The organism is Rhodococcus sp. NPDC058521 (assembly GCF_042719695.1).
Lineage (GTDB): Bacteria > Actinomycetota > Actinomycetes > Mycobacteriales > Mycobacteriaceae > Rhodococcus_F.
Window position 1 is genome coordinate 1 of record NZ_JBHXNL010000013.1, and the last position, 113,611, is coordinate 113,611.

Annotated in this window: 111 protein-coding genes, 3 tRNA genes and 3 pseudogenes; 72 read left to right on the plus strand and 45 right to left on the minus strand. The window is 64.4% G+C overall.

The genetic code is table 11. The features are described from left to right. From ACFWO3_RS17685 to ACFWO3_RS17760, 16 genes are all read left to right on the plus strand, one after another. Window positions 1-143 (plus strand): integrase core domain-containing protein (locus ACFWO3_RS17685; RefSeq protein WP_378580345.1); only part of this gene is annotated, 143 nt, incomplete at its 5' end. 327 nt (window positions 144-470) lie between these two features. Continuing rightward, the gene (locus ACFWO3_RS17690; protein ID WP_378580096.1) at window positions 471-680 is read left to right on the plus strand and encodes a heavy-metal-associated domain-containing protein; all 210 of its coding nucleotides are present in this window, start codon (window positions 471-473) and stop codon (window positions 678-680) included. Window positions 681-684: 4 nt separating this feature from the next. Then, window positions 685-1,548 carry a hypothetical protein gene (locus ACFWO3_RS17695; protein WP_378580098.1) on the plus strand — a complete coding sequence of 288 codons (864 nt, stop codon included), beginning with the start codon at window positions 685-687 and terminating at the stop codon, window positions 1,546-1,548. Next, entirely contained in the window at window positions 1,538-3,802 is a 2,265-nt protein-coding gene (locus tag ACFWO3_RS17700) for a heavy metal translocating P-type ATPase (protein WP_378580100.1), read from the plus strand. Before ACFWO3_RS17695 ends, ACFWO3_RS17700 begins: the two co-directional genes overlap by 11 nt. Window positions 3,803-3,804: 2 nt before the next feature. Beyond that, window positions 3,805-4,104: a metal-sensitive transcriptional regulator gene (locus ACFWO3_RS17705; protein ID WP_378580102.1), complete on the plus strand. Its 300-nt coding sequence runs from the start codon at window positions 3,805-3,807 to the stop codon at window positions 4,102-4,104. A gap of 26 nt (window positions 4,105-4,130) precedes the next feature. After that, window positions 4,131-4,934, plus strand: a complete 804-nt coding sequence (locus ACFWO3_RS17710; protein WP_378580104.1) for an MBL fold metallo-hydrolase — start codon at window positions 4,131-4,133, stop codon at window positions 4,932-4,934. Window positions 4,935-4,999: 65 nt separating this feature from the next. Next, a complete protein-coding gene (locus tag ACFWO3_RS17715; RefSeq protein WP_378580106.1) occupies window positions 5,000-5,509 on the plus strand; it encodes a YbaB/EbfC family nucleoid-associated protein in 510 nt (169 codons plus the stop codon). Window positions 5,510-5,513: 4 nt separating this feature from the next. After that, window positions 5,514-5,843: a WXG100 family type VII secretion target gene (locus ACFWO3_RS17720; protein ID WP_378580108.1), complete on the plus strand. Its 330-nt coding sequence runs from the start codon at window positions 5,514-5,516 to the stop codon at window positions 5,841-5,843. 2 nt (window positions 5,844-5,845) lie between these two features. Continuing rightward, entirely contained in the window at window positions 5,846-6,634 is a 789-nt protein-coding gene (locus tag ACFWO3_RS17725) for a hypothetical protein (RefSeq protein WP_378580110.1), read from the plus strand. Further along, the gene (locus ACFWO3_RS17730; protein WP_378580112.1) at window positions 6,631-6,819 is read left to right on the plus strand and encodes a hypothetical protein; all 189 of its coding nucleotides are present in this window, start codon (window positions 6,631-6,633) and stop codon (window positions 6,817-6,819) included. The genes ACFWO3_RS17725 and ACFWO3_RS17730 overlap by 4 nt, the downstream gene beginning before the upstream one ends. Then, window positions 6,809-7,393: a hypothetical protein gene (locus tag ACFWO3_RS17735; RefSeq protein ID WP_378580114.1), complete on the plus strand. Its 585-nt coding sequence runs from the start codon at window positions 6,809-6,811 to the stop codon at window positions 7,391-7,393. The genes ACFWO3_RS17730 and ACFWO3_RS17735 overlap by 11 nt, the downstream gene beginning before the upstream one ends. 102 nt (window positions 7,394-7,495) lie before the next feature. After that, complete coding sequence (locus ACFWO3_RS17740; RefSeq protein ID WP_378580116.1) at window positions 7,496-8,056, plus strand: hypothetical protein; 561 nt, start codon at window positions 7,496-7,498, stop codon at window positions 8,054-8,056. 319 nt (window positions 8,057-8,375) lie between these two features. Continuing rightward, entirely contained in the window at window positions 8,376-8,903 is a 528-nt protein-coding gene (locus ACFWO3_RS17745; RefSeq protein WP_378580118.1) for a DUF3558 domain-containing protein, read from the plus strand. A 198-nt stretch (window positions 8,904-9,101) separates the two neighbouring features. Beyond that, entirely contained in the window at window positions 9,102-9,329 is a 228-nt protein-coding gene (locus ACFWO3_RS17750) for a hypothetical protein (protein WP_378580120.1), read from the plus strand. Between the two features lie 2 nt (window positions 9,330-9,331). Further along, on the plus strand, window positions 9,332-10,696 hold the full coding sequence (locus tag ACFWO3_RS17755; protein ID WP_378580122.1) for a hypothetical protein: 1,365 nt from the start codon (window positions 9,332-9,334) through the stop codon (window positions 10,694-10,696). A gap of 2 nt (window positions 10,697-10,698) precedes the next feature. Continuing rightward, window positions 10,699-11,487: an ESX secretion-associated protein EspG gene (locus ACFWO3_RS17760; protein ID WP_378580346.1), complete on the plus strand. Its 789-nt coding sequence runs from the start codon at window positions 10,699-10,701 to the stop codon at window positions 11,485-11,487. A gap of 3 nt (window positions 11,488-11,490) precedes the next feature. Here the strand turns inward: ACFWO3_RS17760 and ACFWO3_RS17765 are convergent, their stop codons facing one another. Next, the gene (locus tag ACFWO3_RS17765; RefSeq protein WP_378580124.1) at window positions 11,491-12,489 is read right to left on the minus strand and encodes a PHP domain-containing protein; all 999 of its coding nucleotides are present in this window, start codon (window positions 12,487-12,489) and stop codon (window positions 11,491-11,493) included. A 74-nt stretch (window positions 12,490-12,563) separates the two neighbouring features. Between ACFWO3_RS17765 and ACFWO3_RS17770 the strand changes: the two genes are divergently transcribed. Further along, window positions 12,564-12,998 (plus strand): TIGR03668 family PPOX class F420-dependent oxidoreductase, encoded by a 435-nt coding sequence (locus ACFWO3_RS17770; protein ID WP_378580132.1) that lies wholly within the window; start codon window positions 12,564-12,566, stop codon window positions 12,996-12,998. On the opposite strand, the gene ACFWO3_RS17775 is transcribed toward ACFWO3_RS17770, so the two are convergent. Next, entirely contained in the window at window positions 12,957-13,829 is an 873-nt protein-coding gene (locus tag ACFWO3_RS17775) for a LysR family transcriptional regulator (RefSeq protein ID WP_378580134.1), read from the minus strand. The two genes, ACFWO3_RS17770 and ACFWO3_RS17775, sit on opposite strands and share 42 nt — an antisense overlap. Window positions 13,830-13,899: 70 nt before the next feature. Between ACFWO3_RS17775 and ACFWO3_RS17780 the strand changes: the two genes are divergently transcribed. Next, on the plus strand, window positions 13,900-14,262 hold the full coding sequence (locus ACFWO3_RS17780; RefSeq protein WP_378580136.1) for a YybH family protein: 363 nt from the start codon (window positions 13,900-13,902) through the stop codon (window positions 14,260-14,262). Here the strand turns inward: ACFWO3_RS17780 and ACFWO3_RS17785 are convergent. Next, window positions 14,249-15,145, minus strand: a complete 897-nt coding sequence (locus ACFWO3_RS17785) for a LysR family transcriptional regulator ArgP (RefSeq protein ID WP_378580138.1) — start codon at window positions 15,143-15,145, stop codon at window positions 14,249-14,251. The genes ACFWO3_RS17780 and ACFWO3_RS17785 overlap by 14 nt on opposite strands. A gap of 73 nt (window positions 15,146-15,218) precedes the next feature. Here ACFWO3_RS17785 and ACFWO3_RS17790 point away from each other — a divergent pair, with 73 nt between their 5' ends. Together ACFWO3_RS17790 and ACFWO3_RS17795 are read left to right on the plus strand one after the other, a co-directional pair. Continuing rightward, a complete protein-coding gene (locus ACFWO3_RS17790; RefSeq protein WP_378580348.1) occupies window positions 15,219-15,824 on the plus strand; it encodes a LysE/ArgO family amino acid transporter in 606 nt (201 codons plus the stop codon). Window positions 15,825-15,845: 21 nt separating this feature from the next. Then, the gene (locus ACFWO3_RS17795) at window positions 15,846-16,514 is read left to right on the plus strand and encodes an SDR family oxidoreductase (RefSeq protein WP_378580140.1); all 669 of its coding nucleotides are present in this window, start codon (window positions 15,846-15,848) and stop codon (window positions 16,512-16,514) included. A gap of 4 nt (window positions 16,515-16,518) precedes the next feature. Here ACFWO3_RS17795 and ACFWO3_RS17800 read toward each other — a convergent pair whose 3' ends face one another. The 4 genes from ACFWO3_RS17800 to leuS form a co-directional block, all read right to left on the minus strand. Next, entirely contained in the window at window positions 16,519-17,481 is a 963-nt protein-coding gene (locus tag ACFWO3_RS17800) for an alpha/beta fold hydrolase (protein WP_378580142.1), read from the minus strand. Between the two features lies 1 nt (window position 17,482). Continuing rightward, window positions 17,483-17,857 carry a nuclear transport factor 2 family protein gene (locus ACFWO3_RS17805; protein WP_378580143.1) on the minus strand — a complete coding sequence of 125 codons (375 nt, stop codon included), beginning with the start codon at window positions 17,855-17,857 and terminating at the stop codon, window positions 17,483-17,485. 84 nt (window positions 17,858-17,941) lie between these two features. Beyond that, window positions 17,942-19,060, minus strand: a complete 1,119-nt coding sequence (locus ACFWO3_RS17810; RefSeq protein ID WP_378580145.1) for a DUF6777 domain-containing protein — start codon at window positions 19,058-19,060, stop codon at window positions 17,942-17,944. Window positions 19,061-19,143: 83 nt separating this feature from the next. Further along, window positions 19,144-21,993, minus strand: a complete 2,850-nt coding sequence (leuS, locus tag ACFWO3_RS17815) for a leucine--tRNA ligase (protein WP_378580147.1) — start codon at window positions 21,991-21,993, stop codon at window positions 19,144-19,146. A gap of 104 nt (window positions 21,994-22,097) precedes the next feature. Between leuS and ACFWO3_RS17820 the strand changes: the two genes are divergently transcribed. Genes ACFWO3_RS17820 through ACFWO3_RS17830 form a run of 3 tightly spaced genes read left to right on the plus strand, consistent with a single transcriptional unit; the run spans window position 22,098 to window position 24,481 of the window. Continuing rightward, a complete protein-coding gene (locus ACFWO3_RS17820) occupies window positions 22,098-22,499 on the plus strand; it encodes an SdpI family protein (protein WP_378580149.1) in 402 nt (133 codons plus the stop codon). 22 nt (window positions 22,500-22,521) lie between these two features. Continuing rightward, window positions 22,522-23,493: a DUF1648 domain-containing protein gene (locus ACFWO3_RS17825; protein ID WP_378580151.1), complete on the plus strand. Its 972-nt coding sequence runs from the start codon at window positions 22,522-22,524 to the stop codon at window positions 23,491-23,493. A gap of 4 nt (window positions 23,494-23,497) precedes the next feature. Next, window positions 23,498-24,481 (plus strand): bile acid:sodium symporter family protein, encoded by a 984-nt coding sequence (locus tag ACFWO3_RS17830; protein ID WP_378580153.1) that lies wholly within the window; start codon window positions 23,498-23,500, stop codon window positions 24,479-24,481. A 10-nt stretch (window positions 24,482-24,491) separates the two neighbouring features. On the opposite strand, the gene ACFWO3_RS17835 is transcribed toward ACFWO3_RS17830, so the two are convergent. Continuing rightward, entirely contained in the window at window positions 24,492-25,526 is a 1,035-nt protein-coding gene (locus ACFWO3_RS17835) for a helix-turn-helix domain-containing protein (RefSeq protein WP_378580155.1), read from the minus strand. Window positions 25,527-25,585: 59 nt separating this feature from the next. Here ACFWO3_RS17835 and ACFWO3_RS17840 point away from each other — a divergent pair, with 59 nt between their 5' ends. Genes ACFWO3_RS17840 through ACFWO3_RS17855 form a run of 4 tightly spaced genes read left to right on the plus strand, consistent with a single transcriptional unit; the run spans window position 25,586 to window position 30,265 of the window. After that, the gene (locus ACFWO3_RS17840) at window positions 25,586-26,518 is read left to right on the plus strand and encodes an alpha/beta hydrolase (protein ID WP_378580157.1); all 933 of its coding nucleotides are present in this window, start codon (window positions 25,586-25,588) and stop codon (window positions 26,516-26,518) included. Window positions 26,519-26,521: 3 nt separating this feature from the next. Continuing rightward, window positions 26,522-28,300, plus strand: a complete 1,779-nt coding sequence (locus ACFWO3_RS17845; RefSeq protein WP_378580159.1) for an ABC transporter ATP-binding protein — start codon at window positions 26,522-26,524, stop codon at window positions 28,298-28,300. Next, window positions 28,297-30,012, plus strand: coding sequence for an ABC transporter ATP-binding protein (locus ACFWO3_RS17850; RefSeq protein WP_378580161.1), 1,716 nt, complete (start codon window positions 28,297-28,299; stop codon window positions 30,010-30,012). The genes ACFWO3_RS17845 and ACFWO3_RS17850 overlap by 4 nt, the downstream gene beginning before the upstream one ends. Window positions 30,013-30,025: 13 nt before the next feature. After that, window positions 30,026-30,265 carry a hypothetical protein gene (locus tag ACFWO3_RS17855; RefSeq protein WP_378580163.1) on the plus strand — a complete coding sequence of 80 codons (240 nt, stop codon included), beginning with the start codon at window positions 30,026-30,028 and terminating at the stop codon, window positions 30,263-30,265. 320 nt (window positions 30,266-30,585) lie between these two features. Here the strand turns inward: ACFWO3_RS17855 and ACFWO3_RS17860 are convergent, their stop codons facing one another. Continuing rightward, window positions 30,586-31,170 (minus strand): hypothetical protein, encoded by a 585-nt coding sequence (locus ACFWO3_RS17860; RefSeq protein WP_378580165.1) that lies wholly within the window; start codon window positions 31,168-31,170, stop codon window positions 30,586-30,588. A gap of 335 nt (window positions 31,171-31,505) precedes the next feature. Between ACFWO3_RS17860 and ACFWO3_RS17865 the strand changes: the two genes are divergently transcribed. Next, window positions 31,506-31,862 (plus strand): response regulator transcription factor, encoded by a 357-nt coding sequence (locus tag ACFWO3_RS17865; RefSeq protein ID WP_378580167.1) that lies wholly within the window; start codon window positions 31,506-31,508, stop codon window positions 31,860-31,862. Window positions 31,863-31,877: 15 nt separating this feature from the next. Continuing rightward, entirely contained in the window at window positions 31,878-32,183 is a 306-nt protein-coding gene (locus ACFWO3_RS17870; RefSeq protein WP_378580169.1) for a hypothetical protein, read from the plus strand. Here the strand turns inward: ACFWO3_RS17870 and ACFWO3_RS17875 are convergent. The 4 genes from ACFWO3_RS17875 to ACFWO3_RS17890 are packed head-to-tail and all read right to left on the minus strand — an operon-like array spanning window position 32,164 to window position 34,515. Beyond that, entirely contained in the window at window positions 32,164-32,529 is a 366-nt protein-coding gene (locus ACFWO3_RS17875) for a hypothetical protein (protein WP_378580171.1), read from the minus strand. The two genes, ACFWO3_RS17870 and ACFWO3_RS17875, sit on opposite strands and share 20 nt — an antisense overlap. A gap of 45 nt (window positions 32,530-32,574) precedes the next feature. After that, the gene (locus ACFWO3_RS17880) at window positions 32,575-33,108 is read right to left on the minus strand and encodes a DUF3558 domain-containing protein (RefSeq protein ID WP_378580177.1); all 534 of its coding nucleotides are present in this window, start codon (window positions 33,106-33,108) and stop codon (window positions 32,575-32,577) included. Between the two features lie 53 nt (window positions 33,109-33,161). After that, window positions 33,162-33,767, minus strand: coding sequence for a YqgE/AlgH family protein (locus ACFWO3_RS17885; protein WP_378580179.1), 606 nt, complete (start codon window positions 33,765-33,767; stop codon window positions 33,162-33,164). Window positions 33,768-33,819: 52 nt separating this feature from the next. Further along, window positions 33,820-34,515, minus strand: a complete 696-nt coding sequence (locus ACFWO3_RS17890) for a TetR/AcrR family transcriptional regulator (RefSeq protein ID WP_378580181.1) — start codon at window positions 34,513-34,515, stop codon at window positions 33,820-33,822. A 143-nt stretch (window positions 34,516-34,658) separates the two neighbouring features. Here ACFWO3_RS17890 and ACFWO3_RS17895 point away from each other — a divergent pair, with 143 nt between their 5' ends. Further along, a complete protein-coding gene (locus ACFWO3_RS17895) occupies window positions 34,659-35,609 on the plus strand; it encodes an NAD-dependent epimerase/dehydratase family protein (protein WP_378580183.1) in 951 nt (316 codons plus the stop codon). Window positions 35,610-35,630: 21 nt separating this feature from the next. Further along, window positions 35,631-36,923, plus strand: a complete 1,293-nt coding sequence (locus ACFWO3_RS17900) for an MFS transporter (protein ID WP_378580185.1) — start codon at window positions 35,631-35,633, stop codon at window positions 36,921-36,923. On the opposite strand, the gene ACFWO3_RS17905 is transcribed toward ACFWO3_RS17900, so the two are convergent. Beyond that, window positions 36,843-37,373: a hypothetical protein gene (locus ACFWO3_RS17905; RefSeq protein WP_378580187.1), complete on the minus strand. Its 531-nt coding sequence runs from the start codon at window positions 37,371-37,373 to the stop codon at window positions 36,843-36,845. The genes ACFWO3_RS17900 and ACFWO3_RS17905 overlap by 81 nt on opposite strands. A 161-nt stretch (window positions 37,374-37,534) precedes the next feature. Between ACFWO3_RS17905 and ACFWO3_RS17910 the strand changes: the two genes are divergently transcribed. Next, window positions 37,535-39,034: a DUF4185 domain-containing protein gene (locus ACFWO3_RS17910; protein WP_378580189.1), complete on the plus strand. Its 1,500-nt coding sequence runs from the start codon at window positions 37,535-37,537 to the stop codon at window positions 39,032-39,034. A gap of 9 nt (window positions 39,035-39,043) precedes the next feature. Here ACFWO3_RS17910 and ACFWO3_RS17915 read toward each other — a convergent pair whose 3' ends face one another. The 8 genes from ACFWO3_RS17915 to ACFWO3_RS17950 all read right to left on the minus strand — a co-directional run bounded on the left by ACFWO3_RS17915 (window position 39,044) and on the right by ACFWO3_RS17950 (window position 49,265). Then, window positions 39,044-40,114 carry a sulfate/molybdate ABC transporter ATP-binding protein gene (locus ACFWO3_RS17915; protein ID WP_378580191.1) on the minus strand — a complete coding sequence of 357 codons (1,071 nt, stop codon included), beginning with the start codon at window positions 40,112-40,114 and terminating at the stop codon, window positions 39,044-39,046. Next, window positions 40,111-40,917, minus strand: coding sequence for an ABC transporter permease (locus tag ACFWO3_RS17920; RefSeq protein ID WP_378580193.1), 807 nt, complete (start codon window positions 40,915-40,917; stop codon window positions 40,111-40,113). The genes ACFWO3_RS17915 and ACFWO3_RS17920 overlap by 4 nt, the downstream gene beginning before the upstream one ends. Before the next feature lie 10 nt (window positions 40,918-40,927). Then, complete coding sequence (modA, locus tag ACFWO3_RS17925; RefSeq protein WP_378580194.1) at window positions 40,928-41,707, minus strand: molybdate ABC transporter substrate-binding protein; 780 nt, start codon at window positions 41,705-41,707, stop codon at window positions 40,928-40,930. Continuing rightward, the gene (locus ACFWO3_RS17930) at window positions 41,704-42,108 is read right to left on the minus strand and encodes a molybdopterin-binding protein (protein ID WP_378580196.1); all 405 of its coding nucleotides are present in this window, start codon (window positions 42,106-42,108) and stop codon (window positions 41,704-41,706) included. The genes modA and ACFWO3_RS17930 overlap by 4 nt, the downstream gene beginning before the upstream one ends. A 135-nt stretch (window positions 42,109-42,243) precedes the next feature. Continuing rightward, window positions 42,244-46,362 carry a molybdopterin-dependent oxidoreductase gene (locus ACFWO3_RS17935; protein WP_378580198.1) on the minus strand — a complete coding sequence of 1,373 codons (4,119 nt, stop codon included), beginning with the start codon at window positions 46,360-46,362 and terminating at the stop codon, window positions 42,244-42,246. 152 nt (window positions 46,363-46,514) lie between these two features. Beyond that, complete coding sequence (locus tag ACFWO3_RS17940) at window positions 46,515-47,282, minus strand: VOC family protein (protein ID WP_378580200.1); 768 nt, start codon at window positions 47,280-47,282, stop codon at window positions 46,515-46,517. Between the two features lie 85 nt (window positions 47,283-47,367). Further along, entirely contained in the window at window positions 47,368-48,051 is a 684-nt protein-coding gene (locus tag ACFWO3_RS17945; RefSeq protein ID WP_378580202.1) for a response regulator, read from the minus strand. Beyond that, window positions 48,012-49,265, minus strand: coding sequence for a sensor histidine kinase (locus tag ACFWO3_RS17950; RefSeq protein ID WP_378580204.1), 1,254 nt, complete (start codon window positions 49,263-49,265; stop codon window positions 48,012-48,014). The genes ACFWO3_RS17945 and ACFWO3_RS17950 overlap by 40 nt, the downstream gene beginning before the upstream one ends. Window positions 49,266-49,408: 143 nt before the next feature. On the opposite strand from ACFWO3_RS17950, the gene ACFWO3_RS17955 reads away from it, so the two are divergent. Continuing rightward, complete coding sequence (locus tag ACFWO3_RS17955) at window positions 49,409-50,404, plus strand: hypothetical protein (RefSeq protein WP_378580206.1); 996 nt, start codon at window positions 49,409-49,411, stop codon at window positions 50,402-50,404. Here ACFWO3_RS17955 and ACFWO3_RS17960 read toward each other — a convergent pair. Together ACFWO3_RS17960 and ACFWO3_RS17965 are read right to left on the minus strand one after the other, a co-directional pair. Then, window positions 50,393-51,331 (minus strand): esterase/lipase family protein, encoded by a 939-nt coding sequence (locus ACFWO3_RS17960; protein ID WP_378580208.1) that lies wholly within the window; start codon window positions 51,329-51,331, stop codon window positions 50,393-50,395. The genes ACFWO3_RS17955 and ACFWO3_RS17960 overlap by 12 nt on opposite strands. A gap of 50 nt (window positions 51,332-51,381) precedes the next feature. Continuing rightward, on the minus strand, window positions 51,382-52,842 hold the full coding sequence (locus tag ACFWO3_RS17965; RefSeq protein ID WP_378580349.1) for a CCA tRNA nucleotidyltransferase: 1,461 nt from the start codon (window positions 52,840-52,842) through the stop codon (window positions 51,382-51,384). 127 nt (window positions 52,843-52,969) lie between these two features. Between ACFWO3_RS17965 and ACFWO3_RS17970 the strand changes: the two genes are divergently transcribed. From ACFWO3_RS17970 to ACFWO3_RS17990, 5 genes are all read left to right on the plus strand, one after another. Then, window positions 52,970-53,506 (plus strand): NUDIX hydrolase, encoded by a 537-nt coding sequence (locus tag ACFWO3_RS17970; protein WP_378580210.1) that lies wholly within the window; start codon window positions 52,970-52,972, stop codon window positions 53,504-53,506. After that, window positions 53,503-55,866 carry a DUF6049 family protein gene (locus ACFWO3_RS17975; RefSeq protein ID WP_378580212.1) on the plus strand — a complete coding sequence of 788 codons (2,364 nt, stop codon included), beginning with the start codon at window positions 53,503-53,505 and terminating at the stop codon, window positions 55,864-55,866. Before ACFWO3_RS17970 ends, ACFWO3_RS17975 begins: the two co-directional genes overlap by 4 nt. Then, window positions 55,863-59,759, plus strand: coding sequence for a murein biosynthesis integral membrane protein MurJ (gene murJ / locus ACFWO3_RS17980; protein WP_378580214.1), 3,897 nt, complete (start codon window positions 55,863-55,865; stop codon window positions 59,757-59,759). Before ACFWO3_RS17975 ends, murJ begins: the two co-directional genes overlap by 4 nt. 40 nt (window positions 59,760-59,799) lie before the next feature. Further along, window positions 59,800-60,393: an RNA polymerase sigma factor SigM gene (gene sigM, locus ACFWO3_RS17985; RefSeq protein ID WP_378580216.1), complete on the plus strand. Its 594-nt coding sequence runs from the start codon at window positions 59,800-59,802 to the stop codon at window positions 60,391-60,393. A gap of 82 nt (window positions 60,394-60,475) precedes the next feature. Then, complete coding sequence (locus tag ACFWO3_RS17990) at window positions 60,476-61,207, plus strand: hypothetical protein (RefSeq protein ID WP_378580218.1); 732 nt, start codon at window positions 60,476-60,478, stop codon at window positions 61,205-61,207. A gap of 2 nt (window positions 61,208-61,209) precedes the next feature. Here ACFWO3_RS17990 and ACFWO3_RS17995 read toward each other — a convergent pair. Further along, window positions 61,210-61,535 (minus strand): annotated as a pseudogene (locus tag ACFWO3_RS17995) (TetR/AcrR family transcriptional regulator); the annotation flags it as partial. 62 nt (window positions 61,536-61,597) lie between these two features. Between ACFWO3_RS17995 and ACFWO3_RS18000 the strand changes: the two are divergent. From ACFWO3_RS18000 to ACFWO3_RS18020, 5 genes are all read left to right on the plus strand, one after another. Continuing rightward, window positions 61,598-61,990, plus strand: a complete 393-nt coding sequence (locus tag ACFWO3_RS18000; protein ID WP_378580220.1) for an NAD-dependent epimerase/dehydratase family protein — start codon at window positions 61,598-61,600, stop codon at window positions 61,988-61,990. Continuing rightward, entirely contained in the window at window positions 61,987-63,183 is a 1,197-nt protein-coding gene (nox, locus tag ACFWO3_RS18005; RefSeq protein ID WP_378580222.1) for a 4,4'-dithiodibutanoate disulfide reductase, read from the plus strand. The genes ACFWO3_RS18000 and nox overlap by 4 nt, the downstream gene beginning before the upstream one ends. An 86-nt stretch (window positions 63,184-63,269) precedes the next feature. After that, entirely contained in the window at window positions 63,270-64,253 is a 984-nt protein-coding gene (gene trxB / locus ACFWO3_RS18010) for a thioredoxin-disulfide reductase (protein WP_378580224.1), read from the plus strand. A gap of 30 nt (window positions 64,254-64,283) precedes the next feature. Further along, on the plus strand, window positions 64,284-64,607 hold the full coding sequence (trxA, locus tag ACFWO3_RS18015) for a thioredoxin (protein WP_378580226.1): 324 nt from the start codon (window positions 64,284-64,286) through the stop codon (window positions 64,605-64,607). Window positions 64,608-64,759: 152 nt separating this feature from the next. Then, complete coding sequence (locus tag ACFWO3_RS18020; protein ID WP_378580228.1) at window positions 64,760-65,959, plus strand: N-acetylmuramoyl-L-alanine amidase; 1,200 nt, start codon at window positions 64,760-64,762, stop codon at window positions 65,957-65,959. On the opposite strand, the gene ACFWO3_RS18025 is transcribed toward ACFWO3_RS18020, so the two are convergent. From ACFWO3_RS18025 to rsmG, 4 genes are all read right to left on the minus strand, one after another. Next, window positions 65,907-66,686, minus strand: a complete 780-nt coding sequence (locus ACFWO3_RS18025) for a GNAT family N-acetyltransferase (protein ID WP_378580230.1) — start codon at window positions 66,684-66,686, stop codon at window positions 65,907-65,909. The genes ACFWO3_RS18020 and ACFWO3_RS18025 overlap by 53 nt on opposite strands. A gap of 82 nt (window positions 66,687-66,768) precedes the next feature. Then, complete coding sequence (locus ACFWO3_RS18030; RefSeq protein ID WP_378580232.1) at window positions 66,769-67,863, minus strand: ParB/RepB/Spo0J family partition protein; 1,095 nt, start codon at window positions 67,861-67,863, stop codon at window positions 66,769-66,771. After that, on the minus strand, window positions 67,860-68,864 hold the full coding sequence (locus tag ACFWO3_RS18035) for a ParA family protein (RefSeq protein ID WP_378580234.1): 1,005 nt from the start codon (window positions 68,862-68,864) through the stop codon (window positions 67,860-67,862). The genes ACFWO3_RS18030 and ACFWO3_RS18035 overlap by 4 nt, the downstream gene beginning before the upstream one ends. Window positions 68,865-68,924: 60 nt before the next feature. Further along, window positions 68,925-69,608, minus strand: a complete 684-nt coding sequence (rsmG, locus tag ACFWO3_RS18040) for a 16S rRNA (guanine(527)-N(7))-methyltransferase RsmG (RefSeq protein ID WP_378580236.1) — start codon at window positions 69,606-69,608, stop codon at window positions 68,925-68,927. Between the two features lie 417 nt (window positions 69,609-70,025). On the opposite strand from rsmG, the gene ACFWO3_RS18045 reads away from it, so the two are divergent. Next, window positions 70,026-70,931, plus strand: coding sequence for a VOC family protein (locus ACFWO3_RS18045; RefSeq protein WP_378580238.1), 906 nt, complete (start codon window positions 70,026-70,028; stop codon window positions 70,929-70,931). Window positions 70,932-71,144: 213 nt separating this feature from the next. Here the strand turns inward: ACFWO3_RS18045 and ACFWO3_RS18050 are convergent, their stop codons facing one another. Genes ACFWO3_RS18050 through rpmH form a run of 5 tightly spaced genes read right to left on the minus strand, consistent with a single transcriptional unit; the run spans window position 71,145 to window position 73,673 of the window. After that, the gene (locus tag ACFWO3_RS18050) at window positions 71,145-71,681 is read right to left on the minus strand and encodes a protein jag (protein ID WP_378580240.1); all 537 of its coding nucleotides are present in this window, start codon (window positions 71,679-71,681) and stop codon (window positions 71,145-71,147) included. A gap of 21 nt (window positions 71,682-71,702) precedes the next feature. Continuing rightward, complete coding sequence (yidC, locus tag ACFWO3_RS18055; RefSeq protein WP_378580242.1) at window positions 71,703-72,806, minus strand: membrane protein insertase YidC; 1,104 nt, start codon at window positions 72,804-72,806, stop codon at window positions 71,703-71,705. A 4-nt stretch (window positions 72,807-72,810) separates the two neighbouring features. After that, entirely contained in the window at window positions 72,811-73,128 is a 318-nt protein-coding gene (gene yidD, locus ACFWO3_RS18060) for a membrane protein insertion efficiency factor YidD (protein ID WP_378580244.1), read from the minus strand. Continuing rightward, entirely contained in the window at window positions 73,125-73,502 is a 378-nt protein-coding gene (gene rnpA, locus ACFWO3_RS18065; protein WP_378580246.1) for a ribonuclease P protein component, read from the minus strand. The genes yidD and rnpA overlap by 4 nt, the downstream gene beginning before the upstream one ends. A 27-nt stretch (window positions 73,503-73,529) precedes the next feature. Then, the gene (gene rpmH / locus ACFWO3_RS18070) at window positions 73,530-73,673 is read right to left on the minus strand and encodes a 50S ribosomal protein L34 (RefSeq protein WP_378580248.1); all 144 of its coding nucleotides are present in this window, start codon (window positions 73,671-73,673) and stop codon (window positions 73,530-73,532) included. Window positions 73,674-74,395: 722 nt separating this feature from the next. Between rpmH and dnaA the strand changes: the two genes are divergently transcribed. The 18 genes and pseudogenes from dnaA (at window position 74,396) to ACFWO3_RS18160 (ending at window position 95,638) form a co-directional block, all read left to right on the plus strand. Further along, window positions 74,396-76,015, plus strand: a complete 1,620-nt coding sequence (gene dnaA / locus ACFWO3_RS18075; protein ID WP_378580250.1) for a chromosomal replication initiator protein DnaA — start codon at window positions 74,396-74,398, stop codon at window positions 76,013-76,015. A gap of 593 nt (window positions 76,016-76,608) precedes the next feature. Then, window positions 76,609-77,793 (plus strand): DNA polymerase III subunit beta, encoded by a 1,185-nt coding sequence (dnaN, locus tag ACFWO3_RS18080; protein ID WP_378580252.1) that lies wholly within the window; start codon window positions 76,609-76,611, stop codon window positions 77,791-77,793. A gap of 40 nt (window positions 77,794-77,833) precedes the next feature. After that, on the plus strand, window positions 77,834-78,733 hold the full coding sequence (gnd, locus tag ACFWO3_RS18085; RefSeq protein WP_378580254.1) for a phosphogluconate dehydrogenase (NAD(+)-dependent, decarboxylating): 900 nt from the start codon (window positions 77,834-77,836) through the stop codon (window positions 78,731-78,733). Beyond that, window positions 78,734-79,963, plus strand: a complete 1,230-nt coding sequence (recF, locus tag ACFWO3_RS18090; RefSeq protein WP_378580256.1) for a DNA replication/repair protein RecF — start codon at window positions 78,734-78,736, stop codon at window positions 79,961-79,963. Then, window positions 79,956-80,507, plus strand: a complete 552-nt coding sequence (locus tag ACFWO3_RS18095) for a DUF721 family protein (RefSeq protein ID WP_378580258.1) — start codon at window positions 79,956-79,958, stop codon at window positions 80,505-80,507. The genes recF and ACFWO3_RS18095 overlap by 8 nt, the downstream gene beginning before the upstream one ends. A 99-nt stretch (window positions 80,508-80,606) precedes the next feature. Further along, window positions 80,607-81,515, plus strand: coding sequence for a metal-dependent hydrolase (locus ACFWO3_RS18100; RefSeq protein ID WP_378580261.1), 909 nt, complete (start codon window positions 80,607-80,609; stop codon window positions 81,513-81,515). Continuing rightward, window positions 81,512-82,623: pseudogene (locus ACFWO3_RS18105) on the plus strand (PDR/VanB family oxidoreductase). The gene ACFWO3_RS18100 and the pseudogene ACFWO3_RS18105 overlap by 4 nt, the downstream one beginning before the upstream one ends. 50 nt (window positions 82,624-82,673) lie before the next feature. Further along, complete coding sequence (locus ACFWO3_RS18110; protein ID WP_378580263.1) at window positions 82,674-83,576, plus strand: alpha/beta fold hydrolase; 903 nt, start codon at window positions 82,674-82,676, stop codon at window positions 83,574-83,576. Between the two features lie 200 nt (window positions 83,577-83,776). Further along, on the plus strand, window positions 83,777-85,822 hold the full coding sequence (gene gyrB, locus ACFWO3_RS18115) for a DNA topoisomerase (ATP-hydrolyzing) subunit B (RefSeq protein ID WP_378580265.1): 2,046 nt from the start codon (window positions 83,777-83,779) through the stop codon (window positions 85,820-85,822). Between the two features lie 358 nt (window positions 85,823-86,180). Then, window positions 86,181-89,111: an ATP-binding protein gene (locus ACFWO3_RS18120; protein ID WP_378580267.1), complete on the plus strand. Its 2,931-nt coding sequence runs from the start codon at window positions 86,181-86,183 to the stop codon at window positions 89,109-89,111. After that, a complete protein-coding gene (locus ACFWO3_RS18125) occupies window positions 89,108-89,524 on the plus strand; it encodes a roadblock/LC7 domain-containing protein (protein WP_378580269.1) in 417 nt (138 codons plus the stop codon). The genes ACFWO3_RS18120 and ACFWO3_RS18125 overlap by 4 nt, the downstream gene beginning before the upstream one ends. Window positions 89,525-89,532: 8 nt before the next feature. Further along, window positions 89,533-89,910, plus strand: coding sequence for a DUF742 domain-containing protein (locus ACFWO3_RS18130; protein ID WP_378580271.1), 378 nt, complete (start codon window positions 89,533-89,535; stop codon window positions 89,908-89,910). Further along, entirely contained in the window at window positions 89,891-90,475 is a 585-nt protein-coding gene (locus tag ACFWO3_RS18135) for an ATP/GTP-binding protein (RefSeq protein WP_378580272.1), read from the plus strand. The genes ACFWO3_RS18130 and ACFWO3_RS18135 overlap by 20 nt, the downstream gene beginning before the upstream one ends. A gap of 39 nt (window positions 90,476-90,514) precedes the next feature. After that, window positions 90,515-91,342 carry an MHYT domain-containing protein gene (locus ACFWO3_RS18140; protein WP_378580274.1) on the plus strand — a complete coding sequence of 276 codons (828 nt, stop codon included), beginning with the start codon at window positions 90,515-90,517 and terminating at the stop codon, window positions 91,340-91,342. A gap of 115 nt (window positions 91,343-91,457) precedes the next feature. Continuing rightward, the gene (gyrA, locus tag ACFWO3_RS18145; protein WP_378580276.1) at window positions 91,458-93,980 is read left to right on the plus strand and encodes a DNA gyrase subunit A; all 2,523 of its coding nucleotides are present in this window, start codon (window positions 91,458-91,460) and stop codon (window positions 93,978-93,980) included. Next, the gene (locus tag ACFWO3_RS18150; protein ID WP_378580278.1) at window positions 93,981-95,264 is read left to right on the plus strand and encodes a DUF3566 domain-containing protein; all 1,284 of its coding nucleotides are present in this window, start codon (window positions 93,981-93,983) and stop codon (window positions 95,262-95,264) included. A 109-nt stretch (window positions 95,265-95,373) separates the two neighbouring features. After that, a tRNA-Ile gene (locus ACFWO3_RS18155) sits at window positions 95,374-95,447 on the plus strand. Between the two features lie 118 nt (window positions 95,448-95,565). Next, a tRNA-Ala gene (locus ACFWO3_RS18160) sits at window positions 95,566-95,638 on the plus strand. 45 nt (window positions 95,639-95,683) lie between these two features. Here the strand turns inward: ACFWO3_RS18160 and ACFWO3_RS18165 are convergent. After that, window positions 95,684-96,118, minus strand: a complete 435-nt coding sequence (locus ACFWO3_RS18165) for a hypothetical protein (protein ID WP_378580280.1) — start codon at window positions 96,116-96,118, stop codon at window positions 95,684-95,686. A gap of 66 nt (window positions 96,119-96,184) precedes the next feature. Beyond that, the gene (locus ACFWO3_RS18170) at window positions 96,185-96,775 is read right to left on the minus strand and encodes a hypothetical protein (RefSeq protein WP_378580282.1); all 591 of its coding nucleotides are present in this window, start codon (window positions 96,773-96,775) and stop codon (window positions 96,185-96,187) included. Window positions 96,776-96,866: 91 nt separating this feature from the next. On the opposite strand from ACFWO3_RS18170, the gene ACFWO3_RS18175 reads away from it, so the two are divergent. Next, window positions 96,867-97,394 (plus strand): peptidylprolyl isomerase, encoded by a 528-nt coding sequence (locus ACFWO3_RS18175; RefSeq protein WP_378580284.1) that lies wholly within the window; start codon window positions 96,867-96,869, stop codon window positions 97,392-97,394. 36 nt (window positions 97,395-97,430) lie between these two features. Further along, on the plus strand, window positions 97,431-98,348 hold the full coding sequence (locus ACFWO3_RS18180) for a rhomboid family intramembrane serine protease (RefSeq protein ID WP_378580286.1): 918 nt from the start codon (window positions 97,431-97,433) through the stop codon (window positions 98,346-98,348). Here the strand turns inward: ACFWO3_RS18180 and ACFWO3_RS18185 are convergent. Then, entirely contained in the window at window positions 98,345-98,803 is a 459-nt protein-coding gene (locus tag ACFWO3_RS18185) for a PH domain-containing protein (RefSeq protein WP_378580288.1), read from the minus strand. The two genes, ACFWO3_RS18180 and ACFWO3_RS18185, sit on opposite strands and share 4 nt — an antisense overlap. 69 nt (window positions 98,804-98,872) lie before the next feature. Continuing rightward, entirely contained in the window at window positions 98,873-99,136 is a 264-nt protein-coding gene (crgA, locus tag ACFWO3_RS18190; RefSeq protein WP_378580351.1) for a cell division protein CrgA, read from the minus strand. Between the two features lie 105 nt (window positions 99,137-99,241). Here crgA and ACFWO3_RS18195 point away from each other — a divergent pair, with 105 nt between their 5' ends. Together ACFWO3_RS18195 and ACFWO3_RS18200 are read left to right on the plus strand one after the other, a co-directional pair. Further along, window positions 99,242-99,976 carry a DUF881 domain-containing protein gene (locus ACFWO3_RS18195; RefSeq protein ID WP_378580290.1) on the plus strand — a complete coding sequence of 245 codons (735 nt, stop codon included), beginning with the start codon at window positions 99,242-99,244 and terminating at the stop codon, window positions 99,974-99,976. A gap of 22 nt (window positions 99,977-99,998) precedes the next feature. After that, a complete protein-coding gene (locus ACFWO3_RS18200; RefSeq protein ID WP_378580292.1) occupies window positions 99,999-100,652 on the plus strand; it encodes an aminodeoxychorismate/anthranilate synthase component II in 654 nt (217 codons plus the stop codon). 18 nt (window positions 100,653-100,670) lie between these two features. Here ACFWO3_RS18200 and pknB read toward each other — a convergent pair whose 3' ends face one another. The 7 genes from pknB to ACFWO3_RS18235 all read right to left on the minus strand — a co-directional run bounded on the left by pknB (window position 100,671) and on the right by ACFWO3_RS18235 (window position 110,279). Then, a complete protein-coding gene (pknB, locus tag ACFWO3_RS18205; RefSeq protein WP_378580294.1) occupies window positions 100,671-102,575 on the minus strand; it encodes a Stk1 family PASTA domain-containing Ser/Thr kinase in 1,905 nt (634 codons plus the stop codon). Beyond that, complete coding sequence (locus tag ACFWO3_RS18210; protein ID WP_378580296.1) at window positions 102,572-103,966, minus strand: serine/threonine-protein kinase; 1,395 nt, start codon at window positions 103,964-103,966, stop codon at window positions 102,572-102,574. The genes pknB and ACFWO3_RS18210 overlap by 4 nt, the downstream gene beginning before the upstream one ends. A 2-nt stretch (window positions 103,967-103,968) precedes the next feature. Then, window positions 103,969-105,456 (minus strand): peptidoglycan D,D-transpeptidase FtsI family protein, encoded by a 1,488-nt coding sequence (locus ACFWO3_RS18215; protein WP_378580298.1) that lies wholly within the window; start codon window positions 105,454-105,456, stop codon window positions 103,969-103,971. Then, window positions 105,453-106,907, minus strand: coding sequence for an FtsW/RodA/SpoVE family cell cycle protein (locus ACFWO3_RS18220; RefSeq protein WP_378580299.1), 1,455 nt, complete (start codon window positions 106,905-106,907; stop codon window positions 105,453-105,455). Before ACFWO3_RS18220 ends, ACFWO3_RS18215 begins: the two co-directional genes overlap by 4 nt. Continuing rightward, a complete protein-coding gene (locus ACFWO3_RS18225) occupies window positions 106,907-108,370 on the minus strand; it encodes a protein phosphatase 2C domain-containing protein (protein WP_378580301.1) in 1,464 nt (487 codons plus the stop codon). The genes ACFWO3_RS18220 and ACFWO3_RS18225 overlap by 1 nt, the downstream gene beginning before the upstream one ends. After that, window positions 108,367-108,834, minus strand: a complete 468-nt coding sequence (locus tag ACFWO3_RS18230) for an FHA domain-containing protein (RefSeq protein WP_378580303.1) — start codon at window positions 108,832-108,834, stop codon at window positions 108,367-108,369. The genes ACFWO3_RS18225 and ACFWO3_RS18230 overlap by 4 nt, the downstream gene beginning before the upstream one ends. 179 nt (window positions 108,835-109,013) lie before the next feature. Continuing rightward, window positions 109,014-110,279: an FhaA domain-containing protein gene (locus ACFWO3_RS18235; RefSeq protein ID WP_378580305.1), complete on the minus strand. Its 1,266-nt coding sequence runs from the start codon at window positions 110,277-110,279 to the stop codon at window positions 109,014-109,016. 230 nt (window positions 110,280-110,509) lie between these two features. Here ACFWO3_RS18235 and ACFWO3_RS18240 point away from each other — a divergent pair. From ACFWO3_RS18240 to ACFWO3_RS18265, 6 genes and pseudogenes are all read left to right on the plus strand, one after another. After that, window positions 110,510-110,595: transfer RNA gene (locus tag ACFWO3_RS18240), tRNA-Leu, on the plus strand. A gap of 273 nt (window positions 110,596-110,868) precedes the next feature. Beyond that, window positions 110,869-111,180 carry a hypothetical protein gene (locus ACFWO3_RS18245; RefSeq protein WP_378580307.1) on the plus strand — a complete coding sequence of 104 codons (312 nt, stop codon included), beginning with the start codon at window positions 110,869-110,871 and terminating at the stop codon, window positions 111,178-111,180. 81 nt (window positions 111,181-111,261) lie between these two features. Then, window positions 111,262-111,555: a hypothetical protein gene (locus tag ACFWO3_RS18250; RefSeq protein ID WP_378580309.1), complete on the plus strand. Its 294-nt coding sequence runs from the start codon at window positions 111,262-111,264 to the stop codon at window positions 111,553-111,555. 368 nt (window positions 111,556-111,923) lie between these two features. Continuing rightward, window positions 111,924-112,061, plus strand: a pseudogene (locus ACFWO3_RS18255) (sigma factor-like helix-turn-helix DNA-binding protein); the annotation flags it as partial. Window positions 112,062-112,117: 56 nt separating this feature from the next. Further along, window positions 112,118-112,699, plus strand: a complete 582-nt coding sequence (locus tag ACFWO3_RS18260; protein ID WP_378580311.1) for a hypothetical protein — start codon at window positions 112,118-112,120, stop codon at window positions 112,697-112,699. Between the two features lie 61 nt (window positions 112,700-112,760). Continuing rightward, entirely contained in the window at window positions 112,761-113,468 is a 708-nt protein-coding gene (locus ACFWO3_RS18265) for an alpha/beta fold hydrolase (RefSeq protein ID WP_378580313.1), read from the plus strand. The last annotated feature ends 143 nt before the right edge of the window (window positions 113,469-113,611 follow it).

The window sequence follows — 113,611 nt, forward strand, 5'->3', positions numbered from 1 at the left end:
TCGAGCGGGAAACCGCGTCCTGGGTGCATTGGTACAACACCAGCCGGTTGCACTCGGCGATCGGATACCTTCCGCCCGTCGATTACGAGAACGAGTACCGTCAGCAGTGCTCGAACGCCACCTCCGACTGCGAGGTGGCCTGAACCAGGTCTCCATCACATCCAGGACGGTTCAACTTCCGTCTTCAAACGTCTACCACTCTGAACACCGTTCGGTGCCCCTGACCTCAACCAGTCGCGCACAGTCGAGACGACATCTGGGCGCGTTGCTGCCAACAGATCAGCTATCTCGAATGACGTTGGTTCCATCTGACCAGCGTCGCATGGGCGAGATGCAAGCTATCCAGTTTCGACCAACCCTGCTGTCGTTGCACACCACTGGGTAAACGGTGCCTCCGCTAGCACTCTCGACAGGAATACGGTAGGGGGGTACCGTAGTTCTCACACGAACCCGAGATCGAGGAGATGAACATGGCCACCACCACTGTCACCGTCACCGGCATGACCTGCCAGCACTGCGTTTCCTCGGTGAAGGAGGAGGTCGGCGAGATTGCGGGCGTGACCTCGGTGAACGTAGACCTCGAGTCGGGCCGAGTGGACATCGAGTCCGAGGCGCCGCTCGAAAAGTCCGCTGTCTCGGAAGCCGTGCAGGAAGCCGGCTACCAGCTCACTGACGCCTGACGCCATGAACGAATCCCGCAAATTCCTGTTCTTCATCGGGGGACTGGCCGCGCTTTTCGTGGTCACCCTCGTGATCGGCCGAACCATCGGACCGGACCAGTCGGAACCCGACGACTCGATGAGCCACACGAGTCACGGCAACTACACCCTCGAGCCCGTCACCGCCGAGTTCCCGCTCGGCACCGACACTCCGCTGCAGTTCCGCGTTCTCGATTCCGACGGCAATCCGGTCACCGAATACACCGAGCAGCACGAGAAGTTGCTGCACCTCATCGTCGTCCGTGACGACACGAGCGGCTACCAGCACCTGCATCCCACCATGTCAGATGACGGAACCTGGACCGTCACGACAAGCTTCACCGATCCGGGGCAATACGGCCTCTATGCGGACTTCGTCCCCGCCGGTGGCGAGAACGCCGTTGCCACCGCCGACGTGACCGTTCACGGCCAGGGCGCGCCCAAGCCCCTGCCTCCGGTCTCGAACACCGCCACCGTCGACGGCTACACGGTCACCCTCGACGGCACGATCGCCGCTGGATCACCGTCCACCGTCACCATGTCGGTGACGCGCGGGGGTGCACCTGTCACCGACCTGCAGCCCTACCTCGGCGCCTACGGTCATCTCGTCGCGATCGATGGCGACAACCTCGATTACCTACACGTTCACCCCACCGGCCACCCAGGAGACGGTGTGACCACCGCGGGGCCGGGCATCCAGTTCGAATTGACTGCGCCCGAACCGGGTGACTACCGCCTGTTCCTGGACTTCCAACACGGCGACAACGTCCGAACAGCGGAGTTCAGCGTCACGGCACAACCGGGCGGATCGACGAACACCCCACCGAGCGAGCACGGTCATGGCCACTGACGTTTCGAAAACAGACATCACCACTGACAACCGCATCGAGTTGGCGATCGGCGGCATGACGTGCGCGTCCTGCGCCAATCGCATCGAGCGCAAACTCAACAAGCTCGACGGAGTGACGGCCAGCGTCAACTACGCAACGGAAAAGGCCGCCGTCTCGTACCCCCAGACCGTCTCCACCGACGAACTGGTCGGGACTGTCGAAGCGGCCGGCTACACCGCTGCGCTTCCACACGAACCGGGCGAAGAAGTACCCGAGCCCGCCGACCCGACACAGCAACTGCGTCAACGCCTTCTCGTATCGCTGGTGTTGAGCGTTCCGGTGATCGCGATGGCGATGATCCCGGCACTGCAGTTCACCAACTGGCAGTGGCTGTCGCTCACGCTTGCAGCACCGGTCGTCGTGTGGGGCGCGCTGCCGTTCCACAAGGCCGCGTGGACCAATCTGCGGCATGCCACCGCCACCATGGACACCCTGGTGTCGATGGGAACGCTTGCCGCCCTTGGTTGGTCGCTGTACGCCCTGTTCTGGGGAACCGCTGGCACCCCCGGGATGGTTCACCCGTTCGAATTCACCATTTCGCGCAGCGACGGCGCGGGCAACATCTACCTCGAAGCAGCCGCCGGCGTCACGACATTCATCCTTGCGGGCCGCTATTTCGAGGCTCGCTCCAAGCGTCAGGCAGGTGCCGCCCTGCGCGCGCTGCTCGAACTGGGCGCCAAAGATGTTGCAGTACTGCGTAATGGAACCGAACAGCGCATACCCATCGACCAACTGGTCGTGGGTGACGAATTCGTCGTGCGTCCGGGCGAGAAGATCGCAACCGACGGCATCGTTGTCGAGGGAACCTCCGCCGTGGACGCCTCGATGCTCACCGGGGAATCGGTGCCGGTCGAGGTGAGCACGGGCAGCGAGGTCGCCGGTGCCACGACCAACGTGGGTGGCCGACTGGCGGTGCGCGCCAAGCATGTCGGTGCCGACACTCAGTTGGCCCAAATGGCGCGCATGGTCGAGGAGGCGCAGACCGGCAAAGCAGATGTGCAACGCCTCGCCGACCGCATCTCCGGCATATTCGTCCCGATCGTGATCGCAATTGCCGTCGGCACATTGGGGTTCTGGATCGGCACCGGCGGGTCGATTGCGGCAGCATTCACAGCAGCAGTGGCCGTCCTGATCATCGCCTGCCCGTGTGCACTCGGACTGGCAACCCCCACCGCGCTGATGGTGGGCACCGGACGTGGCGCGCAGATGGGCATCCTGATCAAGGGTCCGGAAGTACTCGAATCCACCCGACGCGTCGACACCATCGTTCTCGACAAGACCGGCACCATCACCACGGGCACGATGTCGCTCGTCAAGGTGACGCCCGCCGAAGGAGAAGACCCCGAGCTGGTGCTCCACTATGCGGCTGCCGTCGAGAACTCCTCGGAACACCCCATCGCCCAGGCGATCGCCAATGCGGCGCTCGACGGCGGTGAGCTGCCATCCGTCGAGCAGTTCGCCAACACCGAAGGACTCGGGGTTCAAGGCATGGTCGACCACCACGCTGTGGTGGTCGGACGTCGAAAACTGCTGCAGGACTGGTCACTCCACCTGTCGACCGAACTCGATGCCACGATGCGCGAGGCCGAGCGCTCCGGCGGAACCGCCGTCGCCATTGGCTGGGACGGCAAGGCGCGAGGGGTGCTCGTCGTCGCCGACACGGTGAAGCCGACATCGGCCGAAGCCGTGACGCAGCTACGCTCACTCGGCCTGACCCCGATCATGCTGACCGGTGACAACGCCGAATCAGCCCGCACGGTGGCAAACCAGGTGGGCATCACCGAGGTGATTGCCGAGGTCATGCCCAAGGACAAGGTCGCAACCGTGCAGCGTCTGCAGTCCGAGGGCAAGGTAGTCGCCATGGTCGGTGACGGTGTGAACGACGCAGCCGCACTTGCCCAGTCGGATCTCGGCATTGCAATGGGGACCGGTACCGACGTCGCCATCGAAGCAGGCGACGTCACGTTGGTGCGCGGCGACTTGCGGGTGGCATCCGACGCAATCCGTCTTTCCCGCAGGACGCTGACGACGATCAAGGGCAATCTGTTCTGGGCGTTCGGATACAACGTCGCTGCCATCCCGCTTGCGGCCGCGGGCCTGCTCAACCCGATGATCGCCGGTGCCGCCATGGCATTCTCTTCGGTGTTCGTCGTGAGCAACAGTCTACGACTGCGCGGCTTCCGCCCGCTTCGAGCCGACTCCCGAGGGGAATGAACATGGAACACGCGCACGCAGGTCACGGCTACATCAGTGGCAAAGAGGACTATCTCAAGCGATTACGCCGCATCGAGGGCCAGTCTCGCGGCCTCCAGAAAATGGTCGAGGACGAGAAGTACTGCATCGACATCCTCACGCAGGTGTCGGCGATGACGAAGGCACTCCAGGCCGTTGCTCTGGGTCTGCTCGAAGACCACCTGAGCCACTGCGTAGTCAATGCTGCCGTGGCAGGTGGTCCCGAGGCGGACGAGAAGATCAAGGAAGCCACCGACGCCATCGCGCGCCTCGTCCGGTCATAACCGTCCGGACCCGCTAGCGTGATCCCATGAAGGTCCATCACCTCAATTGCGGCACGTTCGACAGTCCGCTCGCCGGCACCATCGTGTGTCACGCGTTGGCGTGCGAGACGGACAACGGAATTGTTCTGGTCGACACCGGGTTCGGGCTGGCAGATCTGGCCGACCGCAGTCGTCGCCTCGGTCCGTTGCCCCGGTTGATGGGTGCCAAGTTTTTCGAGTCGGAGACGGCCGTACGCCGTCTCGAGGGCCTAGGGTTCGCCACGTCGGACGTGACCCACATCGTCGCAACCCACCTGGATTTCGACCACATCGGTGGTGCCGGAGATTTCCCCAACGCAACGATCCACACCACGGCGGTCGAGGACGCGGCGGCACGGGCGAGGGCGTCGGCTTCCGACAAGGTCCGTTACCGTCCGGCTCAGCAGCCTCCGGATTCGGAGATGCGGACCTACTCCGGGCCGGGTGAACCACTTCTCGGTTTTCCCGATGCGCACCGCCTGGACACCATCGGTGATGGATTCTTCCTGCTCCCGCTGCCGGGGCACACGAAAGGCCATGCCGCGGTGGCAGTCGACACCGGAAACGGTTGGCTCGTTCATGCGGGTGACGCCTTCTACCACCACAGTGTTGTGGCGCCTCCCGGTGTGGACAGCCCCGGATTCCAGGGACGATTCATGCGGGTTGTCGAGAAGGTACTTGCCGATGATCGTTCCCGGATCAGCGAGAATCACCGCCGGTTGCGGGAGCTGAACACGCAACAGTCCTCGCACGTCACCGTGTTCTGCGCCCACGACCGGAAGCAGTTGGAGGAACTTCAGCAGCGCGGGTGACCGCACGGCACACGCGGTCGTGGTCGTTACACTGACGACCGATACTTCTGTGAGAGGGGGCACCGATGGCTGGGCAAGACGCTGAACAGCTGAAGGCTGCAAATGATGCTCTGGGTGAGCGGGTCGAATCGATGCTGTCGGCGTTCGAACAGCAGACCCAGCAGCTCGCCGGGCTGCGGGATTCACTCGAGTCGATCAAGGCCGAGGGGTGGTCGGCGGACAAGCTGGTTCGCGTGACCGCAAACGCCGGCGGAATCCCGATCGACGTGTGGATCGCTCCGGAAGCATTCAAGAGGTCCACACCGGACCGGCTGTCCCAGTCGGTGGCCGAGGCATCACAGCACGCCGCGCGAGCTGCTCAAGACGAAGCTGCGGCTGCGGTCGCTCCGATCACCGATGTCGCAGATTCCATGCCCGACATCACCGACCTGACTCCTGGTGCGCCGAGCGTGCGGGGCATCTTCGACTCGTTCATCCCGAAGCCTGCCGACCGGGTGCCCAGCAACGACGTGACGCCAGAACCGGTGGACACCGAGGACATGGGCTCGGTCAATTGGCTTAAGGACGAGAGATGAACGCATGAGCGACCAACTACGCGTAGACCTCGAACAGTTTCGCAGTTTCGTTCCCAGGTTCGAGCAGCTCGAGGCGCAAACCGTGGTGGACAAGTGGCACCTGACCCGCGGCCTCGACGAGGAGGGCGAGTGCTGGGGCGCAGACGAGGTGGGGGCCAGTTTCGCGTCGAAGTATGTGCCGGCATCGCGTGACACCATCGAGGCCATCGACGCGCTCGGGCAGCTGTTCGACCTCATCGGTGACAAGGTGGGCCGCACCGCGGACGGGTTCGAGCAGACCGAAACTGCATTTACGGGCCAGATCGGCTCGATCGACCCCACGAGCGGAGGCTGACCGTGGGCATCGAGATTCCTGGATCACTGCGCTGGGTCGCCGAAAAGGTTTGTGGCACAGATTGGCCCGACGCCGACGAAAGCGCCATGCAGCGCTGCGCCGACCATTGGGGAAACGCTTCGACCGCGATCGGGGCACTCAACGAGCTCAGCGACGACACTGTCAAGCAGCTACTCGACTCCATCGAGGGTGACGTCAACGACGCGATCACCGACGTCTGGCAGAAGATCGGCGGCGACGCCGGCGCCATGCGCGAGTTGCTCGAAACCTGCGACCAACTCGCCGAAATGCTCGATGGCGCAGCACAAGACGTTCGACGAGCGAAACTGGCGATCATCGCCAACCTCGTCACTCTCGCAGCGTCCCTCGTAGCGGCAGCGGCAACGGTGTGGGCATTCGGCGCAGGCGCGGCCGCCGGTGCAGCGGCCACCCTCGCCACCAGAGCATCGATCCAACTGATCATCAGGCAACTGATCACCCAGATGTTGCAGCGCCTGAGTGTCGAAGTCGCGAAGAAAGTTGCCTTGAACGTCATAACCAGTGCTGCGGTGGGCGCGGGTATCGAAGGTGGCATGGAAGCGGGTCTTCAGACCTTCGAAAGGACTCGGGGACTTCGAGACAGCTACGACTTCGGGGACGTAGCTCAGGCAGGTGGACACGGGCAATCAAGGGTGGCGTTCAGGGTGCGTACAAGATCGCAGCGCGTGGTGGCGAGGTCCGCGATATCCCGAGCTTCTTCAGCAAACAGGCCTACACGCCCGACGGGGTCAAGACGAGGGCCGCTGATATGACGGCTGTTGAAAGCATCCTCGGAGGCGAACTCGGTAAAGACGTTGCAGGAATGTCCGTCGGCAAGCCCGACGCCAGCATCGGTACACGCATCAAGGATGCGTTCGAGGGTTCGAGTCTGGACATGCCGCCCGACACCCACACCACACCATCGTCCTCTTCGGAGAGTGGTGACCATGACGGATAGTCCACAGTGGAGCGCGGGGCTACTCGGCACTTCCCCGATCACAATCGAACGACCGAGCAGCAATGCCGGTTCCCTTGCGATCAACGATCGGAAGGGAACCCGACTCGGCTCTATCCGTAAGGGCGGAAACAAGTTCCTGCGGCTTCTGAATGAGTTGACCGATCTTTTTCCGCACAGGCCGATAGAGATACGGGACTCCAAAGGACAACCCGCGCTGCGGATCGAGCAGCGCGGACTCCTGCGACGCCACATCGTCACCGTTCACCAACACGGCAGCCCCTCGGTCTGCAGACTTGTTGGCAAGTCATTGCCGGGCCTTCGCGACTGCGGATACTGGGTCGAAGTCGACGGCGAAAGAGTCGGCGAAGTAGTCGCCGACAAGGGCAGCGACAGAATCGTGGATGCCGTCGGCATCGAGATCGCGCAGATCGCGAAGCAAGGAGGAGAGAGGCATGGTTGGGCAGTTCCCCACTACACGCCACTCCGCACGACACTGAAACACCGGCGGCGCCTATCCGATTCGCTTGCGGGTCTCGCCCTCGCCGCGACATTGATCAGGCACGGAGTGTTGTGAACCCTGTTCGAACCTCTCGGCGCCGTGATCCTGATCGGCAACGATGTGGCCCCTCGAACCTTGACCTTCCGGATACGACCCCGCGATCGGAGCCCTCCACCAATGGCAAGTAACACTCCGGAACCGCCCCTTCTGGCCCTCTCGGAACTCGTCATTCAAAAGAGCACTCGCGGCCGTTTCTTCACCGAGATTGCCATCACGACAGACACGGACGCGCCGCTCGCCTTCGCGAAGGTCGCCGGAAACAAGGCGCTGCTGATTGCGTACGAACTCTCGGATGGCTGGTTCTTTCCCTCGCGTCCAATGGACTTGGAGGACGAGAACGGACAGTGCGTGCTTCGTATAGAACTCAGTGGAGTAGTGCGGCGACTGGTTGTCACAGTCAGACGACCCGATGGCAGCGTGCTTGGCAAACTGGTCGGCAAGACCTGGGCCACCACCTTTCGAAACACCGGCCTCTGGGTCGAGGTCAACGGGGAACGGGTGGGTGAGATCAACGTCGGAAGACACACATTCCAGATTGTCGACTCGGTCGGCACTGTTCTTGCGGAGGTCGAACGGACCCCGGCGCAGAGGCGTACGAGACTCGATTCGCGAAACAGGCTGAGCGAACCATTGTCTGCACTGGTACTCGCCGCCACGGTCATCCGGCACCGTTGGTGATTACGATGCCCCTTTCTGCAACCGAGCTCGTGGTCAAGAAAAGTCCCCGGCACAGCATCTACATTGAGTACGCCATCGTAGGCCGGAAGGATGAACCACTCGGAATCACGCGAGAGGGCGGCAACAAAACGCTGCTACTGCTGAACACATTCTCACGAGGGCGCCTGACTGCTCTGTTGTCGATGCGAGCCGACAACGCTAAGCGTGAACCGATGCACTGGCAGACATACCACCTGTGAGTGGTCCGCGAGTCTCTGGACTCGCTAACCACTCACGGGTGGTGGTTCGAGGCGGCGACAGTGATGGAAGGATGTCGGCCATGCGAATCAGGCGGGGAGCGGTCGGTGCGGCAGTGTTGTTGGTGGTAATGGGTATCGCCGCAACGGGGTGCTCGGGCAGCGAAGACGGGGGAGTCGAACCGACGACCGCCGCCGAACCGTGGGATCCGTGTTCACTCTCGGACGCGGCACTACAGCAGGCCGGCCTCGATCCTGCGACCGAAGGGCCGGGCGTGACGACGTCGTTTCCCGGATGGAAAGACTGCGCATGGGACGGCGACGCCTACGGCGTGACCGTCAGCGCCTCTGCAACCGAAACAGTCGATCACTTTCGCAACTTTCCCGGCACGATCGATTTCCAGGAGGTGCGCGTCGCCGGCCGACAGGCATTCACACACCGTGAAGAACGGGACGAGCCTGGGACATTCTGCTGGCTCGTCGTTCCGTTCCAAGATGGCGGCGTGATGTCGATGCAGGTCGACCGATCCCCGTTCACCAAGGACACCACGCCAATGTGTGAGTGGGCGGTACGTGTCGGCGAGGCCCTCGTACCCGATATGCCCGCTTGATGAACTAAAGTTCGTTCTGTTCTATGACTCACAGGGGAGGGGTAGGGAATGTCTGGCACGGCACCTGGGGTGGACGCCCTGTTATCGCTCGCAGGTCAAGCGAAAGCCGGGGAATTTGTGTTGGACCCCAGCGTGGCTCAGGACTGCGTGGACGCCTGCACGGAAGCAATCGACTCCTTGAGGGAAGCCCGCCGAAGGATGAGTGGTCAGACCAACAAGTTGCCGTTGGGCAACTTCGATTGCGGCGATGACCTCGCGGTGATTCTGTCCGACACCACCCAGCAGTTCATCGACCGCATCGACGAGCACATCACCTGCCTGAAGGCGATCCACGACATGGTGGGCGCTCAGGTGACGGAGACTCTCACCACGGATGACGAAACCTCGCAGGCAATCGCCCGCATCAACGGACAGGTGGCGAGCTGACCATGACACCTCCACCCGCACCGCAGACACCCACTATCGACGAGGTCCACGCCAATCTCCAAAACATATCGACGGTGACCGGCAAGGCAGAGCAGTTCATTGGCCCCGCAAACTCCGGACCACCGTCGATCGCGAACAATCCTGAGTACGCAGGGCTCGATATGCAAGACAAGTCCGTGCAATGCACCATCTTCGAATCGTTCGACCACAGTGCACTCGTTGCCAACGTCGATCCCATTCAATCCGAATCGGTCGACGCCTACCGCCAAGAATGGGCAACAGCGTCCAACACTGTCACCGACACCTTCGAGACGTTCTCGTCCAAGATCGGACGGGCCATTTCCGACAAGTGGACCGGCCCTGCCGGTGAATCCGCGTCCGCCGCGATTCTCGGGTACGCAAATGACTCGTACGGCATGGCTACGGCTTCGAATCTTGTTGCTCGCCAGGTAGGTTTGCTCACCGATTCGCTCAGCAACACGAAGACGAACCTTCCAAAGGAGCCAGCAGAAACCGCTCCCGGAAAGGTCATGAGCTTCTTCGGGAGAGAAAGCTGGGACGACGAACGTCGCGAGGAAGCAAAGCGGCAAGCAGTGGAGCTTCTGAACAACGTCTACTACGGCAGCGGAATCTCGCCAACCGCCAGTGCAATGCCGAAGTTCCCCGAAGTACATCCACCGGGCGCGGATTCGCCTGTTGGACCGGGCGGACCCACCGGTACCCTATCCACCGGCTCGCCCTCCAGCGGCGACGGCGGTGGCGCACCCGGCAACGGTGGTGGCACGCCCGGCAGCCCCACGGCCGATCAGGTTGGACCGGCGGAACAGCCCGGATCACCCACCGGCGATCGAACTTCCGAGACACCCACCGGTCCTTCTTCGTCACCAGAGTCCCTGGGATCCGACGGAACCCCCGGTGGGGGGTCTGTGGGATCACCGACCAACCCATCGGCCGCCGGGACTTCGGCAGCGGGCATGCCCGGCATGGGTGCCGGTGGCGGACTCGGGTCAGGTGGCGGAGCAGGCGGACTCGGCTCCGGCGGACTAGGCGCGGGCGGCGGCGCAGCAGGTGCGGGTCCCGGCACGCTGGGCGCACCGAATCCTGGCGGCGGCGCAGCGGCTGGTGCCGCACCTGCCGCTGCGGGCGGTGTGGCCGGCCGCGCAGGCATGCCGGGTATGGGGATGGGAGCCATGGGCGGTGCCCGCGGCGCCGGCCAAGGTGGCGACAAGGACGAAGAACACAAGACGCCGGACTACCTGCGCAACGACGAACTCAGCCAGTGGGTGGACGCACAGGGTGACCGTGCCTACGCGCCCGTCATCGGCGCCCAACGCCCCCGGCCCGCCTCCGACAACGAATCGAAGTGACGATGAGCACCTGGCAGTTCGATCCGCTCACGTATCAGGTCGGATGGCGTTCCTTCGGCGTAGATCGGCCGCACTATCCGTTCCAATTCCGTCCTTCGTCGGCAACCGCTGACGAGTACGACAACGAATGCCTCGCTGCGGCAATGCGATTCCGAAACATGTTGGACGACGACCTCTACTGGGCGTTCGTGACGATGCTCAGCCCCGAGGGCCGCGTCTACGCATGCGGTTTCGCCGGCGAAGGCGACGCGACGAAAGTTCGGATCTACGCGGCCGTTCGTGGCGCTCACGCCGTGGTCGTGAGCCAAGAACCAGGCCCCGACCACCGCTGCGGCGGCACCGTGCAAGTCACTCGGCTTCCACACCGAAACTGCGGGCAAGCGGTCCTGCAGGCGCTCCCTGCCGTCGGTGCTGGGAGCCGCTCCCGCATCGACGTCGACCGCCTCAGCCTCGAGACCGAGCCGGAAGACGACTTCGACACTCCCGCTTCGTGGTTGCGCTCGTCGGCTCCGAGCACAACGCCGAGACAAGACTTCGAAAGCCTGTTGAGTCGGCCCCGTGTGGGTGTCGGACGAGTCGAGGTCTACGCCGGGCCCACCATCGCCCAGCGCGACACCGGCGGAGCACGCGACGTGCGATGGGTCGACATCGCAGACGACGGCCGGTATCTGGTCGCGCAGGGCCCCCGAACTGTGTCCGTCCTCCCCGGCACAGCGGACGTGTTCGCGGCGCAGATCCAGAAGCTCGTCACCGCCGCGGTCGAGGATAATCGCAGCGAGCTGGCGGTCTGATTCTCAGGCCACCCAGTTCACCAGGTCGTCCACCGACCACGTGTTGATCACCTGATTCGGGTCGACACCGCACCGCATCGCACGCTCACAGCCGTATCCCTGCCATGCGAGTTGGCCCGGCGCGTGGGCGTCGGTGTCGATCGCGAAGAAGCACCCGAGGTCCACCGCAAGATCGATCAGCCCGCTCGGCGGATCACGACGCTCCGGCCTGCTGTTGATCTCGACCGCCGTTCCGGCGTCGCGGCAGGCTGTGAACACCTTCTCGGCATCGAACTTCGACTCCGGTCGCGTCCCTCGCCCGCCTTCCACAAGACGCCCGGTGCAGTGTCCCAGCACGTCCACGTGCGGGTTCTCGACGGCGCGAACCATGCGACGAGTCATCGCACCGTGCTCCGCCCTCAGCTTCGAATGAACGCTGGCAACGACGATGTCCAACTCGGCGAGCAAGTCCTCGTCCTGGTCGAGCGAACCATCGTCGAGGATGTCGACCTCGATCCCGGTGAGAATCCGAAAAGGCGCAAGCTCCTCGTTCAATCCGCGAATCACGTCCAGCTGAGTACGCAACCGATCGTACGAAAGCCCGTTGGCCACCGTCAGTCGCGGGGAATGATCTGTGAGAGCACAGTATTCGTGACCGATCGCTGCCGCGATCCGCATCATCTCCGCGATCGGACTACCGCCGTCCGACCAGTCCGAGTGAGTGTGCAGATCGCCCTTCAATGCGCCGCGCATCTCCCCACCACCGAGGGGCTTCGCCGAGTCCCGCAACTCCGCCAAGTGCTTGGGCACCCCGTCGAACGACGCTGCGATCACGCCTGCAGTCTTGGGGCCGATGCCCGGCAGGTCCGTCCAGGTGCCCGTGCGCTGCCGCTTCTCGCGCTGCTCCTGAGACAGCTCGGCAACGACCTCGGCGGCACGGCGATAGGCCTTCACTCGGTGCGATTCGGCTCGGTCACGCTCCATCCAGAACGCCACTTCGCGTAGTGCATCGACAGGGTCCATCTGTCCAGGCTCGCCTACCGTCCACGCCACGGCAAGGGGTCGACAGGGACCCGCTGCGGTGGCACGGTCGAGGAGTGGACGGTGAAAAACTCTTCGGAGTCGCGCGAGTGGCGCGGATGGCGACGACGAACTCGGACGCGCAACCGCATCTCGTGCCCGTGGTGTTCGTGCTCGTGGACGGTGTCGTGTACACGAGCGTGGACCACAAGCCCAAGCGCAGCAAGCACTTACGGCGTCTGGCGAACATCGCTGCCGACGCACGGGTCAGTGTCCTGGTCGACCACTACGAGGAGGACTGGAACAACCTGTGGTGGGTACGTGTGGACGGCATCGCCGAGATACTCGAGGGTGGGGAGATCGAGGCCCAACGGGCGATCGACGCACTGACCGAGAAGTATCCGCAGTACGCCCTGATCCGGCCGGACGGGCCGGTGATCGCGGTGCGCAACCTCGTGTGGCGTACCTGGTCAGGTGAAGGAACGGCGAGCATGAACGAGGAACTCTCGTAGCGCAGGGCTCTTCCCGCTGGACCACACCAGCGACAGGACTGCCGGGATGTCCACGTCGTCTATGACCACCGGATGCAACTGCGGATAGGCCCCTGCCATCGACCGACTGAGCACGACAACGCCGAGTCCGCGTGTTGCCAAGTCCGCCATCGCATCCGGAGCGCTCGCAACCAGTGCAATGTCGGCGTGAATACCGAGCGCGGAGCACCCGCGATCGAAGACCGTCCGAATCCCCGTACCGTCCGGCATACACACAACCGGGAACTCGACGATCTCCGAGAGAGTCGCCGTGCCGCGACCGGCCAGGGCGTGACCGGCTGGAACCAGAGCCGTCAGCGGCTCACTGATGATCGGTAAGGACTCGAGGTCGCTGGGAGGGGCCGCCGCAGTACCCACCAACGCCAGATCCAACTCTCCGGCGCGGACCTGCTCGATCAACCGATCCGAATTGTTCTCGGTGAGCGCGATCTCGACGCCGGGGTGGGCCGTGTGGAACGCGGACAGCGAGTCGAACAACCCCGGAACGGTGCAGGCGGTGACCATGCCGACGTGAAACCGACCGCGAATCAAGGTGGTGACCTCGTCGACCGCTTGACGCAGCGATGCTGCAGCCGCCAAAGCATCGCGGGCATGCACGAGCGCCGCCTTCCCGGCCACCGTCAGCGCCGCCTTACGGTTCGAGCGGTCGATGAGCGCAGCACCCAGCTCGTTTTCCAACTGTCTGACCTGGGCACTTATGCCCGATTGGCTGATGTGCACCCGCTCGGCCGCGCGCGTGAAGTTGGCCTCCTCGGCGACCGCGACGAAGTACTCGAGCTGCCTCAGTTCCATAAGCTCTGATTCTAGTTTGCAGAAGAACCATCTGTTGGACTTCACACTCGGGCGCTCGGAGACTGGAAGCATGCCGAACAACGAGAAAGCCATGCAGCCCGAAGACCTCACCCGCCTGTTCGTCGAGCGGTCGAATGCAGGCGATGCCGCGGGCGTCGCCGCTCTCTACGCGGAGGACGCCGTGATGGCCTACCCGCCCGGACAGCAGATCGTGGGTCGAGCCGCGATCCAGGCGTTGTGGGAGTCCGTACTCGCCCACGCCCCCAAGTTCCAGCCCGAACCGCCGCTACCAACCCTGATCAGCCGCGACCTCGCGCTCACCGCCACCCCTCCCCGCGACGGTGCGGGCGCACGCGCCCAGGTCGCACAGCGGCAGGCAGACGGATCGTGGTTGCGCCTTCTCGACCAGCCCGAATTCATCACGCTCCAATAGCCCGCAACGCATCTCGGGCGCCGGCCAGAACCGCCTCGGTCACCGTTCCCAGTGCAGGCGACTCCAGCTTCCATCTCTGCCAATGCAGCGGTACGTCGATCGGGCCGGCGGACTCCAGCTGGACGAAGTCGCCCGACGCGAGCGGACCCGCGACCTGAATCTCGGGCAACATTCCCCACCCCAGCCCGTACCGAACTGCCTCGGCAAAGGCAGTCGACCCCGGAATGTAATGGCGCGGCGGATCCATTCTCCGTCGCGTCACCTTCCGGAGGTACCGCGTTTGGAGGTCGTCCTTCCTGTCGAACACCAACATCGGCGCCCTCGCGAAAGCATCGACGGACTCGCCGTCGGGAAACCAACGCCGCGCGTAGTCGGGGCTGCACAGCGGCAGGTAGCGCATGGACCCCAGCTTCGTGACGCTACATCCCTGAACCGCAACGGGTTCCGATGTCACTGCCGCCATGACGGTCCCCGCTCGCAGCATCTCGGTGGAGTGATACTCGTCTGCTCGATGCAGTTCGACGAGTATCGTGCGCTCGGCAGCCAAGACGCCGAGCGCGGGAATCATCCACGTGGACAACGAATCTGCATTGACGACGACGGGCACCGTGAGCACCCGGGAGGCGCTGGGTTCGAGCGCGAACGCCGTGTCTTCTTCGAGGCGTGCGACCTGCCGCGCCAATTGCATGACGACACGCCCCGGTGCGGTGAGGGTGACAGGCTTCGACCGCTGCACCAGAACGCTGCCCACCTGCAGTTCGAGAGTCTTGATGCGCTGACTCACCGCCGAAGGGGTCACGTGCAGGATCTTCGCAGCCGCCTCGAACGTGCCCTCGTCGACGACGGCCGCGAATGTGCGCAACTGCGAGAACTCGATGTCCATAAAGCAACTCTAATGAACCATGAATATCTTTAGCTGGACTGATCAGGTTCGGATTCGTAGCGTCGTTCCCGTGATCGGCACTCTCGCGACCGGCTTCGGCACCGGGCTCTCCCTCATCGTCGCCATCGGCGCCCAGAACGCATTCGTCCTACGTCAGGGGATTGCACGACGCCACGTGTTCGCAGTCGTCTTCGTGTGCGCGCTGTCCGACATGGTGCTCATCGTGGTCGGAATCAGCGGAATCGCGGTGATTCTCGAACAAGCACCCGGTGTGATCCCCGTGGTTCGGTGGGCGGGTGCGGCGTTCCTGGTCGTCTACGGAATTCTGGCCGCACGACGGGCCCTACGACCGAACGCGATGGACGCACAGTCGTCCACAGCCGGCCCGTCCCTCGGCGCCGCCGTCCTGACCTGCCTCGCCTTGACCTGGCTCAACCCGCACGTGTACCTGGACACCGTCCTGATGCTGGGCTCCGTTGCCAATCAACACGGCGACAATGGGCGATGGTTGTTCGGCGTCGGGGCGATCCTGGCCAGCCTCGTATGGTTCGGTGCCCTCGGATACGGGGCGCGGTCGTTGCACGGGCTCTTCACCAAACCGCGCGCCTGGCAGGTCCTCGACGGTCTGATTGCCGCGGTCATGATCACTCTGGGCGCACTCCTGGTCCGCGGCGGCTGACACCGGCGCTAACCTCGGAGCATGCCTACCGCCCTCGTCACCGGCGCCTCGCGTGGACTCGGCGCTGCCATTGCCCGTGAACTCGCCCCCAGCCACCACGTGTTGCTGGGGGCGCGTTCTGCCGAATCCCTCGCCGACATCTCCGCCGAACTTCCCGACTCGACACCGTGGCCAGTCGATCTCACCGATTACCCGGCCGTTGCCGAGGCCTGCGCTCGAATCGAGAGTCTCGACGTACTCGTGCACAACGCAGGTATCGCGGACCTGGGCACCATTGCCGATTCTTCGGTCGATCAGTGGCGCCGCACCTTGGAATCGAACGTGATCGCGGTAGCCGAGAGCACCCGACTTCTCCTGCCCGCCTTGCGTGCTGCCGGTGGCCATGTGGTGCTGATCAATTCAGGTGCCGGGATTCGGGCCAACGCCGGCTGGGCCTCGTACGCCGCCAGCAAGTTCGCGCTGCGTGCATTCGGCGACGCATTACGGCTGGAAGAGAAGGATATTCGGGTCACCTCGATCCACCCCGGCCGTATCGACACCGACATGCAGCGGGAGATCGTGGCACACGAAGGGGGAACGTACGAACCCGAGAACTTCCTGAAACCGACAACGGTGGCTCGCGCCGTACGCAACGCCGTCGACACTCCTGCGGACGCACATCCGACGGAAGTCGTTCTGCGAGTGCGCTGATCGTCTACAGGTCGCGTAGGAAATCGAGGAGAAGTCGGTTCACGTCCTCGGGACGCTCCTGCTGAACGAAGTGGCCCGTGTGCGCGATCAAGTGCACACCGCGCAAGTCCGGAACACCGGTCCGCATCTTCTCGAGTGACTGCGGCCCGCTCATCGCGATGACCGGGTCGGCCTCACCGGCAATGTAGAGAGTCGGCGCCGCAATCTCGTGGTGGCGGTCGGCATGGTGTTCCCAGTTCTGGTCGTATGCCCGGTACCAGTTCAATCCACCGGTGAAGCCGGTATCGGTGAAGACCGAGACATAGTGATCGAACTCCTCCTGCGACAACCAAGACCACGGCAAGCACGGGGCATGGGGAAGTACATCCAGATAGCCGTTCCCGTCGGTCGGGTGCTGCCAGATGTGGAGGTAGTCGTATGCGCCGGACAGGGCGAAGAAGAGACGACGCAGGAACCGGCGCGGATCCGAGTCCAGTTCTGCATCTGCAACGCCGGGCTCCTGAAAATAGTGCAGGTGCAGGAAATGCTTCTTCGACATCTTCGTGAAGAGTTCCGACGGCCGGATCGGCATCGCGTCGGGGGAGTAGGGAACGGCAAGAAGTACCAGGCCACCGACCCGATCCGGATGCTTCTCGGCGACCGTCCACACCGCAGGTGCGCCGAAATCGTGACCGACCAGAACCGCCTGCTCGATGTCGAGGGCGTCGAGAAGCGCAACCAGCCGATCTGCAATCCGGTCGTTGGCGTACTCCGCGACATCCGAAGGCACATCCGACCCGCCGTATCCCGGCATGTCCGGTGCCACCGCACGGAATCCGGCCTCGGCCAGCGCGTCGATCTGATGCCGATAGCTGTAGCCGAGCCCAGGAAAGCCGTGACACATGACGACGGCCGGACCAGCACCGGCTTCTGTGATCTGCCAGGTGAATCCGTCTCCGTCGGTCAGTTCCCGCATAGTTGCCGACATGTCAGCGAGTGACCATGTCGTCCTGACTCCAATACGCGCGCATCGTCAGGATCTTGCCGTCGTCGTCGAAGGTCATCACGTCGATGGGAGCGATCTCCATCGAATTGTCACCGAGAGTCGTCACGAGCGAGAAGTGGAAGGCAGCCTCGTTGTCGGCGATCCGGAGGGTCCGCAGTTCGCCTTCCTGCTGCAAGGGCTCGATGACTCCGTAGAACTCGCGGATCGATTCGGTCGTGGTTCGAGGTTCGGTACCGACCGGATCCTCCACCACCGCACCGTCGGCGTAGAGGGCGAGAACATCGTCGACCGTGCCCTTCGCTACTGCCTCGATGTACTTGCTGACGGTCTTGCGGATGTCGTCGGGCGACGGCGCCATGCGAACTCTCCCATTCGATAGAACGTGTTCCAGCTTCAAACGTATCCCGCGAGAGTACGGCCGTGGCGCGGCCAGGGGAAGACCTCAGCCGACCGGAATCACGATGGGCGGCAGTCCCGGAATCTGCACCTGAACCTGAGGGGGAGGAGGCGGGGGAGCCGGCGCCGGTGCAGGCGGAATCACCGGCTCGGGCGCAGGCGCGGGTGGCGGCGGAGGAGGAGGCTCGGGCGCTGGAGGCGGTGGCGGTGGCGGCGGTGGCGGTGGCGGTGGCGGTGGTTCCGGCGACGGCGCGCGAACCGGCGCGGGGCGAGGAGCGGGAGCGGCCTGTTCCTCGGTCTCGGGTGGTTGCGCAGCGACCGGCTCCACCGGCGCAGGAGCAGGACGCTCGATCGCCTGCTGTGGACCGGCGCCGACAGGTATCGGAATGACATCGCCGGTCATCAGATCCACGACCTGGAATCCCGGAAGCCGTGCGGCCGCAGGCTCCACCACGACGACGGAATCCGCGGAGAAGCCGGGCCACGGCTCACCGGACGGTTCCGATTGCTGACCCAACTCCGGTGCCGTGAGCGGGCTGCCGTCCATGCAACGCACCGTCGGCACACCGAACGGGTCGACGAGAACCACGGTGCCCGACTCCAGCACCGATTGCGCTCCCACCGCGTGTCCATCTTCGAACCCGTGGCTGGTCACGCGGGTGTCCGCCCGCAGCAGCATCGGGGTGAGTGATCTGACGTACGACCGAATGTCCTCGACGTCCAGAGCGTTGGCCCACGAGAACGATTTCGCCTCGTCGCTCTCCAGGCTCCCGACGAGCCGCTCGCGATCGCACAGTGGACGGCCGGGACTGCTTCCGTACAGGCCGACGCGGTCACCGGCAAGGAAGATGCCGGTCGGATCGGCGCCACCCGAAGGCAACCCGTCACCCGCGACACCCTCCGGAATTGCGGTGTCGGCAGGTCCGGCGGGCACCGAAGTGGGCACCTGTTGGGGAAGGAGCACGTCCGTCCAGGGCAGATCGGTCTGCTCGACCGCGAGATCGAGCTGGACGCGGTCCACCGTGGGACCGCCCCCACCCGAACACGCCGTCACGAAAGCGGTAACCATGGCGCACACAGCCAGCAACCGTGTGCGAGGAACGTTGCGTCGGGTACGGGGCGCAGCAACGCCTGACGCTGCCGACCCGACAAGCTCGGTGGCCACGACCCCATCGTAAACACGATTCCTCCCCCTGTGAGTGGTTTGCGAGCCCCTGGACTCGCTAACCACTCACAGGGGGTTACGCCTTAGCGAACGATGTTGATCATCTTTCCGGGGACGACGATCACCTTGCGCGGCGTGCCGCCGTCCAGCAACGCGACGATCTTCTCGTCCGCCAAGGCGATCTTCTCGACGTCCTCCCGCGACGCGTCCGCAGGCGCGGTGACCCGGCTACGAACCTTGCCGTTGACCTGAATCGGATACTGGACCGTGTCCTCCACCAACCACTTCTCGTCGGCAGTGGGGAAGGGCCCGTGCGCCAGCGATGTCTCGTGACCGAGCCGGGACCACAGCTCCTCGGCCAGGTGCGGCGCGAGCGGCGCAACCATCAGCACGAGCGGCTCGACCGTCGAACGCGGAGCACCACCGGGGTACGCCTTGGTCAGGTGGTTCGTGTACTCGATCAACTTCGCGGCAGCCGTGTTGTCACGCAGGCCCTTGTAATCGTCCGACACTCCGGCGATCGCCTTGTTGAGAGCACGCAGCGTGTCCTCGGTCGGCTTCTCGTCGGTGACACGTAGCGCACCGGATTCCTCGTCGATCACGACGCGCCACAACCGCTGGAGGAACCGCTGCGCGCCCACGACATCCTTGGTCGCCCACGGGCGAGAAGTGTCCAACGGACCCATCGACATCTCGTACACACGCAGGGTGTCGGCGCCGTACTCGTCGCAGATGGTGTCGGGGGCGACGGAGTTCTTGAGCGACTTGCCCATTTTTCCGTACTCGCGGGCGACCTCGGCGCCGTTGTGGAAGAACTTGCCGTCGCGTTCTTCCACTTCGTCGGCGGGAACGTAGACGCCGCGCGCATCGGTGTAGGCGTACGCCTGGATGTAGCCCTGGTTGTAGAGGCGTCGGTACGGTTCGCTCGAACTGACGTAGCCGAGGTCGAACAACACCTTGTGCCAGAAGCGTGAGTACAGCAGGTGCAGCACGGCGTGCTCGACACCACCGACGTACAGGTCGACGCCACCCGGATCGTTCGCGCCGTGCAACTCGGGGCGCGGACCGACCCAGTACGCTTCGTTCTCCTTGTCGCAGAACACGTCCTGATTGGTGGGATCGATGTAGCGCAGCTGGTACCACGAACTACCGGCCCACTGCGGCATGACGTTGGTGTCGCGGCGGTACGTCTGGAGGCCGTCGCCGAGATCGAGTTCGACGTTCACCCAGTCGGTTGCCTTCGCGAGCGGCGGTGAGGGCTCGGAGTTCTCGTCGTCGGGATCGAAGGACACCGGCGCATAGTCCTCGACCTCGGGAAGCTCCACCGGGAGCTGCGATTCGGGCAACGCCCGAGCAGTTCCGTCGGCCGAGTACACGATGGGGAACGGTTCGCCCCAGTACCGCTGACGCGCGAACAGCCAGTCACGCAGTTTGTACTGGATAGTGCCGCGGCCCGTGCCCTTCTGCTCGAGGTACTCCGTGATCGTGGACTTCGCGTCCGCAACGGACAGACCGTCCAGCAGACCGGAATTCACGAGCGGTCCGTCGCCGGTGAACGCGGCTTCGGTGACGTCGCCACCGGAGATGACCTCGACGATGTCGAGACCGAAGGTGGTGGCGAACTCCCAGTCGCGCTGGTCGTGGGCCGGCACAGCCATGATCGCGCCGGTGCCGTAACCGGTGAGCACGTAGTCGGCGGTGAAGACGGGCACACGGTGTCCGTTGACCGGGTTGACGGCGTACGCGCCGAGGAAGACACCGGTCTTCTCCTTGTTCTCCTGGCGCTCGAGATCGGTCTTCGCCGCAATCGACTTGCGGTAGGCAGCAACGGCTTCCGCGGGCGTTGCCGCACCGCCGGTCCACCGCTCGTCGACCCCTTCCGGCCACTCCTGAGCGACCAGCACGTCGACCAGCGGGTGCTCGGGTGCCAACGTCACGTAGGTGGCGCCGTACAGCGTGTCCGGACGGGTGGTGAAAACCTCGATATCGTGCTCACCGGAGGTGAACGCGACCTGCGCGCCGTGCGAGCGACCGATCCAGTTGCGCTGCATGGTCTTGACCTTGTCCGGCCAGTCCAGGTAGTCGAGGTCGTCGACGAGGCGGTCCGAGTAGGCGGTGATGCGCATCATCCACTGCTGCAGATGCTTACGGAACACCGGGAAGTTTCCGCGGTCGCTGCGACCGTCGGCGGTGACTTCTTCGTTGGCGAGCACAGTGCCCAGCCCGGGGCACCAGTTGACCATCGAATCCGACCGATACACCAGGCGGTAGGTGTCGATCGCAGCCGACTTCTCGGCCGCCGACAGGCTGTTCCAGTCGCTGCCGTCGTCGAGCGTCCGCTCACCGGAATCGAGTTCGGCCTCGAGCTCCGAGATGCGGCGGGCCTTGCCGGCATCCTTGTCGTACCAGGCGCCGTGGATCTGCAGGAAGATCCACTGCGTCCAGTGGTAGAAGTCGACGTCGGTGGTCGCGAGGCTGCGTCGCTCGTCGTGCCCCAGGCCCAGACGCCGAAGCTGACGCTTCATGTTCGCGATGTTCGACTCGGTGGTGGTGCGCGGGTGCGTGCCGGTCTGCACAGCGTACTGCTCGGCGGGCAGGCCGAATGCGTCGTAGCCGAGGGTGTGCAGGACGTTGTGGCCCTGCATGCGGTGGAAGCGGGCGAACACGTCCGTGGCGATGTAGCCGAGCGGGTGACCCACGTGCAGACCCGACCCGGACGGGTACGGGAACATGTCCTGAACGAACAGCTTGTCCGCAGGGACGACCCCGTCGCCCTCGGGCGCGAGCGGCCCGACGGGGTTGGGGGCGTCGAACGTTCCCTCCTCGCTCCAGCGGTCCTGCCAGCGCTGCTCGATCTGGCCGGCGAGTTCCGCGGTGTAGCGGTGCTGCGGGGTCGCTTCGGACGGTTGGGTGGGCTGAACAGAGTCGGTCACTGTGGTCACTATCTACTGGGCTGACGTGAAATACCGTCAACCAGCGTAGAGCGTCCGGCCACCCGGTTTCACCTGCCACCGGCCCGGCGCCGTATCCTGGGCGGGTGTTGATTGTCTCCGTGGTGCTTCTCGTGCTGGCCGTCGTGCTCGGCGGCGTCGCCGTCGCCGGCCTCACCGAACGCTTGCCGCGCAACCGCTGGGCCGGCGTCCGAACCCCGGAGACTCTGCGTGACGACGAGACGTTTGCACTGGCCAACAAGGTTGCCGCCCCCACGATGCTGGCCTCGGGCGCACTCCTGATCATCGGTAGCGCGGCCGGCGCCCTTCTCGACGGCGCACTGGCGTTCGTGGCGGTCGGATTCTCGGTCGTCGCCGCGATCGTGACGGTCTCGCTCGGCGGCGTCCTCGGTGCCCGCACCGCAGCAGCCCTGCCTGCCCCCGAGCCCGGCGGCTGTGGCAGCTCATGTGGCGCCTGCAGTTTGAAGGATGCGTGCCAGCCGTCCTGATCGGCTGACACGAACGTCCGAGGTGAGTTCGCGCCGCATAGTCGACCCTGGGGGCGCGCTGTTCGGCCTGCTCCTCCCGGCGCTCGCCGCCGTCGGCGGCACCCTCCTGACCAAGATTTGGGAACCTCGACTCCCTGCGGAGATCGCCACTCACTGGACCACCACTTCACCCGATGGTTTCGCTCCACCGATGTCGAGCGCATGGGCGTTCGCGATCGTGATTCTGCTGATCGGCGGTGGGTGCTGCAGTTTCGCGTCCCTGGCGGGTGGCCAACTGTTGATCCGACGGATCATGTTGCTGATCGGCCTCACAGTCGTCGGCCTGACGGTCACGGTCCAGGTCACCCTCCTCACGGTGCAACTCGACGAGACATCTGGCGCCGACACAGAGCTACCCACCTCCGCGATGGGACTGGGAATGCTGATCGGCACGGCCCTCGGCCTCGTAGGAGCGGCTGCTCTCCGCGATTATCGAGTCCGCGTTCCCGCGACGAAGCGGCCCGACCCCGACCTCCCGCGACGCCCTACAAGCGAGCTACCGGTCACCGACGACGTGGGCTTCGGCGCGGTCGGAAGCGGGGTGCTGATCCTGCTCGTCGTCGCGCCTGCGCTGTGGCTGTCGACCGTCGTCGGAACCTGGTGGATCCTGGCCGTCTTCGTCCCGATTCTGCTGCTGATTCTCGCCGTTCTCCGTTTCCGGGTGATCGTGGACGGCTCGGGCATTCGGGTCGTCAACATGGGTATGACGTCGATCGCCTACGGAATCGACGAGGTCGAAGGGGTCCGGGTCGACGAAATCAAGCCGTTCGACGACTTCGGCGGCTGGGGCCTCAAGACCAAGGGGCCACGCAACTACGGTGTGGTCACACGCTCCGGCCCCGCCCTGATCCTCACCACCGCGTGCGGCGACCGACTGACTGTCACGAGCCCGAAAGCCGAGGAGATGGCCGGGGTGCTCAATTCGCTCGCCGACCAGCGTGCGACCTACCCTTAGCCACGTGAAGTTTCTCAACCGGTTCTATATCGACGGCTTCATTCTGGGGATCGTCGTCGCCGCTGTACTCGGTGGGCTGTTTCCCGCCACCGGTACGTGGGAGACGGCCCTCGACTGGGCAACGAAGATCGCGATCGGTTTCCTGTTCCTGCTCTACGGCGCCCGACTTTCGCCACGCGAGGCACTCGACGGCATCAAACACTGGCGACTTCACATGGTGGTGTTCGCCGCGACGTTCGTGCTGTTCCCGCTGATCGGTCTCGCACTGCGGTTCCTTGCGCCGAGCATCGTCAGCGACGATCTCTACACCGGCATCCTCTACATGTGCCTCGTGCCGTCGACTGTCCAGTCGTCGATCGCGTTCACGTCGATCGCCCGCGGCAATGTCGCCGGCGCGATCGTGAGCGCGTCGTTCTCGAATCTCGTCGGAGTGTTCGTGACTCCGCTCCTCGTCATCCTGCTGATGAACACAACCGGTGAAGCCGTCGTGGACGCGTCGTCGATCGTCGACATCGTCCTTCAGCTGTTGGTCCCGTTCCTGGTCGGTCAGTTGATTCGGCCGTTCGTGATCGACTGGCTCGGGCGCCACGCGGAGCCGACCAAGCTCGTCGATCGCGGCTCGATCCTGCTCGTGGTGTTCTCTGCGTTCAGTGAGAGTTCGAAGGAGCACATCTGGTCGGCAGTATCTGCCTCGCAGATCGTGGCGACGACCGTCGTGTGTTGCGTCGTGCTCGCATTCGTCCTTGCCGTCACGACGTTCGCCGGCCGGAAACTCGGATTTCCGCTCGCGGACCGCATAGTGATCACGTTCTGCGGTTCGAAGAAGAGCCTGGCCACCGGCCTGCCGATGGCAGCCGTACTGTTCGCCGGACAACCGGTCGGGCTGATCGTGTTGCCGCTGATGATCTTCCATCAGATCCAGCTCATCGTGTGCGCCGCCCTCGCGCAGCGGTTTGCCAAGCAGCATCCCGTCGGCGCACCGAGCTGACCTTCGCGGGTCAGGATTCCAGCATCCGCCACGCTGCGAGGCCCAGCTGAGCTCTCACGAGTCCCGCCGGATCGGTGAGATCGAATCCGAGGCTGCGCCCCAGCTGCTCGACTCGGCGCGCAACGCTGCTGTGGTGCAGGTGCAGAATTTCCGCGGACCGACGCAGTGAGCCGGTGGCGCAGTAGGCGTCGAGAGTTTCCAGATCCTCGCGGCGACCGACGAGTCCGGCCATCGCCGTGACGTCGGCATTCGCGCCCACCACCTCGGACGGAACGTGGGCCAGCAACGCCACCGCGCCCAGGTCTTCGTAACGAACAACCGGCTCACGTGTACTGGTGAACCGTAGGGCTGTCCGCGCCTGTGCCCACGCGCAGTCGATTCCGTCGGCGGCACCGATACCGGCACACACGCCCGCCGGGAAGCTGTCCGCTCGAAGAGCGGAGACCAGCACGACCCCCACACCCGCGACCGACGACGCCTTCGCATGCCGACCGGCACAGACGGCCGCACTCACTCGATCGAGCGGAATCTCCGAGCGGACCGCAGCAACTCGAATCGGGGCGCCGGGAGCGAACCCGAGGAGCCGCAAGGCGCGATCCCTCGCCGCGTCGTCGGTATCGGGGCTGATTGCCAGTTCGACGAGGGCCGGGTCGGCCATCGTCGTGTGAGCGGGCCCGTACCGTTCGACAACTGCAGCACATGCGATCGCCAACCGGTCGAGCAACACTTCGTCGAGGGCGACGGTCTCACCTGCACGTTCGAGCCACACGGACCCGATCTCCTCGTCGTCGAGGACGACCGGCGCCCGCAAGGATGCCGTCACCTCGGAGTCGGCGGCTTCGATTCCGTCCGGCGAAAAGCGCACCACCTTGCCCGTCGAGTGCAACGCGATTCCGACTACACAGTCCGCCAGACCCGCCGACGCTCGCGACAAAGCCGGCAGGTCCACCCGCCGACGCATCAGGGTGTCGTAGAACATCACGACGCGGAGAGTCCCCTCGGCCTCCGGATCGAGCCGAGAGAGCCGCACCACCAGTGCCTCCATGTTTCGAGGGTATGCGGCGATCGTCGCGTCCCGCAGCTGGAACGACCGACGAATGGCGGATGACCCAGATCACACGGGCCGCGAAGATGGTGGACATGAACCCCGAACTCGAAGCATTCCTGCCCCTGTTTCCGAATGCCGACCTCTCCGACCCACTCACCGCACGCAAGAACCTTGCGGAGTTCGCCGCCGGTGCGCCCGCAGTGGACACCACTGGTATGGACATCGAGGACCGCACCGTCCCTGGCAACCCGGACGTCCCGGTGCGCATCTATCGACCGCAGGCCGCACACGGCGCGATCGTGTGGCTCCACGGCGGCGGTTGGGTGATGGGTGGCCTCGACAGCGAGCACCCGTGGGCGAGCCGCATTGCGGCGAGCTCCGGCGCGACAGTCGTGTGTGTCGACTACCGGCTGGCACCCGAGAACCCCTTCCCCGCAGCCATCGACGACGCGTACACGGTATTGAAGTGGACTGCCGACAATGCCGAGGAACTCGGCGTCGATCCCGAATGCATCGCGGTAGGCGGCCACAGTGCGGGGGGTGGGCTCGCTGCCGGCGTCGCCCTCCGCAGTCGTGACGAGCAGGGACCACCCATCCGATTTCAGCTACTCAACCAGCCCGGACTCGACGACCGACAGGAAACCTGGTCGGCCCGCAATTTCACCGACGCACCCTGGATGAATCGAGACAAGGTCACCGCGGCGTGGAGTCACTACCTCGGCGGCGCACCCGCATCGCAGTACGCAGCCCCCGCACGCGCGGCCGACCTGTCCGGGTTGCCCCCTGCCTACATCGCGACGGCGGAGTTCTGCCCCAACCGGGACGAGGACATCGACTATGCGGTCCGCCTCCTCGCGGCAGGCGTATCGGTGGAACTGCATCAGTGGCCCGGCACCTTCCACGGTTCACAGGCCATCGTCTCGGCAGAGATCTCGGGCCGGCAGAACGCCGAACTGGGCGGCGCGCTGCAACGCGGTCTGGCGGGCTGATCCATGTCTGCCGACTCACCGAACAACGATGCATTCCGGCGTACCGCCGTCACCACGCTGGCTCGACCCTTCGTCCCCGGATTTGCCATGGTGATCGTGTTCCAGATCGTCGCTGCGCTGGCCGGTATCGCGCCGCTGCTCGCCGTTGTCGAGGTCGGACGGATTCTTCTCTCGGCCGAGCCGTACGACTCTTCTCGTGCGTGGACGGTAGTGACTCTCGGCGCACTCGGCCTGGTGGTGCGCTTGGTGTTCACCGCGGCGTCCTCGGGTGCAGGACATCTGCTGGACGACCGTGTGCAATTGTCGTTGCGCCGCCGATTGGCTCGTCACCTCGGCCGCGCTCCCATCGGTTGGCTCTCCGAAAAGCGTACGGGCGACCTTGCGAAAGTGGTGGGCGAAGACGTCGGGGCCGTCCACCCGTTCATCGCCCATGCTCCGAGCGAACTGGTGTCCGCGTTCGTGGTGCCCGCTGTCTCGTTGGTCTACCTGTTCACCGTGGATTGGCGCCTGACCCTCGTCACGCTGATCCCGGTAGTACTCGCCATGTCGTTGGTTCCCCTGTTGATGATGGCAGAAAAGCAGCGGGCGCAGACTGCATTCGACAGCGCGATGGGCCGGATCGCGAACTCGGTGGTCGAGTTCGTGGAAGGCATTGCCGTCGTGAAGGCCTTTGGAGGCTCGCAGCGCGCGCACAGCCGATTCATCGCTGCTGTAGACGATTTCGTCGACATCTTCACAAAGTGGGTGCGTGGTGTTTCAGGCGTCGCGGCAGGCATGTCGCTGGCGTTGTCACCACCGTTCGTCCTCTTGACGATCCTCACGGGCGGCGCAGTCCTCGTCACCAACGGCAGCCTGGACCCAGCAGATCTGCTTCCGTTTCTGCTCCTCGGACTCGGTCTCACAGCCCCGGTAGCGGCGCTCGGTCACGGTTTCGACGACCTGCAAGCGGCCGGTCGTGCTCTCGGGAGGATCCGAGACGTGTTGTCCGTCCAGGCGCTGCCCGATCCCGCGGACCCCCTCGTCCCCAATGGGCATCGTGTGGAGTTCCGCAATGTCACGTTCGGGTACACGGACGACCACGAGGTTCTCCGTGACATCGACCTGGTACTCGAGCCGGGAACCCTCACCGCGATAGTCGGTCCGTCCGGAAGCGGAAAGTCCACGCTGGCGGCCCTTCTCCCACGCTTCCACGACACCACTGGGGGCTCGATTCTTCTCGGCGGAGTCGATCTGAGAGAGATCGCTCCGCACGACCTCTACCGGAGCATCGCGTTCGTGTTCCAGGACGTTCGATTGCTGCGGACATCGGTGGCCGAGAACATCGCGCTGGCAGTGCCCCGGGCCGACATGACGGACATCGTTCAGGCCGCCCGCAGAGCCAATATCCATCAGAGAATTCTGGAACTGCCACGAGGTTACGACACGATCGTCGGCGACGAGGTTCGGCTGTCCGGCGGTGAGTCACAGCGTCTGTCGCTCGCACGGGCATTCCTCGCCGATACCCCTGTTCTCGTCCTCGACGAGGCCACCGCCTTCGCCGACCCACAGACAGAGGCGGCTGTGCGCCAGAACCTCCGCGCGAGCGGCGATCGGACGGTACTGACCATTGCGCATCGCCCGGAAACGATTGCCGATGCCGACAGCGTGGTCATGCTGCAGACGGGCTCGATCGCCGAAATAGGCACGCCTGCAGAGCTTCTTGCACGAGGCGGGGCATTCGCTGCGTTCTGGGAAGGGCAGCGAACGATGACTGACCACGACACGGCGGAGGGCGTCCGATGATCCGAATGATGTTGCGGGTGTTGGGTGACGAACACGCTCACCCGATGCGAAGGGCAGTTGCGATGATGACAGCGACGGCGGTCGCGGAGGGTGCATCCTATGCCTTTCTGGTGCCGTTGCTGACCGCGTTGTTCGGCGACAATCCGTCGGATGCTCGGCCGTGGCTGTACGCATTCGCTGTTGCTGTCGTGACCTACGCGGTATTGCGCTATCGCAGCGACCTTGCCGGATTTCGGGTGGGTGCCGCCGCCCTGCGGAGCATGTACCACCGCTTCGGCGATCACTTGGGCCGCCTTCCGGTCGGATGGTTCACGTCCGGACGTGTCGGTGAGGTCTCCGGACTCGCGAGCCGCGGAGTCCTCCAGGCGATGAGCATCTCCGCGCATCTACTCGCGCCGTTCGTCTCGGCGTGCGTCACCCCGTTGACGATCGTGGTCGTGATGCTCTTCGTCGATTGGCGCATGGGCGTCACGGCTCTGGTGGCGGCGCCGATAATTGCCCTGGTCCTGCGATGGACTGCTCGTGATCAGGCAGCAGCGGACACGGAACGCACCGAGCGGACGGACGAGGCCACCGGCCGGGCGATCGAATACTTACAGGCGCAACCTGTACTGCGGACCGGCGGGAGGACCGCCGAACGGTTCGAACTTCTGGACGATTCGCTGCGCGACCTGCAGCGAGCATCGAGGCGCTCGGTGGTGTCTGCCCTCCCGGGCGTGGTGGGCTCGGCGTTCGTCGTCCAGGTCGCCTTCACCGGACTACTTGTCCTCGGCACCCACCTCGCGCTCCACGGCAGCCTGGACGCCGCTGAAACGATGGCGATCCTCGTCCTGACCGCCCGCTGCACCGACCCGTTGCTGTCGCTCTCCGAGATCACCGGAAAGTTGAGGGCGGCGCGGCACGAGTTGGCGATGCTGGACGCGGTGTTTCGCACGGAACCGCTCCCAGAGCCAGCCGAGCCCGCGGTCCCGATCGACCACGACTTGTCTCTCGAATCGGTTACCTTCCGTCAGGACGACCGCACGGTGATCGACGATGTTTCCCTGACTGTCCCGGCTGGTCGACGTATCGCCATCGTCGGCCCGTCGGGTGCCGGCAAGAGCACTCTCCTGCATCTGCTTGCGCGGTTCTACGACGTGGACTCCGGCTCGGTCCGGTTCGGCGGCGTGGATGTGCGTGCGACGCGTGTCGACACCCTGACGTCACTGATAGCGCAGGTGTTTCAGAATGTCTATCTGTTCGACGGCACCATCGAGGAGAATGTTCGACTCGGGAATCCGGACGCCCCCGGTTCGGCGGTACGAGCTGCAGCGAGCGCCGCCCAACTCGACGATGTGATCGCTCGACTACCGGGAGGCTGGCAGACGAACGTCGGCGAAGGGGGAGCTTTGCTGTCCGGCGGAGAACGCCAACGTGTTTCGATCGCGCGGGCATTGTTGAAGGACTCGCCCGTCGTGTTGTTGGACGAAGTGACGTCCGCACTGGACCCGGTGAACGAACGCGCCGTTCACGAAGGTATTCGCCGTCTGATGCTCGGTCGCACCGTGGTCATGGTCGCGCACCGGATGAGGACGGTCCGAGACGCCGACCATGTCGTCTTCCTCGATCGTGGGCGGATCGTCGAATCCGGAACCCATGAAGAACTGCTCCTCGAGAGCGGTCGCTACGCCGATTTCTGGGCAGTGTCCACGTCACCGGTAGCAAGCGAGTAGAGAGGAAAGTTTTATGCGTAGAGCAGTTTTCGGATTGTGCGCCCTGGCAGCGATGGGTGGGGCCTTCGGGGCAGCGTCCCCCGCTGTCGCGCAAACCGGACAGAGCGGCGGCTGGTACGCCTCCGTGCGACATTGCGCTGATATGGGAGATTTTCAGGTTCGTGTCAACGGCTGGCGTGACTGGGAATGCTGGGTCGATTTTCCGGGAACTCCGGTCCCCGGTGCGCCTGTGCAACTGATGCTGTTTTCCTGACAGAAGGGGCGGAATCGACCAAGTTCGCGAAGACAGCCACAACCGATTCTTCGGGTTTGTCTCCGTCGGTGTACTCGAAGGTTCGATTCACCCGGATACCGGGATGGTCCGTACCAGTCACCCGGACACCGAGATCGGCAGTGGTACTGCCGATCTCCTTCGCACCCGAATCGTCGAACTGCAGCACCAGCGTCGTGTTGGATTCGGAGTAGACGTCGGTTCGGTGCTCCGAGCTCGTACAACCGCAGAGAGCTGCTACCACGAATACGGTCGCCGTACAGATGCCGACCTGTCGGCTCCTGCGGAACAGCGGAGTGATGTCAGCGACGGGCATGTCGGGTCTCCTGAACGAGTAGTGCTCCCGCCGTGAGCATTACGGCGACCACGAGATCGATGACGGGGGACGGGCCGACGTCGGCGCCACTACCGCGGCGCGCACCCATGAAGTCGGCCGCGGTTACGCCGTTCAGCACCGCGTACCAGAGGACGAGATAGACCGCTTGGAACACGCGTTCGCTACGTCCGATCGAACCGAGGAAAAGTGCGAGCGACGGGATGAACGCCACCGCAACGAGCCACGCCGCGACCCCGGCACCGTCCGCCGCGGTCAGCATTCGAAGGAGTGGTCCGGACCCTGCCAGGGTGGTGATGATCGCACCGACGCTCGACTCCGCTGCGAGTCTCAGGCGTAACGAGGAACCAGAACCTGTCAGGGCTGCGACACCGTACTCGACAGCATGGGTGCCCAGTTTCGACCACAGCAGGACGGGCCATAGCCACACCCCGAGCAGCACGATGCCGGTACCCCCGCTGGGGACGACCAGCGACACGGCCGTCACGCCCGCAAGCCCGAGCCACCACCAGCGTGAGACGCCTCCGAGCTGAATACGCAACTCGCCGAGCATCAGTCGGCCGTAAGGATTGCCACGTTCGGCGGGCGTCAGCGTTCAGACGGAACGAACCGTCGCATTCCTTGCAGATGGGCCGGACGGTGCCGTGGCCGACTTCGCGTCCGGACAGGAAGATGCTCACGCCCACGAGGACGACGTTCGAACCGAATTCCGCGCCGGACCAGATGAAGTGGCCCAGCCCGTTCTCCTCTGCCGTGAGACCGATCGAGATCTCGTCGTTCGCGCCTGGGTGCTGTGCGGCCACGTCCGCTCGAAGGCCGGCGATCGTGTCGCTGTACAGCAGGGGGGAGCGTCGGAGGAAGGCGCCCGGGTATACGAAGAACCAGACGATGTTGCCGAACCCTTTGCTCTTGAAGGACCGCGTCGTCGACGTCGAGGATTTCGCCTCGACCCTGCGTCAGACCGCCAACGGAGGCACCGTCATCGATCCAACGGTGGTGCAGCAGCTCTCTCGTCGCCGTCGCGACCCACTGTCGTCACTGTCTCCGCGTGAGCTCGAAGTCCTGGGCTTGATTGCTGAACACCATTCCAATGCTGCCATCGCCGCACTGCTCTTCATCACCGAGTCGGCGGTCGGCAAGCACGTGGGGAACATCTTCTCCAAACTGGTGCTGGCGCCCACCGACGATGCCAACCGCCGAGTCCTTGCAGTGCTCGCCTATCTCCGACGCGACGAAGACGGCTGAGCCAGCTCAGCGGCTGTGCGCTCAGGAAACGCGGCGGTACCTTTCGATCGACTGCTCGACGCACCCGCAACCCTCGACGAGTTCGGCGCAGTCGACAACCAGTTGGTGGCGGGCCTCGGTCCCACGGATGCACAGCTCGTCGGTGCACTCGGCGGCACCGTCCGTATGCAGGATCAGCGTCCCGTGGCAGTGATCGAGAACCTCGGATTCTCTGCAACGTGCGCATTCTCTGTTCACAACTTCGTTGATACCACCGCACCGCGACACACACGGGGACGTAAACGGTGTGTTGGTGGCCTGTTCAGGCGTTCATGCGACTGAGCGCTGCTGCCGTTTCCTCGTCGGTGGTCAACGACTCGGCAACCTGCGCACCCACCATGTCGTGAATAGCCCTCAAGCACGTGATGTGCTCGTCCAGGCGCGCGATGTATTGCTTGGTCGTATCGGAGAGAATCACCGCAAGGTCGTCTCCACAGTCGAAGTTGCCGAGAGGAAGCAGACCCGTGTGCCCTTCCATCCTGCTCTTGGATTCCTCGAGGGACGCAATTGCTTCCTTGCATGCATTCGCGCAATCGACCGCAACATCAGCGTCCAACACCAGCTCACCAGCTTTTGCTTGCGCCGCGAGCGACATCAGCGAATCCACCCCGGACACTTCATTACTCACTTTGAGCACCTCCCTTACCGATAGCGTAGACGTGAAAGGCGTCCGTCAGCGCGGCAGCTCATCGGCAACGGCAGTGCCGACCTGCACAGCCCACTCGCACATCGGCGTGGGGTCCTTGGTGAACACCGAATGGGACACCTGCATGTTCAGCACCCCGCCACTCTCGAACGGCACCACCAAATGGCAAAAGTCATCGGGTTTTCCGATCTCGGTGACGTACGTGAACGCTGGCCGATCGCCAACTGTCACGTCACGGAAGTCAAAGTTTCGAGGATCGTTGCGGAACTGCTCGACCGGAACCGTTGCCGTCGCACTCATCTTGATCCCGATCTGGTCGATGGTCTTCCATCCGCACGTCTTCCACCCTGGCGGCTCCGCAGCGAAACCGGGTCCTTCGGTCGCCGGGTCCAACGTCGCCGCCTGCAGTGCCTCGTCCGACAACGAGCACGGATCCCACGGCTGCGCTGCCTCAGGTGTTGTCGGAGTCTCGTCGCTTTCGCCGTCCCCGCACCCCGCGACACCCAACGTCACCACTGCACACAGTGCCGCAGCACCGACCCACACCCGTTTCCCCGTCATGCACGCATCTTCTCATCACCGCGAATGGCGGCCTGCCCTGGTCTACCCGTGACTCAGTTGCGCTCCACGTCGATCGGGTGGGTGGCAAGCATTGCGAGGGGGAGCGGCTGACGCCGGAGGACCTGGGCCCACACGTCCACGCGCGCGGGAGCGAGTACGTCCGATGCCAACGCAGAGATGACCATCCAGTCGTCTCGGCGAAGCTCCGACTCCAGCTGTCCGTACGTCCACCCCGAATAGCCGGCGAACACACGAACACCCTCGACCAACGGGATGACAGCCTCGGGGTCCGAGTCCAAGTCCACCATCACCACACGTCCGTGGACGCGCCGCAGCCCGGGCACTTCGTCGATCTCGACACCAGTCCGGAGGGTTGCGAGACACAGCGCCGAATCGCGCTTCACGGGCCCGCCGACGTAGAGGGTTTCCGGACGAGCAGCCAGCGAGGTCCACTGCGGCAGCACATCGTGCAGTGCGGTCTCGCTGGGCCGATTGACGACGACACCGAGGCTGCCGGTCTCGTTGTGTTCGATCATGTAGATGACGGTTCGCCGAAACGCAGGCTCGGTCAGTTCTGTGGAAGACACCAACAAACTTCCGGGGCGAACGATTGGTTCGGCCGATGCAGTTCGGTCCTCGGGTTCCTCTGCGTACTCCACGGAACCATCATTCCACCGCCATCCGACCGATGCCGTAACCGACGCGACCCCACTATCGAACCGGATCGAAACCGGCCACTTTCGCCAGGACACGGAGCTGATACTCGAACAATTCGGAGGGTTCGGCGAACGTGTCGGGTCCGTATTGTCCGAACACTTCGAAGTTCACTGCACCGAACAGCGACGACCACACGATCAGTCCGCGAGCCGCGAGAGGCGCGGGCATCTCCAGACAAAGGTCGGTACGAATCCGCTCGAGATCGGCGCCCAGCGCGGGTGCGACGTCGGTGTCGTCCCCGGACAGCAGGCCGCCCCGGTAGGCACGATCGAGGATTTCCACCAGCGTGGTGACCACTCGAGTTCCCGGCGTCGTCGTCTGCTCGCCGGGGGCGTGGTACCCGGGGACCGGACTACCGTAGAGCAGTCCGTATCGGGCCGGTTCACGCACGGCCCAGGCCCGGACCGATCTACCGAGCGCCAAGAATTGCTCGAGGGGCTCCGATTTCTTTGCTACTGCCGCATCGACTTCGACGCCCAGCTCGTTGTAGCCGTCCACCACCAGCAAGGTGAGCAACTCGTCACGGCTCTTCACGTATCGATACACAGCTGACGACACCACCCCCAGGTCCCGGGCGACCGCACGGAGCGAGAGGGCCGCTGCGCCGACAGCTTCGAGGTGTTCGCGTCCGATTCGCGTGATGTCCTGCAACGTTTGTTCGCGGGCGCGTTCGCGTGGAGTACCTGGCACGACTACAGAATGCCCGCCCGACGAGAGCAGTGTCAACAAACAAGAGCAGTGCTCTTGACATTGCCGACCATCGGGCGCATTCTCGAATCAGAGAGCAGTGCTCTCGTTACTCGCTGAGGACCTCACAGAATCGAAGGATCGCCATGACAAACCTCGAGATCGTCACCGGAGCAGGACCCGTCGGCTGGACCGTCGCCGAGCAACTCGCCGAAGACGGTCGCCGCGTACGCGTACTCACCCGATCCGGGAGCGGACCACAGCACCCCCTCATCGAACGCACGAAGGTGGACGTCTCCGACCCCGCAGCCGTCGCCGAAGCCTTCGAAGACGCCACCGCGATCTACCACTGCATCCACGGCAGCAAGTACAGCGCCGCAGCGTGGTCCCGAGAACTTCCGGCCGGCGAAAAGGTCGTACTCGAAGCCGCCGGGCAACTCGGTGCCGTGGTGGCCTTTCCCGAGAGCCTCTACTCGTACGACTCGACCGTTCAGCCCATGACCGAGACCGGCCCACGAACAGCGACCACCGGAAAGCCCGGCGTTCGGACCCGACTCCTGAAGGCGCGGGCCGAATCCCCGACACACACCGTGAGCGTCGTGGCATCGGACTTCTTCGGACCCAACGTGCGGATCGCACTGGCAGGCGAACGAATGGTGCCCACCGTCCTCGCGGGGAAAACGCAGTGGCTGCTCGGATCGGCCGACGCCCCGCACTCGTTCACCTACGTCCCCGACCTCGCCGCCGCGATGATCGCCGCCGCCCACGATCGGTCACTCTGGGACCGAGTTCTCCACGCGCCCACCGGTCCCGCCGTCACGCAACGCCAGATGGTCGAAGCCTTCGCCGCCGCGGGCCAAGTCCGATCACCCAAGGTGACGGCGGTCCCCGGATGGCTCCTGCGAGGTGTCGGCCGACTCCACGGCGACACCCGCGAACTCGCCGAAATGGTGTATCAATTCGAGAAGCCGTTCGTGATGAGCTCGACCGACAGCGAGAGGCTGCTGGGCCTGACACCCACCCCGCTCGCAGAGGCGGCCACGAACACGGTCGCGTGGTGGCGCGACCTGGAAGGCATCGCACAGACCGCAGCGTGACGGACCGATACAGTCTCCGGAGTGGAGGATCGGGCGAGCGGACGGAGCGCCAACTGGCGCACCACCATGACCGCTCTGCGGCAATCGCCCGGTCTGGCCCGGCTCGTCACCGTCCGTTTCACCAGCCAGTTCGGCGACGGCATGTTCCAGGCCGCGCTCGGCGGCGCCATCCTCTTCAACCCCGAACGGCACACCGATCCCGCCGCGATCGCAGCCGGATTCGCCGTTCTCCTGCTCCCGTATTCGATTCTCGGCCCCTTCGCCGGCGCACTCCTGGACCGCTGGGACCGAAGGTCGGTGCTGTTGTGGGCGAACATTCTCCGCGGAACGCTCATCCTCGCAACCGCGGGCCTACTGATCGGCGGAATCGACGAATCGACGATCTTCGTCCTGTCCCTCGCGGCCGTGGGGGTGAGCCGATTCGTGCTCGCCGGAGTTTCCGCTTCACTACCCAAGGTGGTCCGTCAGAACTGGCTGGTCCCCACCAATTCGGTTCTCGCCACGGCAGGTTCGGTGGTCGCCGCGCTCGGGGCATCGGCGGCCGTCACCGTCATAGGGCTCGTCGGCGCCGGTGACCTGGGTTCGGGAACCGCCGTCGGTCTGGCCGCATCCGGTTCGGTGCTGGCCGCCTTCACCGCGGCGGGCTTCCAACCCGGACTGCTCGGACCGCATCGCGACGAGAACGAACACCCCACGGCGATTCGCGCCGTTGCGGCAGGTCTGAAAACCGGTGCGGGTGCTGTCTGGACCACACCCGGTGTCACGACCGCGATGATCGGCATCGGGGCCCACCGGATCGTGTTCGGCGTCGACACGCTCATCATGCTGCTCGTCCTTCGCGACACCGAGAACCAGAGCCGCCTACCCGGAGGGTTCGCAGGATTCGGGCTCGCCCTCGGCGCCACCGCCGCAGGCATGCTGATCGCCGCTGTCACCACACCGCTCGTCATCCCGCGAATCGGACGCTCGCGAACCGTCGTCGGCGGGCTGGTGGTCGCACTGCTCGTGCAGGCCACGTTGGTCGCGACCCTCACCCAGATGTCGCTGCTCGCCGGAGCTTTCCTTCTCGGCTTCGCCGGCCAGTCCATCAAGCTCACCGGTGATGCCGCCATGCAGATCGAGATCGACGACGACCGTCGTGGCCAGGTGTTCGCACTCCAGGACACCGTGTTCAACCTCGCCTTCATCGCGGCGATCGCAGTCGCCGCAACCGCGATTCCCGCCGACGGGCATTCACTGGCGTTGGCCCTCGGCGCCTCCGGCGTCTATGCACTCGGATTGCTCGCCGTCGCCGCGAACAACCGCCGCATCTGACTGGAACACCAGATCCGGACGGCCCACGTTGCCGCTCGGTACGAGGATCGGATCGTGGGCAACGCCGACATCGGACGTGCCGAACGAGACCGGACGCGACTCGGAGCTGCCCCCGGGCGAATGGTCGAGCCGCGACGAACCGACCTCGGGTTCGGCCGGTGGTGATGGATCGGGAACGACCGGCCGCGGCACCTCGTGACTCCACGTGCCGTCACCTGCGACATCGGTGAAGAACCTGACCTCGTCCTGGTCGTCGATGTCGAGAACCGAATGATCCGCGACCCCGTCGCCGTCGAAGTCCCACATCGCATCGTCCAGCAGACCGTCACCGTCGAAGTCCAACCGCACGGCGTCCAGCGACCCACCTGCTCCCACGCTCAGATCGGTGAGCGAAGTCCACGTGGTGGGTGCGTCGACACCGGCGCCGAACGAATACTCGAGAGGGTCCATACCGGGATACGACGCAGCAGAACCTCATCCGGTTCCCACCGACTCCCCGGCTCACTCCCAGCTACTGTCCGATTCGGGTGTTATCTTCTTTCCGATCGACCGGTCACGACAGTGCGGTCGCCGGAGCGAAGGGCTGAACAGTGGTCACACGATTCACTTCCATGCGAGCCGCCGTCGGATCCGCTTCGTGCGCGATCACGGTCTTCGCCGCATCGGTCGGATTCGGGACCACCACCGCCCAGGCGCTGCCCGCGGACTGGCTGCCCACCAACTCGTGTGGCGAGGAGGGCTACAACCCCGCCAAGGAGCCGCCGAGCGAGGGTGGACCGCTCCTGCCGTCCATTCCCGAGACCGTGCACGTTCCGCTCACCTACCCGGAGTTCGTGCCCGTTCCGGTTCCCGGACCGCCTGCCGACAACACTCGTGTCCCCCAGGCGCCGCTGCCCGACGACCCGTGCGCGGACCCCTGCCCCGATCTGACCGACAAGACGGACTCCGACGACGCAGGCTCGTCGGGCTCCTCGGGGTCGGATGGCCTGCCGTTCCCGCGGATCCAGATCGACCCGATCCCCGAAACCATCCCGATCCCGATTCCCGGCGGCCCCGGTCCCGAGCCGCAGCCGGCCCCCGCACCCGACGTGCACCCGGCCGAACCCGGCACGCTCACTCCGGCAGTGAACAATCCGGCGGTCGGCGACGTTCGGCTGGTCTCTCAGGTGACCGGTAAGGGCTCCGAGAATCGAACCGACAAGCGCTGGCAGGTCAACGGAACCGACCTCGGCATCATCTGGGAGACGAAGCCGGGCGAGGTCGCCGTCGCGTTCGGTGACACATTCGGCAGCGACTGGAACCCGCCCGGTGCCAACGGCGAGGACTGGCGCTCGAACGTCCTGGGCCACAGCTCGGACACCGATCTCTCGGACGGCATGACCATCGACAGCATGGTGCAGGACAGCCGCTGCCACGCTGCCGAGGTCATCGACAGCCGCCACGTGAAGAACTTCGAGACCACGACCATCCCCACCTCCGGGTTCGCCATCGGCGACCGTCAGTTCATGAGCTACATGTCCGTGAAGCGCTGGAGCATCGTTCCCGGCATGTGGTACACGAACTACGGCGGCATCGCGTACTCGGACGACGACGGACAGACCTGGATCAAATCGCAACATGCCAAGTGGGAGAACGTTTTCGGTGCCCGCTTCCAGGTGTCGGCCATGGTTCCGCAGGGTGACTACGTCTACATGTTCGGTACACCCAACGGACGCATCGGCACCATCGGGCTCGCACGAGTGCCCACGGACAAGGTTCTCAACCCCACGGCATACCAGTACTGGTCAGACGGAACATGGACTCCGGTGTCGCAGCACCTCGCCACACCCATCATGTCCGGCATCGCCAGCGAATTGTCCGCCCGCTACGACGAAGTATCCGGCAAGTGGCAGATGAGCTACCTCGACCCGGCGCGTGGCGCCATCGTCCTCCGCGAGTCGGCGAGCCCGCAGGGTGCCTGGTCGGACGGCTCGGTGCTGATCGACACGTCCGACTACCCGAAGGCCTACGGCGGATTCATCCACCCGTGGTCGACGTCGGAGGATCTGTACTTCACGATGTCGGAGTGGGACAGCTACAACGTGTATCTCATGCACGCGAAGCTCGACTGACCGTCTCCTTCAGTGCGCGCGGTGGAGGCCGACCTCGGTCGCCTTCACCGCGAAGTACACGGATGCGCCCGGCACCAGATCCAATTCGGCGACGGCAGCCGCAGTAACGTCCGCGCTGAGTTCGAGACCGGACTCCGTTGCCCCACGCACCCGGATCACGTTGCCGCGAGTTTCCATCTCGCTCACGATCACCCTGAACGTGTTTCGTGGACTGCCTTCCGGCGTGTGCACGTGAATACCGACAGAGCTCGGTGCGAAGACGGCAACACCGGAGGCATCCACGTCGACTTCGGATTCCGCGGCCCCGGACACTGTTGTTCCGTCCGATGCCACCAAGACTCCGCCTTCGATACGACCCTCCACAAGATCGAGACCGGCGATGCGGGCTGCGAATCCGCTTCGGGGACGGGTCAACACGTCGTGCACCGGACCCGACTCGACGATGCGTCCACCGTCCACGACGATCACCCGATCCGCCAGGGCGAGGGCATCGAGGATGTCGTGGGTGACGATCAATGCCGTCCGTTGCGCTTCGCGCAGGACCCGCCGCAGCAGCACACGTAGCGCCGGGGCCGCCGTCACGTCCAGCGCGGACATCGGCTCGTCCAGAAGCAGCAACTGGGGGTCGGCCGCAAGCGCCCTGGCCACGGCAACTCGCTGAGCCTGCCCGCCCGACAGCTCACGTGGTCGCCGTTTCGCGAGCTCTGTTGCGCCCACTTCGTCGATCCACCGCAAGGCCAGTGCACGCGCACGACGGTGCCCGAGACCGGCACTTCGCGGCGCGAAGGCAACGTTGGCCTCCACGGTGAGGTGCGGGAAAAGCAGCGGTTCCTGCGCCAGAAGAGCCACCGAACGCCCGTGCGGTGGGACCGATGTGCCGGCCTCACTGTCGGTGAGGACCCGACCGTTCAGCTCGATCCTGCCCTCGTCGGGATTCACCAGACCCGCAACCATCGCGAGGATGCTCGACTTGCCGGCACCGTTGGGACCGAGCACTGCCAGCACTTCGCCCTGTTCTACCTCGAACGCCAAGTCCACTCCGCGATCGCGCAGCTTCACCTGTACGTACAGTCCTGTCATAGTTGCGACCTCGCTACCCAGGACCGCGACACGACGACGATCAGGATCGCGACCACCACGAGAACGAGTGAGAGCGCCACGGCCGCATCGGCATCGGTCTCGCGTTGTAAGTAGATCTCGAGGGGGAGGGTTCGAGTGACTCCTTGCAGACTGCCCGCGAACGTCAGCGTCGCACCGAACTCACCGAGAGCTCTGGCGAAGGACAACACCGCACCGGACAGCAGACCGGGCAGGACGAGCGGCAGCGTAACCCGTCTGAACACGGTGGTGGGGTGGGCGCCCAGAGTGGCAGCCACGTCCTCGTATCGTCGCCCCGCAGTGAGTAGCGCACCTTCGAGGCTCACCACCAGAAACGGCAGGGCCACGAACGTTTGCGCGAGTATCACTGCCGTCGTGGTGAAGGCGATGTGAACGCCGGCCACTTCCAGATGCTCACCCACCAGGCCACGCCTACCGAAGGTGTAGAGCAAGGCGATACCGCCGACCACCGGGGGGAGCACCAGCGGAAGGAGAACCAGCGAGCGGAGCACCTGCTGCCCACGAAACGAACTGCGTGCCAGAACCATAGCCATCGGGACACCGAGCAGGATGCACAGCACCGTACTGGCCGACGCGGTCTTCAACGAGAGCTGGAGTGCTGCGACGGAAGACTCTGAGGTGATCAGCTCACCGAAGCGGGACCAGTCGACCGCAAGCAACATCGCCAGGAGCGGCAATACCACGAAGGAGCCACCCAAAGCTGCGGGAAGGTAGATCCAGGCGGGAAGACCCGCCCGCACCCGCCGGGTCGTTGCTCGGTTCACAGCTCGCCTGTCACGGTTTCGCGAAGCCCGCCTCTGCCAGCACGGCCTGACCCTCGTCGCTCAGCACCAGGTCGACGAATCCTTCTGCAGCCGACGCGTTGCCCGTGCCTTCCAGCACCGAGATTGGATAGGTGTTGACCGCGGAATCGGATTCCGGGAAGGGGACTGCAGTGACCTTGTCCCCGGCGACGGCGGCATCTGTGACGTAGACCAATCCGGCGTCGGCCTGACCGGACGTCACCTTGTCCAGCACATCGGTGACCGAGGCCTCCTCGCTCACCGGGGTGATGTCGACATTCGCGTCCTCTTCCACCTTCTCGGTCGCCGATCCGCAAGGCACCTGCGGTGCACACGTCACGACCAGAAGTCCGTCTCCGGTGAGGTCCGACAGAGTACTGATGTTCTTCGGATTCCCCGGAGTGGTCACGATGGTGAGAGTGTTGGACGCGAAATCCTGTGGGTCACCTTTCACGAGGTTTGCGTCGACTGCCTTCGTCATGTTCGCCTCGTCCGCGGAAGCGAAGACGTCCGCAGAGGCACCCTGATCGAGGCGTGACACCAGCGTCGAGGATCCCGCGAAGTCGAAATCGACCGTGGAACCCGGGTTCTGCGACTCGTACATGTCACCCAGCTCGGTGAACGTCGTCTTCAGGGAAGCTGCTGCGAAAACAGTTATGTGCGAGGAGGATTCGGCGGCATCGTCGGCGCCATTCGCGTCTTCGGATCCACATCCGGCAAGTACGACGACAGCAAGCGCGCCGACAGCGGTCGAGGCGACGGATTTCTTCACGGATTTCCTCCGGGTGTTTCGATGATGACCGTCGTCGACTTGACGACGGCAACCGCGACCTTGCCCGGTTCGAGCCCCAGGTCGCGGACGGCTTCCGTACTCATGAGCGACACCACCCGAAAAGGGCCGCACTGCATTTCGACTTGCGACATGACCTTGTCGCTCGTCACGGCGGTCACGATTCCGACGAATCGGTTTCGAGCGGAGGAATCCGAACCGAGCAGGTCGGGCGCAGCCGGCGACTGCGACCGAGCGAAGCCGGCAAGTTCCGCCCCGTCGATCACCTTGCGACCCGACTCGTCCTTGTTCGCGGAGAGGTTGCCGTTGTCGATCCAGCGACGCACGGTGTCGTCACTGACACCGAGCAACTGGGCGGCCTCACGGATTCGGATTCCCGACATAGCGGAATGATAGTTCAGCGAATGCGGACAATCCACTCGGATAGATCCGTATCTGCGACTTTATCTGCGACTTTTTCAGCCTTCCCCAACACATCCTTCAGGCCAGATTTCCGTTACACCTGAGTGACGACATATTCAGTAGACATCGCGAACGTAGCGCTTGTCCGCCGCGAGCTGCTTCATGAACAACTCCGTGTCCTCGTCGTCACGTTTTCCGTGTGTGCTGACAACTTCTCGTACCGCAGCGTCGACGTCTTTCGCCATCCGGCTGGCATCACCGCATACGTAGAAGTGCGCGCCGGCCTCCAACCACCGCCACAGTTGCGCACCGTGCTCTCTGATCCGGTCCTGCACATAGATCTTCTGGCGCTGGTCTCGGGAGAACGCCACGTCGAGCTGGGTGAGAAAGCCATCGTCACGCATGCCCTCGACCTCCTCGCGATAATAGAAGTCGGTGGCCTCGTGCTGCTCGCCGAAGATGAGCCAGTTGTCACCGGGATGTCCGAGTTCCCTTCTCTCGTGCAGGAATCCGCGAAAGGGTGCGATTCCGGTTCCGGGGCCCACCATGATCATCGGGGTGTCCGGCCCGGCAGGTGGTCGGAAGTGCGCAGATTTCTGCACGAAGATCGGGATGTCGGCGTCATCACAATGGTCGGCGAGAAACGTCGAACACACACCGGTACGGCTCTTTCCGTCGTGGTCGTACCGAACCGCGGAGACGGTCAGTTGGACCTCACGGGGATCCACCTTCGGACTCGACGAAATGGAGTAAAGGCGGGGTTGCAGCCTCTTGAGGACCGAAAGCCATTCCTCCGCGGACGCGCGAACACCGAACTCGGAGATGACGTCTGCCGCTTGGCGACCCCACATCCACTGCTGTAGTGCGGTCTTGTTCTGCGGGCGCAGCAACCGAGCTAGTTCGGCATCCTGGGCGCGGTCCTGAACGAAGCGCAGTAGTTCGGGGGAGATCTTGACCATCTCGAGTTTCGTTCGCAACGCTTCGCGTAGAGACATGTCCGGTAGCTCCGACGCGGACACCACGGTATCGGCGGACAGTCCGGTCGCCGTCAACCATTCGTCCACCACATGTTCGCTGTTCTCCGGCCACACGCCCAACGCGTCGCCCGCCTCGTAGGTGAACCGCTCGTCCGTCAGTTCGAACCCGAACTGCCGCACATCTTTCGCCGATCCTTCGGCGCTGAGCCGAACATTCCTGACCAGCTTGCTGACGAACGGAGCCTTGCGGGTGAAGGGGGATGCGGTATTGGTCGCAACCGGGTGCCCGGGCTGGACCGGGATGGGATCGACGGAAGGTGCGGCGTCGGTCAACACCGTGCAGATGGTGTCGAGCCACTGCCCGGCCGCTTCCTCGAAGTCGGGTTCGCAGTCGACTCGTGCGGTGAGCCGAGTCGCGCCCAGTTCCTCGAGCCTGGCGTCCAGGCGTTTGCCGTGTCCACAGAAGTCGTCGTAATTGGAGTCGCCGAAGGCGAGAACCGCGAACCGGGTGTCCGTCAGCTTGGGTGCGTCTTCGCTGTCCAGTGCACCCCAGAATCCGGCGCCGTTGTCGGGAGCATCGCCGTCGCCGAACGTGCTGGTCACTACCAGCAAGTCACGGACGTCCGGCAGAGCAGCAAGGTCGTAGTCGTCCATGTCGACTACCTTCGCGGCTCGGTCGATGCTCGCCAATCGTTGTGCACACTGCTCGGCGAACTCTTCGGCATTTCCCGTTTGCGACGCCCACAGGATCAGGACCGGCGGCGCGGAATCTCCGCGTGGCAGCGACTCCTCCTCCGAGCCGGGTGGGCCGTCCGGAACCGCGGACCGTGAGAAGAGGCCCGCCATCAGGCCGTCGAGCCACACCCGCTTGGCACCGGAGATCGGCGCAGTGCGAGGAAGGACTGGCACCCCGTCGATCTCCGTGGACTGCAGACCGGACAACAGTCCGGCCAGGTAGGTCCTTTCGTGCTCGTCGAAGCTCGGGGAGGTCGAGCCGTCCAAACCGAGTATGCGGCTCATCTCCGCAGCGGCAGCTCCGACCGGAATTGCCACGGCATCGGGTTCCTTCTGTGCTGGAGCAACTTTCGTCAGGGCGACAGCGCACACCTTGAACTCCGGTTGGAACGACGCGGAATCGACGGCATCGTTGGTGACGGCGTTGATGCTGAGGTACTCACCGAAACTGTCGTTCCAGTGGAACGGTGCGAAGCAATCGCCGGCGCGGACTCGATCGGTGACCACCGCGGGCAACACCGCCCGACCACGGCGGGACGCGACTTCCACCTGATCGCCCTCGGACACCTCGAGCCGATCGGCGTCCTCGGGATTGATCTCGACGAACGGGCCCGAGTCGAGCTTGTTCAGTTTCGCTACCTTGCCGGTCTTGGTCATGGTGTGCCACTGATGTTGCAGCCGACCGGTGTTGAGAATCATGGGATAGTCGTCGTCGGGCATTTCCGCGGGTGCCATGTGCGGGCGCGGGTAGAACGCAGCGCGTCCGGACGCGGTCGCGAAGGCCAGCGGGGGTGCCTCACCGTCCTCGCCCTTCAGAAGCGTCTGGCTGACCCCGTCGTTGAGGTAGCGAATCGGGTTTCTGTCGGTCTCGTTGTCCGGCGGGCTCGGCCATTGCACCGGAGTTTCACGAAGACGGTCGTACGTGATGCCCCGAAGGTCGTAGCCGGTCTTGGGATTCCATGCGCGCCTGATCTCGTCGAACACTTCTTCCGAGGACGCGTAGCTGAACGCATCCGCATATCCCATCTCGCACGCGACGCGGGCGATGATCTGCCAATCCGGCATCGCCTCTCCGACCGGGTCCACGGCCTGCTGCAGCAGCGTGAGATTGCGCTCGGAGTTGATCATCACCGATTCAGACTCGGCCCACAGCGCACCGGGAAGCATGACGTCGGCGTATCCGTTGGTCTCGGTGTCGACGAACACATCCTGGGTGATCACCAACTCGGCGGCCTCGAGTCCTTCGATCACTGTCCGTCGATTGGCCACGGTGGCAACAGGATTGGTGCAGATGATCCAGCACGCTTTGATGTTCCCGGCCACCATCTGCTCGAACATGTCGATAGTGCCGGTACCCACCTCGGTCCGGAGCGTGCCGGGAGGGAGGTTCCACAGAGCCTCGACGAAGGCACGATCTTCGTCCACCAGTACCGACCGCTGACCCGGAAGACCCGGACCCATGTAACCCATCTCGCGGCCACCCATCGCATTGGGCTGCCCGGTGAGGGAGAACGGCCCGCTACCGGGACGGCAGATGGCGCCGGTCGCGAGGTGCAGATTGCAAATCGCATTCGTGTTCCAGGTGCCGTGCGTGCTCTGGTTGAGACCCATCGTCCAACAGGTCATCCACTCATCGGCCTCACCGATCCAGCGCGCGGCCGACCGAATGTCCTCGGCCGCGATTCCGGTGATCTCCGCGACCCGGTCGGGGGAGTAATCATCGAGGAACTCGGGCATCACCTCCCAGCCCTCGGTGAACCGTTCGATGAACTCGGGATCGGTGTGCCCGTTCTTCACGAGCTCGTGCAACAACCCGTTGAGCAACGCCAGATCGGTGCCCGGGTTGATCTGCATGAAGAGATCGGCCTTGTCCGCGGTGGCATTTCGCCGTGGATCGACCACGATCAGCTTCGCCCCGGACTTCACTCGGTCCAGCAGCCGCAAGAAGAGGATCGGATGGCAATCGGCCATGTTCGCGCCGATGACGAAGAAGACGTCCGCCTTGTCGAAGTCCTGGTAGGAGCCGGGCGGGCCGTCCGCGCCCAAGGATTGCTTGTAGCCGGTCCCGGCACTGGCCATGCACAATCGTGAATTCGACTCGATCTGATTGGTCCCGACGAAACCCTTCGCCAGCTTGTTGATCAAGTACTGCGCCTCGATCGACATCTGCCCCGACACGTAGAACGACAAGGCGTCGGGTCCGTGTTCGTCGAGAAGGCCCTTCAATCGGCGAGCCGTCTCCGCGATCGCCTGATCGACCCGAACAGCCAGGGCCTGCTCGCCACGCTGCGCACGCAGATACCCGGACTCCATCCGCCCGTCGGCCGCCAACATCTCCGCACTGGTGGCGCCCTTGGTGCAGAGTCTGCCGAAGTTGGTCGGATGCTCCTTGTCACCGACCGCCTTGAGTACCTTCCGGCGACCCGTTTCCGGATCGGTCTCCACCTCGAGGACGATGCCGCAACCGACGCCGCAGTACGAGCACGCAGTCTTCACCGTGGACGTACCGGCTTTCTGCTGCATCGACGCCCTCCTCACCTGCCCGGCATGCGCCACCGAGGTGGCGCGCGGCCTGTATCAATGCTGCAGGCGCACGTGTTTCGTCGGGATTAACCCAGGTGAGGGTTCGATGACTTCTGATGCACCGAACACACGTTTCAGCGGTGAGGAGCCTTTCAGGTGTTCAGGGGGGAGCCGACCGAGAATGTCGCACCGAAGGGATCGCGGATCTCCGCCATCCGGCCGTACTGCATGTCGTAGGGGTCGTCTGCCTCGCCGCCCTTCTCACGCGCTATGGCGACCGCCCGGTCGGCGTCCTCGACCTGGAACAAGGTTCCCCACGAGGACGACGGCGCGTCGGGAATGCCCATGATTCCGCCGATCTCGTGACCGTCCGGCCTACGCAGGAACGTGAAATCGACACCGGCCATGTCATCGTTCCCGTCCAGCGTGAAATCGAAAACGGAGGCGTAGAACTCCCTGGCCGGGCCGGGGTCGGGCGTCACCAGGTCGTTGCGCAGCAAGGCACCGGGCTCGTTGACCAGCTCACACCCGACGTGGTCCTTGCCCTGCCACAGACAGAACTGCCCGCCCGACGGATCGACGACGACGGCCATACGGCCGAAGTTCATGACGTCCATCGCATCGACCACGACCTTGCCGCCGGCCTTTCCGATGCGGTCCATCGTGGCGTCGACGTCGTCGGTGGCGAGGTAGACGTTCCACCAGAACTTCTTGGCAGCCGGATCCGGATTGGGCATGAGCGCGGCCACGTCCTTACCGCGCATCCGACACATCGTGTAGCGGCCGGTCTCCTCGGAGCCGACATCGAACTCCCAGCCGAAGAGGGGGCCGTAGAAGGACATGGCCCGGTCGAGATCGGGAATGCCGAGGTCGAGCCACGTGGGGGTACCGAGCGGTTGATTGGTGCTTATTTCACTCATCGCTGTTGCTCCCTGAAGTCGGGTGGCGCTGCTTGGTGGGTACGACCACGACGGTAGGCCTCCCCACCGACACGACACGCCGAGTTCACTCGCCGGGGCGGACGAACCCCGTTTCGTAGGCGCGGATCACCGCTTGAGTCCGGTCGCGAGCGCCGAGTTTCGCGAGCACGTTTCCGACGTACGTCTTCACGGTCTCGACGCCGAGAAACATATCGGCGGCGATCTCCGCGTTGGACAGGCCACGTGCCATGGACCTCAACACTTCCTGTTCCCGTGCGGTGAGCACGGTGCCCGTCCCGGCAGGGTCCGGCGACTCGGCCACAGCGGCGACAAGGGAACGAATCGCGTCCGGGAACAGCAACGACTCCCCCGCGAACACCGTCCGCACCGCACGCAGGAGTTCGTTGGCGTCCGCACGCTTGAGCAGAAACCCCGAGGCACCGACACGCAGTGCGTCGTACACGTACGAATCGTTGACGAACGTCGTCACGACGAGAACCTTCGGTGGTTCCGGAACAGTGCGCAGCAGCTCGCGGGTCGCTTCGATACCGTCCAGCAGCGGCATCCTCACGTCCATCAGCACGACGTCGGGCCGGTGGCGCAGGACGAGATCCTTCACCTGTGTGCCGTCCGACGCCTCCGCCACGACCGTCATGTCCGGGTCCGACCCGATGATGGCTCCGAGAGCGTTGCGCACCAAGGGGTCGTCGTCGACAACCATCGTCGTGATCACTTCGCCTCCCACGGCAGTCGGGCCTCGGTTGACCATCGGGCCGCACCGGCTCCGGCATCGACCCGTCCGCACCGGAGTGTGCCGCCGGCCAGGGTGATTCGCTCCTGCATGCCCGTCAGACCCCTGCCGCCGACACCGGCCGTGCCACCCCTACGCTCTCCCACACCACTTTCGTTCGATTCGGTGACACCGTTGTCCACCCGCACCACGACGTCACTTTCGGACACCGCGATCAGTACGTCCACGAGCTCGCCGTCCCCGTGTCGCACCGCATTGGTGACGGCCTCCTGAAGCACGCGGTACGCTTCCCGAGAAATGCTCTCCGGTAGCCGACTTCGGTCTCCGGTGACGGTAACTCGAACGTCTCCCGCCACGGCGGACAACAACCGATCCGTGTCGGCGAGGTCGGGCGTCCGAGCCGGCTCGGGCTTGTCGTCGGCACGCAGCGTCGCGAGCACCGCATCCAATTCGTCGAGGGCACCACGTCCGCTGACCTCGATGTGTCCCAATGCCGTACGAGCGAACTCGACGTCGCTGTCGAGAACCCTTCTCGCCGCGACTGCCTGCATCGTCACTGCCGTGAGGGCATGCCCGATCGAATCGTGCAGTTCGCGTGCGAGACGGTTGTTCTTCGCCAACTCTCGTTCACGGATGCGCAGTGCCTCGATGCGATCGGCCGGCGTCGGACCGAGAAGCGTCGGTGCGACGCGCACCAAAAGGGCTCCACAACCGACGATCACGTAACCCGTTGCGATCAGTATCAGGAGGCCGATCCCCACCGCGAGGATCGATTCTCCGGGCGAATCGACGGCCCACCCCAGGTCTTCGAGAGCTGCCGTGGTCGTCGAATCGGTGCCGCCGAGAGGCAGGGAGATCAGACCCACGGCCGTGGGGATCCCGTACAGCAGCACGAGTGTGGCGAAGCTGCCCAGTATCAGAACGGTCCAGTACCACCCGGCCGTCCGAAACCGGGTCGACCAGGTTCGTGCGGCCGTAGCAGTGACGTCGGGTAGATCCACACCGAGCAGGCCCCTGGCAGCGACGATCGCGAGTGGTCTCACCGGGGAAAGCAACGCGATCCCGAACGCGATGGCGAATGCGACACCCATCAACAGAGTCAGGGCGATCGCACCGCTCGCGCCGTTGCTTCGAAATACGACGACGGCCATGGCAACCAAACCGGCGTAGGGGAGAAGCAGCACGGCTCCCAGCAAGAGATGCACTGCCCGCAGGTACGTGGACGCGCTCACGAGCGGCACTGTCGCTTTCCGCACCACCTCTGTCACCCTCGCATCATTGCAGCAAACCAGGGTCCGTGAATCCCCCATGAGAGGGAAGAATTTTCACCCGCAGGCGGGAACCGCATTCCGGACGTTCCCGCAACGCTGAGAACATGACCATCACCGAAACGTCCCAGCCCGTAGCCCGGACCCGAGAGTGGGTTCCCGCAGCCCGAATCCTGTTGTCCGGCGGAGCAATTCTCGCCACCGTCCCGTACCTGACCCTCAAGGCCCTGTGGCTCACCGGCAACGAGGTCGGAGTGACCGACCGCGACTTCCTCGCCGACCCCGTGCTCCATGCCCTCAACTTCGTCACGGCCGGTATGGACGTGATCGCCATCGTGCTCGCGCTCGCCTTCGTCACCAGACTGGGAAACCGAATACCGGCCGCGCTGCTCCTGCTGCCCGCGTGGGTGGCGTCCGGGCTGCTCGGACCCATCGTCGTCGCCACGCCGCTGACCTCACTGGTGTCGGCCTCGGGCACCAGCGACTCGGGACTGCCGTTGGCCGACTGGGTGCGACCGATCGTCTACGGCGGGTTCGCTGTCCAGGGAGTCTTCCTGGTCGGCGGATTCCTCTTCTACGCTGCTCACCGATGGGGGCACACCGTTCACGGTGACCTCGAAGAACCCGCCGGCGGACCGGGCCAGACCATGCGCAGACAACTCGTCATCGGCGCCTCGGCGTTCGGCGCCGCCACCACTGCCGCTTCGCTCGCCTGGGCGTGGGGACTGCCGTGGGGACAGCCTGCCGACATGCTCGCCGCACGCGACGCCACCAGCGCCATCGTCGGCACCATCACGGAACTGTTCGCGATAGCCGGAATCCTCGGTTCACTCGCACTCGTTCACGGCATCCCACGCGGACGGTCCTACGGCATCGCGGCACTCGCGGCGTGGCTCGGGAGCGGATCGATGTTCGCTTGGGGAATGTGGGGCCTCATGACCACACTCACGACCTCCCCCCTGTCCGGCGCGACCACCGAGGGCATGAGCATCCAGAACGTGCACACCTTCTTCCAGACAGCCGTCGGACTCGTTCTCGGGGTCATGGCCCTTACCGCCGTCGTCGCACGAAGCGAGGACAACCAGGCTTCTTCAGAACGGTGAACCCGACAGCGGTGCAGCCCGGTCACATGGAACCGACCGTGGATTCGCTGGATCGAGAGCGTTCAACACGAAGTAGGCGGCGCGCCGGGATCCCGCGATCCCGGCGTGCTCCGTGTAGTCGATGTCGCATCCGTCCTGGACCACGATGTTGTGGACGTTGTCACCACCGGGCGGCAGGCCCGACCAGAACGGGGCGATCAGTTCGTCGTACTTCGTGGCTATGTTCGTGTATTCGATCTCGGGGAAGTAGTGGCCACCCTCGCGGATGGCCCGCATGAAAGGCGATTCGGGATCGAGTTGCGCGCAGGCATGGCAGATCGGGAAGCTCTCGGGCGGCAATCCGAGCCGCCGCGCCTGCTCGAAGATGATGTCCGCTCCGCCCAGGGTCGTGCCGTTCCACGCCGGCGCGATCGAGACGTGTTTGTCGATCTTGTCGCGCCCGCCCAGGTATTTCGCGTAGTAGGCGGGCACGATCGTTCCCTGGGAGTGCCCGACGATATCCACCTTGGATGCGCCGGTGGAGGCAAGCACCCCGTCCACGAACGTGGCCAATTCCTGTGCGCTGTCTTCCATCCGGCCCATGCCCCCGACTGCCGTCGCCGGCCACGGCAACCCCTCCGGCGCACCGTAAGTAAGGGCGAACACGCAATACCCTTCGTTCTTCAACAGCGGAACGTATGTGCCCCAATTGGTTTGCTGTGCCCCACCTGTCCCGTGGGCGAGCACGACAGGATTCGGGTGCTCGGCCGACGGCGTGCAGTCGTAGTCGTTGGAGCCGGGCAGGGAGCCTCCCTGATCGGCGAGCTCCGGCGCGATTCCGCCGAAGAAGTTGAAGGGCACCGGCAGTTCCTCGGCCGAGGCCGTGCCGGTGCCCGCAAGCATCAAGGCGACTGCCGAGCCGAGCGCCGCGATCAGTTTTCTCCCCATGGCGGCAACCTAGCAAGTGCTTGGTTGTCGTGGGTACGGTTTCGGAAGACTCAGTCCTTCGGCTGCGTCGCCCACCACGACAGAAGCTCGGCTTCCGCTTCGTCACGACCGAGCGGACCGCGGTCGAGCCGGAGTTCCTTGAGGAACTTCCATGCCTTGCCCACCTGCGGTCCCGCCGGAATGCCGAGAAGCTCCATGATCGCGTTGCCGTCCAGATCGGGGCGAACCTGCGCAAGATCTTCCTGCTCCGCCAGGCGCGCGATGCGCTCTTCGATGTCGTCGTAGGTGGCCTGGAGGGCGGCTGCACGGCGCTTGTTGCGGGTGGTGCAGTCGGCCCGGACCAGTTTGTGCAGCCTAGGTAACAGTTCACCCGCATCGGTGACGTAACGGCGCACCGCCGAATCCGTCCACTGACCCTTGCCGTATCCGTGGAATCGCAGATGCAGGAACACCAACTGCGACACGTCGTCGACCATCTGCTTCGAGTACTTGAGGGCCCGCATACGTTTGCGGACCATCTTGGCGCCGACCACCTCGTGATGGTGGAAGCTGACACCGCCGCCGGGCTCGTTTCGCTTGGTGTCCGGCTTACCGATGTCGTGGAGGAGAGCGGCCCACCTCAGCACCAGGTCGGGGTCGGTTTCCTCGAGGTCGATCGCCTGCTTCAGAACCGTCAACGAATGCCAGTAGACGTCCTTGTGCTGGTGATGCTCGTCTATCTCGAGCTTCATCGCCGGCACCTCGGGGAGCACCCGCGCAGCCAACCCCGTCTCGCACATCATGTTGATGCCGTCGATCGGAAACTCACCGAGAATAAGCTTGTCCAGCTCGACTTGCACGCGCTCCGCACTGATCCGGTCGATCTGGTCGGCCATGTCCACGATTGCATCGTGCACCCGCTCCTGCAGCGTGAATCCGAGCTGCGACACGAACCGCACGGCCCGCAGCATCCGAAGCGGGTCGTCCGCGAACGAGACCTCGGGTGCGGACGGGGTGTCCAGTCGTCCTGCGAGAAGGGCGTCCATCCCGTTCAACGGGTCCACGAACGTATGCGAGCCGTCCGCCCCCACCTGTACCGCCATCGCATTGACCGTGAAGTCACGGCGAACCAGATCGTCCTCGAGCTTCGAACCGAATGCGACCACCGGGTTACGGGACACCCTGTCGTAGGCATCGGCCCGGAAGGTGGTGATCTCGATGTCCTGCCCGAACTTGCGGGCGCCCACGGTCCCGAACTCGATGCCGATGTCCCACACCGTGTCCGCCCACCCCTTCAACAGGGCCTGTACCTGCTCTGGACGGGCATCGGTCGTGAAATCCAGATCCATCCCCAGACGACCCAGAATCGCGTCACGAACACTGCCACCGACGAGGTACAACTCGTGGCCGGCGGCGGCGAACCGCTCACCCAGCGGGGTCAACACGTCGGACAGCTGCCGCAGCGTGACGGCGGCCGCAGCGAGCAGGCGCGCACGCCGCTCTTCGTCGGACGCACCGGGGGCAGGGGAAATTGTCACGACCAGGAAGCTTACCGAGGGCCGCAAATAGCGACGTACGCATGGATGGGCTCGAAGCCCGTACCGACGCCGCCGCGTGTGGCGTTCGAGACCGTCCTCGGCGACCTCTACTATCGATTGGGTGTCTGCTGCCGAGCGTGCCAACAGGAGTCGCCGTAACTCACGGCGACGCTCCGGCGTCGGCTCATCCGCGAAAACTCGCATGCGGACGGTCCGGGAAACCTCGGCAGGCGGTCTCGTCGTCAACGGTCTCGGAGGCCCCCGCGAAGGCCTGTGTGCTGCACTCATCGGCCGGACGGACCGTCGGGGCAGGTTGTTGTGGTCCCTGCCGAAAGGTCACATCGAAAAGGGTGAATCGGCCGAGCAGACAGCGATGCGCGAAGTCGAGGAAGAGACCGGCATCCAGGGCAAGGTCGTCGCCTCACTCGGGAGCATCGACTACTGGTTCGTCACCGAAGGCCGCCGGGTGCACAAGACCGTTCACCACTATCTCCTGCGCTTTCTCGGCGGAGAACTGTCCGACGAGGACGTGGAGGTCACCGAAGTGGCCTGGGTGCCGCTCACGGAACTCGGCTCGAAGCTTGCCTACGCGGACGAGCGGAAGCTGGCCGAAGTGGCCGGCGACCTCATCACCGAGATGAATGCCGACGCCGGATGAAGCCGGTCCTGCGCCGAGCCGGCGCCGTGATCATGACCGCGGTGGCAGTGTCCTTCGGACCTACTGCGGCCACCCTCGCCTCGGCAACCCCGGCACCCACGCAGGACCCCGCACCCATACGAGGCGACAGTGAAACCGAAGAACCACAGTTTCTGCACCTCGACATCGACGAGGTGACCCCGTCTTCGGTCACGACCTCGAGCGAGCCGGTCGTGACGGTGAAGGGTTCGATTCGCAATGTGGGCGATCGCCCCGTCGAAGACGTCGACATCCGCCTGCAACGCGGCCCCGAGATCACCGAGAGCCCCGCTCTTCGGTCGTCCCTCACCGTCGATCAGTCTCGCTACGACACAGTCGGTGAGTTCGACACGGTCGCGAACCGTCTGACCCAAGGCGCGAGCAAGGACTTCACGCTCAGCCTGCCCCTGCGGTCGGACACCGAGGCATCGCTCGACATCACCGAACCCGGGGTCTACCCGCTGATGGTGAACGTCAACGGCACTCCCGCGTACGGTGGCGCCGCCCGTCTCGACGATGCCCGGTTCCTGCTGCCCGTCCTAGGGGTGCCGGGTACCCCCGCCGTCCCGCCGGACACCGCCAGCCCGGTGGGGATGACGATGATGTGGCCCCTCGCCGACCGCCCCCGCTTGGCGGCGGGCATTCCAGGGTCCGTCAACGACCCGGTCCGGTTGGTGGACGACGATCTGGCGAAGTCGCTCGACGAGGGTGGTCGGCTGGACGAGTTGGTGTCTGCACTCGAGTCCGCGACCCGCGACAGTGCCGACCGAAATCACGAGCTTCGCGACAGTCTGTGCCTCGGCGTGGACCCTGACCTGCTGATCACGGTCGAGAACATGACGCGCGGCTATCTCGTGCTCGACAACCCCCGGCAGCCCAATGGAGCAACTCACGAGGGCGCGGGGCGCGACGCGGCAACAGCGTGGCTGGACCGCGTGCAGGCACTGGCACAGAACATGTGCACGACTGCACTGCCGTTCGCGCAGGTCGATCTCGCCGCACTCACCGCAATCGGAAATCCGAGGCTGACCGAGAGCGCGTTGAGTTCACCTGCAGATCTGGTGGACAGCATCCTCGGCGTCACCACCATGAGAAGCCTGGTCTGGAGCGATTCCGGGGTGATGGACACGGCCACCGCCGCGACGTTGCGCCGCGAGAAGGATACGACGACCCTCGTCGCGTCGAACGCGGTGGATGTCGATCCGATCACCGGCGAGAGGGCACGCCTCCTCGATCCACTCTCTGCGGCAGAGGGCCAATCCGCCGCAGGTGCGGTGGATGCACTCCTGTTCGATCCGTCCGTCGCCGCCTCTCTGGCCGCCGTCGGGACCAACCCACAGACCCCGTCGTTCACCCCTCCCGGGTCGCGGTACAAGCTGGTCGACGACTCCGAGACCGCTCGGCGTCAGGACGCCCTGGGCGCGATGTCGTGGTCGGCACTCAATCCACCCGAGCGTGGCGAACCTGCACCGCCGCGAACTGCAGTACTGGTGCCGCCGCAGCTGTGGAGCGCCGATGGCGACGACGCCGAGGCACTCCTCGCCGGCCTGTCGTCCCTGTATCGCTCCGGTCTGGCCACACCTCGCCCGCTGGACAAGGCCGTCGGTGGTACCCCGGACCTGCCCGGTATCACCGAACTCGACTACCCGCACCGGGCCCGCGAGGACGGCACCACCGAAGAAGTCCGCCTCGCGGCAGCAGACCAATTGCCGCGCATCGAATCACTGCAGGCCGCGCTGGTTCCCGACCCACAGGGTCTCCTCACCCCGGCCAGATTCACCGCACCCCTGCGTGAGGACTTGCTTCGCGCAATGAGCCTCGCCCATAGGCGCGACGCCGAGAGAGCACGGGCCGAGGAAGCGGCGGTGCGTCGCACCGAACAGGTCGCCACGTCTCTGGACCATATGCGCGAGGCGGTATCCGTCGTGTCTCCCGGCGGTGTCTACACCCTCGCCTCCGAGCAGAGCCCACTCCTGCTCGTCGCCCGGAACGACCTGCCGATCGGAATCGACGTGCGTCTGCACGTCGATGCACCCAGCGGGGTGGAGATCACCGACATCGGACCCACCACACTGCCGCCGCGCGGTAGCCGCACTCTCACCGTGCCCGCCCAGATCGACGATTCACGCAAACTCGACGTGAAGTTCTCACTGACCACTGCCGACGGCCGTGCGCTGGGAGAACCGACGACGGCCACGGTCCGGTCCAACGCCTACGGTCAGGCATTGGCCATACTGACAGGGTGTGCCGGCGCGTTGCTGCTGCTTCTCGCCGGTCGCCGCCTGTGGCATCGTTTCCGGGGGCAGCCAGACCCAGCCGACGAAGGGTACGAACGTTCATGACCGGGAACATCCCCGAACGGGGCCGTCCCGTTGCCCGCTCCCATCCACGCGTCACACCGTGGGAACGGGACTATCAGGACAACCATCACTACCGGTCCGACGACGCCCCGACCGTGCAGTTCGCCGCGATTCGCACAGATCCTCGCCCGGAACCCCCCGCCCCGTCGGAACAACGAGCCGACGACGCCGACGCAGAACAGGGACACAGCAACTCCCGCCTCCTCGCGTCCACCGGTTCGATCGCGATCGCCACCCTGATCAGCCGCATCACCGGGTTCGCGAAGCAGTTGCTGATCGTCACGATCCTCGGCGCCGGTGTCGCCAGTTCGTTCACCGTCGCCAGCGTCATCCCCAACATGATCTCGGAGTTCCTGCTCGGCGCGGTGCTGACGGCGATCGTCGTCCCGGTCCTCGTCCGCGCGGAGCGTGAAGACCCGGATCGTGGTGCGAAGTTCATTCGGCGACTGTTCACGGCTTCGCTGCTCCTTCTCGGTTCCGGAGCTGTTCTCGCCACTGCGGCCGCGCCGCTGCTCACCCAGCACCTGTTCCTGTCCAAGGACGGGCAGGTCAGCACCCAGCTCACGACCGCACTGTCGTACCTACTGCTGCCGGCCATCGTGTTCTACGGCCTGTCCGCACTGTTCACGGCCATTCTGAACACCCGGCAGGTGTTCCGCCCCGGTGCCTGGGCGCCCGTGTTCAACAACCTCGTCGTCCTTGCGGTCCTCGTCGTCTACCTCGTGACCCCGGGCGAAATATCCCTCGACCCGGTCCGGATGGGCGACCCCAAACTGCTGACCCTCGGCATCGGCGTCACCCTCGGCGTGATCACGCAGGCAGTGAGCATTCTTCCGGCGATCCGGCGCGAAGGAGTCGACCTTCGGCCACTGTGGGGAATCGACGAGCGGCTGAAGCAGTTCGGCGGCATGGCCGTCGCGATCGTCCTGTACGTGCTGCTCAGCCAGGCCGGCATGGTGGTCGCCACCCGGATCTCCTCGCACGCGGACGAAGCCGGACCCGTCATCTATCAGAATGCGTGGGCGCTGCTACAGCTGCCGTACGGCGTCCTCGGCGTCACCGTGCTGACCGTCATCATGCCGCGCCTGAGCCGCAACGCCGCCGCCGACGACACACCCGCGGTCGTCGACGATCTGTCGGTGGCGACTCGCCTGACGATGATCTCGCTCGTTCCGATCGTCGTGTTCCTGACCTTCATGGGACCCCAGGTCGGCGAGGCGCTGTACGGATACGGAAACTTCGGGTCCTCGGACGCCAACCGCCTCGGCGAAGCCGTGAGCTGGTCCGCATTCACCCTGCTCCCGTACGCCCTCGTGCTGATCCATCTGCGAATCTTCTACGCACGCGAGAAGGCCTGGACTCCCACCTGGATCGTCCTCGGCATCACCAGCGTCAAGATCGCCCTGTCGTCTTTGACGCCGATCCTCGCCTCGAGCCCGACCCAGGTCGTGATCCTGCTCGGCGCCGCAAACGGTCTCGCGTACGTCACAGGCGCCCTTATCGGCGGATTCCTGCTACATCGCAGCCTCGGAAACCTGCAGATGGCGAACGTCGGCAAGACCGTGTGGAAGGTTGTCCTGGCCTCCGTCATCGGCGCGGCCGTCATGCTCGGAGTCGACCGACTGGTCGGACTCGGCCGACTCACCGAGTCGCTCGGCGGCCCGGGATCGATGATCCGCGTGATTCTCGACGCGGTCCTGATGCTGGGTCTGACGTTCATCGTGCTGTGGTTCGCGAAGGTGCCCGAGATCCTGTCGATCACCGTGGCCGTCACCCGAAAGGTGCGGGCGATGCGCGGACACGCAGAACCCTCGGCGGCCGTCGATCCCATGTTCGACGCGGAAACCGAACTCATACCGGTGGTCCGAACCGGTCCGTACGTGCACGATGAACCTTCGGGACTCCCGTACCCTGGACGGCATCGGGCGGGAATGCAGCCCGGGCAGGGTCGAAGTTGGGCATTCGAAGGTGAAGGAGTGAGGGTGAGCGACGACGACGTGCCCGGCGGCAAGGCTGCCGGAAGTTCTGCGGTGCAAGCATCCGAACGCGATTCGACCGCCCCTGCGAACGGCATCGACGGCCCGACCACCAGCATCTCCGCGGAGAATGCAGGCACCGCGAAGACGCCGACCGAACCTGCCACGCAGGAGCCGGAGAAGACGGAGAAGGCAACTCCCGCCGAAGGACCGACCGCCGTTCGCAAGGTACCGCGGACCACACGCCAGGAAGGCAGTCATTCCGGCCGCGACAACACGGTCGACACCGGGGTTATGCCGGTGGTCACCGGCATCGACCGTGGCGATCATCCGCGCCCCGCAGCCCGCGGACCCAAGCTCATTCCCGGCGCTTCGGTGGCCGGCGGACGCTACCGCCTCCTCACCCCACACGGCGGCGCACGCGGTCTCCAGTTCTGGCAGGCCCTCGACATCAAACTGGACCGCGAAGTCGCACTGACCTTCGTCGATGCCGAACAGCAGTCGACGTCGAGCGGCCCCGAGGGCCCGCAGGCCATCCTGTCTCGAACCCTCCGTCTCGGACGTATCAACCAGCCCGGTCTGGCTCGTGTTCTCGACGTCGTTCGAGGCAGTTCCGGCGGCATCGTGGTCGCAGAATGGACCCCAGGCCGTTCCCTCCGCGAGATGGCGGACACCAAGCCCTCACCGATCGGCGCGGCCAGCGCGATCCGGGCACTCGCCGCAGCCGGGGAGGCCGCCCACCGCGCCGGCGGCGCTCTCTCGATCGATCACCCCGATCGAGTTCGCATCAGCATCAACGGTGATGCCGTCCTCGCGTTCCCCGGAACTCTCGCGGACGCCGATTCGAAGTCCGACGTCCGTGGTCTCGGCGCAATGCTGTACGGCCTGATCACGGCTCGGTGGCCGCTCGCCGAACCGGGCAAGCCCGGCGAGAAGAGCAACCACACGCCAGGCAGCGTCGGCGGTATGCGTCTGGCAGACCGCGATTCGAGCGGTGCGCCCATCAGCCCCCGCGTGATCCGCCCCGAGGTGCCTTTCGAGATCTCGGCGGTTGCGTTGCGTTCGCTCGAGACCGACGGCGGTATCCGCACGGCGGCCACGGTCCAGCACATCCTGGATCAGGCTTCGGTCGTCAACGAGAAGACCGAGATGATCCCCGCACTGCGCCTGGGACAACGAGCGCCGGGGGCCTCCGGACACGCACTCGCCGATCCGGAAGCCGTCGAGGCGGAGAAGAAGAAGTCCAATCAGATGCTGATCGCGCTGGCTGCGCTGTCGATCGCCACGGTCGTCGCGCTGGCTCTGCTCGGATTCTGGCTGGCGAACTTCCTCACCGGCAGCAGCTCGACCGCGCCGCTGGCCGAGCAGACCAACATCGGTCTCTCCGGTGCCCCGGAGGAACCTGCCGCGGAGGGCGAAGGTGAGGACGGCGAAGGCGCAGCCCCCGCACCTGGCCCCGGTCCTGTGGTCGCGGCCAACGGCGTGTCCGTCTTCTCACCCCAGGGCACACCGGACAGCCCCGCGAACGCTCGTCTGGCGATCGACGGCGACCCCGCCACGGTGTGGAGTACGGACGCATACTTCCAGCCGTTCCCGTCGCTCAAGAACGGCGTCGGCCTGATGCTCACGCTGTCCGATCCGACCACTCTCTCCGAGGTGACGATCGATTCGCCCACTCCAGGCACCAAGGTGGAGATCCGGACGGCCCCCTCGCCCGATGCCGGTCTCGATCAGACCCAGGTGATCGGTAACGGCGACCTGCGTAGCGGCGTCACCGACATTCCCGTCCGGATGGAAGGTTCCACCCAGAACGTCCTCGTCTGGATCACCGAGCTGTCCAAGGAAGGCGGCCAGAACCAATCGTCCATCGGTGAAGTCGCATTCGAGGCGGCCCGATAGGGATGAAGCGCCGCCCACCTCGGTGAGCTAACATCCGCCGGTGCACTTCTACAGGGGGGTGGACGGCGCCGATCCGGAAATCGAGTCGTCCGACATCGACTTGCTGAACGCTCACGTGGCGGGTGACCCGCACGCGTTCGCCGTTCTTTTCAGGCGACATCAGAACCACCTGTGGCACGTCGCGAATCGGACGAGCTATTCCGCCGAGGACGCGGCCGACGCGCTCCAGGACGCCATGCTGTCGGCGCACCGGACTGCTTCCGCCTTCCGCAGGGACGCTGCGGTCCGTAGTTGGTTGCACACGATCGTCGTCAATGCCTGCCTCGACCGGATTCGCCGAACGAAAGCGCGTCCTACACAGGCACTGTCCTCGGACGAGGCCGACCATCCGCCGGCCCGCCACGACGAGGTGTCCGCCGTGGAGACCCGTCTGATGATCCACCAGGCTCTCGACGATTTGCCGGACGAACAGCGCCTGGCCGTGGTGGCGGTGGACATCGAAGGACATTCGGTATCGGATGCCGCTCGGGTGCTCGGTGTCCCGCCGGGCACCGTGAAGAGTCGTTGCGCGCGCGGTCGAAAGAAGCTGGCGGAATCTCTCGAGTATTTCCGGGACGGCGGGAACCGATCGTGAACTTGCCGCGTCCAAACAATGTGAAGGCCTACGACACCGCGACGACAGGCGCGCCGGTGACACAACAGGAACAGGAGGGGTGATGGATACCGACGATCTTCCTTCACCGCCGTACTCCGCAGATCTGTTGTCCGATCTTCACGCGGGTGTTCTGCCCCAGGCCGTCAGTACCCGGCTGTGGCCGCGGGTACGCGAAGACCGTGAAGCGATGCGCATCATTCAGAGTCTCGACGCTGTGGAACGCCGGCTGTCGGACCTCGGAGACGATCACACCGTCGAGTCGCCCATTCCCACGCACGTGGCCTCGAGGATCGATGCCGCCCTGCTGTCTGCTTCCACGTCGGCTGACGGGGATTCCGGCAACGTGATCCGCTTCCCTCGCAGAAGGCGAGCGTGGGCACTCACCGCTGCCGGAGCCGCGACGGCAGCAGCTGTCGCCGTCGTCATCGCTGTGATGGTGATTCCCAAGCCGCCCGAGCACGAAGAGACGATCGCGCAGCCGAGCTCGACTTCGGAGCACACCATCGATCTCGATTTCACCGCCGAGCCAGAGCCCGGGAAGATGATGGCGCTGGTGGGCTCACGAAATCTCGGCCCCCTCGAGAACCCGGAAACTCTCGCGGATTGTCTGCAGGCCAACGGAATCGATCGGTCGAAGCCGGTTCTCGGGTCCGGGCAGGTTCAGGTTCGCGGGCAGTCCGGAACAGCACTCCTGCTGGCCGGTCCCCAGCCACCGCAGATCACCGCGCTCGTTGTCGGAAACGGTTGTGGTGCAGGTAGTCCCGAAACAATCTCACGAGACGACATCGGCTGACCCGGAATCAGCAGTGCCAGTATGCGCGCACGCAACTCGGGTGAATCATCCTCGGCCGCAATCAGGCTCGTGGACAGGGCTGCACTGGGACCGCTGAACCCTTGCCACAGAGTAGTTCTCAGGTCTTCGTGATCTCTGATCGCTGCCAGCAGCCCCGGCGTCGCAGCACGTACTTCAGGGCGTTCGAACAGTTCCGCACTGCCGGTGATCACCCACCTGATCCATCCTTCACGATCGGTGCCCTCGAACGGCCCTAGATCCGGCGTCACTCCGAGGAGTGCGCCCAGCACGAGTGGGCCTTGGACTGCCACCGTCGCGCCATCGACGCTATATCGTGCCATTTACGAACCCACTGGACTCGTAATCGACCCACTCATGGCAGGTAGACGAATGAAGGTCGCCATCACCGGCGCGGCAGGCTACGTCGGCGCTCATTCGACGACAGAGCTCCTCTCCGACGGCCATACCGTCCGGCTCCTCGCACTCCCACACGAAGCAGACGTCCTTGCGCTCTTTCCCGGATACGAAGACCGGATAGAAGTGCTGATCGGTGACCTCCGTGACAAGGCAACGGTCGAGGAACTGGTCGACGGGTGTGATGCGCTGCTGCAGATGACCGATGTTCGGGACGTGGCAGCGGTTCATGCCGCGGTCATGGCCCCCGGACACGGTCCGAGCTCGGTATCACCCGGCGTTCGGCTCGCGACGCCTTGGCCGCCACTGCAGCACCCGAAGACAAGCCCGCCCACCGTCAGGACGACACCCGAAAGGTCACACCCATGAATCCGACCCCGTTCGAACGAGCCCGGATGGGACCGCTCACCCTGCGTAATCGCTTCGTGAAGGCCGCGACGTTCGAGGGGGTCATGCCGCGGGGGAGGGTCACCGACGAACTGGTGAACTTTCACACCGAAGTCGCCAAAGGCGGCGCCGCCATGACCACCGTCGCCTATTGCAGCGTGTCGCCGAGCGGACGCGTTCACCGAAACACCCTGGTACTCGACCGTGAGCGCATACCCGACCTGCGGAGACTGACCGATTCGGTACATGCCGAGGGTGCGTTGGCCTGCGCGCAGATCGGTCACGCCGGACTCGTGGCCAACACGCTCTCCAACAACGCGAAGACGCTCGCGCCGTCCACCCGGTTCAGCCCGCCGGCCATGGGTCTGGTGCGAGGGGCGAGGCTCGACCAACTCGACGAGGTGGCCCGGGACTTCGTCGCGGCCGCCCGCAACGCCGTCGAAGCCGGGTTCGACGCCATCGAGGTACACCTCGGACACAACTACCTGCTCAGTTCTTTCCTCAGCCCCAATCTGAACAAGCGTCACGATCGATACGGCGGGAGCGTCCGTGGCAGAGCCGAATACCCACGTCGAGTTCTGGGTCTCGTCCGGGAAGCCGTGGGCAGCGACGTCGCCGTGACCGCCAAGTTCAACATGACCGACGGCGTCCCCAAAGGTCTCTGGCTCTCCGAGAGTCTCGAGATCGCCCAATGGCTCGAGGCCGACGGAAACCTCGATGCTCTGCAACTGACCGGCGGCAGCTCCCTGCTCAACGGCATGTACTTCTTCCGCGGAGAAGTCCCGATGGCAGAGTTCGTCGCCTCCCAACCGAAGCTGGTCGGCTACGGCCTGAAGCTGTACGGCCCCAAGATCTTTCCCACCTACCCCTTCGAGGAAGCCTTCTTCCTTCCGATGGCGCGGCAGTTCAGAGAAGCCCTACGGGTGCCGCTGATCCTGCTGGGCGGTATCAACCGCATCGACACCGTCCACACTGCCCTCGAGGAGGGCTTCGAGTTCGTGGCGATGGCTCGGGCACTCCTTCGCGACCCCTACCTGGTCGACAAGTTCCGCCGACACGAGGTTCGTGAGGGGCTCTGCATTCACTGCAACAAATGCATGCCCACCATCTACAACGGCACGCACTGCGTCATCCGCGACCCGCATCACGCCGAAGCCGGGAACAACACCCTTTAGTCTGGTGTTGAGCCGAACGTGCACCTGCTGAACGCAGGCACCCCGCACGAACGGCGACAACCCGCCCTGACTATCGGAAGGCCCGCATGACCACTCCGTCGACGGTTCACGAACTCATCATCGTTGGCTCCGGACCTGCCGGGTACACCGCGGCTGTGTACGCAGCCCGCGCAGAGCTCGAACCGCTCCTCTTCGAGGGAACGCAGTTCGGTGGCGCTCTCATGACCACCACGGACGTGGAGAACTTCCCCGGGTTCCGTGACGGAATCATGGGCCCCGACCTCATGGAACAAATGCGTGAGCAGGCCAAACGCTTCGGCGCCGACATCCGCACCGAAGACGTCGACGAGATCGACCTGTCCGGCCCGATCAAGAAGGTCGTTGTCGGGGGAGAGACCCACCAGGCGCACGCAGTCGTGCTGGCAATGGGCGCGGCCGCACGCTACCTGGGTATCCCCGGCGAAGAGACCCTCCTCGGCCGCGGCGTCAGCGCCTGCGCGACTTGCGATGGCTTCTTCTTCAAGGACCAGGACATCGCTGTGATCGGCGGCGGCGACTCCGCCATGGAAGAAGCCACCTTCCTCACCCGCTTCGCCAAGAGCGTCACCGTGGTGCACCGCCGCGACGAATTCCGCGCATCTCGCATCATGCTCGAGCGCGCAAAGTCGAACGACAAGATCCGTTTCGTCACCAACGCACAGCCGCTCGAGGTCCTGGGCGAAAACAGCGTCACCGGGCTGGTCGTACGCGACGCCGTCACCGGCGAAGAGAGCACCCTGCCGGTCACCGGTGTGTTCGTCGCCATCGGCCACGACCCGCGCAGTGAGCTGGTCAAGGGACAGGTCGACATCGACGACGAGGGTTACGTCCGGGTGCAGGCACCCACCACGGCCACTTCTCTCGAAGGCGTCTTCGCGGCCGGCGACCTGGTCGATCACACCTACCGTCAGGCGATCACCGCCGCCGGAACCGGCTGTTCCGCAGCCATCGACGCAGAACGTTGGCTTGCCGAACGCGGCGACATCACCGCCAACACCATCCCCGCAGCCGGCGAGCCCGTCGACGCCTGATCACCTCTCGAACACAACTAGGAGAATCCCGTGTCGAACACCGTCACCATCACCGACGATTCCTTCAAGCAGGACGTTCTCGGCAGCGACAAGCCCGTCCTCGTCGATTTCTGGGCCACCTGGTGCGGACCGTGCAAGATGATCGCGCCTGTGCTCGAGGAGATCGCCGGCGAGCATTCGGACAAGCTGACCATTGCGAAGCTCGACATCGACGCCAACCCCGGCGCCGCCCGTGACTTCCAGGTCATGTCGATTCCGACGCTGATCCTGTTCAAGGATGGAAAGCCGATCAACACCATCGTCGGCACCAAGGGCAAGGCAGCCCTGCTGAAGGAGCTTGCCGAGGTCCTCTGATCTACGAACCGGAATCCGGCGCCCTGTAGAAATCGGGGTTCCGGATTCCCGTTTTGACGGGAACTTCTGAGACAATCATCCGATGTGCTCGTGAAGCACCGGCGACACGGACACAGCGATCGATTCGCCCCACGCACGAGAGGCCCTGAAGCATGCAACGACTCCGACACGGCGATCACGGCCCTGCCGTCGCGGAGATTCGGGGCACCTTGTCGAATCTGGGCTTCCTCCACAACGGCGTTGCAGAAACCCGTCGGGAGAGCACCAACGGGTCGCACTGGATCGCACCCGACGCAGTCTTCGATCACCACCTCGACAGTGCAGTTCGTGCATTCCAGCAGCAGCGGGGCCTGCTCGTCGACGGGGTAGTGGGACCGGCCACCTACCGATCCATCAAGGAAGCGTCCTACCGCCTCGGCGCTCGTACGCTCATCTACCAGCTGTCCGCGCCGCTGTACGGCGACGACGTGGCCACCCTGCAGACCCGCCTTCAGGACCTCGGCTTCTACGTCGGCCGCGTGGACGGATTCTTCGGACCACACACCCACGCCTCCCTTACGTCCTTCCAGCGTGAGATCGGTATCGCCTCCGACGGCATCTGCGGTCCTGCCACTCTTCGTTCACTCGAACTCCTCGGAACCCGGGTCACGGGTGGTTCCCCGCATGCCATCAGCGAGGAAGAACTGGTTCGCCGGTCCGGCCCACAGTTGAGCGGCAAGCGCATCGTCATCGACCCCGGACTGGGCGGCGAAGCCACCGGTGCAATCGTTCAGGGGCCCGAGGGCGCCATCTCCGAAGCCGAGATTCTCTGGGATCTCGCGAGCCGTCTCGAGGGGCGGATGGCAGCCACGGGCATGGAGACGTTCCTGTCGCGCCCCTTCGGATCGAACCCGTCGGAGGCAGAGCGCGCGTCCACGTCGAACGCATTCGACGCCGACCTGATGATATCGCTGCGGTGTGCGTGCAGTTCCAGCCCGGCAGCAAACGGCATCGCGAGTTTCCACTTCGGCAACTCGCACGGCTCGACCTCGATGATCGGACAAGTTCTCAGTGGCTTCATTCAGCGAGAGATCGTGGCTCGAACTCGCCTGCAGGACTGCCGAACTCATGGCCGCACCTGGGACCTTCTGCGTCTCACGGACATGCCCACCGTCCAGATCGATCTCGGTTACCTGACCAACACGTCCGATGTCGCCGTTCTGGCCAGCTCACGCGCCCGTGACACGATTGCCGAGGCCGTCCTGGTGTCGGTCAAGCGTCTCTACCTTCTCGGGCAGGACGATCAGCCGACGGGCACATTCACTTTCGCCGAACTACTGGCAGAAGAGCTCGCGGCGGCCGATCGCACCTAGATCGGTTGGCCGTTCTCCCGCTACTCGATCCGGCGCCCACCGGAGTGCGGGCGCCGGCATTCTCACCGATCTCGACCATGGTCAGCGCCGACGATTCCAGAAGGCGTTCCAGGGCGGCCTCGACGTCTTCCTTCCACCCGTGATCACGGTCCAGTTCCAGACGCATTCTCGGGAAACGGTGATGCGGCGCAACAACTTCGAACCCGAAGTCTTCGAGGAACTCGGTGCGGATCATGCACTCCTCGGGGGAGCATTCACGCGCCGCTGTCGCTGAGGCGACCTTCGGGTCGCACCGGTCACCGGCGTCGGAGATTCCGAACGCTTCCAGTGCCCTGACGCCACGGCGAACCAGATCGGCCACCACTGACTGCATCAGCGTCGTACCCAGATCCATCTCCTCACCGGCCGGTTCGAGACGAACCGTCGTCAGGAGCACCGCATCGGCACTGACGGGGGAGGTGGGGAACAACCCGGCACGGGGAACCGCACGCGGCGGTGCATACAGAGCACTTCCGACGGGTTTCCCGTCGAGCACGGCCACCTGACCGCACGAACCCCACTCCAGCATGACCATCGACAGCCACGCTTCCTTCTCGAATTCCTGGTCGCAGAATCCACGTGAGTCGTGCACGGCCGCTGGGTCCATCTCCCAGAAGACGCACCGGCGGGCGTGGGCGGAGAGTTGGTCCAGTCCGTCCAAGGTGAGCGAAGTGACGTGTGTGGACACGATTCTGCTCAGCCTCCAAAGCTCACTGGTGCGGACGCCGCACACCTACGGGCGGCGGTCCTGTCCTTACGATCGGCACTCATCACTCGGCCTGCTGCGCCTCCATCATGTTCACGATTCGCTGCAGATCGTCGACCGAGCCGAACTCGACGACGATCTTGCCTTTGCGCTTACCGAGGCTCACGGTGACACGGGTGTCGAACGAGTTGGACAGGCGCTCAGCCACGTCCTGCAGACCAGGCATCTGGATCGGACGCCGACGCTGTTGAGGTGGCGGCGCATCCTTCTCACGGTTGGCGAGAGTGACCGCTTCTTCCGTTGCCCTGACCGACATACCCTCGGCGACGATTCGTGCGGCCAGAACTTCCTGTGCGTCCGCACCTGCCTCGAGGGAGAGGAGTGCGCGAGCATGGCCCGCGGACAGCACTCCCGCCGCAACTCGGCGCTGCACGGGAATGGGGAGCCGGAGCAGGCGAATCATGTTGGTCACCACCGGTCGCGAGCGACCGATCCGTGCAGCAAGTTCCTCGTGGGTGACTTCGAACTCCTCGAGGAGTTGCTGGTACGCCGCGGCCTCTTCGAGGGGGTTCAGCTGTACGCGGTGCACGTTCTCCAGCAGGGCGTCGCGAAGCATCGCGTCGTCTGCCGTCTCACGCACGATTGCCGGGATCGCCTCGAGACCGGCCTCCTGGCTGGCCCGCCACCGACGCTCACCCATGACGAGTTGGAACTTGCCATTCGCCAGTGGTCGCACCACGATCGGCTGCATCAGCCCGAACTCACGGATGGAGTGGACAAGCTCCGCGATGGCGTCGTCGTCGAACACCTGGCGCGGCTGCTTCGGATTCCGCTCGATGCTCTCCGGGTCCAGTTCCCGGTACACGGCACCACCGGGGGAGGAGAGGGGTTCGGTCTCCGGCGTGGTGGTGTCCGGCGTTGTGTTGCCTTCCGCAGTCGTCTTCTCAGCGGAGTCGTCGGTCGGCTCCTCGCCGGTCTGCTCACCGTTCGCCTTGACCGACTTGCTCATCAAGTCCGCAGGGCTCGGCGTGTGACGCTTGTCCGCACCGATCACCACATCCGCAGCAGCGTTACCCAACCCAGGGCCGGCGGCTGCCGGTCCTGTCGGGATGAGTGCGGCCAACCCGCGTCCAAGACCACCCTTGCGCGTCTGACTCATCTCTTCTCCTGCGTCGAGTTTCCATCGGTGCGAGCGGCGAGTTCGCGACCGGCATCCAGATAGCTCATGGCTCCACGTGAACCCGGGTCGTAGTCCAGAACGGTCATGCCGTAGCCGGGCGCCTCGGAGACTTTGACGCTCCGCGGTATGACGGCCTTCAGGACCGCTTCACCGAAGTGCCCGCGAACCTCCTCCGCGACCTGATCGGCAAGCTTGGTTCTTCCGTCGTACATCGTCAGCAGAACCGTCGAGACATGTAGCTCGGGGTTCAGGTGCGCCTGCACCAGTTCGATGTTTCGCAGCAACTGACCGACACCTTCGAGCGCGTAGTACTCGCACTGGATCGGGATCAGAACTTCCTTGGCGGCGACCATCGCGTTCACCGTGAGCAACCCGAGTGACGGGGGGCAGTCGATGAGGATGAAGTCTGCGTCGACATCGCCGAGTGCCTGCGAGCTCAGTGCCGACTTGAGACGGCCCTCCCGAGCCACCATCGATACGAGTTCGATCTCGGCGCCCGCGAGGTCGATGGTCGCGGGAATGCAGTAAAGGCGCTCACTGTGCGGGCTCGGTTGAATCGCTTCCTTCGCGGTCACCTCACCAAGGAGCAGCTCGTAGCTGGACGGGGTACCGGATTGGTGATCAACGCCCAATGCAGTACTTGCGTTGCCCTGCGGATCGAGATCCACCACGAGGACAGTGAGTCCCTGAACAGCCAGGGCTGAGGCCAGGTTCACCGCAGTGGTCGTCTTTCCCACGCCACCCTTCTGATTGGCGATGGTGAGGATGCGACGCTCGGGGGGCTTCGGGAGTGTCACCGACCCCGGGTGAAGTACCTGACTCGCTCGATGGGCGGCAGCACCGATCGGGGTCTCGTCCGCATAGATACTCGAGTAGGGGGCCGTGAATCCGTCGTCCCCATTCTTCGGCTGGTCGGATTGACGGTCGGTTTCACGTGAAACGGTTTCACGTGAAACGGCGGATTCAGGTCCACCCGACATTGACTACTCCTTCTGTTGGAAAAACTAGGCTGCGGCCATCAACGTGGTTGGGGGTCCTCGTCATCGTCGTCCTCGTCGACGCGGCTGCCGCTCGGCACGAACTACAAGGGTTGGTGTCGGTAGGAGATCGGCCCCGCATTCGACAACGTCCACCTTGCCAGCCCCCAGTCGAGTTAGGGAAGCGCGATCACGAGAAACTTCCTCGGCCGCACTCGTTCCCTTCAACGCAAGCATTCTTCCATGCTCGTGAACCAACGGCATCGACCACTTCGCCAACTTCTCGAGCGGCGCGACGGCGCGCGATGTGACGACGTCTGCGCCGCCGGCTTCCTTGATCACTCCGGACTCCTCGGCTCGGCCGCGGACGACGAGTACATCGAGAGCGTTCGATTCCACGAACTCGGCCAGGTATACCGATCGCCGCAGCAGAGGCTCGACGAGAGTGATCCGAAGATCTGGTCTCGCAATCGCCAGAGGTATGCCGGGGAGTCCTGCCCCGCTACCGACGTCGACCACCGATTCGCCCTCACCGATCAGTTCGCCGAGCACGGCACAGTTGAGGATATGACGCTCCCAGAGACGCGGTACTTCACGCGGGCCGATCAGGCCGCGTTCCACTCCGTCGCTCGCAAGGGATTGGTAGTAGCGTTCTGCGATGTCGAATCGGTCGCCAAACACTTCGTGGGCCGCAGCGAGCTCGTCCCAACCATTCGGCCCGAGGCCATTCTGTTCCACGTGAAACATCCTCCGTGAACATCGCGAAATCAACAAAAGCGGATCGCTTCATTATCCGCCCCTCGGCGCGGATTGTTCGACTAACCCCCCAGCAGTTCGGTGTGCGTCTTCCCTCACTTCTGGTTTCGCGCGGTTCCAAACGGGGTTGCGGTGGGGGAGGGGAGGGGTTCACGCGTTCGACTTTGGAATCACTGCCGAGTTTCACGTGAAACTGAAGGGCGGACTTTGCCCGTCACAGTGACGGAACGGTCGCGGGTCACTACATGGTGCGCCGCGAGGAGAATTTCGGCCGTTTCACGTGAAACACGGATCGCTCGAGACACTCGTATGAATAGCCGGAGTGGGCAGTTAACCCAGCCCGCACGAACTAGCGTTGACGCAGCGACACCAAACCAAAGTCTTTTCACGAGAACTGAGGAGAGAGCTATGCCCGCCGCAACTCAACAGACCATCGTTCCGAACATCTGGTCCAACTCGGTCGCCGAGGAACAGGCCTCGTTCTACGCCGACACGTTCCGTGACTGTTCTTTCGAGATCTCCGCCCGATACCCCGAGCACGGACTTCCCGAGTTCCAACAGGGGATGGCCGGCAAACCTGTCACTGTCGACATCTCACTCGCCGGCACCCAGTTGGTACTCATCAATGCGGGACCGGAGTTCGAACCCAACCCCACCGTCAACCTCATGCTCAATTTTGATCCGGTTCTCTACGAGGACGCGAGCAAGTACCAAGACGAGGTGTTCGCGAAACTGTCCGACGGAGGCATCGTCATGATGGGGTTGGACGCATATCCCTTCAGCGAAAAATACGCCTGGGTCCAGGACAAGTTCGGGGTCAGTTGGCAACTCATTCTCACCAACCCCGAGGGGTCGCCACGGCCCTTCGTACTTCCCTCGCTCATGTTCTGTGGGGCCGCGCAGAACAAATGTCGCCAGGCCGTGGAGAGCTACATCGACCTGTTTTCGAACTCGGGGTGGGGCACCGTCGCGGAGTACCCCCAGCCAACTGGTCCCGCCGTAGCGGGATCGATCATGTTCTCGGAATTCCAACTTGCCGGACAGTGGTTGACCGCCATGGATTCGGGTGCCGATCAGCCCTTCGATTTCGGTGAAGGAATGTCACTCATGATCTCCGCGGACGGACAGTCGGAGATCGACCGCTACTGGTCCGCCCTGTCAGCTGTCCCCGAAGCTGAGCAGTGCGGATGGTGCAAGGATTCGTACGGATTGAGTTGGCAAGTGGTGCCTGCCAACATGGACGAACTCATGACTCGACCGAACGCGTACGAGCACATGATGCAGATGAAGAAATTGGAGATCGACAAGTTCTGACGACGCCAGCGATACCAACTGTCACTGTGACGAAACAACCTTGGGTCAGAGGTCGGGGAGAAACAGGGGTGTATCGGGCGATGATTCGGTCTTGGCGCCCAAGCGAGAAGGGAGGGGTCGGTTTCACGTGAAACCGAGCATCACCAAAGACGAGACGCGGGGCCCAGGAAGAAATTCCCGGACCCCGCGTCTTCGGCTGGGGGAGTCGAAAGATCAGTCCTTCAGGACGACCACTCGTCGTTGCGGTTCGGCACCTTCGCTCTCGCTCGACACACCGTCGACAGCAGCCACAGCATCGTGGACGATCTTTCGTTCGAACGGAGTCATCGGACGGAGCTCTTCACGTTCACCGCTCTCGAGAACTCGCTTCGCGGTGGCAGTGCCGAGCTGACTCAGCTGGGCACGGAGGTTCGCTCGCCATCCCGCGACATCCAACATCAGCCGGCTACGTTCACCGGTCGACTGCTGGACAGCCAACCGTGTCAGCTCCTGCAGCGCGTCGAGCACCTCACCCTTGCGGCCGACCAGCTTGCTCAGGTCGTCTCCGCCATCGATGCTCACGATTGCACGATCGCCCTCGACATCGAGGTCGATGTCACCGTCGAAGTCGAGTACGTCGAGCAGTTGCTCCAAGTAGTCCCCGGCGATCTCGCCTTCCTCGACCAAGTCGTCATCGGCATCGGTCTCGACGTCGGCGCTCACCGCATCGGTCTCGACTTCTTCTACTGCGGTATCCGGCTCACTTGCCATGAGGTTCACTTCTCCTGAAAATCAGCGCCGCTTGCGCTTGTTGGACTTGCCGCGATTCTGCTGGGGACGGTTCTGCTTCTGCTTCGCCTGCTGTCCCGAGTTCTTCTTGGGAGCCGACTTGTCGGAAATCTCCGTGCCAGACGAATCGGTGACTTCACTGTCGGCGACATCGGCGGCCGAGGATCCTCCAGCCCGAGACGCCTTCTTCTTCGTCGGGTCCGGGCGGGCGCCGGGCTTCGGCGCATTGTCGGTACGACGCTCGATTGCAGCGGCCTTCTTCTCCTGTTCCTCCGCATCGATCCGGCGGAACACGATGTGCTGCTGTGCGTAGGTCCAGACGTTGTTACTGACCCAGTAGAGAAGAATTGCGATGGGAAGGAACGGACCACCGACGAGAACACCGAGCGGGAACACGTACAACGCGAGCTTGTTCATGATCGCCGACTGCGGGCTGGCCGCAGCTTCCGGACTCTGACGCGCAACCGACGCCCGCGAGTTGAAGTGTGTCGCGATGCTGGCGATGATCATGAGCGGTACGGCCACGACCGCGATGTTGAGAACAGTCGGAATCGGACCGTAGCTGGCGAAGGCTTCGAGCTGTGCCTTCGGCATCGTGATCCACGCGGAGATCGGCGCGCCGAAGAGTCGGGCACTCAGGAACGATTGAACATCGTCGACACCGAAGAAATAGTTGGGTGTGTTCGCGTTCTCCTCGACCGACATACCGAGCTGTCCGAGGCCGGTGCCCGTGCGGTTGAACGAGCGCAGAACGTGGAAGAGACCGATGAACACAGGTGCCTGCGCGAGCACCGGGAGGCAACCCATGATCGGGTTGAAGCCGTGCTCCTTCTGCAGCTTCTGCATCTCGAGAGCCTGCCGCTGACGGTCACCCGAGTACTTCTTCTGCAGCGCCTTGATCTGCGGCTGCAGTTCCTGCATCTGCCGCGTGGTCCGCACCTGCTTGACGAACGGCTTGTACAGAAGCGCACGCAGCGTGAAGACCAGGAACACCACGGACAGTGCCCAGGTGATTCCGCTACTCGGGCCAAGGAAGGGTATGGCACCGAAAATCTTGTGCCATACCCAGAGAATTCCGGATACCGGATAGTAAATGAAGTCGAGCACGGCTCTATGTACTCCTCTGTTCGTCCACGTTCGCCGGACAGCTTGGGTGGAAACTTCCGCGACCGTCGCGGCGGGCTGGGACCGGATCCCATCCACCAGAGTGCCAGGGAGCACACTTTGCGAGGCGCACCACCGTCAAAAACAGGCCCTTGATCGCTCCGTGAGTTCGTAGGGCCTCAACCGCGTACTCACTGCACGTGGGCATGAATCTGCAGGTGGGCAGCCTCAACGGAGACACATAGGTGCGGTAGAGCTCGATCCCGAAAATCAGTATGCGTGCAGGAATCATCCGCAGGGACGACAGTTCGAGTGCGCTGGTCATACCGATTCACTCACGGATTCGAGGAGGTTCATTCGTTGTAACAGGAGCTGGATCTGTTGCTCGAGTTCACTACTGCCGGCCGTCGCCGCACCCGGAAGTGCTCTGATCACGATGTCGGTACCTTCTGGAACCCGATCGACGAGACCGATACAGATATGACGAAGCCGGCGTGCGACTCGATGTCGAATCACCGCCGGCCCGACAGCCTTGCTCACGACCAACCCGAATCTGGGACCGCCGACTCTGATCAACTCGTCCGTCGTCGCGTGGTCGAAGGCGTGCACGACTACGTCGCGTCTACCACTTCTCCGACCGCGCTTGACCGTCGACGAGAAATCCGAATGACGACGCAGGCGGTTCGGCTCAGGCAACATCCCGAGCTCCCGATCCCAGTAACGGGATCAGGCTGTGAGAGATGCGCGGCCCTTACGACGACGTGCACCAACGATTGCACGACCCGCACGGGTCCGCATACGAAGACGGAAGCCGTGAACGCGCGCGCGGCGTCGGTTGTTCGGCTGGAACGTCCGCTTGCCCTTGGCCACGGTCAACACTCCTCGAAGTTCATCGACGCCTCCCGGCGTCATGGATCTAGCGATTACGAAATTGCTTACCCGGCGGTATACGAGGACCGGCGGCGGCTGCACGAAGCCAGCGCTCACCGGTCACCTCACCAAAGGGTGACTGTTCGAGAGTACTTACCGCTCTCGATCAGGTCAAACTCGCTCACCGGCGACTTCTCACCGAATCAGCCGTCGAAGACAATACCCGACACGCCGAAGACGACCGAATGCTTGCCACCGGCCCTCGATTGTGCCGATCGGCTGCTCGAAACTGCTGTGAAGTTGCCGACACCTTGCTAGCGTCTTCCGCATGGTCTTGCCGATGAACCCAGATCGAGAGACGACGCCTCGTAGTCACCGATCTCATCAGCCGATTTCGACCCATCCATCCACAGGGCATCGATGGTGCTCTCTGCGGTCCCCACTCCGGTGTGGTTGACCCACCTTTCTCGACGTTCCGACCGGTGGTCACCGGTCGCGTCCCATGATCTTCCAACCTGTTTATGCAGGTAGAACGATCGAAACGCGCATTCACCGCACTGCGCGGCTCCGTTTCCCTCCCCGCGGCCCAGTTTGTCCACATCTGTGGATAATTGTGTGGAAATACTGATCAGGTGGCATATTCGTATGCCGGTGAGGGGTCGACCTCTGGCCTCGAACGCCCGGAAACCGATCCGGGACCGAACCCACCAGGGAGGAACTACGTGAACGAGGATCCGAATGCGCTGGCACGGGTCTGGGTCGACGTTGTCGCGGAGCTCACGTCTTCGAATCCCGGTGGAGATCTCCCCCCGTTGAGCCGCGGCCAGAAGGCTTGGCTCGCGTTGGTGAAACCGCTCACTCTCGCCCAGGGTTTCGCACTGCTGTCGGTCCCGTCCTCGTTCGCGCAAGAAGCGATCGAGCGCGATCTTCGGGAACCCATACTGCACGCGCTCGGACGACACCTGGGTGAACAGGTCGAAGGACTCGGCGTGCGTATCGCCGCCGCCACCAACGACCCGGAGCCGGTAGAAGAGTCGTCTGCGAGTACCGACAGCGGAGTCGACGATCCCACACCGCGTGCGCACCCGGACGCCGACTCGAGTCGCCGTCGGCGCTTCGAGCCGGGCACCTCGAGTTCCGGCTCGTACCGCCGCCGCACGTTCGGCGATCTCGAGGGTGAACCGTCCGATTCGGAACTGTCGGATCAGGAAGAGGTGGACGACGAGAGCGAGGCCCTCGCCAGCGTTCACGAGTCCTGGCCTTCCTATTTCACGAAGCCGCCCGCCGGGCCGATCACGAACTCGAGCGGTGCCGGCAGCCTGAATGCGAAGTACACCTTCGACACCTTCGTGATCGGTTCGTCGAACAGATTCGCTCACGCCGCGGCCGTCGCCATCGCCGAGGCCCCGGCACGCGCCTACAACCCGCTGTTCGTGTGGGGCGCGTCCGGTCTCGGTAAGACACATCTATTGCACGCGGCCGGTCACTATGCGCAGCGGCTGTTCCCCGGCATGCGCGTGAAGTACGTCTCGACCGAGGAATTCACCAACGACTTCATCAACAGCCTCCGTGACGACCGGAAGGTGGCGTTCAAGAGGCGATACCGGGAGACGGACGTCCTGTTGGTGGACGACATCCAGTTCATCGAGGGCAAGGAAGGCATTCAGGAGGAGTTCTTCCACACCTTCAACACCCTGCACAACGCCAACAAGCAGATCGTGGTCTCGTCGGACCGTCCGCCGAAGCAGCTGGCCACTCTGGAAGAACGCCTCCGCACCCGGTTCGAGTGGGGTCTGATCACGGACGTTCAGCCGCCCGAACTCGAGACCCGAATCGCCATTCTCAGCAAGAAGGCCAGGATGGACCGCCTCGAGGTGCCGTACGAGGTCCTCGAGTTGATCGCCAGTCGCATCGAACGCAACATCCGTGAGCTCGAGGGCGCGCTGATTCGTGTGACTGCTTTCGCGTCCCTGAACAGGCAGCCCCTCGACCTCACACTCGCCGAGGTCGTCCTTCGCGACCTGATGCCCGACTCCTCGACCGTCGAGATCAATGCGGCGACGATCATGGCCGTCACCGCCGAGTACTTCAACATGTCGATCGACGATCTCTGTGGTCCAGGTAAGGCGCGACCACTGGCGCAGGCTCGCCAGATCTCCATGTACCTGTGCCGCGAGCTCACCGATCTGTCGCTTCCGAAGATCGGCCAGACGTTCGGCAGGGACCACACCACCGTCATGTATGCGGACAAGAAGATCCGCAAGGAGATGACGGAACGTCGTAAGGTCTACGACCAGGTGCAGGAGCTCACCGCTCGCATCAAACAGCGTTCCAAGCGCTGACCGGTCTCACTCGTCGTTCACGGCCGTTCCTCGGGGTTCTGCTCGAGGAACGGCTCGAGGTGCGCCCTCTGAGGGGTACCTCGAGGCCCGTCTCGAGATGGCCTTTCTGATTCGAGTTCGCGACACACCGCGACGACACGCCGCTCATCGTGCCTGCAAGAAAGCACTCACACCTGTGGACAACTGTGGGGATGAGGTGGAATTCCTGTGGACCGGCGGGGGACAAACTCGAACAACCTCGAGTAGTCCACACGCGCCCGAAAATCGTCCTCGAGTTCGTCCTCGAGTTCTCCCCATGTTTGCATGGGCGTCGACCTGTGTTTACCGGTGTTGCTCCACAGATTCCACAGGACCTAATAGTACTTCTGAAATTTCCCTCTAAGAACATCTTTCAAAACAGCGTTGGGGACGGAGTGCGTTCACAGGCCGATTCGCCGTCCTCGAGAACGTGCTCGTTCGGCTTTCAAGATCGCCCTCGAGGGCATACGGTTATGCATCGCTGCTCTGTGCAAGACTGCAGTTCTGCGGTTGGGGTCTCCTGAGTCTGCAACCGCGCTGGAACAATCGTGCCTACCGAGAGGAACCACCCGGCGATGGAGCTTGGAAGCCTGAAGTTTCGCGTATCCCGGGAAGAGTTCGCTGATTCGGTTGCGTGGGTCGCGCGCAGCCTTCCGTCCCGGCCGCCGGTGCCGGTTCTCGGCGGGGTGCTTCTCGATGCGTCGGAGCAGTTTCTGACCGTCTCGGGCTTCGACTACGAGGTGTCGGCTCAGGTTCGTGTCTCGGCCGAGGTCGGAAGCGTCGGGCAGGTGCTCGTCTCCGGCAAGCTCCTCGCGGACATCACCAAGTCGCTGCCCAACAAGCCGGTCGACGTGGTCCTCGAGGGCACTCGAGTACTCATCAACTGCGGAAGCGCCAAGTTCTCCTTGCCGACGATGCCGGTCGAGGACTACCCGCAGTTGCCCGCACTTCCCCAGCAGACCGGATCCATCCCGGCTGACCTGTTCTCGGAAGCGATCAGCCAGGTCGCGATCGCAGCCGGCAAGGACGACACCCTCCCGATGCTCACCGGTATCCGGGTCGAGATCGAGAAGAGCACGATCGTGCTCGCCGCCACCGACCGTTTCCGTCTCGCGGTTCGTCAGATCGAGTGGATGCCCACAAGTGACGAGACGACCGCAGCTGTCCTCGTGCCTGCGAAAACCCTCTCGGAATCCGCCAAAACACTTGCAGGAGATGCGAATTCACCTGTCGAGTTGGCCCTGGGTTCCGGCAGTGCAGTCGGAAACGACGGTTTGCTCGGCATCGTGAACGACGGTCGCCGCACCACCACCCGGTTGCTGGACGCCGAATTCCCCAAGTTCCGTCAGCTTCTCCCGCCCTCGCACACGGCGATGGCCACCGTCGAGATCTCGCCGCTGATCGAAGCGATCAAGCGCGTCGCCCTCGTCGCCGAACGTGGCGCACAGGTTCGACTCGAGTTCACGACGGAGGGCCTGATGCTCTCGGCCGGCGGCGATGATGCGGGCCGGGCCGAGGAGGGCCTCGACGTGGTGTTCAAGGGCGAGCCCCTCACCATCGCTTTCAACCCTGGCTACCTGATCGACGGGCTTTCGTCGCTGCACAGCGAGCACGTTCTGTTCGGATTCACCACGCCCAGCCGCCCTGCGGTTCTGCGGCCCGCTACGGAAGAAGAGCCCGAGTCGGACGAGTCCGGTTCGTTCGCCGCGCCGGAAAGCGAATACACCTACTTGCTGATGCCGGTGCGACTGCCTGGCTGATCGACGAAGAAACCACACTCACGAGCGGACGGAGATCACGGTGCAGATCGGATTGGTCGGACTCGGAAAAATGGGTTTCAACATGCGTGAGCGTCTGCGCGCGCACGGCCACGAGGTAATCGGATACGACCCGCGTCCCGAGGTCACCGACGTGGCGTCTCTGTCCGAGCTTGCCTCGGCGCTGGCCGCTCCGCGGGTGGTGTGGGTGATGGTTCCGGCGGGAAAGATCACCCAGGACACCGTCGAGGAACTCTCGAGAGTCCTCGAGCCGGGCGACCTCGTGATCGATGGTGGTAACTCCCGGTACACGGACGACAAAGCACACGGCGAACTTCTCGCCACGAAGAGCATCGGATACCTCGACTGCGGTGTGTCCGGCGGAGTCTGGGGTCTCGAGAACGGCTATGGGCTCATGGTGGGCGGTTCGGAATCCGATGTTGCACGGGCACTTCCGATCTTCGATGCTCTTCGCCCCGAAGGCGAACGAGCCGACGGATTCGTTCACGCGGGTCCGGTGGGTGCAGGTCACTACGCGAAGATGATTCACAACGGCATCGAGTACGGCTTGATGCAGGCGTATGCGGAAGGCTACGAACTTCTCGACGCCGAAGACCTGGTCACCGATGTGCACGGCGTACTGCGTGCGTGGACCAAGGGCACCGTCGTCCGGTCCTGGTTGCTGGATCTGTTGGTGAAGGCCCTGGACGAGGATCCCGAGTTCAGCGAGATCTCCGGTTACACAGCGGATTCCGGCGAAGGCAGATGGACTGTGCACGAAGCGATCGACCACGCCGTTCCCGCGCCGGTCATCAGCGCCGCGCTCTTCGCGCGTTTCGCTTCACGCCAGGCGGATTCGCCTGCGATGAAGGCGGTTTCGGCGTTGCGTAACCAGTTCGGTGGGCATGCTGTGAAGCCTGCGGAAACCGATTCTGGATCATAGGTGTTCGTACGCGCGCTCTCGCTCCGGGATTTTCGTTCGTGGGATTCGTTGAGGATCGATCTGACACCGGGGTGCACCGTTTTCATCGGCCCCAACGGTCACGGAAAGACCAACATTCTGGAGTCCGTGGGCTACCTGTCGACCCTGTCGTCCCATCGGGTGTCCAGCGACGCTCCGATGATCAGGACCGGTCGCTCGCAGGCGTTCGCTTCGGCCACCGTGGTCAATTCGGGCCGTGAGTTGTCGATCGATCTCGAGTTCAACGACGGCAAGTCCAACCGCGGCAGAATCAATCAGTCACCCACACGGCGGCCTCGTGAGATTCTCGGGATTCTGCAGACCGTGATGTTCGCCCCCGAAGACCTGTCGCTGGTCCGTGGCGATCCGGGTGATCGCCGCCGTTTTCTCGACGAGCTGCTGTGTACTCGGCTTCCTCGAATGGCTGCGGTGCGTGCGGATTACGACAAGGTTCTGCGGCAACGGTCGGCGCTTCTGAAGACAGCGGGCGGCGCCCTCAGGCGCGGTTCCAGAAGCGAGGACGGAGCGAGTGCTCTCGCGACGCTCGATGTGTGGGACGGGCATCTCGCCACTCATGGTGCGCAGCTTCTGGCCGGCAGGCTCGGACTGGTTCACGAGCTCGCGCCGTTCGTGTCCGATGCATACCGGTCGCTGGCGCCGGCCTCCCGCCCGGCACGGATTCGCTACCGCTCCAGTCTCGCTGCTTCCCTTCCGCCCGAGTATCTCGATCCGGCTCGCCGGCCGGAACCCGACGATCATGTGTTTCTTCGGGAGAAGTTCGTCGACGAGCTCGAGGCAATGCGTTCCAAGGAGATCGAACGCGGAGTGTGTCTGGTCGGACCGCACCGGGACGATCTGGAACTCGAGCTCGGTGACACACCTGCGAAGGGATTTGCGAGTCATGGTGAATCCTGGTCGTTCGCGTTGTCTTTGCGCTTGGGAGCGTTCTCGCTGCTGCGTTCGGACGGTACGGATCCGGTTCTGCTGCTCGACGACGTGTTTGCCGAACTCGACCGGTTTCGTCGGCAGGCCCTGGCGAAGGTAGCGGTCGATGCGGAGCAGGTGTTGATCACCGCTGCGGTGCCTGAGGATGTTCCGGAGGAACTGCATGCAACCCGTTTCACTGTCGAAGCGCACGACACGGAGGCTGGCCGTGTTTCCCGGATAACGGCCACATCGGACGCGACGAAGGAGATACCGGGCGATGAATGAAGATCCTGACGCCAAGTCACCGGAACCCGAGCTCAAAGGTGTCGATCTCGCTCGCCGTGCTCTCGAGGAGGCCCGTGCCGCTGCCAAGGCCAGTGGACGGTCCGTCGGGCAGGGAAAGCGCTCCGGAGGGGGCATCCGCAGTCTCCGCCAGCGTCGTCGCAGGGGTTGGTCGGGCGCCGGCCCGGACGACCGGGACCCGCAGACTCTGGGCTCGCTCGCGAAGGCGATTTCCAAGCAACGTGGCTGGTCGCAGCATGTTTCGGAAGGTACTGTCATCGGCCGCTGGGTGGAGGTGGTCGGTGAGGACATCGCGGCTCACGCGGAGCCGACGAGTTTGCGTGAAGGTGTACTGAGCATTTCGGCCGAGTCCACGGCCTGGGCGACTCAACTTCGGATGATGCAGGCCAACATCCTCGCCAAGATTGCCGCTGCGGTCGGAGATGGAGTGGTCAAGAGTTTGAAGATCACCGGACCGACTGCCCCGAGCTGGCGAAAGGGTGAGCGTCACATCAGGGGGCGCGGTCCGCGGGACACCTACGGATAGACCCACTAGCTCTACCTATTACTCAGTGTTACAGTTAACTCTCACAAAGGGTGAACTGTGTCACAGACATCGTGTGCGGTGTCGACGAGGAGTAATGCCATGACGGCGTCAACCGAGCCGACGAAAGCGTCGAGCGAGCCCGACCATCTGGTGCTGCAGGCACGAAACGTCGAATTCGACTGGTCGAACCTGCCCATGCACTGGATTCCGGGTGATCCGTTCAGTACCCATGTGCTCAACGTCCTGCATCTACTGCTCCCCGCGGGCGAGGAGTGGTTCGTCGAGACGTTCAAGGAAGCACTGCCCCACATCGAGGACGAGCAGCTCCGTGAAGATGTCATCGGGTTCATCGGGCAGGAAGCGATGCACGCCAAAGCTCACACCGGGGTGCTCGATCACCTGAAGGACAACGGCCTCGACCCGACGCCGTTCACCGACCAGATGCACTGGACGTTCGACAAGATTCTGGGGCCGAAGCCGCTGACAGGACTGCGCGCCAGAAATCACCTCGTCGAACGTCTGGCGCTGGTTGCGGCAATCGAACACATCACCGCCTTCCTCGGTGACTGGGTTCTCAATGCGGACGGCCTCGACCGTGCCGATATCCATCCCACGATGCTCGATCTCCTGCGCTGGCACGGTGCGGAGGAAGTCGAGCACCGATCGGTGGCGTACGACGTGATGCGCTACTTCGACAAACGTGAATTCAGGCGTATCCGAACGCAATTGGTGGTGACTCCGGTCATCGTCTGGTTGTGGGCGCGCGGTGCCCGTTACCTGATGCGAAACGATCCGGAACTCGCGAACTGGGCCCCGCATCGACGCAAGCCGCACTGGTCGGACTTCTACGCGGCAGGCAAGCGTGGCGTGCTGCCGACCGGGCGCGGATTGGCGCTTCGCATGTCGACCTACTTCTCACGGTCCTATCACCCGAGCAACGAAGGCTCGACTGCGCAGGCCGTGCAGTACCTGGCCGTGTCACCAGCAGCACGGGCGGCATCACGATGATCGTTCCGAAGGTGCGTGATCTACTCGCTCCGATGCCGAAACACGAAGCGCCCATGGATCTCAGGGGTTTGCCTCGTCGCGACCGTGCGATGCGTCTGACTCAGGTGGTCGCCGACAAGTACCTGCGCCTGCTCACCGCTTACGAATACAGCCCGGAGTTCGCCGGCCAAAACCCGATACGGCTCTGAATCTCGTTCTCGCAGAACGTGAAGTGGTGGCCGAGGACGAAGACGTCGTGTGCTTGCGATTCCGAGCCGTGGACGGTGCGGAACTTCCACGCTGGCAACCGGGATCGCACATCGACTTTCACCTTCCGTCCGGGCGGCGCCGACAGTACTCCCTGTGCGGTGATCCCTCGGCTTCCTCGACGTACACCGTTGCGGTGCGGCGGATTCCGGATGGTGATGGCGGATCTCTGGAAATGCACTCGCTCACGGAAGGGGATGGGGTCACCATTCGCGGTCCCCGCAACGGGTTCCCCTTCGTCGGCCAGGGCAGTGCACTGTTCGTTGCCGGAGGAATCGGGATCACGCCCATCATCGCCATGGTCCGGGCGGCGCGTTCCCTCGGAATGGATTGGCAGCTGGTGTATTCGGGGCGTTTCCGCGACTCCATGCCTTTTCTCGACGAGATCGAGGGATTCGAGTCCGACCGGGTGTTCGTGCGTCCCGACGACGAGTACGGCCTTCCCGCCACCGAGGATCTCCTGAGCCGTGCCCCCGATGGTGGTGCGGTGTATTGTTGCGGTCCGAATCCCATGCTGGATGCAGTGCGGAAAGGGTTCGCCGGAACGCGCTCCGCAGCATTGCATTTCGAGCGTTTCGGTGAGCCGCCGATCATCGCCGGCCAGGAGTTCGAGGTGCAGTTGGTCAGCACGGGTGAGGTGCTCACGGTGCCGCCGGACGACAGCGCGCTCAACGTGGTCAAGAAAACCCTTCCAGGGGTGGGATATTCGTGCCGCCAAGGCTTCTGCGGGACGTGCCGAGTGCGAGTTCTCTCGGGAACCCCGGAGCACCGCGAGACCCGACTGACGAGCGAAGAGCAAAAGGACGAGATGCTGATCTGCGTGTCGCGTGCAGACGGCGGACGCCTCGTTCTCGATCTGTGAGCACAGTTCTGTGAGTACAAGGGTTCGAGTACGAGGGTGAGGAACCGACGATGACGACTGTCCAACGAACCGTGCCCAACGGCTCGATCGATCTGGCCGTGTTCGAGAGCGGCAACCCCGACGGCCCCACGGTCGTGATGGTGCACGGCTGGCCGGACACCCACGAACTGTGGGCGGGTGTGTCGCAGCATCTGGCGAGAGACTTCCGACTCGTGTCGTACGACACTCGCGGCGCGGGCGCCAGCACCGTTCCCGAACGCACGGAGGCATACCGCCTCGAGGCGCTGGCGACCGACCTGTTCGCGGTCATCGATGCGGTGAGTCCGCACGAGCCCGTCCACGTCCTGGCGCACGACTGGGGGTCGGTGGAGGCATGGGAGGCCGTCTGCGAACCTGCCGCTCGGGACCGAATTCTTTCCTTCACGTCGATTTCCGGGCCAAACCTGGACCACCTTGCGACGTGGGGACGCCGCCGGATCGCCGAACGTCGATTCGGCGGGCCGTTGTCGCAGGTTGTGGCCTCGGCGTACACGGTTGCATTTCAGATTCCAGGGGTTGCGAGGCTGCCGCTCGAACTTTGGTTCTCGAAGCACTGGCCTCGATTTCTGGGCTTCTTCGACGGTTTGGATCCGCAGGTGGTTCGTCCCGCACCCACACTGTCGCGGGACATGGTGAACGGGCTGAAGAGATATCGAGCCAACATTCGTCCGCGGCTGAAGTCGCCGCGTGTTCGGCGTACGAACGTTCCGGTGCAGTTGATATTGAATCGACGCGACAAGGCTGTGCGGCCGGCCGGGTACGAGGATGCCGAAGAATGGGCCCCTCACCTGCGCAGGAACAGTCTCGATGCCGGACACTGGTCGCCGCTGTCCCATGCGGACGACATTGCACGTCTCGCCGCCGATTTCATCGAATCCGTCGAATCGGACCGTCACCGGAGTGAATCCGCGTAGCTTTTGACCCTCGGAGTTGCGAGAAGATTCGCCTACGGGCCTCTCAGGGGTGTCGTAGCACCGCTCGCCACTCGGGGTACCAGTAAGCTGTCAGTGACATGTAGCGGCACACTGCCGACACCCGTGACCATCAAGGGCCCGTACAGGGTCGGCTCGTCGGCTGTGTCGACGATCGGACGTAGAAGGAGGGCTACCCACTCGTGGCTGCCCAGAAGTCGGAAAAGAGCTCGTCCAAGAAGGACTACGATGCCTCGTCCATCACCGTTCTCGAGGGGCTCGAAGCGGTTCGGAAGCGTCCGGGCATGTACATCGGTTCGACCGGTGAGCGCGGTCTGCACCATCTGATCTGGGAAGTTGTCGACAACTCCGTCGACGAGGCCATGGCGGGATACGCCAGCAAGGTCGAGGTCACCATCCTCGAGGACGGCGGCATCCAGGTCGTCGACGACGGCCGCGGTATCCCGGTGGGCATGCACGCTTCCGGAGCTCCCACCGTCGAGGTCGTGCTGACGCAGCTGCACGCCGGCGGCAAGTTCGACTCCGACTCCTATGCGGTGTCCGGTGGTCTGCACGGCGTGGGTATCTCCGTCGTGAACGCGCTCTCCTCGAAGCTCGAGGTCGAGATAGACGTCGACGGCCATCACTGGTCGCAGACGTACCTCGAATCCAAGCCCGGTGAGCTGGTCAAGGGCGAGGCGACCAAGGAAACGGGGACGACTGTCCGTTTTTGGGCGGACGACGAGATCTTCGAGACCACCGATTACAACTTCGAGACCGTGGCGAGGCGCTTGCAGGAGATGGCGTTCCTCAACAAGGGACTCACCATCACCCTCACGGACGAGCGCGTCACACCTGAAGAGGTGACGGAGGAGGACGTCAGCCAGGTGGCCGACGCTCCGAAGACAGCGGAGGAGGAAGACGCCGAGGCGGCCGCGCCCGCGGTGCACAAGGTGAAGACCCGCGTCTACCACTACCCGGGTGGACTCGAGGACTACGTCCGTCACATCAACCGCACCAAACAGCCGATTCACAACTCGGTCGTCGGTTTCACGGCCAAGGGCACCGGGCACGACCTCGAGATCGCCATGCAGTGGAATTCCGGCTACTCGGAGTCGGTGCACACCTTCGCCAACACCATCAACACCCACGAGGGTGGTACCCACGAAGAGGGCTTCCGGTCCGCGCTGACGGCCACGGTCAACAAGTACGCGCTCGACAAGAAGCTGCTCAAGGACAAGGACCCGAAGCTCACCGGCGACGACATCCGTGAGGGTCTCGCCGCGATCATCTCCGTGAAGGTCGGGGAGCCGCAGTTCGAGGGACAGACCAAGACGAAGCTCGGCAACACCGAGGTCCGATCCTTCGTGCAGAAGGCCAGCAACGAGCACCTGCAGCACTGGTTCGAGGCGAATCCCGCCGACGCGAAAACGATCGTGCAGAAGGCGGTGTCGTCGGCGCAGGCTCGCGTCGCGGCTCGCAAGGCGCGAGAGTTGGTGCGCCGTAAGAGTGCCACCGACCTGGGCGGACTGCCCGGTAAGCTCGCGGACTGCCGCTCGAACGATCCGAGCAAGTCCGAGATCTACATCGTGGAGGGCGACTCCGCAGGTGGTTCGGCGAAGTCCGGCCGTGACTCGATGTACCAGGCGATTCTGCCGCTGCGAGGCAAGATCATCAACGTCGAGAAGGCGCGTATCGACCGCGTCCTCAAGAACAACGAAGTTCAGTCGATCATCACGGCGTTCGGCACCGGTATTCACGACGAGTTCGACATCGCGAAGCTGCGCTATCACAAGATCGTCCTGATGGCGGACGCCGACGTCGACGGCCAGCACATCGCGACTCTGCTGCTGACGTTGCTGTTCCGTTTCATGCGTCCGCTGGTCGAGCACGGTCACGTTTACCTCGCCCAGCCGCCGCTGTACAAGCTCAAGTGGCAGCGTGGTGCGGAGCCCGAGTTCGCGTACTCCGACCGTGAGCGGGATGCGTTGGTCAAGGCCGGCCTCGAGTCCGGCAAGAAGATCAACAAGGACGACGGAATCCAGCGATACAAGGGTCTGGGTGAGATGAACGCCAAGGAGCTGTGGGAAACCACGATGGACCCGGAAGTTCGCGTCCTTCGTCTCGTCACTCTCGACGACGCTGCCGCGGCCGACGAGCTGTTCAGCGTTCTCATGGGGGAGGACGTGGAGGCCCGCCGCAGCTTCATCACTCGTAATGCGAAGGATGTTCGCTTCTTGGACGTCTGATCGGATTCGTTGCGCACGGCGTTAGCGGAGTATTTGCCCACGTCGCGCAACCAAATTCAATTTTCAACCGAGCCTTGGGTCGGCTGCGAATGATGTGTACCGTTGTCGATCGCCGCTGTGGCCTCTGTTACCGGTGAGTAGCGAGATGCTGAGGTTACTCGAAAGTAAGATATCGACCGCTTCTGTGGTAAGAACATGACCACACACAACGTGATGAAGTCGTTACCTTCTTCGTTCACATTGACAAACATGCGGTCGCGCAGCAATGAAGCTGAGCCCCTCGGGAAGTGCGTTCACCGAAGTCGGGGGAGTGGTCGAAGGACGCACGAAGATACGACGGGTTTGAAAGAGAGCAGAGATGAGCGACGATTCGCCGCCCCGGACAAAGCTCTGGGATATCGAAGGCTGGGGCCTGCGATGGAAGGTGACTGCCGTACTCGCAGTGCCCGTCACCGTCGCAATGGTGCTCGGTGGTTTGCGGGTTCAGAACGAGCTCAACGACGCGGTGCACTTCACGACAGCTGCCGAGCAGGTCTCGAGCGTGCCGTCGATGGTCAGTCTCGAGGGTGCGTTGGGCACCGTGGTCGGTAGTCACGCTTCGGGCACCCTGACCCCGAACGACCGTGAGAACCTGGCCAAGCAGTTCGACCAAGTCGCAGAGGCCGCCCGCAATCCCGATCTACCTCCGGAGATCGCACAGAGTCTCGATCAGGCGCTCGCGGACGGTCATGCACTCGAAGGAATGACCACCGGCGCACCCGGCAGCGCTCCGATCGAAGTTCTCGCTGAACGGCAGCGCGACTTCTCGAACAGTCTCAGCGTGATCGCCGACAACATTGTGGCGCCGATCGACGACCGTGACGTTCTCAACAAGTACAGCCTGCTCGTCGATGCGTGGGCAGCGCAGCGTCGAATCTTCGATCAATCCGTCGTCATGATTCAGATCAGGGAGGACTTCAGGACACCGACGACGGGTGTCATCACGGCCGCGGGCGCCGAACTCGCACTCATCGACGTGCTCGCGCGGTCATTCCCCGATGACAACACGCAGATTCAGCAATTGCGCGACGGCACGGCGAAACGCACGGCACTCGTGGAACAGGGCGTCAGGGACCTGGAGGCAGAAGGTAAGCCGCTGCCCATTCTGCAGCTTCGTACTTCCCTTCTCGAGAGCCTCGAGGTGTACACCGATGTGATCGGGACCGCCTCGGCGGACATTGTCAACACGGTCGACACGCGAGCTGCCGAAACCCGCTCGGCCGCTCTGCGTGATACCGCGATCGTTCTCGGCACGCTGCTTGCTGCCCTCGTTCTGGCCCTCCTCGTCGCTCGTTCGCTGATCGGCCCGGTCCGGCGACTTCGCTTCGGTGCACTCCAGGTGGCCCGGCGCGACCTGCCGGATGCCATCGACAAGATCAAGTCGACAGACGACGCAGCAGACGTGACGTTCACCCCGGTCGAGGTGCACAGCCGAGAAGAGATCGGTCAGCTAGCGCGAGCCATCGACGACATCCACGGCCAAGCCCTCAAGCTTGCCGGCGAGCAGGCGCACCTTCGTCTGCAGATCAACGACATGTTCGAGACGCTGGCCCGTCGAAGCAAATCGCTCATCGACCAGCAACTCGGCCTCATCGAGCACCTCGAGTTCGAGGAGAAGGACCCGAAGAGACTCGAGAGTCTGTTCCGCCTCGACCACCTGGCAGCGCGTATGCGCCGAAACGGCGAGAACCTGCTGATTCTCGCCGGTACCCGGGTCCGTCGTGGTCAAAGCCGGCCCATTGCGCTCGGTGACGTTCTGCGTGCCGCGATGTCCGAGGTGGAGGACTACCAGCGCGTGCAGATGGGTGCCACTCCGGACGGTTCGCTGAGTGGCGCGATCGTCACGGACGTCGTCCACCTGCTTGCCGAGCTCGTCGACAACGCACTTCGGGCATCTCCGCCGGACAGCCACGTGAACTTCAGCTTCGCCCGTGCCGTCGACGGCGGCGTCCTCCTCGAGATCGCCGACCGCGGTATCGGTATTCCGCCCAACGAGATGGACGCCATCAACCAGCGTTTGTCCACCGGCGGCGAGGTCGGCCCCGACACCGCACGTCACATGGGTCTGTTCGTCGTCTCGCGCCTCGCGGATCGACACGGCCTCACCGTGCGTATGCGTTCGACGTTCGACACCGCCCGAAACCCCGGTGTGACCGTCAGTATTCATATTCCGAGCTCGTTGATAATCACCGGCTCCGGCGGTCGCGGACAGCTCGATTCGGGAGCACAGCGCGCGATCCCGAGCCCGCGACCCGACACGGCGCAGCCCGCTCAGACGGCCGAGCCCGTTCAGCAGGCGCACTCGGTGCAGCAGGCTCCGGTACGTCCGGTGAATCCGTCGCCCCAGACCGACCGCTCCGGGGACCAGTCGCGTGCGCTGCCGCAGCGAAGGGAAGCGGTGCCGAATGGCACCCCGTCGTTGCCGCAGCGCAGGGCGGTAGCTCCGGAACAGGGTCAGAATGCGCCTGCGCAGAACGCACCGGAACGGACGGAGCAAGCCGGTCAGCAGGTTCCGTCGACCACGACGGCGGGTCTTCCCAAGCGTCGACCCGGCGCGAGTGGTATCGCCGACGGCAGTGCGGCAACTCCGTCGGTCTCGCCGGTCAACGGCTCGGACGGTCCCCGCCCGATGCCCAAGTTGCCGACCCGCCGTGCACCTGCAGAGGCGGTTCCGACGGAGCAGCCGCGGGAACAGCCCTCGGCACCTTCGGCCCAGTCCGATCCCGAGCAGCCGCCTTTGCCGACCAGGCGTCCGGCGCCGCCGCGTCCACCGACACCGGCTCCGGAATCCGACAACAACGGCGCTTCCCCGGTGCGTCACCGCTACCGCACGAACCCTGCCAAGACGGCTTCGTTCTTCCAGTCGAGGATCGACCCGCCGCCGGCCCCGAACGGTGAGGGTGGCGGAACGCCGATCTTCGCCGACATGGTGTCGGACTGGCTGACCGACCCGACCGGCGAGGACGGCGCCCCCGGTGTCTGGGAATCGGCCGCCGACAAGGGGTGGTCCGCCGCTGAGCGCGTGGCCTCGGCACCGGTCGAAGTCGACCCCGAGATCGGATTGCCGAAACGTCGCCCCGGCGACCGTCTGGTGCCGGGCACGGTGGAAGGTGCACACAATACGGGGACGCTGCGTCGGGTCCGCGACCCTGAGACAATTCGCGCCAACCTGAGTAGGCACCAGCAGGGCGTCCGGAACGGCAGAGCCACGCGGGTGGCCGAGCGAAACAGCATCGAAGGAGACCGATGAACACACCTCATGGATCCGACACCACGAGGCCACTCGACTGGTTGGTGGCCAACTTCGCGGGTGACGTTCCGGGCGTGACTCACGCCGTCCTCGTGTCCGCCGACGGTCTGCTCATGGCCGCCAGCGCGCACCTGCCCCTCGACCGTGCCGAGCAGCTCGCTGCCGTCACCTCGGGGCTTGCCAGTCTTTCCGCAGGCGTTTCCCGGCTGTTCGAGGGCGGCGGGGTCCTGCAGTCGGTGGTCGAGATGCAGCACGGTTACCTGCTGCTCATGAGTGTCGGCGACGGTTCGCATCTCGCGACCCTCACCAACTCGGAATGCGACATCGGACAGGTCGGCTACGAGATGGCGATACTGGTCGACCGTGTCGGAGCGTCTGTGCAGGCCAAGGCCCGCACTCCGCAGGGAACATGACCTGAGCCATGCCCATGGATGACCAGAACTACGAATCGTCTTCCGGTCCGAACATCGTTCGGCCGTACGCCCTCACGTCCGGGCGTACACGACCGGCAGTCGAACTCGCGCTCGAGGCGCTGATTCAAGCACTTCCTCATTCGGCCGATCGTGAGTGGGAACTCGACGACGTGAACGCGGCCATTGTGGCTTTGTGCAAGGAATCGCCGTCCGTAGCCGAGATTGCAGCCCGTGTCGGGATGCCTCTCGGTGTGGCGCGTGTCCTGGTCGCAGACCTGGTCGAATCCGGCCATCTCCAGATTCTGGCGACGCTGAAGGAAGACTCGACAGACTCCGAACGTCGTGAACTTATCGAAAGGGTCCTCAGTGGACTACGCGAAATCTGACTCCCAGAACCGGGTCACCTCCACGAAGATCGTGATTGCAGGTGGATTCGGCGTGGGCAAGACCACGCTGGTGGGGGCCGTCTCCGAGATCGTGCCCCTGCGCACCGAGGCGCTGGTCACCAACGCCAGCGATGGTGTCGACAATCTGAATTCGACCCCGGAGAAGGCGACCACCACGGTTGCCATGGACTTCGGGCGAATCAGTCTTGCCGAGGATCTGGTCCTGTACCTCTTCGGTACCCCGGGCCAGCATCGGTTCTGGTTCATGTGGGACGACCTCATCAAGGGGGCCATCGGCGCGATCGTTCTCATCGACACCCGACGACTCGACGAGAGCTTCGCTGCGGTGGATTTCTTCGAAGCTCGGCAATTGCCGTTCCTCGTGGCGATCAACGAGTTCGACGACGCCCCGCGCTACCCCGTCGAGGACATTCGTGCTGCTCTCGCCATCTCCGCCGAGGTGCCGATCATTCCGATCGACGCCCGCGAGCGTGAATCCGCGAAGCAGGCACTGGTGGCGATCACCGAGTACGCGCTGCGGAAACTGCAGACTCCCGCGTACTGATATCCACCTACCGCTCGGCACTGCAGAGGAATGTGAACGTTGACTGACCACCTTGATCAATTCTCGATGGGTTCGTGGATTCTCGCGCTCGCTGTCGCAACATCTTTCGCCGGCTTGTTCGTCGGGGTCGCGAGCGCACGCAAATCGGTCACCGTTCACGGCTCACGTCACCGCGCGTCGTGGTTGGCGTGGGGTGCGCTGTCCATCGGCGGTATCGGTCTGTGGCTTCCGCAGATCATCGGCATGGTGGGCCTCGCGATCGAGGGCAGCCCGATTCGTTACGACCTCGTCTGGGTCGGGGTCTCGATCGTGGTCGCCATCGCTTCCGGATTCGCCGCGTTGTTCGCGGTGAGCCCGGCGCAGAACCGGCACCGCACTCCGCCGCGGTCCATCGAGCTCGGGCGTCTGCTGGTGGGCGCCGCGATCCTCACCGTCGGCGCCACGGCGATGAACCTCGCCATCGTCTCGGGTGTGCAGATTCAGGGCGACGTCGAATTCGACATCGCGATGATCGCTGCGTCCGCGGTCGTGAGCCTGTTTGCGGCGGCGCTCGTGCTTTGGACCGTGCAGGCAGTCGATGCCAGGCCACTGCGCCTGATCACGGCGGTCGTCGCCGCAGGCGCGCTGGTCGCTTCCCACTACATCGCCGTGTACGCACTCGAGGTGTCGGTCGATCCGGCGAGCGCGCAGCCTCAGGGCGTCGAGGTGTTCTCGATCCTGTTCCCGGTGTTCGTGGTGGGCCTGCTGGTCCTCACCATTCCGATCACGGCGCTCCTCATGGCACCCGACCGGGTCGCCGCAGAACTCGATCTCGAAGCCGACACCCTCGCTGCCGAGTCGGCCGATCGTGAGTTCGAACGCCGATAGACCCGAGTCCTTCGCGCTGTCAGCTGACCTGCACCTATAGACTCGGGTGGTTGCGCGACGTTCCACGAGGCTTCGTTGTCCGGGGAGTCGTCTAGCCGAGTAGAAGAAGGAGCTCATGACAGACACAACGTTGCCTCCGGAGGGTCCGGGACACGATCGCATCGAGCCCGTCGACATTCAGCAGGAGATGCAGAACAGCTACATCGATTACGCGATGAGCGTGATCGTGGGCCGTGCCCTGCCCGACGTTCGCGACGGTCTCAAGCCGGTGCACCGTCGCGTCCTGTACGCGATGTACGACAACGGTTACCGCCCCGACCGTGGCTACGTGAAGTCTGCGCGTCCGGTCGCCGAGACGATGGGCAACTACCACCCGCACGGCGACTCCTCGATCTACGACACTCTCGTGCGTATGGCACAGCCGTGGTCGTTGCGCTATCCGCTCGTCGACGGACAGGGAAACTTCGGCTCCCGCGGCAACGACGGTGCGGCCGCCATGCGTTACACCGAGTGCCGTCTCACGCCGCTCGCGATGGAAATGCTTCGCGAGATCGACCACGAGACAGTCGATTTCCAGTCCAACTACGACGGCCGCTCGCAGGAACCGACGGTTCTCCCCAGCCGTGTCCCCAACCTGTTGATCAACGGTTCGGGCGGTATCGCGGTCGGTATGGCGACGAACATCCCGCCGCACAACCTCGGTGAGGTCGCCGAAGCCGTCTACTGGGCGCTCGAACACTTCGACGCGGACGAGGAGACCACCCTCGCCGCGTGCATGGAACGCGTGAAGGGCCCGGACTTCCCTACGGCCGGACTCATCGTGGGCGGGCAGGGAATTCACGACGCGTACACCACCGGCCGCGGCTCGGTCCGTATGCGCGGTGTGGTGGAAATCGAGGAAGATGCCAAGGGGCGCACCACGATTGTCATCACCGAGCTGCCGTACCAGGTCAACCCGGACAACCTGATCACCTCCATTGCCGAGCAGGTCGGCGACGGGAAGATCGCGGGTATCTCCGACATCCACGACGAGTCCTCGGACCGCGCGGGTATGCGCATCGTCGTCACCGTGAAGCGAGACGCGGTTGCGAAGGTGGTGCTCAACAACCTTTACAAACACACGCAACTGCAGACCAGCTTCGGTGCCAACATGCTCTCGATCGTGGACGGGGTGCCTCGCACTCTTCGCCTCGATCAGATGATCCGGTATTACGTTCTCCACCAGATCGAGGTAATTCGCAGGCGCACCGAGTACCTGCTCCGCAAGGCGGAGGAGCGCGCTCACATCCTGCGTGGTCTGGTGAAGGCGCTCGATGCTCTGGACGAGGTCATCGCCTTGATCCGTGCGTCTCGGACCGTGGACATCGCGCGCGACGGACTCATCGAGCTCCTCGAGGTCGACGAGATTCAGGCCGACGCGATTCTGGCGATGCAGCTGCGGCGCCTCGCTGCTCTGGAACGTCAGAAGATCGTCGACGAGTTGGCCGAGATCGAGCGTGAGATCGCAGATCTGAAGGACATTCTCGATCGGCCGGAGCGTCAGCGCACCATCGTGCGGGACGAGCTGAAGGAAATCGTCGAGAAGTACGGAGACGAGCGCCGCAGCAAGATCATCGGTGCCGACGGCGACGTGAGCGACGAGGATCTGATCGCACGTGAGGACGTCGTCGTCACGATCACCGAGACGGGTTACGCCAAGCGCACCCGTACGGACCTATACCGCTCGCAGAAGCGTGGCGGCAAGGGCGTGCAGGGCGCGAGCCTCAAGCAGGACGACATCGTTCGGCACTTCTTCGTGACGTCCACCCACGACTGGCTGCTGTTCTTCACGACCAAGGGCCGCGTGTACCGGGTCAAGGCCTACGAGCTGCCCGAGACCAACCGCACCGCCCGCGGCCAGCACGTGGCGAACCTGTTGGCCTTCCAGCCGGACGAGCGGATTCAGAGCGTCATTCGCATCAAGACGTACGAGGATGCCCCGTACCTGGTGCTGGCGACCCAGAACGGTCTGGTCAAGAAGTCCCGGCTCACCGACTTCGATTCGAATCGTTCGGGTGGCATCGTCGCGATCAACCTGCGCGGCGAGGACGAACTGGTCGGTGCTGTGCTGTGCTCCTCGGACGACGACCTGCTTCTCGTCTCGGCCAAGGGGCAGTCGATTCGCTTCTCCGCCACCGACGAAGTGCTGCGTCCGATGGGTCGCGCCACCTCCGGTGTGCAGGGCATGCGTTTCAACGAGGAGGACGTCCTCCTGTCGCTGAACGTGGTCCGTGACGGCACCTACCTGCTGGTGGCGACGTCGGGTGGCTACTCCAAGCGCACCCCGATCGAGGACTACATGCCTCAGGGACGCGGTGGAAAGGGCGTGCTGACCATTCAGTACGACAAGAAACGTGGCACCCTTGTCGGAGCGCTCATCGTCGACGACGACGACGAGCTGTACGCGATCACCTCGGGCGGCGGTGTCATTCGCACCGCAGCCAAGCAGGTACGTAAGGCGGGTCGGCAGACGAAGGGTGTTCGGTTGATGAACCTCGGCGAGGGCGACAACCTCCTCGCGATCGCACGTAACGCCGACGAACCGGAAGAAGTCGCCGACAATGCCAACAGCGCCGACAACGGAGCCAAGGAGTCCTGAGTGAGCACTCCCAACCAGCCCGGCAAGGACGAGAAGCCGCAGACTCCGTCTGCTTCTTCCACGCCACCGCCGCAGCGGCCGGGACAGACAACACGCCCCGACGCCGATTCGGGGTCGCAGCGTCCGTCGGAGCAGACGCCTTCGGGGCGTCCTCCGTTGCCGCCTCTGCCGCCGCGACAGTCGGGCACACCGACGCAGCAGTCGCCGGCGGCTCGTCCGCCGGAGCCGCCGCGCAAGGGCGCCGAGCAGGCACCCACCGGTTCGAGTCCGCAGCGTCCGGCGTCCCCGCGTCCGGCGGAGGCCTCGGGGCAGAATGTTCGGGGCACGCAGGCTCCGCCTTGGCAGCGTGGTGCGGCAGGTCAGGGCTCCCAGAGTGGCCAGGCCGCACAGGCGCCGCAGAGTGGTCAGGCGCCGCAGAAGCCGGCGGGGTCGGGTACTGGTACGGCCCCGGCCGCCAAGACGCCCCCGGCAGGCCCGCAGCGTGAGCCGCAGACGAACTTGAAGCGGCCCGAGCCGCCGAAGTCGGGTGCGGGCCAGACGGGCGCTCAGAAGCAGGCTCCCGCAGCCGGGCAGAAGCCTGCACCGCCCGGTTCCGCGCAGGGTCAGTCAGCGAAGGCGGCGACGCCTCGGCCGACGCCTCCGCAGGCTGGCAGCGCAGCGAAGGCCGGCCCCCAGCGGGTTGCTCCTCCGCAGAAGAGTGCACCCCCCGCCCCCGGCCAGCCCAAGCCGGCCGAGCAGCGCGAGGCGGCGAAGGCGAAGGCAGCGGCGATCGACGGGCCCACCCGTCACATCGACCGCAAGACCCTTCCGAAGGACATGCCCGACCTGTCCGAGGCGAAGCACCCGTTGCCCGCCGCACAGGCGTCCACGACGGGCCAGCAGGCGAAGGTGGCGGCTACGGCCGTGCCGCAGCGGGTTGCCGAGGGTGAGGCGCTGCGCGCGACCGTTCAGCTCCGCAAGATCGACCCGTGGTCGATGCTGAAGATTTCCTCGATCATCTCGGTGTCGCTGTTCTTCGTGTGGATGGTCGCGGTCGGTCTGCTCTACATCGTCCTGGACGGTATGGGCGTGTGGGATCGACTGAACAACGCCTTCACCGACATCGTGTCCGAATCGGGTTCCGAGGGACTCGTGACGGCAGGCCAGGTGTTCGGCTACGCGGCCATCATCGGACTCGTGAACATGGTCCTGATGACGGCATTGGCCACCATCGGGTCGTTCATCTACAACATGTGTTCCGATTTGGTCGGGGGTCTCGAAGTGACCCTCGCAGATCGGGACTGAGCAGGGAAAAGGCTGTCCCACCGGACCTGTTTTGGTATCCGCCGGTCCGGTGGGGTAATCTTCCCACTCGGTTCGAGACGTGCGAAACGCGTCTTGTTTCCGCACTCGAGGGCCTATAGCTCAGGCGGTTAGAGCGCTTCGCTGATAACGAAGAGGTCGGAGGTTCAAGTCCTCCTAGGCCCACTCCAAGTGCACAGGAAGGTACGAACATGAAGGTGCTCCTCGCAGTGGGAGCCGGAGTGTTGGTAGCCTTCGGATTGACCAAGTTGCTCGGTCGCAACGAGGTCTGGCACGAGGTAACGGGGCCTTAGCTCAGTTGGTAGAGCGCTGCCTTTGCAAGGCAGATGTCAGGAGTTCGAATCTCCTAGGCTCCACAGAAGAAGGGCGCCTTCCGGGAAACCGGGAGGCGCCCTTTCTCGTCAGGCGTAGAAGGTGCCGATCGCCGGGTTGGACTGGCAGATCGGGCTGCTGCCCCAGTTGATCGATCCGAATCCGGTGGCCATGACGTAGCCGACCCCGGTGTTCACCGTTGCCGTCAGGTTCGGATAGACGCCGTGGAGATCGGTGATTCCGGACTGGCCGGTGTTGGTGTTCACCCATGCGACGGTGACCTGCGCGGCTGCCGGAATGGGGAACGCACCTGGGAACGAGTCGAATCTGATGACCCCGGGCGCCACCGTGTCGCCCGTCATTCCGGTGATGGACATCAGACTGCCCTGATTCGGGCAGCCGACTGTGACGGCTGGACCGCCGAAGGGATGCGGCGCGGCGGTTGCAGGAGCTGCGAGAACAAGGGCGGCGGCAACCGGTGCAGCCAAGGCGACACAGCGGCCGACGGTTCGTAGAGCGGTCATGGCAACCTCCTACAGCAGTGATCTACATCATATTCTCTGCGAGGAGGTTGCCGATAGACCCGGCGATCACTCGGGGGGAGTGGAGTTCTCGTTCGCGGCGTGCTTTCCGTTGTTGCCCGCCGGGGGGTTCTTCGTCGCCGAAGGGGTGCTCGGCTTGGGCTTGGCGGTCGGCTTCGGGGCCGGCTTGGGTGCAGGCTCGGCGGAAGGCGCGGACGCTGCTGTGGGTGCAGGCGTCGGTGCCGGCTTCGGCTTCTCCTGCTGCAGCGCCGGCGGTGCCGGGGCAACGGGCGGCTGCTCGCGGTGCCGGCTCTTGTAGAACACGACGCCGCCGACGGCCACTGCACCGATCCCCAGCGCGATCAGAATCTTCCGGCCCGTGCGCTTCGGCTTCGGTTCGGGCTCGGGGAGAATCTTCTCGGCTACGGCCTGCACCTGCGGCACGGGAACGTGCTGGGCACGTTCGGCACCCTTGCGTGCCAATTCGATGCCCTGACGGCCTAGAAACGACCCGGCGCGGCCGAGGTTGCGGCCCACGGTGAGCGCTCCCGAGCGGGCGATCCGGACCGCTTCGTCGACCTTCTCCGAGTCCTTCGCCCGCAGTAGCGGCTCGGGAATCGAGACTGACGGTGCTGTGAGGGTCTCAGTCGTGCGTGTCATGCCCTCAGCTTGTCACAGTGCGTGCCGGGTGCCAGGAAATCCGGACTCCCCGCGCAGACGTGTTCGAGATATCGCGTGGCAACATGGTGGTGTGACTTCACCCAATCAGACAGCAACCGCAACGCTCCACACCAACCGCGGCGACATCGAGATCGCCCTCTTCGGCAACCACGCGCCGAAGACAGTGGAGAACTTCACCGGTCTCGCGGACGGCACCAAGGCCTACACGACGGCCAACGCCGGTGGTACCGACTCGGGCCCGTTCTACGATGGCGCGATCTTCCACCGCGTCATCGACGGCTTCATGATCCAGGGCGGCGACCCGACGGGCACCGGCGCCGGTGGTCCGGGCTACCAGTTCGCCGACGAGTTCCACCCGGAGTTGCAGTTCGACCGCGCGTACCTGCTGGCAATGGCCAACGCCGGCCCGGGCACCAACGGATCGCAGTTCTTCATCACCACCGGTGCCACCCCGCACCTCAACCGCCGCCACACCATTTTCGGTGAGGTCGTCGATGCGGAGTCGAAGAAAGTCGTCGACGCCATTTCCTCGACCCCCGTCGACCGTAGCGACCGCCCGGTCGAGCCGGTCGTGATCAACAGCGTCTCCATTTCCTGAAGACGTAAGCGAATTGCCTGAGAGGGACGAAACCGTATGACGAACCCCGGCTGGGGTGGAGCTGCGAACGAGGGCTCTCCGCCCCAGCTGCGGTGCGTTCGCCACCCGGATCGACCTACCGCCCTGTCCTGCAACCGATGCGGCAAGCCGGCGTGCCCGGACTGCCTCCGCGAGGCGGCCGTCGGTTATCAGTGCGTGGACTGTGTGGCGCAGGCGAGCAAGAATCAGCGCGCCGTCCGTGGCGTCGCAGGCAACAAGGTGACGCAGCAGCCGAAGCCGCTGGTGACGTACATCCTGATGGCGGTCAACATCGTCGTCTTCTTCGCCACTGCCGCACAGTCCGGCAGCATCATGCGTAACGAGCTCGGTTCGAGCCTGTTTCGTGCCTGGGCACTCTTTCCACCCGCGGTGGCCGACGGCGACGTCGAACGCCTCGTCGGTAGTGGATTCCTGCACTTCGGCATCGTTCACCTGGCCGTCAACATGTTCGCGCTCTACATCATCGGCCGCGACGTCGAACTGATCCTCGGGCGGTCCCGCTACATCGCCGTTTACGTGGTGTCGCTGCTGGGTGGTTCGGCCGCGGTCATGGCCTTCCAGATCGACGCGTTGACCGCTGGCGCGTCCGGTGCCGTGTTCGGACTGATGGGCGCAGAAGCGATCATCCTGCTGCGCCTGCGACGGAGTCCGGCGCCGATCATCTCCATCATCGTCATCAATGTGATCATCAGCGTGTCGATTCCCGGAATCTCGTTCTGGGGTCACCTCGGCGGACTTCTCGCCGGTGCTGCTGCGGCCACGGGTCTGCTCTACGCGCCCCAATGGCTGGGTGCCGGCAACAACCGTGAGAAGGCGGTTCGGATCGGCTGGGCCACTGTGGCAGCCGCCGTGGTGATCACGCTGGGAGTCATCGTGCTGCGCATCGTGCAGATACGGCAGATGTACGGGCTCTAGTTCTTCTCGGCGGGAACCAGCCCGTGTGCGGCGAACGCATCGAACACGTCCTGTGGGCTGGTGCCGAGGTCCCATCGCCCGAATATCAGTAGGCGCTCGCCGCCGTCCGGCTCGCTCGCGTCGATCTCGAGCATCGGGACACGTCTACCGAGCCGCGGGTACCGCACCAGCCGCACGCGGGTGATCGCGGACTGCGGGTACGAGCGTTGCCCGGTGAGCTTGCGGACGGTGATCCCTCGTTCGGCTCCCTCGGTGTGTGCGGCGAGGCGGGGGCGTTGCACCGCGCCCGAAGCGGCCGATGCCAGCATCACCACCGCCGCGACCGTCACGAGGACGCGGCCCGCCGGCTCGGTGGACACGAGGAACGATGCCCCGAACAGCGCCAGCCCGCCGATCGCGAGGGCTCCGATGACACTCCACGGCGTCGCCCACTCGATTCTTCCCTGTTCGGACATCGATCCGCCGGAGTTATCCACAGGCTCTGTGCACAGTGGGGATGAATGACAACTGTGTAATTGCTGGGTTCATCGCCACTTCATCGTCATGATGAGGCCGACGACCATGAAGCCGAATCCGATGAGGAAGTTGTAGGCGCCGAGATCGTTCATCCACTGCAGTTGATCGGCTGCCAGGTAGTACACGATGAGCCAGATCAGGCCCAGGAGCATGAAGCCCAACATCACGGAGACGTACAACGGGCTCGACGGGCCGGCCTTCACCTTGCCCTGGGCGCGGATTGCAGGGCTGATCGTGTAATCGGCCTTCTTACGGACCTTCGACTTGGGCATGACGTCCTCGCTCGTGCGGCTGTACAAGAGTGTGTGCAGGTACATTCGAAACACCTGCGTCCTAGTACACGCTAACAGCGCAGGACACCGGTAGTGCAGAGGTGCATGGGAGGCAGGAAGCGAGTGTCTGGGAAGCGACCGAGCAGGCCGACGTTCTGGCGCATTCTCGTGCTCGTGGTCTGTCTGGTTGCCGGTCTGCTGATCTCCACCACCCGCGAGGTCTCGCACGGCCTGGAGTTGCGTGCCGGCGACTCCACGCGCTTGTCCGACCTGGTGCGCAATGCGCAGAAGAAGGTCGACGAGGTCGCCGCCACCCGTGACGATCTCTCGGCTCAGGTCGAGACCGTGCAGAAACAAGCGGCCGCATCCGACTCGGGAGTCGCGCAGGCGTTGGAACAGACGGACGCGCTCGCCGACGACGCCGGGCTCACACCCGTGACCGGACCGGGGGTCACCGTCACGCTCACCGACGCACCGCGCGGCGTGGACGGGAAGTACCCGGTCGACGCCACCCCGGACGACCTGGTGGTCCACCAGCAGGACGTGCAGAGCGTCCTCAACGCTCTGTGGGCAGGCGGCGCCGAGGCGATGAGCATGCAGGATCAGCGCATCGTCAACACGTCGGCGCCGCGGTGCATCGGAAACACCCTGCTCCTGCACGGTCGCACCTACAGTCCGCCGTACGTGGTGTCGGCGATCGGCGATCCTGCGCGGCTCGAGGCCACGTTGGCGAACGAGCCGGGAATTCGGGTCTTCAAGCAGTACGCGACTCGCTTCGGCCTCGGGTATTCGCAGGCCACATCGCCGGACGTGAGCATCCCCGGGTACACGGGCGGCTGAGCGGACGGCATACCCTCGAACCATGAGGATTCTGGTCGTCGACAATTACGACAGCTTCGTGTTCAACCTGGTCCAGTACTTGGGTCAGCTCGGAACCGAGGCCGTGGTGTGGCGTAACGACGATCCTGGAGTCTCCGGACCCGAGGCCATCGCAGCGGCGGCAGCCGAGTTCGACGGCATCCTCCTGAGCCCCGGCCCGGGTACTCCGCAACGCGCGGGTGCCACGATGGATCTGGTGACGGCATGTGCAAAGGCCCGCACGCCGTTGCTGGGTGTGTGCCTGGGGCACCAGGCGATCGGGGCCGCCTTCGGAGCGACCGTCGACCGGGCTCCCGAACTGCTGCACGGAAAGACGAGCATCGTCCACCACAGCGGCGAAGGCGTGCTGGCCGGTCTGCCCGATCCGTTCACCGCCACCCGTTACCACTCGCTGACCGTGCTGCCGGAGACGATCCCCGACGAACTCGAGGTCACCGGCGGCACGGACACCGGAATCGTGATGGCGATGCGTCACCGCGAACTGCCCATCCACGGCGTCCAGTTCCACCCCGAGTCCGTGCTGACGCAGGGCGGCCACCGGATGCTCGCGAACTGGCTGGGCGTGTGCGGACAGGCGCCCGCCGAGGGCCTCGTTGCCACCCTGGAAGCAGAAATGGCCCAGGCTCTGGGAGCCTGAGCCACTTCGGCTACCGGATCAGCGTGGGATTCCCAAGGTTCCTATGTTGACCGAAATGGTCGCGTTCTTCTCGATCTCGGAGCCGGGCGGCTGCTGCTGACTGATGATCTTGCCGACCATCTCGGGATCCAAGGTGGACGTCTTGTTCTGGGTGATCGACGAGGACGACCCCGACCAACCGACCGCCCGCAGCGCGGACAGTGCCTGCGAGACCGTCTGGTTCGTCAGATCGGGCATCGAAACGTTGTTGCCGTTGGACACCCGGATCACGACGGTGTCGCCCTTGGCTGCCGTGGAGCCACCTGCGGGACTGGTCGACACGACCTCGCCCGCAGCCTGACCGGAGTCGATCTGCTGCTCGTCGACCTTGAATCCGGCGCCCTCGATGTTCGCCTTGGCGACCTGCGCGGTCTGCCCGGTGACGTCCGGGACACGAATCTGCTCGGGGCCGGTGCCCAGGGTGACCGTCACCGCGGCATCGACCGCGATGCTCGTACCCGAGGACGGTTCCTGGGCGACGACCCTGTCGACCTCGGCCACGGTCGAGGGTGCTCGTGCCACCTCGTTGTCGAGGCGCAGTCCGACCGATGCGAGTTCTTGCTGCGCTTCCTGGCGGCTCAGGCCCGCCAACCGGGGAATCTTCACTTCCTCGGGGCCGGTGGACACTTCGAGGGTCACGGTGCTCTGACCGCTCACCTGTGAACCGGCGACCGGCCTGGTCGTGATCACGTTCCCGACCCCGACGACGGGATCGGGTTTGTCCTGCCGCGAGACGCGTAGCCCGGCATTCTGCAGCGTCGTGATCGCCTCTTCGGCGCTCTGCCCCGTGACATCCGGAATCGCGACGTTCTCCTTGGAACCGCCCGTCAACGACCACAGGAACGCGCCGACGATGCCCACCGCAACGATGGACGCGATGGCGATCAGCGCGATCTTGAGGGGTTTACGGTTCCCCGAGTCGTCGTCGGTGGGAGCAGGCGAAGCGGCCGGTGATGCCTTGCGCGGAGCGCTGTGTCCGGACTCGACCGCACCGAGGAACGTGGTCCGGTCCTCGTCGTTCATCACCATCGGCGCGCTCGGGCGCTGACCACCGAGCACTCGCACCAGGTCGCTGCGCATGTCCGCGGCGCTCTGGTAGCGGTTGGCCGGGTTCTTGCTCATCGCCTTGAGGATGACCGAGTCGAGCTCGCGCGGAATTTCCGGATTGAGTTCGGACGGGGTCTGAGGATCTTCCCGAACATGCTGGTACGCAACAGCAACCGGTGAGTCGCCCTTGAACGGCGGCTCCCCGGTGAGAACCTCGAACAGCACGCAGCCGAGCGAGTACACGTCCGAGCGGGCATCGACCTGCTCGCCGCGCGCCTGCTCCGGCGACAGGTACTGGGCCGTGCCGATCACGGCCGCGGTCTGTGTCATCGGGCTGGAGGCATCCGAGATCGCACGGGCGATACCGAAGTCCATCACCTTGACCGCACCGGCCCGGTTGATCATCACGTTCGCCGGCTTCACGTCACGGTGGACGATGCCGTTGCGGTGGCTGAAGTCCAACGCCGCGCACACGTCGGAAATGACTTCCATGGCCTCACGCGGCGCCAACGGACCCTTGCTGCGAACGATGTCGCGAAGGGTGTCGCCGTCGACGTACTCCATGACGATGTAGGGCAGCGGGCCCGCATCCGTCTCGGCCTCACCGGTGTCGTAGACCGCCACGATCGCAGGATGGTTCAGCGCAGCCGCGTTCTGCGCTTCCCGGCGGAAACGCAGATAGAACGTGGGATCGCGCGCGAGGTCTGCTCGCAGCACCTTGATCGCGACGTCGCGGCTGAGCCGGACGTCGCGGGCCAGGTGGACCTCGGACATGCCGCCGAAGCCGAGAATCTCACCCAGCTCGTAGCGTGAGGAGAGGTTGCGCGGTGTCGTCATGGCTGTCCTTGCTGAGTCGTCGTTTCCACTTCGGTGGTCGTCTCTTCGGTGGTCGTCGGCTCAGTGGTGGTCGTGGTCGGTTCGGTCGTGGTGGTGGGTTCGGTCGTCGTGGTCGTCGGTTCTTCGGTCGTAGTGGTCGGCTCGGTGGTCGTCGGCTCGGTGGTCGTCGGTTCCTGAGTCGTCTCACGAGTGGTGGTGACCGGTGGCTGCGTGGTCGTGATGGTGCGCAGCGACGTACTGAGCGGCGGTGGGGCCGTGGGTTTGTCGTCGCCGCCGGTGTTGAAGAAGATCATCACCAACGCGATCAGCGCGGCCAGGGCGAGCAGGCCACCCGCACCCCAGGCCATCGCTTTCTGCCCGCTGGTCAGACCCTTCTTCTCGTCCTCTGGCTCCGGATCCAACGGCGCCGCACCGGCCGCACCGGCGTAACCGGTGGTCGGACCCGAATAGGAGGTCTGGGACGTCGGCATCCTCTGAGTTGCTCCGGCACCCATCGGGGGAAGAACCCGCGCCGTGGCAGGTCCACTTCCGGTTCCGGTTCCGGGTGGAGGTGGGCGACGGCCTGCGCGCACTGCGGAGACCGCATCGGCGAACTCGTGGCCGTTGGAGTAGCGGGTGACCGGGTCCTTGGACATCGTGATGTCGATGAGTTCGCGGATGTTGACCGGGAGGTCGGCCGGCATCGGGGCAGGCGTCTCACGCACGTGCTTCATCGCGACGGTCAGTGCGCCCTCGCCGACGAACGGCCGCCGTCCCGACAGTGCCTCGTAGCCCACGACACCGAGCGAATACACGTCGCTTGCAGCGGTGGCGTCCTCGCCCAGAGCCTGCTCCGGCGCGATGTACTGGGCGGTGCCCATCACCATTCCGGTGCGCGTGACGGGCGAGTTCTCCACCGCCTTCGCGATGCCGAAGTCGGTGATCTTCACCTGTCCAGTGGGGGTGATCAGAATGTTGCCGGGTTTGACGTCCCGGTGCACGACACCCGCGTCGTGCGCTTCCTGCAGGGCCCGTCCGGTCTGCTCGAGCATGTCGAGGGCGTGCGGAACCGCGAGCCGTCCGACGCGGGACAGTACGGCGTTGAGAGGCTCGCCGTTGACGAGCTCCATGATCAGGTAGGCCAGCGAATCGCCGGTGTTGTCCTGGATCTCGCCGTAGTCGTAGATGCCTGCGATGCCCGGGTGGTTGAGCTGGGCGGTGGTGCGGGCCTCGAAACGGAATCGCTCGAGGAATTCGGGATCGGACGAGAACTCCGACTTGAGAACCTTCACGGCGACGCGCCGGTTGAGACGACTGTCCGTCGCCTCCCAGACCTGACCCATTCCGCCCGTGGCGATGAGCCGGTTCAGACGGTAACGATGTGCGATGAGTGCGCCGTTGTTCAGTGCCACAGTCAGCCCCCTTGTAATCCGGCTGCGATGACAGCGCGTCCGATCGGTGCCGCCACGGAGCCGCCGGTTGCGGCCAATGCTCGGTCTCCGCCGTCCTCGACGATGACGGCGATCGCGACTGTCGGCTTCTGGGCGGGTGCAAAGCCGATATACCAAGCGTGTGGCGGCGTGTTGCGTGGATCGGTTCCGTGCTCGGCCGTGCCGGTCTTGGATGCGATCTGGACGCCGGGGATCTTGCCCTCGCCGCTCGTGTTGTTCTCCGATCCGATCATCAGATCGGTCAGGGTGGCCGCCACCTCGGGCGACATGGCCTGCCCGGCCGAGATCGGGTCGGTCGTATCGAGATTGGACAGGTCCGGGCCCTGGAGTTGCGACACCAGCTGCGGTTCCATCCGGACGCCACCGTTTGCGACAGTTGCCGCGATGATGGCGTTCTGCAGCGGGGTGAGCGCGACGTCGCGCTGGCCGATGCTGGTCTGGCCGAGGGCTGCGTCGTCGGGGATCGACCCGATGGTGCTGTCCGCGACCGGGAACGGGACGCCGGGGTTGTCGGCTCCGATGCCGAATGCGTTGGATTGGTTCTGCAGCGCGTCGCCGCCCACCTTGATGCCCATTTCGACGAACGCGGTGTTGCAGGAGCGTGCGAACGCTTCACGCAACGACGCGGTGGGGGCGTCGCCGCAGGTGCTGCCGTTGTAGTTCTCGAGGGTGGTCGAGGTGTCGGGCAGGGTGATCTGCGGGGCAGCGGTGAACTGATCGTCCGGTGTCACTCCCGCTTCCAGTGCGGCTGCGGTGTCGACCACCTTGAATGTCGAACCGGGCGGGTAGGTCTGGGACACGGCGCGGTTGATGAGCGGTTTGGACGGATCCTCGTTGAGTGCCTCCCACGCCTGTGTGGACACCGCGCCGTCGTGACCTGCCAGGGCGTTCGGATCGAAGCTAGGCGTGGAGACCATCGTGAGGATGTTGCCGGTGGACGGCTCGATGGCGACGACGGAACCGGTGTAGCCCTTCGAGGTGAGTTCGTCGTACGCGACCTGCTGCATCATCGGGTTGATGGTGGTGACGACGTTGCCGCCGCGCGGATCACGTCCGGACACGAGGTCGAAGAAGCGGCGGCCGAACAGACGGTTGTCGGAGCCGTTGAGGACGGTGTCCTCGGAACGCTCCAGGCCGGTGCTGCCGTACTGCATCGAGTAGAAACCGGTGACCGGCGAGTACGCCAGCGGGCTCGACGGTGCGGCCGGGCCGGCCGGGTACGAGCGCAGGTACTTGTAGCGGTCGTCGGTGGGCACGGATGCGGCGAGGACCTGGCCGCCGGCGGAGATCTGTCCGCGCTGACGGGAGTATTCGTCGAGGAGAACCCGGGAGTTGCGCGGGTCTGCGCGCAGGTCGTCGGCTTTGATGACCTGCACGTAGGTGGCGTTGGCGAGGAGGGCGACCACCATCACCATGACGGCGATGGCTACGCGGCGCAGTGGTGTGTTCATAAGCGCGGCAACATCTCGGTGGTCACGTCGGCGATCGGTGCGGGGCCTTTCTTCTTCGGCTGTGCCGGCCGCCTTCCGGAATCGGAGATCTTGATCAGGATCGCCAGCAGGAGGTAGTTGGCCACCAGGGAAGAACCGCCGTATGACATGAACGGGGTGGTGAGTCCGGTGAGCGGGATCAGCTTGGTGACGCCGCCGACCACGACGAACACCTGCACGGCGATGGTGAACGACAGGCCCGCAGCAAGGAGTTTGCCGAAGCTGTCACGCACGGCGAGGGCGGTGCGCAGTCCACGGATCACCAGGATCAGGAACAGCAGCAGGACTGCGGAGAGCCCGATGAGACCGAGTTCCTCGCCGATGGTGGCGACGATGAAGTCGGTTTTGGCGAAGGGGACCTGAGCGGGTCGACCGCTGCCGACACCGGTGCCTGCGATACCGCCGGTGGCGAGACCGAACAGGGACTGCGAGATCTGGTACCCGGTGTTGTTGTAGTCGCCCAGCGGATCGAGCCAGGTGCTCACGCGCACACGAACGTGGCCGAACAGGTTGTAGGCGAACACGAAACCGAGGGCCAGCAGCCCTGTGCCGATGAGGACCCAGCCGACGCGTTCGGTGGCGATGTAGAGCATCACCAGCACCGTCGTGAAGAGCAGCAGCGAGGTGCCCAGGTCCTTCTCGAAGACCAGGACGCCGACCGAGACCATCCAGGCCACGATGATGGGACCAAGGTCTCGGGCGCGGGGCAGGTCCATGCCGAAGAAGTGCTTGCCTGCGGTGGTGAACAGGTCGCGCTTCGCGACCAGCACGGACGCGAAGAAGATGATGAGCAGGATCTTCGCGAACTCACCGGGCTGAATGCTGAAGCCGGGGAGCCGAATCCAGATCTTGGCGCCGTTCACCTCGGAGAACGATGACGGCAGGATCGCCGGGATGACCAGCAGAATCAGGCCGGCCAAGCCCAGCGTGTAGCTGAAACGTGCGAGGAGGCGGTAGTCGCGCAGGAAGATCAGGACGGTGACGAAGCCTGCGATGGCGAGGGTCGTCCACATCACCTGCTGGTTGGCGTCCGGGGACGGTGTGGGCAACCCGAAGTAGACGGCGGACTGTTCGTCCGCCAGATCGAGCCGGTGGATCAGCACGAGACCGAGGCCGTTGAGCAGCGCCACGATGGGCAGCAGCAGCGGGTCGGCCCACGCCGCGAACCTGCGGACGGCGAGGTGCGCCACCAGGAAGAGGGCGGCGTAGGTCAGTGCGTACTTGCCGAGATCCCAGGTGACGCTCTGTTCCTGGCTGGCCTCGACGAGGATCAGCGACACCGTCGTGATGACGATGGCGCAGACGATGAGGAAGAGTTCGACATTCCGGCGGTTCGACTGAACGGGCGCCGGCGCGAAACCTCCTGGTGGGCTGGGGAAGGAGGCCCCGGGCGAAGCTGTGGACACCGACATCAGCCAGCCGTCCTACAGTTCTGACCAGGGATCTGTTTGGGCGTCGTCGGCGCAGTCCGTTCGGGGTTCTCGGCAGCCGGGGCCGGATTTTCGGTAGCCGGTGCAGGGGCCTCGGGTGCAGGAGGTGCGCCGGGTGCCGGTGCGGGAGCAGGTGCCGGGCCGGGCGTCGGTTCCGGTGTGCTGGGGGTCTTGCTCTCGTCCTCGCACACGGGCAGCAGATCGTTCTCGACGAGTCGGGTCATCTGGCCGCGGACGTCGTCGAGTTTGCCCGAGGGAAGACCCGCACGAACCTGTTCGCGTGCGGTGGGCTGGATGTCGTCGACCTCGAGCACGTTGCAATCGGGTTGGACGTCGGCGGGTGCGACCAGGTCGAGGGCGCCCGAGTCGGACACGCAACCGACGAGGTTCGCTTCCTGCAAGGAGTAGCCCAGGACGGAGCCGGGAATACCGCGCAGCACGGTGACGCGGTCACCGTCGGCAGCGACGTAGTAGTTGTTGCGCACCAGGTTGCGGCCGACGAAGGCGGCGATCGCGAGGACGACGATCAGGCCGAGCGCGATGAAGAAGAACATCTTCTTGCTGCGCTTCTTCTTGGGCTCTTCCGGTGCCGGAGCGACCACTCGCTTCGGGGTGGCGCGGGGCGGACGCATTGCTGCAGCGCGCCCGGCTGCCGTGTTGGGTGGGGGCGCGTCCTCTTCGTCCTCGGACCCGGCTGCACCCGCCACGATGGGGTGGCTCTGCCCGTAGTCGAGGTCGATGACGTCGGCGACGACGACGGTGATGTTGTCCGGGCCGCCGCTGCGGAGGGCGAGTTCGATGAGGCGCTCGGCGCACTCCTCTTCGGAGCCTTCGCGCATCGTGTTCTCGATGGTTTCGTCGCTGACCACATCGGACAGTCCGTCCGAGCACAGTAGGTAGCGGTCGCCGGCCCTGGCCTCGCGGACGGTGAGCGTGGGCTCGATCTCGCTGCCGGTGAGAGCCCGCATGATGAGCGATCGCTGTGGGTGGGTGTGTGCCTGTTCGGCGGTGATTCGGCCTTCGTCGACGAGGGATTGGACGAACGTGTCGTCCCGGGTGATCTGGGCCAGTGCGTCCTCGCGCAGGAGGTAGGCGCGGGAGTCACCGATGTGGACGAGGCCGAGTTTGGTGCCGGAGAAGAGGATCGCGGTGAGGGTGGTGCCCATACCGTCGAGTTCGGGGTCTTCCTCGACGTGCTCGGCGATGGTGTCGTTGCCCTCGCGGGTGGCGGCTTCGAGTTTGCCGAGCAGGTCTTCGCCCGGCTCGTCGTCGTCCAGGTGGGCGAGGGCAGCGATCATGAGCTGTGAGGCGACCTCACCGGCAGCGTGGCCGCCCATGCCGTCTGCCAGAGCCAGCAAGCGAGCACCCGCATACACGGAGTCTTCGTTGTTGGTGCGGACCAGGCCGCGGTCACTGCGGGCGGCGTAGCGGAGAACGAGGGTCACGGGCGCAACTCGATTACCGTCTTGCCGACTCGTACCGGGGTACCCAGCGGCACACGAACAGAGGTGGTGACCTTGGCCCGGTCCAGATAGGTGCCGTTGGTGGAGCCGAGGTCTTCGACGTACCAGTCGGCGCCGCGGGGCGACAGACGGGCGTGCCGGGTGGAGGCGTAGTCGTCGGTGAGGACGAGGGTGGAATCGTCGGCGCGGCCGATCAGCACAGGCTGGGTGCCCAGGGTGATGCGGGTGCCGGCAAGCCCGCCCTGCGTGACCACCAGATATTTGGCGGACTTCGTCTTGCTCATGGACGGCAGCACGGCGCCTCCGCGGGAGTACCGCGATGCGGGAACGCGAACGCCCGATCCGGCGTAGATGTCGTTGCGGAGGGTGCGCAGGACCGCCCACACGAAAAGCCACAACAGAAGCAGAAACCCTGCCCTGGTGAGTTGCAGAATCAAGCCTTGCATCGAGCAGTCCACCTCCTTCTGTTATCTCGCCGAACCGGCTTTCTCGCCGAATCATAGGGGGGCACGCAGTCTCGCCGATCAGGATACGGACATGCTCCGACGAAACGGATCCGACACCGCGTCACGTCCGACATCACATCGAACTGCGATGTCGGACGTTACGGAATGTCGGGTGAGTCTCAGAGGATGCGGACGAGGATTTCCGAATGACCTGCGCGGATGATGTCGCCGTCGGCGAGCTGCCAATCTTGAACGGGAGCGCCGTTCACCGTTGTGCCGTTGGTGGAGCCCAGGTCGGAAAGCATGGCGACCTGGCCGTCCCAGCGGATGTCGATGTGGCGACGTGACACACCGGTGTCGGGCAGGCGGAACTGTGCCTCCTGGCCGCGGCCGATGATGTTGTTGCCCTCGCGGAGCTGGAAGTGGCGGCCACTGCCGTCCTCGAGCTGCAGCGTCGCGGTGAAGACGTGCGGCTCCTGCGAGTAGCCGCCGGGCTGGTATCCGCCCTGCTGGTAGCCGGGGTCGTATGCCTGCTGGTCGTAGCCACCCTGCTGGTAACCGGGCTGTGCATAACCGCCCTGCTGGTAGCCGGGATCGTATGCCTGCTGGTCGTAGGCGGGCTGATCGTAAGCAGGCTGCTGGTAGCCCGGGTCGGCGTAGGAGCCGTCCGGGTAGCGGGCCGGTGCAGCCTGGTCGTAGGCGGCGGGGTAGTCCTGCTGCTGGTAGCCCGCATCTCGGAAGTTCGGATCCCGGTAATTGGGGTCGTAGTCGTACTCGTCCGCGCGGCCGACCTGCTGGTCGAAAGCCGGTGCTGCCGGAGCCGAGTAGCCCGGGTTCTGCGGCGGGTAGGCGGGCTGCTCGTACCCGGCACCCCGGTCGTAGCCGTTCTGGTAAGCGGGCCCGTCCTGGGCGTACCGCTGATCTTGACCCACATGGGCGTGCCCGTTGCGCGCGTACTCGGGTTCGGGCCGACGGCCTGCCGCCGGGTCGCGGCTGGGGTCGTAGCCTGGGTTCTGCGTCATGGGGCCAGCTCCTGGATTCGACGTGGCGTGTGCAATCGGTGGGCGTCCGGCATCCGGATCTACCGAACCTCGGGTTCGGAACTGCCCCGTGTGTAGTGCTTCCGACGGCTCGAACGCGATCTGGACAGGACCATATGTCTGCCAGCCCTGATCGCGAATGAAGTCTTCAAGGTGACGGGAGAAGGCGCGGACAGTCAAGTCCCTGTCGCTCGCCAACGCGTCGTGGTCGGAATTGTTGACGGTGATGACATAACTGTTGGGGGCGAGACGATGCCCACCTTCCAACTGCTGCACACGATCGGTGGCCTCCTGCTGAAGTGCAGACTCCACCTCCTGAGGCATCACACTGCCGCCGAACACCCGGGCGAACCCGTCACCGACGGCCCCCTGAAGCTTGCGCTCGAAGCGTTGAACTATGCCCATCGGAACCTCCTCTCGGTGCCGCCGTGGCGGCTGTCGCTAGCAGTGCGTGTCGTGACACCAGGGTGTCAGCCTCCCACGGTACTGTCATCGCGCCGCCAAGCGGCGCATGTCCACCCTTCTGCATGATATCCGTCTTCTACGAGACGAGCCGATCTGCGAGGGTGATTTCGCGTCTGAACTGCACGAATCGTAATAATTCGATGCCGCGTGTTAATGTTTTCGGGTTGCTCGGGCGAGTGGCGGAATGGCAGACGCGCTGGCTTCAGGTGCCAGTGTCCTTCGGGACGTGGGGGTTCAAGTCCCCCTTCGCCCACCACGTGCAGTTCCACGAACTGCGACCAACGAGGTCACGAACTCGAAAGAGTGCGTGACCTCGTTTTTGTTGTTGTGCTGTGGCTAGGTGCGACGTTCTAATGGATAGATTCCGAACGTGGCCTCTTGCACGCGTCCGGGCGCGGGCGACATTTTCGGCCCCGTGTCGGTGGTATTAGATAGCGTGATCCGCGTCCGGGCCGCCGAAGACAGTGCTCTGACGAACTAGACCCCAGGCTTTCCATACAGGACAGCGGCGATCGAATAGGAACAGTTGATGCCCCTTCCCGTCATTGAGTTCAGCTACCTCGGCACCGTGCACTCCCCGTTCAGTGGTCAGAAGGCCGAGACAGAGAGCGGCCCGAACGAAGGTGACTCGACCTTACTGTTCACTTATTACGGCGCTGCCTCCGACTGGGCCTATATCAGTCCTCTGGTAGCGGAACAGTTGTCCGAGGATCCGGAGGACGTCGAGCCGAAAGACCTCGCCGAGCGCCTCCAGATCAAAGGTGCGTTGGTCATGGTCGTCGATACCGACTGGAACGGCATCAACTACTACGGATTTGCACCTAATGACAGCGAAGAGTGAACCTCCATTTCAGCGCACGGGCGCCACATGCCAAGGTCCGCGAATTACAGCACGCGGCGCGGACACTGAAGGAGTTGCTCGATGGCGTCCGATGACCGACTCCTCATAAACAGCGGATACCCGCCGGAGTGCCCGACCATCCGCCGCAACGGCCAGGCGGTCGGGTTCTGCTCAGCGCCCAACGGCTGCTTCGTCCGCGCATGGTGGGCACACAATGGCAACCCGATCGGCTCCTATCCGACTGTCGAATTGGCCGTCGAAGCCGCGCTCGCCGCACTCTGGCGCGAAGATCTCACCCGCGATGACGGCGATCCCGACGAGATTGCTCGGGAAGCCGCCCGCATCAAGGAAGTACTGAGAGAAGTCGACTGGTAGAGGCTCGGCTGGTAGCCACGTTGATTCACTGTGGAAAGCCAGAAACACGATGCCTCCGTCGGCGGTCCGACCCCAATGCATCACGGCCTGTCGGTGATGCCGAAGCCGTCTGCTGCTCCTGGGTGGCCTTGATTTCAGGCGGGCTCCATTTGGCCATGAGGTCATAGTTTGCTTAGCCGACACCGGATGGCAGGTCATGACAAGGCCACCGCATGCCGCCGCCTGCGTGACCGCGGGGAGTTCGTGCATACGGGTGGCGGAGAGATGAACGAGAAAAGCCTCGGCGGTCTCAAGAATTGGTGGAAGAAGCTCCGCGACGAGCAATCCCACGATGCAACCCCAAGTGAGCGACTGCTGCAGACCGACAACGGGAAGCCATCGCCCTGCGCGTGCTGTCCGGGATGACCGTTCGCGAAACCGCCGGCGCCTTGGGAGTATCCGAGAGATCGGTGAGAGTCGCAGGGCACCGCGCACTTCAGAATCTACGCCGGAGAATCTTACCGTGACTGGGGACAGCGTGGCCGACCTTGCGCATGTCGCACCGATTTTCGAGGAGTAGAAGATGGCACACGCACGCAAGACGATCATCGTCGCAGCGACTGCGGTGGCTGTGGGTGTCGCACCCGCGGCGACCGCAGACGCCTCGCCGCCACCGGTCCCGCCGTTACCGGTCCCGCCGCACCCCGCTGCCACCACCGCGCCGAGCTTCGGTCTTCCCGCGATCGGCGACCTCGAGATCGGACCCGGCGGAGTTCCCGGCGGATCGTTCCAGCCGATCACGGTCGCGGCAAACCTTGCGCCCAGCACCCGGCAGTACCCGCCGGTCCCAGCGGCGGTGACCTTCTCGGTTCACGATCCAGCCTCGAATGTCGCAGCACCGCAGTACCATCAGTACGCCTATCGGCACCTTCTGGTGTCGTGGCGCAACCTTGCGACTGGCGCGAGCGGCGAGGTGGCGCTCCGTCATTGGGATCGGCCCGATTACGAGTTCGACTCTCCGAACGAGAACTTGCCGACCTCAGCCACGGCGGCCACCGGATCGGGTCCGGTCGTGGCCACGGTCACCGAGATGCGCACCCAGTATCAGGCACCGCCGGCCGCGATCAATGCAATACCCGGTGTCATGGCGATCGCGGTTCCGTAGTCAGTACCCACGGATTCATTGCGTACCTAGACGTAGATGATCGTGATAGGAGGTTGTTTCGATGGCAAGGCACGACTACGTTCTTGTCCCCGGTGCATGGATGGCTGCGTGGGTGTGGCAGCCGATCACCGATCGGTTGACCGAATTGGGGCATGTGGTTCATGCCGTGACCCTTACCGGCCTGGACGGTGGATCCTCTTCGGGCGGCGTGGGCCTTGTTACTCACGTCGACGATGTCCTGCAGCTGCTACACAGCCGGAACATCAACGACGCGATCGTCGTCGGACATAGCTACGCAGGCATGGTGGCAGGAATGGTTGCCGATCGTGCCCCCGAACGTGTCGCCCACACGGTCTTCGTGGACTCGAACGTCCCACGCGATGGCCGGTCCATGCTCGATGCCTTCGGCGCCGAATGGCGACGCGCGATAGACGAAGACATCACAGCTCACGATGGATTCTGGTCTGTTCCGGATATGGACGTCCTGACTGAGAACGGTATGTCCGTCGAGCAGGCTCAGCAGGTCCTCGAGCGGTGTGTTCCCCATCCGGGTGCCACCATTGTTGACAAGGCGAGGATGCGTGTCCCGGTCGCACGCCAGCGGGCCACCTATATCAACTGCACCGTTCCGGATGCCGACTTCCGCTCCGGTGATATCGCCGCGCTGACCGAATCGCCTACCTGGGATCTCGTCGAGGTGCCCACCGGGCACTGGCCGATGGTGACCGCTCCGCAGGAGCTGAGCCGAGTTCTCGCGTCGATATCCTGAGTACGGTCTGGACGAAATGAGGCGAGTTCGCCGCCCACGTGACTCAGGCGGCGACGATCGGCGCCACGCTCACCGATCATCCGAATGTGTTGGTCGATACCGCCAACAGTCTGCAAGGACTCGAACTCCGGTCGAGGCTGCCG

Excerpts from the sequence above, each read along its gene's own strand:
- ACFWO3_RS17690 (WP_378580096.1), top strand. The coding sequence starts at position 471 with ATGGCCACCACCACTGTCACCGTCACCGGCATGACCTGCCAGCACTGC.
- ACFWO3_RS17695 (WP_378580098.1), top strand. The coding sequence starts at position 685 with ATGAACGAATCCCGCAAATTCCTGTTCTTCATCGGGGGACTGGCCGCG.
- ACFWO3_RS17700 (WP_378580100.1), top strand. The coding sequence starts at position 1,538 with ATGGCCACTGACGTTTCGAAAACAGACATCACCACTGACAACCGCATC.
- ACFWO3_RS17705 (WP_378580102.1), top strand. The coding sequence starts at position 3,805 with ATGGAACACGCGCACGCAGGTCACGGCTACATCAGTGGCAAAGAGGAC.
- ACFWO3_RS17710 (WP_378580104.1), top strand. The coding sequence starts at position 4,131 with ATGAAGGTCCATCACCTCAATTGCGGCACGTTCGACAGTCCGCTCGCC.
- ACFWO3_RS17715 (WP_378580106.1), top strand. The coding sequence starts at position 5,000 with ATGGCTGGGCAAGACGCTGAACAGCTGAAGGCTGCAAATGATGCTCTG.
- ACFWO3_RS17720 (WP_378580108.1), top strand. The coding sequence starts at position 5,514 with ATGAGCGACCAACTACGCGTAGACCTCGAACAGTTTCGCAGTTTCGTT.
- ACFWO3_RS17730 (WP_378580112.1), top strand. The coding sequence starts at position 6,631 with ATGACGGCTGTTGAAAGCATCCTCGGAGGCGAACTCGGTAAAGACGTT.
- ACFWO3_RS17735 (WP_378580114.1), top strand. The coding sequence starts at position 6,809 with ATGACGGATAGTCCACAGTGGAGCGCGGGGCTACTCGGCACTTCCCCG.
- ACFWO3_RS17740 (WP_378580116.1), top strand. The coding sequence starts at position 7,496 with ATGGCAAGTAACACTCCGGAACCGCCCCTTCTGGCCCTCTCGGAACTC.
- ACFWO3_RS17745 (WP_378580118.1), top strand. The coding sequence starts at position 8,376 with ATGCGAATCAGGCGGGGAGCGGTCGGTGCGGCAGTGTTGTTGGTGGTA.
- ACFWO3_RS17750 (WP_378580120.1), top strand. The coding sequence starts at position 9,102 with ATGAGTGGTCAGACCAACAAGTTGCCGTTGGGCAACTTCGATTGCGGC.
- ACFWO3_RS17755 (WP_378580122.1), top strand. The coding sequence starts at position 9,332 with ATGACACCTCCACCCGCACCGCAGACACCCACTATCGACGAGGTCCAC.
- ACFWO3_RS17760 (WP_378580346.1), top strand. The coding sequence starts at position 10,699 with ATGAGCACCTGGCAGTTCGATCCGCTCACGTATCAGGTCGGATGGCGT.
- ACFWO3_RS17765 (WP_378580124.1), bottom strand. The coding sequence starts at position 12,489 with ATGGACCCTGTCGATGCACTACGCGAAGTGGCGTTCTGGATGGAGCGT.
- ACFWO3_RS17775 (WP_378580134.1), bottom strand. The coding sequence starts at position 13,829 with ATGGAACTGAGGCAGCTCGAGTACTTCGTCGCGGTCGCCGAGGAGGCC.
- ACFWO3_RS17780 (WP_378580136.1), top strand. The coding sequence starts at position 13,900 with ATGCCGAACAACGAGAAAGCCATGCAGCCCGAAGACCTCACCCGCCTG.
- ACFWO3_RS17785 (WP_378580138.1), bottom strand. The coding sequence starts at position 15,145 with ATGGACATCGAGTTCTCGCAGTTGCGCACATTCGCGGCCGTCGTCGAC.
- ACFWO3_RS17795 (WP_378580140.1), top strand. The coding sequence starts at position 15,846 with ATGCCTACCGCCCTCGTCACCGGCGCCTCGCGTGGACTCGGCGCTGCC.
- ACFWO3_RS17800 (WP_378580142.1), bottom strand. The coding sequence starts at position 17,481 with ATGTCGGCAACTATGCGGGAACTGACCGACGGAGACGGATTCACCTGG.
- ACFWO3_RS17805 (WP_378580143.1), bottom strand. The coding sequence starts at position 17,857 with ATGGCGCCGTCGCCCGACGACATCCGCAAGACCGTCAGCAAGTACATC.
- ACFWO3_RS17835 (WP_378580155.1), bottom strand. The coding sequence starts at position 25,526 with ATGGAGGCACTGGTGGTGCGGCTCTCTCGGCTCGATCCGGAGGCCGAG.
- ACFWO3_RS17840 (WP_378580157.1), top strand. The coding sequence starts at position 25,586 with ATGACCCAGATCACACGGGCCGCGAAGATGGTGGACATGAACCCCGAA.
- ACFWO3_RS17845 (WP_378580159.1), top strand. The coding sequence starts at position 26,522 with ATGTCTGCCGACTCACCGAACAACGATGCATTCCGGCGTACCGCCGTC.
- ACFWO3_RS17850 (WP_378580161.1), top strand. The coding sequence starts at position 28,297 with ATGATCCGAATGATGTTGCGGGTGTTGGGTGACGAACACGCTCACCCG.
- ACFWO3_RS17855 (WP_378580163.1), top strand. The coding sequence starts at position 30,026 with ATGCGTAGAGCAGTTTTCGGATTGTGCGCCCTGGCAGCGATGGGTGGG.
- ACFWO3_RS17860 (WP_378580165.1), bottom strand. The coding sequence starts at position 31,170 with ATGCTCGGCGAGTTGCGTATTCAGCTCGGAGGCGTCTCACGCTGGTGG.
- ACFWO3_RS17865 (WP_378580167.1), top strand. The coding sequence starts at position 31,506 with ATGTTGCCGAACCCTTTGCTCTTGAAGGACCGCGTCGTCGACGTCGAG.
- ACFWO3_RS17880 (WP_378580177.1), bottom strand. The coding sequence starts at position 33,108 with ATGACGGGGAAACGGGTGTGGGTCGGTGCTGCGGCACTGTGTGCAGTG.
- ACFWO3_RS17895 (WP_378580183.1), top strand. The coding sequence starts at position 34,659 with ATGACAAACCTCGAGATCGTCACCGGAGCAGGACCCGTCGGCTGGACC.
- ACFWO3_RS17905 (WP_378580187.1), bottom strand. The coding sequence starts at position 37,373 with ATGGACCCTCTCGAGTATTCGTTCGGCGCCGGTGTCGACGCACCCACC.
- ACFWO3_RS17910 (WP_378580189.1), top strand. The coding sequence starts at position 37,535 with ATGCGAGCCGCCGTCGGATCCGCTTCGTGCGCGATCACGGTCTTCGCC.
- ACFWO3_RS17915 (WP_378580191.1), bottom strand. The coding sequence starts at position 40,114 with ATGACAGGACTGTACGTACAGGTGAAGCTGCGCGATCGCGGAGTGGAC.
- ACFWO3_RS17930 (WP_378580196.1), bottom strand. The coding sequence starts at position 42,108 with ATGTCGGGAATCCGAATCCGTGAGGCCGCCCAGTTGCTCGGTGTCAGT.
- ACFWO3_RS17935 (WP_378580198.1), bottom strand. The coding sequence starts at position 46,362 with ATGCAGCAGAAAGCCGGTACGTCCACGGTGAAGACTGCGTGCTCGTAC.
- ACFWO3_RS17940 (WP_378580200.1), bottom strand. The coding sequence starts at position 47,282 with ATGAGTGAAATAAGCACCAATCAACCGCTCGGTACCCCCACGTGGCTC.
- ACFWO3_RS17945 (WP_378580202.1), bottom strand. The coding sequence starts at position 48,051 with ATGGTCAACCGAGGCCCGACTGCCGTGGGAGGCGAAGTGATCACGACG.
- ACFWO3_RS17955 (WP_378580206.1), top strand. The coding sequence starts at position 49,409 with ATGACCATCACCGAAACGTCCCAGCCCGTAGCCCGGACCCGAGAGTGG.
- ACFWO3_RS17960 (WP_378580208.1), bottom strand. The coding sequence starts at position 51,331 with ATGGGGAGAAAACTGATCGCGGCGCTCGGCTCGGCAGTCGCCTTGATG.
- ACFWO3_RS17975 (WP_378580212.1), top strand. The coding sequence starts at position 53,503 with ATGAAGCCGGTCCTGCGCCGAGCCGGCGCCGTGATCATGACCGCGGTG.
- murJ (WP_378580214.1), top strand. The coding sequence starts at position 55,863 with ATGACCGGGAACATCCCCGAACGGGGCCGTCCCGTTGCCCGCTCCCAT.
- ACFWO3_RS17990 (WP_378580218.1), top strand. The coding sequence starts at position 60,476 with ATGGATACCGACGATCTTCCTTCACCGCCGTACTCCGCAGATCTGTTG.
- ACFWO3_RS18000 (WP_378580220.1), top strand. The coding sequence starts at position 61,598 with ATGAAGGTCGCCATCACCGGCGCGGCAGGCTACGTCGGCGCTCATTCG.
- nox (WP_378580222.1), top strand. The coding sequence starts at position 61,987 with ATGAATCCGACCCCGTTCGAACGAGCCCGGATGGGACCGCTCACCCTG.
- trxB (WP_378580224.1), top strand. The coding sequence starts at position 63,270 with ATGACCACTCCGTCGACGGTTCACGAACTCATCATCGTTGGCTCCGGA.
- ACFWO3_RS18020 (WP_378580228.1), top strand. The coding sequence starts at position 64,760 with ATGCAACGACTCCGACACGGCGATCACGGCCCTGCCGTCGCGGAGATT.
- ACFWO3_RS18030 (WP_378580232.1), bottom strand. The coding sequence starts at position 67,863 with ATGAGTCAGACGCGCAAGGGTGGTCTTGGACGCGGGTTGGCCGCACTC.
- ACFWO3_RS18035 (WP_378580234.1), bottom strand. The coding sequence starts at position 68,864 with ATGTCGGGTGGACCTGAATCCGCCGTTTCACGTGAAACCGTTTCACGT.
- rsmG (WP_378580236.1), bottom strand. The coding sequence starts at position 69,608 with ATGTTTCACGTGGAACAGAATGGCCTCGGGCCGAATGGTTGGGACGAG.
- ACFWO3_RS18045 (WP_378580238.1), top strand. The coding sequence starts at position 70,026 with ATGCCCGCCGCAACTCAACAGACCATCGTTCCGAACATCTGGTCCAAC.
- ACFWO3_RS18050 (WP_378580240.1), bottom strand. The coding sequence starts at position 71,681 with ATGGCAAGTGAGCCGGATACCGCAGTAGAAGAAGTCGAGACCGATGCG.
- yidD (WP_378580244.1), bottom strand. The coding sequence starts at position 73,128 with ATGACCAGCGCACTCGAACTGTCGTCCCTGCGGATGATTCCTGCACGC.
- rnpA (WP_378580246.1), bottom strand. The coding sequence starts at position 73,502 with ATGTTGCCTGAGCCGAACCGCCTGCGTCGTCATTCGGATTTCTCGTCG.
- dnaN (WP_378580252.1), top strand. The coding sequence starts at position 76,609 with ATGGAGCTTGGAAGCCTGAAGTTTCGCGTATCCCGGGAAGAGTTCGCT.
- ACFWO3_RS18095 (WP_378580258.1), top strand. The coding sequence starts at position 79,956 with ATGAATGAAGATCCTGACGCCAAGTCACCGGAACCCGAGCTCAAAGGT.
- ACFWO3_RS18100 (WP_378580261.1), top strand. The coding sequence starts at position 80,607 with ATGACGGCGTCAACCGAGCCGACGAAAGCGTCGAGCGAGCCCGACCAT.
- ACFWO3_RS18110 (WP_378580263.1), top strand. The coding sequence starts at position 82,674 with ATGACGACTGTCCAACGAACCGTGCCCAACGGCTCGATCGATCTGGCC.
- ACFWO3_RS18120 (WP_378580267.1), top strand. The coding sequence starts at position 86,181 with ATGAGCGACGATTCGCCGCCCCGGACAAAGCTCTGGGATATCGAAGGC.
- ACFWO3_RS18125 (WP_378580269.1), top strand. The coding sequence starts at position 89,108 with ATGAACACACCTCATGGATCCGACACCACGAGGCCACTCGACTGGTTG.
- ACFWO3_RS18130 (WP_378580271.1), top strand. The coding sequence starts at position 89,533 with ATGCCCATGGATGACCAGAACTACGAATCGTCTTCCGGTCCGAACATC.
- gyrA (WP_378580276.1), top strand. The coding sequence starts at position 91,458 with ATGACAGACACAACGTTGCCTCCGGAGGGTCCGGGACACGATCGCATC.
- ACFWO3_RS18165 (WP_378580280.1), bottom strand. The coding sequence starts at position 96,118 with ATGACCGCTCTACGAACCGTCGGCCGCTGTGTCGCCTTGGCTGCACCG.
- ACFWO3_RS18170 (WP_378580282.1), bottom strand. The coding sequence starts at position 96,775 with ATGACACGCACGACTGAGACCCTCACAGCACCGTCAGTCTCGATTCCC.
- ACFWO3_RS18180 (WP_378580286.1), top strand. The coding sequence starts at position 97,431 with ATGACGAACCCCGGCTGGGGTGGAGCTGCGAACGAGGGCTCTCCGCCC.
- ACFWO3_RS18185 (WP_378580288.1), bottom strand. The coding sequence starts at position 98,803 with ATGTCCGAACAGGGAAGAATCGAGTGGGCGACGCCGTGGAGTGTCATC.
- crgA (WP_378580351.1), bottom strand. The coding sequence starts at position 99,136 with ATGCCCAAGTCGAAGGTCCGTAAGAAGGCCGATTACACGATCAGCCCT.
- ACFWO3_RS18195 (WP_378580290.1), top strand. The coding sequence starts at position 99,242 with ATGGGAGGCAGGAAGCGAGTGTCTGGGAAGCGACCGAGCAGGCCGACG.
- ACFWO3_RS18200 (WP_378580292.1), top strand. The coding sequence starts at position 99,999 with ATGAGGATTCTGGTCGTCGACAATTACGACAGCTTCGTGTTCAACCTG.
- pknB (WP_378580294.1), bottom strand. The coding sequence starts at position 102,575 with ATGACGACACCGCGCAACCTCTCCTCACGCTACGAGCTGGGTGAGATT.
- ACFWO3_RS18215 (WP_378580298.1), bottom strand. The coding sequence starts at position 105,456 with ATGAACACACCACTGCGCCGCGTAGCCATCGCCGTCATGGTGATGGTG.
- ACFWO3_RS18220 (WP_378580299.1), bottom strand. The coding sequence starts at position 106,907 with ATGTCGGTGTCCACAGCTTCGCCCGGGGCCTCCTTCCCCAGCCCACCA.
- ACFWO3_RS18230 (WP_378580303.1), bottom strand. The coding sequence starts at position 108,834 with ATGCAAGGCTTGATTCTGCAACTCACCAGGGCAGGGTTTCTGCTTCTG.
- ACFWO3_RS18235 (WP_378580305.1), bottom strand. The coding sequence starts at position 110,279 with ATGGGCATAGTTCAACGCTTCGAGCGCAAGCTTCAGGGGGCCGTCGGT.
- ACFWO3_RS18245 (WP_378580307.1), top strand. The coding sequence starts at position 110,869 with ATGCCCCTTCCCGTCATTGAGTTCAGCTACCTCGGCACCGTGCACTCC.
- ACFWO3_RS18250 (WP_378580309.1), top strand. The coding sequence starts at position 111,262 with ATGGCGTCCGATGACCGACTCCTCATAAACAGCGGATACCCGCCGGAG.
- ACFWO3_RS18260 (WP_378580311.1), top strand. The coding sequence starts at position 112,118 with ATGGCACACGCACGCAAGACGATCATCGTCGCAGCGACTGCGGTGGCT.
- ACFWO3_RS18265 (WP_378580313.1), top strand. The coding sequence starts at position 112,761 with ATGGCAAGGCACGACTACGTTCTTGTCCCCGGTGCATGGATGGCTGCG.